The sequence below is a fragment of the Novosphingobium kaempferiae genome, assembly GCF_021227995.1.
Lineage (GTDB): Bacteria > Pseudomonadota > Alphaproteobacteria > Sphingomonadales > Sphingomonadaceae > Novosphingobium > Novosphingobium kaempferiae.
This window is the reverse complement of record NZ_CP089301.1, coordinates 4967604-5082946: the sequence shown is the minus strand read 5'-3', so window position 1 is coordinate 5082946 and position 115343 is coordinate 4967604. Positions and strand designations below refer to the sequence as shown.

The window sequence follows — 115343 nt, the reverse complement described above, 5'->3', positions numbered from 1 at the left end:
GCCGCAGGGGTTGCCCTGCGGGAAATCCTCGGGATCCTGCGCATAGTTAAGGACGCCGTCCTTGCCCCAGACCCAGCCGTGGTACGGGCACTGGAACGAGTCCTGCGAACTCGCGTCCCACACCAGCCGCATCCCGCGATGGCGGCAGGAATTGTAGAACGCCTTCACCGAGCCGTCGTCCTGCTTCACGCAGAACACGGACTCGTTCATGAAGTTGTGGACCACGTAGTCGCCCGGTTCCTCAAGCTCCGCCGTGCGTCCGGCGACGTGCCAGATGCGGGTCCACATGTGGTCCCATTCGCGCTGCATGAACTCGGGCGAGGTATAGCGGTCGCCGGTGATCGCATCGCCCCTGAGGTTCGCGGCATTACGGCCGTCGATCATCATGGCGTCGATGTCGTGCCTTCCCATCTCTGCTCCTTTCGAGACCTCTGTCGGGTCCGTCTCGTCGCAGGGCAGGATAACGAAACTGGTCGATCGACCTAACTGTCAAAACGATCAGGGGGCCTTCAGGCTCTCCAGCCCGCTGGCGAAGAAGCGCAGGGCGGGGCCGGTCATCTCGTCCAGCCGCACGGCGGAATGGTGCCCCTGCGTGATGTCGTCGAGGAAGCCCGGATCCTGCACCATGAAGATCAGCGCCGCTTCGATGAGGTAGATGCCCGCCAGCAGGCTCGCTTCGGGGATGTCGGGAGAGTGCTGGCGCAGCCGGTCGATGAAGATCTGCGACACCACGCTCAGCTTGGCGAGGATCGGGCGCAGTTCGGGCAGCCGGTACGAACTCATCAGGTGCGATGTCATCACCATGTAGTTGCGCAGCGGGTCTTCGGGGCGCGAGGCCGATTGCAGGAAGGGCAGGATGAAGGCGGTGACGATCTCCTCCAGCCCGAACTTCTCTCCTGCCTCGGCCCGCGCGAAGCTCTCGGCGATGGTCGAGCGCAGCAGGTCCAGCTTGCGCTCCAGCGCGGCATCGAGGATCAGGTGCTTGTTGCCGAAGTGGTAATGCACCAGCCCCATCCGCACGCCCGCTTCCTGCGCGATGTCGCGCAGCGAGGTACCGAGGTAGCCGTTGCGCGCGAACAGCACTTCCGATGCGTCGAGGATCTGGTTGCGCGTGGCTTCGCCCTTGGCGGAAGTGGTCGTGCGCAAGGGCTTCGTCGGCTCGGTCATGCGTCCCATTATGACGCCTGCGACCGATGCAGCCAGAGTCGCGGCGATAAAAATCTGAGACTTGCCGCCAGCCGGAGCCTCGCGACCGGCATATGGTGGCAAATCCGCACGGGAAGTTACCGGCTCGACAAGCGCGCGCGGAAAGGCTTGGTTAGCTATCTGACAGCCAACGGGGAACCAGCCTTGTCGTTTGCGATCGAGGATATCTACGACGCCGCCTTCGACCGCACCCTGTTTCCTGCGCTGATAGAGCGGATAGGCGCGGCGCTCGGCGCGCAGGCGGGCTTCATCGGGTGGAGCGACCCGGACCGGCACGTCGGCTTCCAGTTCCAGTTCGGCAACGACCCGGCGTGGCTGGCCCGCTACGTCGAGACGTATGCCGCGCAGGACGTGCTGCTGCCGCACCTCCATGCCATACCGGAAGGGGAGTGCAGGCCCGCCTGGGATCTCCTTCAGCAGCCCGACGTGCGCGAGAGCGTGTTCTACCGGGAATACCTCGCGCCGCAGGGCATCGTCGACAACATCGCGGTCAATCTCATCAAGCGGCCGGGGATCATCGCCAGCCTCGCACTGCAGCGACGGGCGCCTGCCGCTCCCTATTCGGCGGAGGAATGCGCGTACCTTTCGGCGCTGGTGCCGCACCTGCGCCGCGCGATCTATATCCAGAGCCACCTCGCACGCGCCGCCGAACATGCCGCTGCCGACCGCGCCTTCGCCGGGAGCGCGGGCAGCTCGGTGCTCCTGCTGAGCGCGGACCATGTGCTGATCGAGGCCGCGCCGGTGCTCGTGCCGCTGCTGCGCCTGCGCATCGGCGAGCCGCTGGGCGACGGCACTTTCGGCAGCGCGGTGGCGCGGGCCGTCGAGCAGGGGGAACCGGTGGCGGTGGAAGTCCGGGTGGATGGAGGCGAGGCTCCGATCCCGGTGCTGCTGGAGGCGCGGCGACTGGACACCGCGCGGTTCGGCGATCTGGCCGAAGGGCCGGGCGCGGCCTATGCCGTCCACGTCACGCGGGTCGACCAGCCGCGCGCCATCGCCTTCGACGCCATCGGCAGCCTCTACGGATTGACCGCGACCGAACTGCGCGTCCTCACCGATGCGGTGGATACCGGAGACATCACCGCCGTGGGCGATCGGCAGGGCATGGCCCGCGCGACGGCGCGCACCCACCTGCACCGCATATACGAGAAGACGGGGACCAAGAGTTTTGCAGGACTTTCCAATCTGGTACATCGCTTCGGGCGTATCGGAATGGGATGAAAATAAACCTCTAAATAATGCTCGAGTAAACAGATGATGGATGCGGTTTAATCCATAGCGAACTAAACATCTGCGCAGGGCATCAGGGGGGTGTCCGAAAGCGAAGTGGTGGGTTCGATGAACGTGCCGTTGCAGATTTTCGCCGGGGCAACCGAAATCGATGCAGGCCTGTCGTCGGGGGACGATCGTGCTGACCGATGGAAACGGCTGACCGCGTGGTTCCGGGGGGAGCACATCGCGGCGGTCCGCTGGGCGGGTGATCCGGTCGTGGTTCCACCACGGATGGCGTTTTCAACGCCGCGCAGCGACCTCGGCGTCGAGCCTGCCACTTTTCCCTCCCGCAAGTTCGACCTGCGCGACGGCATCCTGCTCGGCACCGCCATGGTCGGCATGGCGGCCCTGCTGATGACTGCGGCGAGCGGCGCCTATTCGATCACCGGCAGCGGTTCGGCGGCGACCCGGGTACATGCCGCGATCCCGTCCGATCCGACCATCGGCGGTCGCCTGCTGGCGGCGCAGGATCTCGTCGCCGATCGCGAGACCGACGGTCTGGAGCGGGCGATCGGCCTGCTCGAAGGCGTGACGATGCAGGCGCCCGGCTTCGCGCCGGGGCATGCGGGGCTGGCGGAGGCGCTGGTCCTCTCCCGCGAATTCGGTCGACGCAACGATATGGAGGCGTTCCGCCAGGCGCGGCAGGCGGCCCTGACGGCGGTGCGGCTGGACCCGGAGCTGGCCGCGGGGCACCGACTGCTCGGCTTCATGGATTACTGGGCGGACGGCGATTTCGCACGGGCGCGGTTGCGCTTCGAACGGGCGCTCGAACTCGATCGCGGCGATGTGCTCTCGCACTTCTGGTACGGCAACGTGCTCAGCGACCATGGCGACCATGCGGCGGCGATGGCGGAGCTGGAGCGGGCGCTGGTGCTGCAACCCGGCTCGGTCGCGATCCGCACCGACCTTGCATGGGCGCGCTGGTCGGTGGGAGAGGATGCGGCGGCGCGCGCCGCGCTGAACGAGATCGTGCGGGAGGATCCGGACTTCGCAGTCGCGCACGATTGCCTCGCCATCATGGCGCTCGTCGATGGCGATACCGTTGGCTATCTGCATCATTTCACGATGTTCGCCCGCTCCCGCGGCGATGCGCGACTGCTGCTACGCGCGGACGAACTGGCGCGTGCATCGACGGCGGGCCCCGGAGCGCTGCGAAGGGCGGTGCTCGCCCAGGCGCAGGCCGATGTGGCCGACGGTTCGCACGACCGGGTCTGGCCGGTAATGGTCGCCTCGCTCGAAGGCGATCGCGGCACGGTCCTGCGCCTGCTCCGCGCGGCCCGAGGTGCGCACGAGCACTGGGGCGACGCCGCCCTCCAGATGCGCATCCGCGCGATCTGGAAGGGCGACCGCGAGATCATGCGCCTGATCGGCGAGCGCACGGCCTGACCGGGCTCCGGGAAATCCGTCAGGGTCAGATGAAAACAGCCCGGAGCGGGGTCTACCGCTCCGGGCTGCTTCGTCATTTTTGCAATGACGTGGCGGCGTCAGCGCAGACCGCTTACCCCTTCAGCGCGGCGACCAGCGCTTCGCCGACGCCGGTGCCCGACGCGGGGTTCTGGCCGGTGATGAGGCGGCCATCGACCACGACGTAGGGCTGCCAGTTCTCCACTGAGGAATACTCCGCGCCCTCGGCCCGCAGCGCGTCCTCAAGTTCGTAGGGCACGTCGTCGCGGGCGTAGTCGGCCTCTTCCTTCTTCGAGAACGAGGTCAGCTTCTTGCCGCTAATGAAGGGAACGCCGTCGCCGATGTCGACGCCGAGCAGGCCGCAGGGACCGTGGCAGACCGCGCTCACGATCTTGTTGGTGTTCCAGGCGCGCACCACCGCGTTCTGCACGTCCTTGTTGTGCTGGATGTCGACCATCGGGCCGAGGCCGCCGGGGATCAGGATAGCGTCGTAGTCGGACGCGTCTACCTCGGACAGCTTGCGGCTGCGGTTCAGGCGGCGGAACGCCATGCTTTCCAGGAATTCCTTCTGGGTGGCATCGCTTTCGTCGTAACCGTCATAGGGGCACCACCCGCCCGAGGGCGATGCGAATTCCACCGCGATGCCCGCCGCTTCGAGAACCTCGAACGGGTGCGCCACTTCGGGGAAGAAGAAGCCGGTCTTGCGATTGTTCGGACCGATCACGCCGGTGTTGGTGACGATGAAGAGAACATGCTGGGTCATGTCGTTTCCTTGATCGAGAAAAAATGCGTTCAACCGGTCGGGTCAGTGCCGCGATCGCGCGAATGCATTGCGAGACGGCGGGCATCCGGCGCGACGACATTGGGCGCAAACTGCGTGCGCCGCCCGTAAAGCCTCGTAAAAAATGGTAAGCCGACAAGCCGGTTCCCGCGCCATGCGACAAGGCGACCCGGAGCAGCCCCAGCGCTCCGGATCACCCTGCATTCTACTGCGCTTTCAGACGCGCGTCAGAAGTCCACGGTGGCCGACAGCCACAGGCGGCGGCCTTCCTGGTTGATCGAGTAGGCAGGCGTATACACCGTCGCCGCGCCGCTCTGGTAGGGCACGTAGACCGCGTAGTCGGTGTCGAGCACGTTGTAGACGGTCGCGGCCAGGCGGAACGCGGGCGCGATCTGGTACGAGCCGCCGAGGTGGAACACCTCGTAGCTGCGGAAGTCGCCGACCGCCGCCTGCTGCGCGTTGCTGCCCCGATAGCGGCTGGAGCGGATCTCGGCGCGGGCCCAGAGGCTGGCGACGTCGCTCACCTTCCAGCGCAGGTTGCCGTTCACCATATGCTTGGGCATCCCGACCAGCGGCAGGCCCTTTTCGGAACCGCTGAGCTGCTCGGTCTCGGTGTAGGTGTAGTTCAGCGCGAGGGTGAGGGCCGGGGTGAAGACGAAGCGGGTCGCCACTTCGGCGCCGCGGGTGCGGGCCTTGTCGATGTTGATCGACTGGCCGAACAGGTCGACCGCCGGGAAGTTGCCGACGTCAAGGCAGCCGGGGCGGTTCGGGTTGCCCGCGAACTGGCAGTTCGGAATGCCCGGGCCGCTGGCGATCTTGTCGTCGAAGTCGTTGTTGAACAGCGTGACGTTGCCGCTGAAGAACCCCTTGTTGTCGAAGTAGATGCCTGCCTCGTAGGTGGTGCTCGTCTCCGGCGTCAGGCCCGGGGTGCCGATCAGGGGCACGCGGCCCTGGCTGCCGAAGCCGATGATGCCGCTGGCGATCTGTTCGACGCGCGGGGTCTTGAAGCCCCGGCTGACGCCGCCCTTGAGGGTCAGCGCATCGGTCACGTTCCACACCGCGTAGGCGCGGGGCGACCACTTGTTGCCGAAGGTGGAGTGATCGTCATAGCGCACGCCGCCGGTGACGTTGAAGCCGTCGACCACGGTCAGGGTGGCTTCGGCGAAGCCCGCCCACTGCGTGAACTTGAACGGCTCGGGCGCGACACCGTCGATCATGCGCGCCTTCCAGTACTGGCCGCCGACGGTGAACGCCAGCGGGCCTGCCTTCCCGGCGAAGCGGCTGTCGATGATGTCGTTGCGCGCCTCGAGGTTGCGGGCGCTGCCGGGCGTGGCGCCGGGGGTGCCGTTGGGGATCAGGCGGCCGATCGTCTCGGTGTCGTTGCGGGTGAGGGTGGTGTCGAGCTGGCCGAAGTCGCCCATGCGCCAGCTATGCGCGACGACGTAGTTGGTGCGGTTGAACTTCTGCTGCGGCGAATAGCCGCCCGAGCCCAGCGTGCCGAGCTGGCCCTCGATGTTGTCGTAAGTCTGCTCGTTGCGGTCGAACTCCACCCACAGGTCGTGGTCGGCGTGCGGGGTGATGCTCAGGCGGCCGCCGTAAGTGTAGATGTCCGAGCGGACCGGGTTGCGGCCGAGCGTGAGTGCCGGGTCGCCGGGGATCTCGATGTTCGAGCCTTCGCGGTGGAACACGCTGCCGCGCAGGGTCAGGCCGACCAGGTCCTTGACGATGGGGCCCTGTGCGAAACCATTGATCGACTGGATATTGCCGAAGCGCTCGTCTTCCTGGATCGTCGTTTCGGCGGTGGCGGTGCCGACCCAGCGGTTGCCGACCTTGCGGGTGATGATGTTGACGACGCCGCCCATCGCGTCCGACCCGTAGAGCGTGGACATCGGGCCGCGCACCACCTCGATCCGGTCGATGGCGGAGTAGGGCGGCAGGAAGCTGGTGGACGTCTCGCCGAAGCCGTTGGGCGTGACGCCGCCCGGCGCGTTCTGGCGGCGGCCGTCGATCAGCACCAGCGTGTAGTCGCTGGGCATGCCGCGGATGGAGATGTTGAGGCCGCCGGTCTTGCCCGCCTCGCCGCCGACGTCGACGCCGGGCACGTCCTGCAGCGCTTCCGCAAGGCTGCCGAAGCGCTTGTCCTGCAGTTCCGCGCGGTCGATCACGGTGATGCTGGCCGGGGCCTCGATGATGTCCTGCGCATAGCCCGCTGCGGTGACGACGATGGGCGATCCGCTCTCTGCGTCGGGGGCCTCGTCCGCATGCGCCGTTTGCGCGATCAGGCACGACAGGATGGCGAGGCTGCCCTGCGCGAGATACGGCGCGAGATGGTGGATACGGCGCTGGGCACGGGTGCGGACTGCTGCGGACACGATGAAATCCCCCTTGTTGGTAATGCGAGTGACTCGCATTTGCGAGGGCCACGTCGATGCAATGGCGGGGGGTGTCAATCGGGGGATCGCTGCATTGCAGCAGGTGCAACGAAAAATTACATAATGGAATCCAATTGCTTGCGATCGGGAAAGATCGGTGGCGGCGTTGATTTCCCGATCGTGGCTGAAACATTGGGTAATCCCAACTTCTGCTGTCAATCGACTGTGCGCCGATATCGAAATTCCACTTCTGATAGCGCCTGCACATGTCCTGCACTTCGCCTGCGCCGATTCCTGACGCCGCGTGCGGCACGATCTGCTTGAGCGCCGGGGCATGTTCCCTCCGTATCGAACAGGGAGATTGCCATGCGTTTCACCGCCTCACCCTTGGGAGCGGCTTTCCGGTCGAAGCTGGTCCCGGCCGTCATCGTGGCGGGGCTGGGGGACTGGATATTCTACCAGCGCGGGCTCTACGGCGGGAACGCGGGGCTGTTCCTGCTGGCGATCCTTGCCGCTGGAGTGGCGGGGCGACCGGCGATGCGGCGGGACCGACGGGCGTGGATCGCCGTCGCCGGCGCGGCGCTGTTCGGCTTTGCCATGACCCGCGATCCCAACCCGCTGGCGTGGACGCTGTTCTGGGTGGCGGCGGGCATGGCGACGCTGCTGCCGCTGACCGCGCGCTTCGACGACGGCTGGCGCTGGTTCCAGCGGCTTGCCTTCCATGCCCTGCGCGCGCCGTTCGTGCCGCTGCTCGACGCGGCAAGGCTGCTGAGGCTGCGCGTCGCGCGTCGTCGCAGCGGGAAGGGCCTGCGCGCCGCCGTCGCGCTGCTGGCGCTGCCGGTGATCGGCAGCGCGGTGATCGTGACGCTGTTCGCCGCCGCCAACCCGGTGATCGAGCGGATGCTGACCGCACTCACTCCGCCGGACTTCTCGCCCGTGCTGATCGTGCGTGCCGCCATCTGCGCGCTCTACTTCACGCTGGCGTGGAGCCTGCTGCGGCCCCGCCTGCCGAGGGGCCTGCTGCCGCAGATGCCGCAGCGGGAGATCGCGCTGCCGGGTGTCTCGGTCGGGTCGGTCACGCTGTCGCTGTGCGTCTTCAACGGCATCTTCGCACTCCAGAACCTGCTCGACCTCGCCTACCTCGGCGGGCTGGCGCCGATGCCGCCGGGGATGACGCTGGCCGACTACGCCCATCGCGGCGCCTACCCGCTGATCGCGACCACGCTGCTCGCCGCGCTCTTCGTGCTGGTGACGCTGCGCCCGGGTTCGGAGACGGCGCGCTCGGCGACGATCCGGCGGCTGGTGACGGTGTGGATCGTGCAGAACATCCTGCTCGTCGGCTCGTCCATGCTGCGCACAATGGACTACGTGGAGGCCTATTCGCTGACCCGCCTGCGCATCGCCGCGCTGGCGTGGATGGTGCTCGTCGCCTTCGGTCTCGGCGCGATCTGCTGGCGGCTGCTGCGCGGGCGCAGCGCGGGCTGGCTCATCAACGTCAACGTTGCCGCGGCCGGGCTGGTGCTGACGGCGGCGAGCTTCGTCGATCTTGGCGCGGTAGCGGCGCAGTGGAACGTTCGCCACGCGCGCGAGGTCGGCGGGCAGGGAGCGGCGCTCGACTTGTGCTACCTCTCCGACCTTGAGGATTCCGCCGTCCTCCCGCTGCTCGAACTGGAGAGCCGCCCCGGTCTTGCGCCGGGCTTCCGGGTGCGCGTCCGCGCCGTCGCCGACCGCGCGCTGAGCGGCCTGGAGATGAGCCAGCGCAGCGGCTGGTCGCTGCTCGGCCAGCACCGTCTGGCGCAGGCCCGCGCGATGGCGGCCACGCGGCCAAGCGTGATCCTCGCGCCGGGCATCAGGGGCTGCGACGGCGCGTTGCTGCCGCAGCGCCCGGAGGAGGTCGCACCTCCGCCGGCACCGCCGCCGCCAGCACCTCCCGCGCCGCCAGCTTCACCCGAGCCACGTTGACAGGAGCGAGCCGGAAATGATCTTGTGCCCCATGCCCGCCACGATCCTCCTCGTCGACGACGACCCCCATATCCGTCACCTCCTCGCCTTCGCGTTCGGCAAGGCCGGGCTGGAGACGATCGAGGCGGCCGACGGCGAGGAAGCGCTCTCGCAGGTGGAGCGCAACGCGCCCGACCTCGTCATCCTCGACATCAACATGCCGCGCATGGACGGGCTGGAAGTCTGCCGCCGCCTGCGCGCGACGAGCGAGGTGCCGATCTTCTTCCTGTCGTCCCGCGATGATGAGATCGACCGTGTACTCGGCATCGAACTGGGCGGCGACGACTACGTGGTGAAGCCGTTCTCCCCGCGCGAGGTCGTCGCCCGCTCGATGGCGATCCTTCGCCGCACCGCCGCCCGCGCGCCGCAAGTGGAGGCGTCGGTGCAGATGCGGCACGGGCTGCTGGCGCTCGACCCCGAAAGCTGGACTGCCCAGTGGCAGGGGCATGAGGTGAGCCTGACCATCACCGAGTTCACCATACTGCGCACGCTGCTGGCGATGCCGTCGCGCATCTTCTCGCGCGATCAGATCATCGACCGCTTCCGGGGACCGGGCTTCGCGCTGACCGACCGCACGGTGGACAGCCACATCCGCAACCTGCGCCGCAAATTCGCCGAAGTGGGCGGGGTCGACGTGGTAGAGACACGCGCGGGCATCGGCTATCGGCTTGGCCAGTGCGCCGGTGAGGGTGCCGGAGCGACGCCCCCCGCATGAACGCCTTCAAGGCATGGATCGCGCGCCGCTGGCCGGTGCTGCGGCTGCGCACGATCCTGCTCGGCACGCTGGTCTTCGTGGCGGCGCTGCCGGGGTTCGGCGCGATCTTCCTGCGCATCTACGAGAATGCGCTGGTGCGCCGGACCGAGGCGGAACTGGTGGCGCAGGGCGCGGCTCTGGCGGCGAGCGCGGCGGTCGTCGCGCGTGGGCTTCCCTCGCAGCCGAAGCCGCCGGTTCCGGACCGCTATCAGGACCGCAAGACCGAGGTGGACCTGCGATCCACCCCCGTCCTGCCGCCGCGCCCTCATGCGCGCGTGGTGAACCGGCAGGCCGATCCGGCGGCGGTGGCGCTGGCGTGGCGGATGATGCCCGCGTTTCAGGAGACGAAGGTGACGACGCTGGCCTCGATCCTGATGCTCGACCGGCAGGGCATCCTCATCAACGGGCGCGAGGCGGGGCGCAGCCTTGCTGCGCTGCCTGAAGTGCGCGGCGCGCTGGAGGGCAGGGCGATGACCGTGCTGCGCGAGAACGAGGGCTACGTTTCCGCGCACCCCCTCGAATGGCTGAGCCGCGCCGCCAGCATCCGCCTGCACTATGCGCGCCCGATCATGGTCGACGGGCGGGTGATGGGGGTTCTGCTGGTGTCCCGCTCCCCCCGCGCGCTGTTCCTCGGCATCTACGAGGACCGGGGCAAGATCGCGCTCGGCGTCGTCGCGATCTTCGCGATGCTGCTGGTGCTCTCGGCGATCCTGTCGCGCGCGATCGTGCGGCCGATCGAGGCGCTCAGCCGGGCGACGCGCGAACTTGCATCGGGGCGGCACACGGCGGCGCGGCGGCCGACGTTGCAGGTGGTGGAGATCCGCGCGCTGCATGACGACTTCGAGCAGATGGCCGCCAGCATCGAGAAACGCTCCCGCTACCTGCGCGACTTCGCGTCCGCCGTCAGCCACGAATTCAAGACGCCGCTGGCCGGGATATCCGGCGCCATCGAACTGCTGCAGGACCACGGCGCCGACATGTCGGAGGCCGAGCGCGAGCGGTTCCTCGCCAACATGGCGGCGGATTCGCAGCGGCTGTCGCGGCTGGTCGGGCGGCTGATGGAACTGGCGCGGGCCGACGTCATGGTCGGCGGTAGCGACGCGCGTGCGCTGGTGGCCGACGTGATCGCCGCCGTCGCCGATGCGCTCTCGACCGGGGGCTTCACCGTGGCGGTGGACCTGGCCGGTGCCGCACCGAGCGTCTCGATGGACGCCGACGCGCTGGAGGCGGTGCTGACGACGCTGGCCGAGAACGCGCGGCAGGCGGGGGCGACGCGGCTGGATATCACGCTGGCGGTGGCGGACGGCCTCGTCCTGATCGACCTCGCCGACGACGGCCCCGGCATCCCCGAGGGCGACCGCGAGCGCGTGTTCGACCCGTTCTTCACCAGCAAGCGCGCTCAGGGCGGCACCGGCCTCGGCCTCGCCATCGCGCGCTCCCTGCTGGCGGCCTACGGCGGCGACCTCGGCCTGCTGCCGAGCGAGCGGGGCGCGCATTTTCAGGTGCGGTGCCTGAGCGCCGGGTGATTGCTGGTCCGAAGCCAATCGACGGCGGGTGGTCCGGGCGCTAATCCCCGCGAGGCCGACTCCGATCGCGATCGTCGGCCCCGACAGCAAGGACGTTCCATGAAGCTGCGCCACAAGGTGCTCATCGTCGATGACGAACCGCATATCCGCCGCCTCGTCATCGCGGCGCTGGCGCGTGCCGACTACGCCACCGTGGAGGCCGCGACGGCGCGCGAGGCGCTAGACCGGCTGCGGCAGGAGCGGCCCGACGTGACGCTGCTCGACCTCGGCCTGCCGGACCGCGACGGGCTGGAACTGGTGCCGATCATCAAGGCGCAGTCGGACACCACGCTCATCATCGTCTCCGCGCGCGACGCCACGGACGAGAAGGTCGCCGCGCTGGACCTCGGCGCGGACGACTACGTGACCAAGCCCTTCGACACCGACGAGATGCTGGCCCGCCTGCGCGTCGCCCTGCGCAACCGCACCACGCGCGGCGGCGGCACGGCGGCGCTCACGGTGGCCGACGTGACCATCGACCTGCTCTCGCACACGATCACCAAGGCCGGGCGCGAGGTCCACCTGACGCCCAAGGAATACGCGGTGCTGGCGCAGCTCGCGAAGTTCCCCGGCCGCGTGGTGACGCACGGACAGATCATGGCGCAGGTCTGGCCGAACGACGTGGAGCACCACGTCGAGTACCTGCGCGTGCTGGTGCGCACCCTGCGGCAGAAGCTGGAGGACGACCCCCAGCGCCCGCAGATCATCAGCAACGAACTCGGCATCGGCTACCGCCTGCGGATGAGTGCTCCGGCGGAGGGGTGAGGTCTTTTCGAGGGGTAGGGTATCCGCGCCCCATCTTGTCCCGTCATCCCCGCGCAGGCGGGGATCCAACCGATGCCCGTTCAGCAGGCACCGTCAGGAGATGGGTTCCCGCCTTCGCGGGAATGACGAGCAGTAACATCACACTCCAGGCGGCTGGCTAAACCCCACTTCGTCATTGCGAGCGTAGCGAAGCAATCCAGCGGCATGGAGCCGACCCTGGATTGCTTCGCTACGCTCGCAATGACGATTGGAAGGATCAGGCCTGCTGCTGCACCGCGACGCTGTCGAACTCGACCACCGAGACGCGGTTACGCCCCTCCTGCTTGCTCTTGTAGAGTTGCAGGTCGGCCTGCTTGAGCCACAGTTCCGGCGACATGTCCGGCAGGCAGCGGGCGCTGGCGACGCCGATGCTGACGGTGATGAACGGGCTGATCTGCGAGCGTTCGTGCGGGATGTTCAGCGACTGGACGTGAAGGCTGATCTCCTGCGCCACCAGCGCCGCGCCCTGCGGGTCCGCGCCCGGCAGGATGCACGCGAACTCCTCGCCGCCGTAGCGGGCGGGCAGGTCGGAGGCACGCTTGACCGCGCGGGTCAGCGCCGCGCCGACCATCATGATGCAGCGGTCGCCCGCCGGGTGGCCGTAAGTGTCGTTGAACTGCTTGAAGAAATCGATGTCGATCATGATGACCGTCAGCCAGTCACCCGTGCGGGCAAGGCGGGCGGCCTCGGTCTGGAGCGCGCGCTCCATCTGGCGGCGGTTGCTGAGGCCGGTCAGCGCATCGGTGACGGCCATGCTGGCAAGCTGATCGCGCAGGCGCTTGAGTTCGACGTGGTTGCCCACCCGCGCACGCAGGATCGCGGGCTGGATCGGCTTCGTCACATAGTCGATCGCGCCGAGCGAAAGCCCGCGCATCTCGTGGTCGGTGTCGCCGAGGCCGGTGGTGAAGATCACCGGGATGTCGGCCAGCACCGGATCGTCCTTGATCTGGCGGCAGACCTCGAACCCGTCGATCCCCGGCATCAGCACGTCGAGCAGGATCAGGTCCGGCGGCGTCGCCCGCGCGGTGTCGAGCGCCTGCTGGCCGGACGTGGAGAAGTAGATCTCGTAGTCGTCCTCCAGCACCGCGTTCATGATCTCGATGTTGGAGACTTCGTCGTCGACGATGAGGATCGTGGCCTTGCTCATGCCGCTGCTCCTGCGCTGGTGCCGGCCTTGTCGGTTTCGCCCGGTGCATCGCCGGTGCCGCTTGGTGCGTTCTCGGTGCCGTTCAGTACACCCTCCGCGTCGATCAGGCCGAGGGCGGTTTCATAGTCGAGGCGCTCCAGCGCACGGTTGATCGGATGGACGGAGCGCTCCTCGTCGCCGAGGCCGATGGCGGTCGCAAACCGGCCGAAACTGGCGCGTGCGCCGAGGCTGCGGCGGCGGACAAGCTCGCGCAATTCGTCTCGGGCAGAGGCTGCGGCGTCGGCATCGTGGCTGGCGGTAGCCGTCGCTGCCGGTGCGGCGGTGCGCGGCTTCAGGCTGGCGGCAGCGGCGATGGCGGGGGCGATGCGCAGCTCCAGATCGTCGATGGCGACGAGGGCCTGACCGATCTCCTCCGCTGCCAGCAGCCGCTCGATATTGGCCGCCGCGCGTTGGATTTCCGCCAGTTCCAGCGATCCCGCAACACCCTTGAGGCTATGCGCAAGGCGCCGCGCATCGGGGAACAGTCCCCCCGCGATGTCGGTCCGCAGATCCTGCGCGACGTTGGCGTAAGTCTCCCCGAAAGTGACGATCAGCTTGCGCAGCAGCGAGGCCTTCCCGTTGACCCGCAGCAGCGCAGCGCGAAGGTCGAACGGCGGCAGGCTGGCGGGGAGGGTGGTGTCCACCGGCTTTGCTGGCGCAGCCACGTCGTTTGCCACGGTGACAGCAGGTGTCGAGGTGACCACAGGTCGCAGCCATTGTTCCAGCGTGCGCATGAGCGTCGCGGGGTCGACAGGCTTGGAGATATGGTCGTTCATGCCTGCGGAAAGGCAGCGCTGGCGCTCTTCCTCATGGGCGTGGGCGGTCATGGCGATGATCGGCAGGCGGTCCGCCGTCCAGGTCTCGCGGATATGGCGGGTCGCGGCGATGCCGTCCATCTCGGGCATCTGCACGTCCATGAGCACGGCGGCATAGGCGCCGTCCTGCGCCTTGACGCGCTCCCAGCCGATGCGGCCGTTCTCCGCGCAGTCGACGATCAGGCCCGCCTGGCCGAGCAGTTCCATCGCGATCTCGCGGTTGATCTCGTTGTCCTCGACCAGCAGCACGCGCCATCCGCTGAAGCGCTCGGGCAGGGTCGGCACCGCCTCGGGCGAGGCCGAATGCGCCGCGTCAGTATCGTGCGCATAGATGTCGATGATGGTGTCGAGCAGCGTGCGGGGCGCGATGGGCTTGGTCAGCACGGCAGCGAACGTCGCGGGCGCGCCGTTGACCGAGATGCTGTCCGCGCCATAGGCAGTGACGATCATGGTGCGAGGCAGGGGCGCCTGATGCGGCATGGCCTGCATCGCCTCGATCGTCTGCATGCCGTTCATGCCCGGCATCTTCCAGTCGAGCAGCACCAGATCGTAGGCGCGCCCGGCCTCGTCCGCCGCGCGGATCGCGCTCAGCGCCTCGTCTCCCGAGGCAACCAGGTCGAGGCTGATCTTCCACTCGGCGAAGATGTCCTGCAGCAGTTGGCGCGACGCGGCGTTGTCGTCCGCCGCCAGCACGCGCAGTGCCTTGACGCGGGCGGGAAGCACGACTGCGGCCAGAGGAGTATCGTCCTCGCGCAGCATTGCCATGCGGGCGATGAAGGTGCTGCCCTTGCCGGGGGCGCTCTCCACGCGGATCGAACCGCCCATCTGCTCGACGATCTGGCGGCAGATGGCGAGGCCGAGGCCGGTGCCGCCGAAGCGGCGGGTGGTCGAACTGTCCGCCTGCGCGAACGACTGGAACAGCGCCGCCTGCTGCTCGGGCGTCATGCCGATGCCGGTATCGCGCACCGAGAGAGCGACCATGACCTTGCCGTCCTCCTCGGATTCGAGGTCGAGGCGCACGGTGACGCTGCCGTTGGCCGAGAACTTGACGGCGTTGCTGACGAGGTTGAGCACGACCTGGTTGAAGCGCAGTTCGTCGCCCGACAGCCGATGGGGCAGGGCATCCGCGACTTCGGATACGACCGTGACCCGCTTGATCTCGGCCTCGGTCGCCATGAGCTGGACCTGGCTGGCGATGGCGTTGCGCAGGTCGAAGGGATTGGCCTCCAGCGTCAGCTTGCCGGCCTCGTTCTTCGAGAAGTCGAGGATGTCGTTGATGAGCCGCAGCAGCGAAGCTCCTGCCTGGCTGATCTTGCCGACGTAGTCCTTCTGCTTGGGGTCGAGGTCGGTGCGCGCGATCAGGTGGCAGAAGCCGAGGATCGCGTTCATCGGCGTGCGGATCTCGTGGCTCATGTTCGCGAGGAACATGCTCTTGGCGCGGCTGGCCTCCTCGGCCTCACGGGTGCGTTCGCGCAGATCGAAGCTTTCGACCAGACGGTCGCTCAGCCAGACCAGCACGGCCGCCTGGAAGGTCACGATCACGGCATGGAGCAGCACGCGGCCAAGATTGCCCTGTCCCGAGAACACGGCGGAGGGCAGCAGGTAGAGCAACAGCAGGTGATGCAGCGCCACCGCCGTCGCGGCCACCAGCACCACGCGGCGGTCGCACCAGCCGATGGTGAAGGTCAGCATCGCGAAGAAGTACATGTGCATGTCCATCTGCCACGAGTGCCCGCGCAGGAGGACGAGAAGGATGGCCGGTTCCGCCATCAGCGCGACGGCCGAGAGATAGCGTGTCGCCGGGGCGGCCCCCTTGCGCCACCACATCAGGTGATAGCTGCCCGCGACGATCACGCCCGACAGGGCCGCCATGACCGGCGCGCCGCCGGTCAGCAGCGCGACGATGGCGAACAGCGGCACATGCGCCCAGAACAGCGCAAGAAGCAGGCGCCCCGATTGAAAGCGCAGTTTGTCGAGTTCGGCGTTCACGGGGTCTGCTCCAGAGAAGTTGGGTCGCCGCATCCGGCAAGCGGTGGCAGGGGCACGATCAGCCAGGCGCCGGCCTTGTGCAGCGTGGCGGCGAAATCCGCACGCGGGGCTCCCGCGATCAGGACGTTCGGCAGGGCGCTGGTTCCGGCGATGGTGCCCCCGGCGCGGCGGACCAGGTTCACGGTCTGCGCGAAGGATGCGGTCGGAGATGTAAGGACGAGATATTGGCCCGAGGGTTGCCCGGACAGCAGCCAGGCAATCGATAGGCCGACCAGTCCGGCAAGCAGAAGCGCTGCCGCCGGGAGGAAATCGAGAATGCCTCCGGCCGCGTCCTGTCGCGAATCATTTCGATATGCGTTGGTCGGCCGGATCATGAGCAAGCTCTAGGCCGAAGATAGCTATTTATTGGTTAAGATGGCCGACGGAAGGCCGCCATTTCGGCCGCGGCGCGATTACCGCAAGGTCTTCGGTCAATTGGTATAGAACGCATCCAATTGCGCTTTGCACCTCGACTTGAACCCGAACTACATCAGCCACCCGGATCGCCGGAATTTCATGTAGAGCAGCAGACACGACGACGCGATGACGCCGATAACGACGAAGTATCCGTAATCGCTCTGTAATTCCGGCATATTCTGGAAATTCATGCCATAGATGCCAGCGATGGCGGTGGGTACGGCGAGGATCGCGGCCCAGGCGGCAAGCTGGCGCGTGATCGCGCCCTGGCGCTGCTGTTCGAGCAGCGAACTGATCTCGAAGACGGACGATAGCGTATCGCGCAATGCGCCGGCCATCATCTCGACGCGGCGCACATGGTCGAGCACGTCGTTGAAGTATGGACCCATGCCGGGCGAGATGCAGGGCATGTCGAGCCGGGCAAGCTGCGCGCAAACTTCTGACATCGGCCCCATCATCCGCTGGAACCGCGCCAGTTCCCGCCGCATCGTGAAGATACGGCGCACTTCGGATGCTTCGAGGAAGTTGTCGAGCGCCCGCTGTTCCATGCCCGAGACTTCCTCCTCGATCGCCTCGATGATCGGCAGGTAGCCGTCCACCACGAAGTCGAGGATGGCGTGAAGAATGTGGGGAATGCCGCGCGCGAGCAGTTCCGGCGTCGATTCCAGCTGCGCCCGCAGGTTCTCATGCGCCCGCGCGGAGCCATGCCGCACCGACACCAGGTGTCGCGGGCCGACGAAGAGGGCGGTCTCGCCGTAGCTTATCTGCCCGTCGTCGATGGCAGCCGTGCGTAGCACGATGAAAAGCTGCCCGCCGTAGATGTCGATCTTGGGCAGCTGGTGCGCCTTGAGCGCGTCCTCTACGGCAAGCGGATGGAGGTCGAAGTGCTTCTGCAGGTCGCGCAGGGTCTCGCTGGGCGGCTCGCACAGGCCGATCCAGACGAATTCGGTCGGGTCGCTGGTGTCCTGCACGGTCCTCGCATCCAGCCCTACCGGGCCGACGCGAACGCCCTTGCAGTAACGGTGTGCGGCAACCACGCCGGTCGCACCGCGCGCGGAAGCGCCATACGCCACGGCCCTCGGCCCGGTGGGATTACCGGGACCAACGGAACCGCCGCGTCGGCGTACCGACCCGCCTCTCGCCCGCGTCAATCGAGTGGCCCTCCGGACCCTCCTCGTTGACCGCGGGCCGCTATCGAAAGCGTCCCGAAGATGCGCCTCTCCGGGCGCGTCTTGTTTTCGCTCGCCGTCGGCTTGCGAAGCGGGGTGCGTTTGAGGGCCTTGAGCGGCATCATGCTCGATGGGCGATTGAAGAACATGGCTTGGAACTTCCGAACGGGTTGCCGTCGTCAGACGGTGTAATCGGCGTGGAGCAGGATATGCGCCGCGCGGTCGATGAAGGCGGGGTCGCAGCAGCAGCGATCTTCCAGCTTGCTGAGCTCATGCTCGAAGAGATCGGCATAAGGCAGCGTCGTCGGATTCCAGCGCGGATTGGTGGAAAAGCGACTGTGGAAGACGTCGAGTCCGACCAGCGACAGCGCCGCGTCGAGCGGCTCGAACAGTTCGAGCAGTTCGGCGGCGCTGAAGAGATGGGTGGTGAAGCTGAGGTGGCGACCGTCAGTCAGATCGACGTCGAAGCGCTCGCTCTTGTGGTCCTGGATGAAGTCCTGCGCGTTCTCGATGCGGTCGACGAAGATGGTCGGCAGGCTGCCGACCGTGCGCGCCGAAAGGAGCAGGTGACCCGACGTCACGCGGGCGAGTTCGCGCGCGACCCGTGCGTGCGTCTTGCCGGACAGGTGGTTGAGCGCGCCGGACAGCGAGAGCGTCAGGTCCACGCTGCCGGTGGCTTCGGGAAATGGCGCGGCCAGGTCGCCGACGTCGAATTCGCACTCGCACGCGCCCATGTGACGGCGGGCCGTGCGGATCATTTCCTCGGACATGTCGAAGCCCCGCGCGCGAACGGTCGTGAAGCCGAGTTCGCAGGCGCGGCGGGCCGTCCGTACCAACCATGTGCCGGTGCCGCACCCGGCGTCGAGGATCGAGATTTCCGAGCGCCCGGCGCTCTTCAGATTGCGCAGCGCCGTTTCGATCTTGCGCCAGACCTTGCGGTCCGCGTGGCTGCTCAGGCCGGGGAAATCGTCGGAAATCACGACGAGGGGATCAGCGGGATGCAGGGACGTTTCGGGCGATGTGACGAGTGTATCGGAAACAACGATCGGGCGCGCGGCCATGGGCCAACTCCTTCGGGATCCTCATCGGAGGTTCCCGCCAGCAACAGAGTCTCGACAGCATGTTGAGAGCTCGCCCCACCGGTCGGCGAGGCGGCGGAGATATGCATCAGCCGCGCGTTTGATCTCCAGACGTAGGAGCCGGTTTCGGCATTGAATTTTGCTTATGCGCTGACGGAAAGCCCAGCGCCGATCGGAGGGCGATGAGCGTCGAAATGCCGCCAATTCGGCAATTCATATGCAAATACTACGCGCCCCGGTATTTGCTTCTCTCGAATTTCAACGCGGTCCTATCCTAGTGGGGCGCCTGCATTCGACTCACCTCGCGCCTCCTTTGCGACGTGGGCTTGCAGGAGCACCCATATGCAGGACATCCTCTGGATCGGCCTGACCCTCATCTTGCTGGCGGCGAGCCTCGGCTACGTTTCGCTTTGCGACCGGGCATGAGGGGCAGACGGACATGACCATCGATCTCTGGCTGGCGGCGATCACCGCGCTCGGCCTTCTCGTTTACCTCGTCGCCGTGCTCGCACGGCCTGAACGCTTCTAAGAAGGAGCGCTTCCCATGACATTCCAGGGATGGCTGCTGATCGCGGCCTTCGTCGGCATCCTGCTGGCGCTCACCAAGCCCATGGGCGTGTGGCTCCACGCGCTCTACGAAGGGCGTCGCACGCCGCTTCACGTCGTGCTCGGCCCGGTTGAGCGCGGGTTCTACAAGCTCTCGGGCATCAATCCGGATGAGGAACAGTCCTGGCGCCGTTACGCGGTGCACATGCTGATGTTCAATGCGGCGCTGCTGCTACTGACGTATGTGCTGCTGCGCGCGCAGGGCCTGCTGCCGCTCAATGGCCTCGGCTATGACGGCATCGGCGCGGACGGTGCGTTCAACACCGCCGTCAGCTTCACCACCAACACCAACTGGCAGTGGTATTCGGGCGAGGCGGCGATGAGCAACCTGTCGCAGATGCTCGGCCTCACGATCCACAACTTCCTATCGGCCGCGACCGGCATCGCGCTCGCCTTCGCGTTCTTCCGCGGTTTCGCGCGTCGCAGCGCCACGGGCATCGGCAATTTCTGGGCCGACATGACCCGCGTCACGCTCTATCTGCTGCTGCCGATCTGCGTGATTTACACGGTGTACCTGATCGCCAGCGGGGTGCCGCAGACGCTTGCCGCATCGGTCGACGTCTCGACGCTCGAAGGCGTGAAGCAGACGCTCGCGCTCGGCCCCGTCGCTTCGCAGGAAGCGATCAAGATGCTGGGCACCAACGGTGGCGGCTTCTTCAACGCCAACTCCGCGCACCCGTTCGAGAACCCGAGCGCGCTGACCAACCTCGTCCAGATGCTGTCGATCTTCATCATCGGCACGGGCCTGACCTGGTGTTTCGGCAAGGCGGTCGGCAACACCCGCCAGGGCTGGGCGATCCTCGCCGCGATGATGACGATCTTCCTCATCGGCGTCGGTATCGTCTACTGGCAGGAAGCCACCGGCAACCCGATCCTCCACAGTCTCGGCGTCGCCGGCGGCAACATGGAGGGCAAGGAAGTCCGTTTCGGTATCGTCGCCTCGGCGCTGTTCTCGGTCATCACCACGGCGGCTTCGTGCGGCGCGGTCAACGCGATGCATGACAGCTTCACGGCACTCGGCGGCATGATCCCGCTGTTCAACATCCAGCTGGGCGAAGTCGTCATCGGCGGCGTCGGCGCGGGCATCTACGGCTTCCTGCTGTTCGCCATCCTCGCCGTGTTCGTCGCGGGCCTGATGGTCGGCCGTACCCCTGAGTACGTCGGCAAGAAGATCGAGAGCCGCGAGGTCAAGCTGGCCGTGCTCGCTATCGCGGTGCTGCCGCTCATCATCCTGGGTGGAACGGCGATCTCGTCGGTGCTCGAAGCTGGCCTTGCAGGCCCGCTCAACAAGGGACCGCACGGTTTCTCCGAAATCCTCTACGGCTTCACCAGCGCTGTCGGCAACAACGGTTCGGCCTTCGCAGGTCTGACTGCGGGCACGCCCTATTACAACGGCATGCTGGGCGTCGCCATGTGGCTCGGCCGCTTCTTCGTCATCATCCCGATGCTGGCGATCGCGGGCAGTCTTGCCGCCAAGAAGTACACCCCGGCGACCGCAGGCAGCTTCCCGACTACGGGCCTGCTGTGGACGGGCCTGCTGATCGGCATCGTGCTGATCGTCGGCGGCCTGACCTTCCTGCCCAGCCTCGCGCTTGGTCCCATCGCCGATCATCTCGCGATGATCCGTGGCCAGCTTTTCTAAGGAACCTTGCACATGGCTCGGTCCGAAAACAAATCCCTGTTCACTGCAGACCTGATCGTTCCGGCGATCGGGGATGCCTTCCGCAAACTCAATCCCAAGGAACTGATCCGCAACCCGGTAATGTTCACCACGGCGGTCGTCGCGGTGCTGCTCACCGTGCTGCTGATCGTGGGCAACGACGGCCTCGCCGCCGGCTTCAAGATCCAGCTCGTGCTGTGGCTGTGGCTGACGGTGCTGTTCGGCACCTTCGCCGAAGCTCTGGCCGAAGGCCGTGGCAAGGCGCAGGCCGCCTCGCTGCGTGCCACCAAGGCGGAACTCACCGCCAAGCGCCTCAAGGGTGACGGTTCGCGCTACGACAGCGTGCCCGCCAGCCAGCTCAGGAAGGGTGACGTCGTGCTGGTGCAGACTGGCGACCTCATCCCTTCGGACGGCGAAGTCATCTCCGGCGTCGCCTCGGTCAACGAAGCCGCGATCACCGGCGAATCCGCTCCCGTCATCCGCGAGGCGGGCGGCGACCGCTCCGCCGTGACGGCGGGCACCCGCGTCATCTCGGACGAGATCCGCGTGCGCGTCACCGTTAATCCGGGGCAAGGCTTCCTCGACCGCATGATCGCGCTCGTCGAGGGCGCCGAGCGTCAGAAGACCCCCAACGAGATCGCGCTGACGCTTCTCCTCGTGGGTCTGACGATCATCTTCCTGATCGCCGTCGCTACCATTCCGGGCTTCGCCAGCTATGCGGGCGGCTCGGTGCCGGTGTCGATCCTGGCCGCGCTGCTCATCACCCTGATCCCGACGACCATCGCGGCGCTGCTCTCGGCCATCGGCATCGCCGGCATGGACCGACTGGTGCGCTTCAACGTGCTCGCCAAGTCGGGCCGCGCGGTCGAGGCGGCGGGCGACGTCGATGTGCTGCTGCTCGACAAGACCGGCACGATCACCATCGGCGACCGTCAGGCGACCGAGTTCCGCCCGGTCTCCGGCGTGGACGCCAATGAACTGGCGGAAGCCGCGCTGGTCGCCAGTCTTGCCGACGAGACGCCCGAAGGCCGCTCGATCGTCGTTCTAGCGCGCGAGAAGTTCGGCCAGACCGCGACCGAACTGCCCCAGGGCGCGGAGATCATCCCGTTCACCGCGCAGACCCGCATCTCAGGCGTGAACACCGATGGGCGGATCATCCAGAAAGGCGCGGTCCAGGCGATCCTCCACGCCAACCCCGGCGCGGGCATGACCGCTGCCGCCACTGAGCTGCGCCGTATTACTGACGAGATCGGCCGCATGGGTGGCACGCCGCTTGCGGTCGCGGTGGACGGTCGCCTGCTGGGCGCGATCTTCCTCAAGGATATCGTCAAGGCAGGCATCCGCGAACGCTTCGGCGAACTGCGCGCCATGGGCATCCGCACGGTGATGATCACCGGCGACAACCCGCTCACCGCGGCCTCGATCGCGGCGGAATCGGGCGTGGACGACTTCCTTGCGGAAGCCACTCCCGAGGACAAGCTGGCGCTGATCCGCAAGGAACAGCAGGGCGGCCGCCTCGTCGCGATGTGCGGTGACGGCACCAACGACGCTCCTGCGCTGGCGCAGGCCGACGTCGGCGTCGCGATGAACACCGGCACGCAGGCGGCCCGTGAAGCGGGCAACATGGTCGATCTCGACAGCGATCCGACCAAGCTGATCGAGGTCGTCGGCCTCGGCAAGCAGCTGCTGATGACTCGCGGCGCGCTGACGACCTTCTCGGTCGCGAACGACGTGGCCAAGTACTTCGCGATCATTCCCGCGATGTTCGTGGCGCTCTACCCGGGCCTCGGCGTGCTCAACGTGATGGGGCTGTCCAGCCCGCAGAGCGCGATCCTGTCCGCGATCATCTTCAACGCGATCATCATCCCGCTGCTGGTGCCGCTCGCGCTCAAGGGCGTGACGTACAAGCCGATGGGGGCAGGTCCGCTGCTGGCGCGCAACCTTGCCGTCTACGGCCTCGGCGGCCTGATCGCGCCGTTCATCGGCATCAAGCTCATCGACATGGCCGTCAACGGCCTGGGACTGGCGTGAAGTAGCGCCTGACCCTTCGACAGGCTCAGGGTGAGCGAGGGAGGGAGTGATCCTCTCGACCCGCTCAGGCTGAGCTTGTCGAAGCCCCCGAAGACCAAGCAAGTCTCACAGGAGACACACAATGAACAACGACATCACATCTTCACTTCGCCCGGCCATCGTCATGACGGGCCTCTTCGCGGTCCTGCTCGGCGTGGCCTATCCGCTGGCTATGACCGGGATCGGTCAGGCCGTGTTCCCGAGCCAGGCGAACGGCAGCCTCGTCATGGACAACGGCAAGGTCGTCGGCTCGACCGTGATCGGGCAGGCCTTCACTTCGGAGCGCTACTTCAACACCCGCCTTTCCGCTGCGGGCGACGGCTACAGCGGCCTTGCATCTTCGGGCTCCAACCTCGGCCCGACGTCGCAGGTGCTGCATGATCGCGAGAAGGAGCAGGTCGCCAACATGAAAGCGGCCGAACCGAACAAGGCGATCCCTGCCGACCTCGTCACCACCTCGGGCTCGGGTCTCGACCCGAACATCACGCCTGAGGCCGCGTTCTATCAGGTCGACCGCATCGCACGCGTGCGCAACGTCGAGCCCGAGGCGCTGCGCCGCCTTGTCGCGGGAAGCGTAGAGCAGCCGCTGCTGGGCTTCATCGGCGAGCCCCGCGTCAACGTGTTCGAACTCAATCGACGACTCGACGGTCTCGGCGCTAAGCCCACCCAGTGACTGACCGCGCGACCGACTCCGACCGACCCTCACCCGAAGCCCTCCTGCGCGCCGCCGCGCAGGAGGGCCGTGGCCGCCTCAAGGTATTTCTCGGCGCCGCGCCGGGCGTCGGCAAGACATGGGAAATGTTGACCGAGGGACGCCAGCGCCATGAGGCGGGCATCGACGTGGTGGTCGGCGTTGTCGAGACGCACGGTCGCCGTGAAACCGAGGCGCTCGTTCACGGGCATGAGATCATCTCGCGCCGCGAAGTCGATCACAAGGGGCACAGCCTTGGCGAGATGGACATCGACGCCATCCTCGCACGGCATCCCCAACTGGCGCTGGTGGACGAGCTCGCCCACACCAACGCGCCCGGCAGCCGGCATCCCAAGCGCTATCAGGATGTCGAGGAACTGCTCGACGCGGGGATCGACGTCTATTCGACGCTGAACATCCAGCATGTCGAAAGCCTCAACGATGTCGTGGCGTCCTTCACCCGCGTGCGCGTGCGCGAGACGGTGCCGGACTCCATTCTCGAACAGGCCGAGATCGAAGTCGTCGATATCCCGCCCGATGAACTGATAGAGCGACTCAAGGACGGCAAGGTCTACATCCCGCACGAAGCGACGCGTGCGCTCGGGCACTTCTTCTCCAAGACGAACCTCACTGCGCTGCGCGAACTGGCGCTGCGCCGTGCCGCACAGGCCGTCGATGCGCAGATGCTGGAGCATGTCCGCGCCAACGCGCTGGCGGGCAGTTTTGCCGTCGGGGAACGCATCGTCGTCGCCGTCAGCGAACATGCGCATGCGGCCGGACTGGTGCGGGCAGGCAAGCGCCTCGCAGATGCGCTAAGGGCGCCCTGGACCGCAGTCCACATCGAGACGCGGCGGGACCAGACCTTCACCGACGAGGATCGCCGCCAGCTGGCGGATACGCTGGCGCTCGCCTCACGTCTCGGTGCAGCAACGGCGAGCATCCCCGCCGTGGATGTGGTCGCTGGCCTGCGTAGCTTCGCGCGCGAGGCGAGGGCGACGCAGGTGGTCATCGGTAAGTCGGACCGTTCCTGGTGGTTCGAGGCGCGCCACGGTTCGGTGGTGGACCGTCTGGTGCGCACGATCGGCGATGTTGCCGTCCATGTCCTTCCCGCCGAAGATGGTCCGAAACAGACGCGGCGACAGCAACGTCGGGGGCTCTGGGGCAAGCCTGCGGATTATTTCTTCTCGCTGCTTATGGTGACCGGCATGACGGTGCTCGGCCGCCTGCTGCTGGAGGCGCTAGATCTGGGCAACATTGCGCTGCTGTTCCTCGTGCCCGTGATGTTCGCTGCCGCCACGTTCGGGTTGCGCGCGGGGCTGTTTGCCGGGCTGGCGTCCAGTCTTGCCTACAATTTCTTCTTCCTGCCGCCGACCGGTACGCTGACCGTCAGTAATCCCGAGAACGTGATCTCGATCCTCGTGCTGCTGGGCGTCGCCATCGTCACCAGCCAGTTCGCTGCGCGCGTGCGCACGCAGGCCGACCTCGCGGGATCGAGCGCGCGGCAGAACGCCGCGCTCGCCAGCTTTTCGCGCCAGCTCACGGCTTCGGCGACGCGCGAGGAACTAATGCAGGCGATCTGCGCGGAAGTGGCGCGGCTTCTCGATGTGCGCACGGTGCTGCTGCTGCCGTCCGAAGCCGGACCCGACCTGCGTGCGGCTTATCCGCCGGAGGATCGGCTCGACCAGATCGAGATCGCCGCCGCGCAGTGGGCCATCGACAACGAACAGCCCGCCGGGCGTGGCTCGGCGACGCTCACGGCCTCCGATTGGCTGTTCCATCCGCTGCAGACCACGCGCGGAGTGCTGGGCGTGCTTGGCGTCGCGCGCGAGGACGCGGGCGATCCGGTGCGTTCGGATCAGGTGCCGCTGCTCATGAGCCTGCTCGACCAGGCCTCGATCGCCTTCGACCGCATGGCGCTGGAAGAGGAGAACATGGCCGCCCAACAGGTGGGTGAGCGCGACCGCCTGCGTTCGGCATTGCTGTCCTCGGTCAGTCATGACCTGCGTACACCGCTCACCACGATCCTGACCGCCGCGCAGGAGATGAAGCGTCACCCTTCGGCCGAACTCGCCGAAACGGTCGAGACCGAGGCGCAGCGCCTCAACCGCTTCGTCGCCAACCTGCTCGACATGGCGCGGGTGGAGGCGGGCGCGCTGCCGATGAAGCCCGAGGCGACCGACCTGTTCGACGCCGTCGCCGGGGCCGTCCACGATACACGGGCGGCGCTGCACGGGCGGGAGATCGACCTCGACATCGCGCCCGATATTCCGCTGGTGCGGCTCGACCCGGTGCTGCTGCATCACTGCCTCATCAACCTTCTCGATAACGCCGGGCGCTATGGCGATCCCGACACGCCGATCCTGGTGCGGTGCCGTCGCGCGCCCGATGCGCTGCGGCTTTCGGTAATCGATCAGGGACCGGGCATTCCGCCGGGGCAGGAAAAACGCGTGTTCGAGACTTTCACCCGGCTGGAGGGCTCCGACCGCGTGCGCCACGGCACCGGGCTTGGCCTCGCCATCGTCAAGGGCTTCGCCGAGGCCATGGGGCTGTCGGTGGAGGCATCGAACAATGAGGACACACTGGATGGCGGGCGAAGGGGGGCCTGCTTCACCATCCGCATTCCCGAGAGGCTGATTATCCGGCATCTCGACAACGAGGACATGGCATGAAACCCCGCCACAAGGTGCTGATCGTCGATGACGAGCCGCATATCCGTCGCCTGATCCAGGCGGCCCTGGTCCGCGCCGACTATGCGACGATAGAGGCCGGCAATGCCCGCGATACGCTCGACCGGATGCGGGAAGAGCGCCCCGAAGTGGTGCTGCTCGACCTGGGCCTGCCGGATCGCGACGGGCTGGAACTGGTCCCGCTGGTCAAGAAGGAGAGCGATGCGACGCTCATCATCGTCTCTGCCCGCGATGCGACCGAGGAGAAGGTGGCGGCGCTGGATCTCGGTGCCGACGACTACCTGACCAAGCCGTTCGACACCGACGAGTTGCTGGCGCGCGTGCGCGTCGCGCTGCGCAACCGCATGACGCGCGGGGGCGGAGTGCCCGCGGTGACTGCGGGCAATGTCACGATCGACCTGCTGGAACGCCGGATCACGAAGGCCGGCAAGGAAGTGCACCTGACGCCCAAGGAATACGCGGTGGTAGCACAGCTCGCGCAGTATCCCGGGCGGGTCATCACGCACGATCAGATCATGGCGCAGGTATGGCCGCTCGATAACGAGCGGCACATCGAGTATCTGCGCGTTCTTGTGCGCACCTTGCGGCAGAAGCTTGAGGACGATCCGCAGCGGCCGCAGATCATCGGCAACGAGATCGGGATCGGCTACCGCCTGCGGGTGTCGACGGACTGACCGCTCGGATCAGATTTCCACCTGCGAGCCCAGTTCGACCACCCGGTTGGTGGGCAGGTTGAAGAATTCCATCGGCGTCGCCGCGTTGCGGATCATCCAGGCGAACAGCTTCTCGCGCCAGATCGCCATGCCGGGCTTTTCCGAGGCGATCAGCGTCTGGCGGCTCAGGAAGTAGCTGGTGTCCATCATCCCGAACGGCTTGCCGCAGGTGGTGACGGTCTTGAGCGAGGCGGGGATGTCGACATCCTCGAGGAAGCCGTGGCGCAGGCGCATGCGGTAGAAGCTGGAGCCGTGGTCGGCGATGGTGATACGCTGGTCCTCAGGCATCAGCGGTACCGCTTCGGTCACTACCGTCAGGATGACGACGCGTTCGTGCAGCACCTTGTTATGCTTGACGTTGTGCAGCAGCGCCGGCGGCACGCCGTCGCTGGTCGAGGAGAGAAACACCGATGTCCCCGCCACGCGCCGCACCGAGCTTGCGGTGGACTTGATGAAAAGGTCCAGATCGATGGCGCCCACGGCGAGATAGTGGCGCATGATCTTGCGCCCCGTCGACCAGGTTGTGAGCATCACGAAGACGATCGCGGCCACCAGCAACGGGAACCAGCCGCCATCGGGGATTTTCGTCGCGTTGGAGAGGAAGTAGGCGCCGTCGATTACCAGGAACAGGCCGGTGACGCATCCGGCAACCAGCGGCGGCCAGCGCCATACGCTGAACGTCAGCACGCCGAGCATGCAGGCCGTGATGACCATCGTGCCGGTGACCGCGATGCCGTATGCCGCCGCGAGGCTGCTGGAACTGCGGAACGACAGCACCAGCAGGATGACGAAGGCGAGCAGCGCCCAGTTGACGATCGGGACGTAGACCTGTCCCTCCGCCGATGGGCTGGTGTGCAGGATACGCAAGCGCGGCAGGAAGCCGAGTTGAACGGCCTGTCGGGTGATCGAGAATGCGCCTGATATCACGGCCTGACTGGCGATGATCGTCGCCAGGGTGGCGAGGATCACCAGCGGCAGCCGCGCCCATTCCGGGGCCAGCAGGAAGAACGGATTGCTCGCAGCCTCGGGATGGTCGAGCAGCAGCGCGCCCTGTCCCATGTAGTTGAGCATGAGGCAGGGCAGGGCAGCGTAGAGCCACGCGATGCTGATCGCCTTGCGCCCGAAGTGCCCCATGTCCGCGTAGAGTGCCTCGGCTCCGGTAACCGCCAGCACCACCGATCCCAGCGCGAGGAACGCCAGCTTGGGATCTAGCGCGAAGAAATGATAGGCCCACCAGGGATTGACGATGCCGATGATCTCCGGGTGGACGATGACGTTCGTCACGCCGAGGACCGCGAGCACGAGAAAGTACACGGCCATGATCGGGCCGAAGAAGGTGCCGACCCGTTCGGTTCCGTGCTTCTGGATGAGGAACAAGCCCAGCAGGATCACGATCGCGATGGGCAGGACCAGCTCGCCCAGTGAACTCTCGACGACGGTGAGACCTTCGACTGCGGACAGCACGGAGATTGCCGGGGTAATGATGGCATCGCCATAGAATAGCGCGGTCGCGGTCACGCCGAGCATTGCGATTAGCGGAGTCCAGCGCGTTTCCCCGAGCCGCCGTCCGATCAGCGCCAGCAGCGCCATCGATCCGCCTTCGCCTTCGTTATCGGCACGCATGACGATGAAGACGTACTTGACCGTGACGATCAGTGTCATCGTCCAGAAGATCAGCGACAGCACGCCGAAGATATGGGCCGGGTCCACCACCAGCGGGTGATGCCCGACGAAGCTTTCCTTCAGCGCATAGAGCGGCGATGTGCCGATATCGCCGAACACGACGCCCAACGCTCCCAGAGCCAGCGTCGACAGCTTACCGTGATGCGCACCGCCATGCTGCGTGGGCACCGCGCCATGTCCGGGGGACGGGATCGTCTGGTCGCTGCTCAAGTCATGCCTCTGGGTTGGCCCTGCCGTGCAGCCATGCCACGGATGTGCATTTGATCTCCATAGCGGTAAACCGCGATCGACATATGATCGGCATATGATTGCTTGCCCGAGGCGATGAAATTCGCCCGATCCTATGGAATCTCAATGCCAAGACATTGGTTCCAATCTCGAATTGCTATGCGAAGCTGCGTAGTTGGAGTGCCTCCCGAGGGAGGTTCGACATGGTTCGTTGGCATGAAACTCTGGCAGCCCAATTGGGCCTGCGCTTTGGTGGCCTGGCCATCCTGTCGCTCGCGTGGCTGGCCGGGAGCGCCCTCTACGGACGGGTCCATGCCCATCCCCCCGCGCAGGCCAGTCTGACCGAACTCGCGCTTTGCGCCGTGTTCGTCCTGCTTCTCGTCATTGGCAATGCGCTGCTGTTCGTCGGTCCCGGCCTGTGGAAGCAGGTTCCGCTTCCGGGGCACTGGTCGGGGGCGTTGATCGAGCCGCGGCAGTTCGATGTCCTGCTTCATCGGGATCATGCTGCGCGCATCGATGCCGAGCAGTCGGTCGCTCGCTGAAATCCATGCGCAGGGCGTGATCGGGTTGCTGTAGAGCGCTTGGCACGCCGACCAATCTTCCAGAACGGAAATCGCGCGACTTCTTTGCGACTGCGAGAAGTCGATGATTTCGTGCGTCCGGAACAAGCGCAGGTAGCATAGAAAAACTACGCAATTTCTATGCGTTTAGCGTGACGCCACTCTCGATATCAAATGCGGTTCCGATCTACTTGGGCGGCCTCGAAACGCTCCACCCGACCGGGCTGGATCACCCAAGAGGACAATATGAAGACCATTGCCACCTTTGCCGCCCTGCTTGCCGGCTTCGCGCCGCTGAGCGCCGCCTATGCGCAAGAAGAAGCGCCCAGCGCCGTCACCATCGCCGGTTCGGCAACCATCGCTTCCGACTATCGCTTTCGCGGCGTTTCTCAGTCCGACAAGGAAATGGCGGTGCAGGGGGGGCTGACCCTGAGCCATGAGAGCGGCGTCTATGTCGGCACCTGGGCTTCTAACCTTGCGGGCTGGGGCGCTTTCGGCGGCGGCAATATGGAACTGGACCTGATCGGTGGCTACAAGGCCAAGCTCAGCGACAGCACCACGCTCGATGTGGGCCTGACCTGGTACATGTATCCGGGCGGTGCCGACGATACCGACTTCGCGGAGCCCTACGTCAAGCTTTCGGGCACCACCGGCCCGGCGACGCTGACCGCAGGTGTCGCCTATGCGCCCAAGCAGTATGCGCTCGCCAACGTCTCCAACGCGCCGAACAGCCACGGGCAGAAGGACGACAACCTCTATCTCTGGGGTGACGGCGCGCTTGCCATCGCCGGGACACCGCTGACCGCCAAGGCGCACATCGGCTATTCCGACGGCAACCCGGGCCTTGGCCCGAACGGCACCAGCGTGGCACCGACCGGCACCTACTGGGATTGGTCGCTGGGCATGGACGCCACCTGGCGCAACCTGACCTTCAACGTGTCCTACGTCGATACCGACATCACGTCTGCCGAGGCTGCGCGCCTCCAGCCCAACTTCAGCAAGGGCCAGGACGGTCGCGGTTCCATTGCAGATGCCGCCGTCATCGCTTCCCTGACGGCCGCGTTCTGACAACGGGGGAGGGCGCGGCCTGTGCAGGAGGCCGCGCCCTTTTTTCGGGTGAAGACGATATGAAGAAGGCCCGGCAACCGCTCTGGTTGCCGGGCCTTCTTCTCGTTCCGCCTGGAAGTTTATCAAGCGTCGACCGGTATCGCGTCAGCCGTGACGAATATCGGCCGGGAAACCGAGCGACGCCGGGCTATGGCGCTCGCTTCCAGCCGTTCGGCGATGACGGCGAAGCGATCGCCGTCGACCATGACCTCGGGGGGAAGGGCGCGGTTGTTGTAGGTCGAGGCCATCGTCGCACCGTAGGCGCCGGTCGTGTGGAACACGCACAAGTCTCCGGCCTCGACGCGGTCGATCTCCCTCGCGCGGGCGAACGTGTCGCCGGTTTCGCAGACGGGGCCGACTATGTCGGCGATCATGCGCTCTCCCGAGGGGCTCACGGCGGCGAACTCGTGCCAGGCGTCATAGAGCGCCGGTCGCATCAGATCGTTCATCGCCGCATCGACGATCACGAAGGGGCGTTCCGTGCCCGGCTTGGTCCAGATCACCCGGGTGAGCAGCGCACCCGCCTCGGCGGCGATGAACCGCCCCGGCTCGAACATCAGGGTGACGTTCCAGTCGCGCGTGATGCGTGCCACCATGGCCCCGTAAGCTTCGACATCTGCGCCCGGCTGGCTTGGACGGTACGAGACACCAAGGCCGCCGCCGAGGTCGACGTGAGTGATGGAATGGCCGCGCAGTCGCAACGCCTGCACCAGCTCTCCTACGCGCAGGTAGGCGGATTCGAGCGGGGCGAGATCGACGATCTGGCTGCCGATATGCACGGCGATTCCGCGCAGATCGAGGCCGCCGAGCGTCGCCAGGCGATCGTACATGTCGATCGCCGCGTGGATGGGCACGCCGAACTTGCTTGCCGCGCGCCCGGTGGTGATCTTCGCGTGGGTCCGCGCATCGATGTCGGGGTTGACCCGCAGCACCGCCGGAGCACGTATTTGCCGTTCCATCGCGAGGCTCGACAGGAGGTGCGCCTCGGCTTCGAGTTCGAGGTTGAATTGTCCCGTTCCGGCATCGAGAGCGGCAATCAGCTCCGTCCGAGTTTTCCCGGTGCCCGAATAGATGATCGAACCGGGTGCCATTCCGGCATCGAGCGCTGCGGCAAGCTCACCGCCGGATACGATGTCGGCGCCGTATCCTTCTTCCGCCAGCAGGCGCAGGACCGCGTGGTTCGGGTTCGCCTTGACTGCGAAGGCCAGTTGCTTGCGAGGGACTGCGGCCAGCGCCGTTCGAAATCTGCGGGCTGCGGCACGCAGCGCCCCGGCAGAATAGACATAGGCCGGCGTGCCGACAGCGTCCGCAATCGACGTCAGCGGGACCGCTTCGGCATGAAGCAGCCCGCCCTCGTGGTGAAAAGGGTTCATCTCGGATGTCCTGACAGACAGGTAATGGGGACGAGGGGGCAACGCGCCTTTGCGCCTTGCCCCCTCGTGGTTCAGGATCGACGTTTGGCGCGACGTTCGCGTCGTCGTGATCGGATGAGTTCGGGAAGCATTCGATGGCGGCTGTTCTCGATACGCAGCACCAGCGCGACCTTCTTGCCCTGCACGAGCAGCACGAGGCCGAACAAGGTCACGGCCAGGAATAGCAGCGTGAGCATGCCTCTCATGCCGCCTCCGTCGCCGGGCGCCAGAAGCTCGCCGCATGTTCCGCCGACCAGAAAGGTGATGCCCAGCGCGCGCCAGAAGATATCCCGGCGGGTCATGCGCGGTGCTCCCAGGACAAGGGCTCGCGACGAAGCGCGAGATCGCCTGCCCGGGCAGCGGCATCGCGGAGAGCCTTGGGTGCGCGGGCAGAGGCATCGTAGAGGATGATGTCGGCGGGGAAGTCCGCCTCCACCTGCAACTGGGCGAATGCCTCGGCGACCTGAAAATCGAGGCCGACCGCAGTGTCCTTCAGCATGCGCGCGCGGTCCCGAGCGTCATCGATGTGATCGGCATCGCTATCGACGCCGAGCGCTTCGATGGCGAGAAACCCGAGGCTACGGGCCAGCCTCACGGCCTGGATCAGCAGCGTGCCGTCGCCGCAGTTCACATCGACGATCCGCACCGCCCTGCGCTTGTGTCGGCGCAGCGACTTCAGCCGTGTGACGAGCGAATGCCAGCGGGGATCCCGTTCGGCGTCATGTTGCGCCGCCGCGCCGGTGATCGAGACGATGGGCCATGGCGGGACGGTGGGGAGGGAAAGGGAATAGTGCATGGGCTTCACCGCTCCCCTCAGGCCGCACGGTCGAGGGCGCCGATTTGGGTCGGCGCAGGCTCGAACGGGATGGAAGGAACGATCGCTTCGGTAGTGAAGACGATGGCCGCGCCGGGAAAGGCGTGAACTTCGTCACGCGCGAAGCGCCAGGCGGCGTGACGGGAAATGAAACGTCCTTCGAGAAGCCCATGGTTCTCCTGGACAAGCCAGTGACCGGCGCGATCCTGTCCGACGTAGAGTATCGACCCGCGTCGGTCAGGCTCCGGATTGCTGGAAGATTCGATCACGAAAAGCTCCTTGAATCTACCTGTATATTCGGCGCGCAGATGCGTGGCCGATGTGGCAGAATTAAAGAGTTGAACGTATGAATTCCAGACGGACGCGATTGGCGGAAAATTGAATTTTCATAGAAATTGCGATGCTCGCTCCGGAGTGGAGTTTCGTGAAAATACTATGAAAAACATATGCGATGCGGACTTTGTCGATCTCGAATTCATATACCCGTCTTCGTATTTTTGCGGTTCAACGATCGTTCGGAGATGCCGCCATGTTCTCGGGTTCCCTTCCCGCCTTGCCTACGCCCTTTCGCAGCGGAGGCATCGACGAAGCGGCGCTTCGCGATCATCTGGGCTGGTTGATCGAGGAGGGTTCGTCCGGGGTCGTCGCCTGCGGCACCACCGGGGAGGCGACCAGTCTGATGGATGCCGAGTATCGGCGCGTCCTCGATATCTGCGTGTCCGAAGCGAATGGCCGCGTTCCGGTCATCGCCGGGTGCGGCACCCCCAACACCGCGACCACGCTCGACCACATCAGGCGCGCGCGCGATGCCGGAGTCGCCGCTGCGATGGTGATGGCGCCGTACTATGTGCGACCGGACCAGAAAGGCATCGTCGCCCATTTCGAGGAGCTGGCGCTGCACGGCGGACTGCCGATCGTGCTCTACAACGTGCCCGCGCGCACCGGCGTCGATATTCTTCCCGAGACGATGGGCGAACTCGTTGCCGCCTATCCGCAGATCTTCGTCGCCGTAAAGGACGCGACCGGCTCCATCGCCCGCGTCTCGACCCAGCGGGAGACATGCGGTTCGGGGTTCTGCCAACTCTCGGGCAATGACGAGACGGCGCTGGGGTTCATGGCCTCGGGCGGGCGTGGCTGCATATCGGTGACCGCCAACGTCATCCCCGGCCTCAGCGCGGACTTTCAGGAGGCCTGTCGAAAGGGCGATTTCCGGTACGCTCTGGATTTGCACGACTGCATGGTCCCGCTGCACAAGGCCCTGTTCACGGAACCTTCGCCCGGGCCGCTGAAGTATGCGATGTCGCGGGTACGCGCCGGGTACAGCGCCAGATCGCGGCTGCCAGTGCTTGAGGTCAGCGCGGAATCGAAGGCGCTGATAGACTTCGCGCTGGAACTGACGACGCGTTCAACGCCGGTGTTCGCCTTGTGACGATGCGCGGGTTGGGATGAAATGCTGGCTGGGGCGGCAGGATGAAGAGATGTAATCTATATCCATGATAATAAAAGAGAAAGTTCTTTAAAATGTCGTTCGTACCGGCAAAATCACCTAAAGATTTTGGGTTGCAGGGGGCAGTTCTAGGACGATTTGAACTTTTTTGGCGAGTGGTGCATATTTTGCGCTGTTATGAGGCGTTGCGAATGTGTTCATCGTCTTGGATGGCGACGATTGGCCGATTGCGGAAAGGCGGCTCACCCGGCTCAGATCGGCGGATAGCTGCCCGTCGCCTTCGATTTGGGGCATCGCCGACAAAAGAGATTCCCTGCCGGCCGGCAGACGCCCCATTGCCGACATTGATCTCTCGCTTCATGCTCAAAAGATGAGAAACGCGACTCTCAGGTTCCCATGGCCGCGCACCCTGATCGGGTTCACTGCGGTTAGAGGTCGGAAGCTGGGAGCGTGAGGCGCGGCATCTTGATCGCTCGCTTCAAGTCGACGTTCCAAAGCGGCATCAAGGACGGAATCGAGAGGAAGCCCAGACCGTCCGGGGTGCGCGCGGTCGCTGCGCGGTGTTGCAGCGTTGCGAGCTGCCGTCAGGCGATTCCCGCGCCGCCGGTCACGCCAAAGACTTCGCCGGTGATGTAACTGCCTTCCTGCGAGGCGAGCAGGACATAGACGGGAGCGATCTCCACAGGCTGGCCGGGGCGACCGAACCGGCTGTGCTCGCCGAAGTGGGCCACCTTATGCTGCGGTTGCCCGCCGCTGGCCTGAAGCACCGTCCAGAACGGCCCCGGTGCAACGACGTTGGCGCGAATGCCATTTTCCATTAGCTGCTTCGCCAGTGCCTTGGTATAGGCGACGATACCTGCTTTGGTGGTCGCGTAATCGAGCAGGATGTCCGAAGGCTCGTAGGCCTGCACCGAGGCAGTGGTTATGACGGATGCGCCTGCCGGCAGGTGCGGGACGGCCGCCTGCGTGATCCAGTGCAGGGCATAGAGGTTGGTCTTGAGCGTCTTGTCGAAGTCCTGAGAAGTGACCTCGCTGACGTCCTCACGAAACTGCTGGCGTCCGGCGTTGATGACGAGGATGTCGATCCCTCCAAGCCCGTCCACCGCTTCAGTCACGAGCTGGCGGCTCCAGCTTTCCTCGCTCACGTCGCCAGGCAGCGCCACCGCCTTGCGTCCTTCGGCCTCAATCAGAGCGATGACCTCGCGTGCATCTTCCTCCTCGCTAGGGAGATAGGCGATGGCAACGTCCGCGCCTTCGCGCGCATAGGCTATCGCGGCGGCGCGCCCGATGCCGGAATCCCCGCCGGTTACGAGCGCCTTTCGTCCCGTCAGCTTTCCGGCACCGACATAGCTTGTTTCGCCATGATCGGGCTTCGGCTCGAGCTTTCCGGCAATGCCGGGCCTCGGCTGCGGCTGCTCGGGAAACGGTGGCTTCGGGTATTGGCTGCGAGGATCCTGCATCGTGAGCCGGTCGGCCATAATCTCTCCTGTCGTCAAAATTGGCGCGTCGAGCGCGTGCGTCACAAGCCCTTGGCCATGTTCAGATGGGCGGTGACAGCGGGAATGAGATCGCCTGCGAACGTCTTGAGCGCTGGCTCGTCGCCACCCGCCGAATAGCCCTTCAGGGCATCGAGCGTGGCCTGATGGGCCGCGACCTGTGCCTTGGCGTAGGCTTCGTCGAAGGCTGTGCCGGACTTCGACTTGAGATCGTCAAGCTGCGTCTGTTGCGCCGCGGTGAGGGTTGGGGCAGGGGTGATCGGGGGCGTCGCCTTGGCGGCCGCCGCCGTCAACTTGGCGGTCGAATCCGTGTGGGCCTTCACCATCTGCTCGGCGAAAGCCTTCACCTTGGCGGACCCTGCCTTTTCCGGGGCGAGCTTAGATGATTCGATCTCGAACATGTCGCTGGCCGCAGCGAGGTCGGCGAAGACCTGCCCGGGACTTTCCGACTGCGTCGCAGTCGTCGCATCGACATTGTCCGCAGGCGCAGCAGTGGTCATGTCGGCGGCGGGCTCGGTCTTCTTGCTGTTGCAGGCGGTGAGGCTGGCGACGGCAAGGGATGCTGCCAAAAGCGTACTGTGCTTCATCACGATCTTTGCTCCGCGTTGAATGGTGGGGAATGAAAGCTGAACGTTCGGTACTGCCAGAGCGTTCCGATCAACCATCGGCAGGCTGGCGCGTTGCAGGGGCTCACCATCGCGATATCCGCCGCGCCACTGTCGAGGAGAGAGGCATGAGTATTTTCGGAAATATCCTGAACAAGATCTTCCACCACGGGCCCGACAAGACGCCCGATCCGAAATCGGGAATGAACGCGCCAAAGGCAGCGCCGACGCCTGCTTCCGCAGCGCCCCCACCGCCAGCATCTGCGCCTGCGGCGCCAGCTGCAGCGGCGCAGCCGGCAGTGGATGTGGGCGCGGTGCTTGAGGCGATGGCTGCGATGAAGGCAGACCATGGCGGCAATTACCGTACGTCGATCGTCGATCTCCTCAAGCTACTGGACCTCGATTCCAGCCTTGCGGCACGCAAGGAGCTCGCGCAGGAACTGGGCGTCCACGCCGGGGCGGACGGTACTGCCGAGCAGAACATCGCCCTGCACCGTGCGGTCATGGACAAGCTGGCGAGCAACGGCGGCATCGTGCCGGACAGCCTGCGCGGCTGACCCTTAGCGAAGTCACTGTGGTGGCGGCGCCTCAGACGCGCCGCCACCGCCCGATCATCGATTGCGCGCGGTTGCGGGATTGTCGTCCTCGGTTTTATGGATATCGTCCCGCTGGATGCCGGCCTGGACGCCCTCGCGGCTTGTCGCCGCATCCGCCTCCGCTTCACTGGGCGGGATGGCGCCTGCCCCGGCTCCCGTCTTACCGTGCGAATTCATGCCTGGATTGAGAAGCTCCTCGCCGAACTCCTCGCGGGCGCTAAGCGCGCGATTTGCTTGGCCGGGCGTGCCTGGTTCTTTGTCATTCATGCCTGTTCTCCGTTCTGGACGATGGGCCTCAGAAGCTTTGCCAACTCCTCATTACCCTGCGCCTGCGCTACCGAAGCCGCGTCGTTGCCTGCAGCATCCTGCGCGGCAAGTTCAGCGCCTGCTTCCAGCAGGAGCGTGACGATGGGGCGCCGGTCGAACAGAGCGGCCATCATCAGCGCCGTCTGTCCTGCCGCATTGCGATGCTGCGGGTCTGCCCCAGCTTCCAGAAGCATTTGCGCGATTGCACAGTTGCCCTTGAAGGCGACACCCATCAACGCGCTGCCGCTACCGGTTGGATCGTCACGCCCATCGGGCCGTGCGCCGAAGCTCAGGAGCAGGGCAGTGGTGCTCTCGTGCCCGTGGTAGCTGGCAAGCACGAGTGGGGAATGTCCCCGCCCATCGCACCCCTCGATGTCTGCCCCGGCCTGTAAAAGCGCCGGAATGACATCGTCGCGGCCAAGCCTCGCGGCCTCGAAAAGCAGCTCCTGGATTCGCTCGGCAGGAGGCAGCGGCGCCCCGTCATGGCGCCGCTCTCGCGTTTCCGCATCGAACGCAGCCATCACTTGCTCGCTTCCAGAAATGCCGCCGCGTCGAGATCGACCTTCAATTCCCGGTCCCACAGGCGAAGAGCGGAACAGGTATCGAGGAAGCCTTTCGCCGCGGCTGCCTTGTCGAGAGCAACCAGGCCCTCGTCGTGGTCTTCGGGAGCGATGCCGGCGCGTTCCATAAGCGGCAGCGCTTGCGGCGTATAGGCGATGAACTTGCCGTGTGCGAAGGCGTCATTGACGAAGTCCTTTGCGGTCTTGTCCTTCGCCAGCATGGTGGCGCCGTCGTCGGAGACCACCAGCGCCACCGCGTCATAGAGAACCGACGGCGCGCCATCGATCTTCTGCTTTCCCTCGATCACCGTGCCGTCATCGAGAGTGGCGCCTGCGACCCTGGGCGTGACGATCTCGTAGACGGCAGGCAGCTTCTCAACCGCTGACACCAGTGCCTTGACTATCGCCGCCGGCGCCTCGTCGGTGACGAGGATGCCGAGCTTGCGGCCTGCGAAGCTGTCCGGGCCCTGCTTGACGATGCTCAGCGCATCGGACGGCGCAAGGTCGGTTCGCGTCGGCACCGGCGCCGCGAATGCCTTCGGAAGCTTGGGCAGGCCAAGACCGCCCGCGACAACCGTGGCGAGCGTCTCGTCGATATTGCGCAAGTGGGAGACGATGCGCTCGCGCAGGTCCACGCGTTCGCACTTGGATAGCTCGAACACAAGGGCATCACCGATGTGCTTCTGTTCGATCGGGGTCTGGCTGATGAAGAACTGGCGCGCCTGACTGTAATGGTCGGCAAACGTAGCGGCACGGACCTGTGCCTTGCGGCCCGTCTCCTCGGCCGCGAAGTGGCGATACCCGCCTGTGGGAGCCGCGCGCGGCCCCCCCCACGAGTTCGGCTCGTAGTTTACCCGCCCGGTGGGATTGCGCATGGCCATATGGCCGTCCTGCTGAAAGTTGCGCACCGGCACCTTGGGTGCGTTGACCGGCAGATGCGTGAAATTGGTGCTGCCGAGACGCTTGAGCTGGGTGTCGAGATACGAGAAGTTGCGACCCTGCAGCAGCGGATCATTGGTGAAGCCGATGCCCGGGACCACGTTCTGGGTGCAGAAGGCGACCTGCTCGGTCTCGGCGAAGAAGTTGTCGACCACGCGGTCGAGCACGAAGCTGCCGATGCGACGGACGGGCACCTGCTCCTCGGGGATGATCTTGGTGGGATCGAGCACGTCGAACTCGAAGCTGTCGGCGAACGCGTCGTCGAACAACTGCACGCCCAGATCCCATTCCGGCGGTGTACCCGCGGTGATGGCATCCCACAGGTCGCGGCGATGGAAATCGGGATCCGCGCCGTTGATCTTTACCGCCTCGTTCCACATCACCGACTGCAAACCCATCTTCGGCTTGAAGTGGAACTTGACGTAAGTGCCTTTACCCTCTGCGTCGATCAGCCGGAACGTGTGGACGCCGAAGCCTTCCATGAAGCGGAACGAGCGCGGGATCGCGCGATCCGACATGGCCCACATGATCATATGCATGGATTCCGGGGTCAGGCCGATGAAGTCCCAGAAATTGTCGTGGGCGGTCTGCGCCTGCGGGAACCCGCGGTCAGGCTCCTGTTTGGCGGCGTGGATCAGATCGGGGAACTTGATCGCATCCTGGATGAAGAACACCGGGATGTTGTTGCCCACGATGTCCCAGTTGCCTTCCTTGGTGTAGAACTTGGCAGCGAAGCCGCGGACGTCGCGCGCAAGATCGGACGAGCCCTTGTTGCCCGCCACGGTGGAGAAGCGCACGAACATCGGCGTCCTCTCGCCAACTTCGGTGAGAACCTTTGCAACGGTGTATTTGTCCAGGCTCTCGTCCAGCGTGAACGTACCGTGCGCACCAAAGCCTCGGGCGTGGACGACCCGCTCGGGTATGCGTTCGTGGTCGAAATGGAAGATTTTCTCCCGGAGATGAAAATCTTCGAGAAGCGTCGGTCCGCGATCGCCGAGGCGCAGACTGTTCTGGTCGTCCGCGACCGGCACACCCTGCTGAGTGGTAAGTATGTCGTCGCTGCCGGACGCTATCTGGTGAAGTTCACCGCCGGCGCCGACATCCGTCTTGAATTCGGCGGCATGCGACTGTGCACCGGTGTCCTTGCCGATCGTCTTCGCCATTCCTGTGCTCCAGTGCTGTTGTGTCTAGTCCATGGAATGCCCTTCGCGTGCGAAGAGCCTGAGGCAAAACAGCAGCGCCCGGTTCGAGTTTCCGGCGAGCTGCCCATCTTAACTTGGGTCAACGCGATTTCGTCCCACGGAAAGCTCGAGGCTCGTCCAATCCTGATGGTTCGAGGAACAGGACCGGCTCGTTGCGATTTTCCCAGCAGAAGATCTGGCTCAGCAAAGCCGCACAAGCAAAGGGCATGGGGAATGAACGCACGGCCTTCGATCCTGACCCTCGGTGACAGCCATGCCGGCGAGAACCTCAGGAATCTGCACGACGCCGCGTCGCGCTCGGTTCTCGCCCAGCGTGTCGCTAGCCTGTCCGGAGGAGAAGTCATCGAGCGGAACGGGCCGCCCCGCGCCGGATCTTTCCTTATCCCGGACGATACTCTTTCGATCGAGGACGCGCGGGCCTGGGGCATTGAGTCCGAGTCACAGCTTCTGGGCGGCGCCGTGCCATTCGCCTTCGTAGCCACCAAGATCGTCAGTCATGGCCTGCCGTTCGAGAATGCAATATGCCCGCAGCATTGGTCTGCCGGTCTGTGTGTAGAGCTGGATGAAGCGGTATTGCGCGGTTATTCGGTTTTTTCGCACGCGGATGCGCGGATCGCTGGCCGGCGCCTGCTGGAACGCGGTCCGGTTCGGCTCAAGGATGTGGAAGCGACATCGGGACGAGGGCAGGAGGTGGTTCGCAATGTCGAGACCCTCGACGCGGCCTTGGACCGGTGCGATGCCCTGGTGCTCGAGCGGGCGGGACTGGTGCTCGAGGAAGACCTCGAGGACGTCGAAACCTACAGCGTCGGGGTAGTCCGGCTGTTCGGTCGCTCGATTGCCTACTGGGGTACCCAACGCCTAACACGCGACAACAGCGGACAAGAGGTCTATGGCGGATCGCATCTGCGCTGTGTGCGAGGCGGGTGGGAAGAACTCGAGGCATTGAATCTGGAGCCAGAGCTTGCCCAAGTCATCGGCAAGGCCAGGCATTACGACGCGGCGGTTTTTGCCGCTTATCCCGGAACGATTGCGTCCCGTCGCAACTACGATGTTGCCGCCGGACGAGATGCGCAAGGTTTGCGCAAGACGGGCGTGCTCGAACAGAGCTGGCGTGTGGGGGGTGCGAGCGGAGCCGAGATTGCGGCGTTCGAAGCCTTTGACGCAGATTCGTCACTCGCACATGCGCAGACAGCCACTGTCGAGATCTACGGTGAGGCTGCCGGTGCTCCGAACGGAGCGACAATTTACTTCAGCGGCATCGACCCTGCGGTCGGTCCGCTGACAAAGTATGCGGAGAAACGATGAGCGACGCGCGCAAGCCAGTGGCGATTACGGTCGATGGCAAGCAGTTGGACGGAACCCTGCTGTCCCCCGCCAAACTGATTCCGGGCGTCCTGTTCATTCACGGTTGGGGCGGATCGCAGGAACAGGATCTCGTACGTGCGGACGAAATCGCGCAACTGGGTTGCATCTGCTTCACCTTCGATTTGCGCGGACATGCCCGCGACGACGGCGAACGGGAGAGCGTGACGCGCTCCGATGGTCTGGCCGATGCACTCGCCGCCTACGATTTCCTTGCAGCTCAAAAGGAGGTCGACCCGTCTGCGATCGCAGTCGTGGGGACGAGTTATGGCGGCTACCTTGCCGCGCTGCTCACCGTGCAGCGCCCCGTCTCATGGCTCGCGCTGAGAGTGCCGGCACTTTACCCAGACGAGCACTGGGAGATCCCCAAGGCCCTGCTCCCGCGCGACGAGATTGTGCGCTATCGCAGTCACTTCAGAACCGGCTACCAGGACAAGGCGCTTGCCGCATGCGAAACGTTCGGAGGTGATGTGCTGATCGTCGAATCCCAACATGACGACTACGTCCCGCATCCCGCCATCAGTTCGTTCATTTCGGCATTCCAGCGCAGCAACTCTCTAAGCTACCGCATTCTCAAGGGCGCGGATCACGCCCTGCGCGACGAAGCCTGTCGCAAAGCCTACAATGATCTGCTTTTGACCTGGATCGAGGAGATGGTCCGCGGGGGGCGCAGGACACGATAAGGAGAGACACGCGCCGCCGCGCCTCCGACATCTACCTGTCCGTGCCACGAATTGGCGACATTATCCGGTCCGTCGCAGAAAGCTGTAGCGCTGCGGGCCAGTTGGTCGCCCTTGACATCGCTGCATCCTCCCGTCCCGGAAAATCCCGGTAAGGCTCGCAGCCGTCGCAATCGGTCCATCCGGTGGTGGCCGGACTTTGTCCCGCCCGTAGTCGCTCTTAGGAACGAAGGCGCTTCCGCTGGATTGCAAAGCCGCCCACGAACTGGCGCCGCACGCACGGCTTTACGGTACGAGGCGGCACCGGGCGCACGTACCCGAGTTGCCATGGGAGGAAGAAGCGATCGAGGACGCCGCAACGCAGACCCGGTTCAGCGAACTGGGTTTCTCGGTCCCCGCAGGGCTCGATCTGGTGTCCGGCGATGATCGCGTTCATGCCGGCTCCGTTCTTGTTCGCCACCGCCAGAGCGGCATCGTCCACGTCGACGATACGCTTGTAGTGCTGGCGGCGCCCGGCCCACTTGGCCGCGTCTTCCCCCAATCACGCCTGCGGTTTCATCCGATGCTTGGCAAGGTACTGCAATAACGTCCCGGCGCGGCCGATGATTTTGCCAGCTGGGTCCGCGATCTGGACCACGAGTCGGCCGCAACGCCAATCGTGTGCGCGGCTCATTGCGCCGTGCGTCGCCTACCGCATGGCGGTTGGCATCACGAAATGGCACATGCACTCTCTCTGACCGTCAGGACACTTGAAAGCCACCGCCTGCGCTACGGGTGATTCTGGCTGACGCCTTTCGATCACGCCAAGGAAAATCGCTGGAAACAGGGACGCCGAGGTCGGCTCCGACAACCATTCCTAGCGGATCCTGACCTCGGGGCCTCGCGGAGCCTTTGCCGGCCGACGAAGCCGTTCACCAGACATCTGCAGCGATGCGAGGGTTGACCTGATATCGACCGGGCTATTCCTGTGCTTGAGACTTGGATCGCTGAGGCTCTCGTGCCCACTCGCCATGTCGCGTTTCCACCTCGCTCCGGCGAGCGCGGAAGCGACCCGGTTGCCCATGGGGATACAAAGTCCGTGCAACCGCATTCAGGTCGCAACGTCCATTATGTCTCGGTGGTGCACGCATGGCTCATATGCCGTTTTCCCAGGATCATGAGTTCGGTTGTGAAGTGGCAGAAGTGCATTCGATATTCGAGGCATCAGACACGCTATCGCGATCGCCGCGTCACATCGCGCTGATCGGCAATTTCCCACCTCTAAAGTGCGGCATAGCAACCTTCACCAGCGATTTGTACGAACAGCTGGGCGTCTTTTTCCCGGAGATTCGTGTGGACCTTCACGCACTTGATGAACGGGGATCCGGTCTTGAATACAATGGCATTGCGCACCGGATCGACCGCGCCGACTCGGAAAGTTTTGCGCGTTGCGCAAAGCGGATCAACGCCTCAGCGGTGGACGCGGTGTGGCTTCAACACGAGTATGGAATTTTCGGGGGTGCCGACGGCGATCTAGTCTGTGCATTTGTCGACCGGCTCGCGCCACCGCTGATCCTGACATTGCACACAGTACTCAGCGAGCCATCCGACCGCCAGCGAAAGATACTGCGTCACTTGGTCACGCGCGCCTCCCGCATCATGGTGATGTCGTGCGAGGCGCGCCGCCTGCTGCTGTCGGAATATGGCGCGCCCGGCCAGATCGTGGAGGTCATCGACCATGGGGCGCCGGACCGTCCTTTCGGGCGGCAGATGGAATTCAAGGAACGTCTGGATCTCGGCGGACGCAAGGTGCTGATGACGTTCGGCCTGCTGGGGCCGGGGAAGGGGCTCGAGCATGCCGTTCGCGCGTTACCGGCGATCGTCGAGCAGCACCCCGATGTACTGTATCGCATCGTCGGCGCGACCCATCCCAATCTGGTGGCACTGGAGGGCGAGCGTTATCGCGAGAGCCTTGAAAAGCTGGCGAAAGACCTGAATGTCGCTGCTCACATCGCCTGGGACAACCGGTTTCTTGAGACAGGTGAACTGCTTGACCAGCTGGAAGCATGCGACATCTACCTGACACCGTATCCCGGCCTTCAGCAGGCGGTGTCCGGCACGCTGAGCTACGCCGTGGCACTGGGCAAGGCTGTCGTCTCCACGCCTTATGTCCACGCACGTGAGCTTTTGGCAGATCACGTGGGCGAGCTCATCGAGCCCAGTTCCAGCTCGGCGATCGCAACTGCGGTGAACGCCCTGCTCGACGATCCCGGCGCGATGGCGGCAATGCAGCGGCGCGCCTATCTGCGCGGGCGGGAGACGATCTGGCCCCGCTTTGCGGACGCATCCGCGCGCCTCGTATGGCAAGCGGCGCCCCGCCACGTGCCCCCGGCCGAACTCCCGGACAAGGCGCCCGAGGTGCAGGCTGTTCTTGCGATGAGTGATGGGACCGGGATGCTGCAGCACTCGATCGGGATCGTTCCCGATCGCAGGCATGGCTATTGCCTCGATGACAACGCCCGGGCGTTGATGCTCATGAACCTCGCCGACACGCTGGACCCGTACGAGCGCAGCAGGACGAGCCTGATCTATGCGGCATTCGTACAGTCTGCCTGGAATCCGATACAGGGCAGATTCCGCAATTTCATGAATTTCGATCGCTCCTGGTGCGAGGAGGAAGGCTCGGAAGATTCCAATGGTCGCGCGTTGTGGGCCTTGGGGCACACGATCCGTCGCTCGCAGGACGAGGGCCTCGCGCTGTGGGCGCGCCATCTCTACGATGAGGTGATCACTGCGGTATCGAACCTGCAGTCCCCGCGCGCGGCCGCGTTCGTGACTCTTGGGGCTTGCGAGATGCTCGCCGTCGACCGGGAGCATGACCGGTCTCATGAGGCGGTTTCGCATGGCGGTGAGTTCCTGATGCGACTGCTGGGCGGGGCGCGACGCCCGGATTGGGCGTGGTTCGAGGCGGTCCTGGGTTACGACAATCCCCGTCTTTCTCAGGCGCTGGTGGAAGCGGGCCGCGTAACCGGAAACAGGCAGTGGCTCGAGGCGGGGCTCGAAACGCTGGAATGGATCTGCCATCAGCAGACGTCGACGCGTCGGCAATTCCGGCCCATCGGATCCGAATCGTTCCACCGCGAACACGATTACCTCCCGTTCGACCAGCAGCCGCTGGAAGCACAGGCGTCGATCGAAGCCGCGAACAGCGCATGGCGCGCTACATCGCGGCCATTCTGGCGGGAACATGCGATCGCCGCGTGGCGCTGGTTCCTCGGTGAGAATGATCGCAACGCGGTGCTTGGCGATCTCATCAGCGGGCGCTGCAAAGATGGTGTGACGCCGCGCGGTGCAAACGCCAACTGCGGCGCGGAATCCATCCTGGCCTTCCAGTTCTCGCACTATGCGATTATGGATATGGTCACGTCATCGAACGCCCGCTCGGGTGAAGGAGGACTGATTGAACCGGCCCGAGAACGCCTGGTCTGAACCGCTGCGCATCTTCGAGACCCGCCTTCACGCCGATCCCTCGCGCGTGGTGCTGCGTCCGTTTCATCTGGGCTGGCAGGCGAAGAACGCCCCGGGTGGACGGGCCTTGCAGCTTGTCCGCGATATCGCCGCGCTTGACGAGGCGCGCGCGGAGCTCGAATACCGGCGGGTCCTTGCCGACTTCAGGGAGCGGCACTGGCAGACCGAACGCATCTTCGCCGACCGGTTCGAGGAAGTGGCCTCCAATCTCGATCTCGACCGCGAGGCTTTCTCCGAGACGAGAAAGCGCCTGGTCGGCTCCTATTTCTGCCACGAGTACACTTTTGCGGCCGCGGCGCTCATGAACCCCTCGATCGTTCCGGCCCCGGACCAGTCGGGCCTGCAGGATGAATGCGTGCGTTTCATCATGAGCCTGCGCGCAGTGGGTGAGGGGCACATCAGCTCCATCGCCTTTCGCGAAGGCATCGCCGAATGCGATGGCGATTTCCGGCTCTGGCCGCAGGCATCGTTCGCGACGTCAGTTGAACTCGACGAGGAAGAGCAGTTTGATGCCGACTGCTGCGTCTCCGTCCATCGCCACCCGGAATCGAGCCTGTCGAATACGGTCATCTTTCCGATAACCGAACAGCAACGCGGAGGGCTTGAGGATTTGCGGCTTGTCCGGTTCGATCATGGTGATGGCGACTACGAATGGGTCGGAACCTATACGGCCTACTCCGGCAGTTCGATCCGATCCGAACTGCTGCGAACGCGCGATTTCAAAAGCTTCGACCTTGAACCCATCCAGGGGATCGCCGGCAGGAACAAGGGCATGGCCCTGTTTCCCGAACGGGTAGACGGACGCTTTGCCATGGTCGGGCGACAAGACGGCAAGAACCTGTTTCTCCTCCGATCAGATCGGCTGAACGTGTGGGACGACGAGGGCGTGTTGCTGATGGAGCCACGCTATCCCTGGGAGTTCATCCAGATCGGCAATTGCGGTAGCCCGATTCCCATCGACGAGGGCTGGCTGCTGTTCACTCATGGTGTGGGCGCCATGCGCAAGTACTCTCTCGGATGCGCACTTCTCGACCGTGACGATCCCGGCAAGGTTATCGCCCGCACACCGGAGCCCGTACTGACCGCCGAGAATGCGGATCGGTCTGGCTATGTCCCCAATGTGATCTACACCTGCGGAGCGCTGAAGGTCGGCGAGCGGTTGCTCATTCCCTACGGAATTTCCGATAGCACGGTAGGCTTCGCGACGTGCGGGATAGACGCTCTGCTCAGCCTGATGGAATAAAGCAGCAACGATTGAGTCATCCATTTGGAGAGCGAACGGTTGGTTCGCGTGATCCAGGATCGGGTCACGGTCGGCGACAATCGGCTTCATTCCGGTAGCCGACCTCCGACCAGTCATTGCCGTGGAGTGGCGTGATCATCGCGAATTCGGAGGCCGAGATGCGCAGTCGGGCCATCTCGCCGCCGAACACAATAGCTGATGCGGGCACTGCGCGCAGATGCTCTTCCAGGCCGTTCTGCGCTGCACTGGCAATGACGACATGGCGCACCTTCCCGGTACGACATTCCAGCAGCGCCTCGACGGCCTTGCCGATCCGTTTCCCATGGCAATCCTCGAAGCCCATGCCGGCTATCCCGCTCGCGGTGAACAGGGACGGCGCGGAAGAGTGATGGCTGGCGACTTGCGCCGATCGTCCTCCTTGCTCGTATGTGCTCTGTCTGCCGAGCCAGCGCCACACGCCGACCATGTTCACCACGGTCAAAAATCCGTTGGCTGCGATGAGGCTCGTCTGGCCGGTGGATATGCCGAGCATTGTCCAGGCGATCGAGCCCACGGTGAAGACGACAAAGCCTAGTCCGGTGAGGCGCGCGCCGAGGTTGGCTGCGGTCATGACAGCGGCAATCATGGTCGCGAGCGGCGCGACCCATTCGGCGATCTCAGTCAAGCAGGATATCCCGTTGAAAAGGCTCGGTAGGCATCCGACCGGGCGAGACGATAAACCGCTTGAGAAGCCAACGTTGCGCGCAGCGGAAGGTAATCGCATTAATCAATGTTAAGCGCGGGCCATATCCCGGCAACAAGGGGGCGGAGCGCCGGTTCATCGAGAAGGGCCGGGACGAGGCACACGGTCTGCGCCGGTCTCGTTCCCGATCCAATCCAGCTCGAGGATGGCCAGTGGCATACCATTTCGTCTGCAGGTTCACTGACTCTCCCGGACATATGTCCATCTTGTCCGGTGGCCTGGAGGCGTCCACTAGCGTGACAGGAGCATGCATCGATGCACGGCACCGCATGTGATCCTGCTCTGCGCATCGGCATCATCGCGCACCTCAAGTATCCCATAGCCGAACCCTTTGCCGGGGGGCTCGAAATGCACACGCATCTGCTTGCCAGGTCGATGCGGGCGCGCGGGCACATGGTGACCGTGTTTGCCTCATCGCACTCCGAGCCGGGCATCGGTGTGGAGGCGATCTGCTCCGAAACCGCACTCGGTACCGTCGGCACTGCTGAAGCCCGAGATGAGGCGTTCTTCAGAGAGCATCACGCCTATCTTTCTCTGATGAACGACCTTCGTCGCAGGGATTTCGATGTCATCCACAACAACTCGCTGCATTACCTGCCGGTGACGCTGGCGGACACTCTGCCGATGCCCATGGTCACGACGCTGCACACCCCGCCGTTCTGCTGGCTCGAGAGTGGTCTACGGCTGTGTTCGTCACGCAATCATGCGCTTGTGGCGGTCTCGCACTGGGTCGGCAGCTTGTGGGACCATGCGGCGCGTGCTGACGAGGTCATCCTTAATGGTATCGACCTGTCACGCTTCGCCTTCCGTCCCCGTCCCGATCCGGAAGCCTATCTGGTCTGGTATGGGCGGATCGTACCCGAGAAGGGGCTTCACTTCGCCATCGAGGCGGCGCGGCGGATAGGGCTGCCGCTGCGTATTGCCGGGCCGATCCTCGATCAGACCTATTTTGACACGCGAATTGCCGGCCACCTGGATGACGGGACTAGGCATCTGGGGCACCTCGATCATGAGGCGCTGTCACGGCTCGTGGGCGGCGCGCGTGCTTTCCTGTGCACGCCGACCTGGGACGAGCCCTATGGTCTGGTCGTGGCCGAGGCACTGGCCTGCGGTGTTCCGGTGGCGGCATTCGCGCGCGGTGCGATCAGGGAGATCGTTGATTCAAGCTGCGGGGTCCTTGCCGAGCCCGATAATGCCGTGGCGCTGGCGGCGGCAGGCACTGCTGCTCTCGCGCTCGATCGGGTAGCCTGCCGGCGACGCGCGGAAGTGACCTGTGATGCGACGCGGATGGTGGGGCAATACGAGGCTCTCTACCGCCGCCAGATAACAGCAACCGCCGGCATTTTTCCCGTGCGGTGCGACACGAGGGAATACGCCAGTGTCTGAGCTGTGTGTATGCGTGCCCGCGCGCAACGAAGCATGCCGCCTCCCGGTGCTCCTCGACGCGCTTGCCCGGCAGAGCTGGGATTCTCGTTTCACGGTGGCGATCGCGCTCAACAATACTGACGATCGCAGTCGGGAGGCGATCGCCGGTGCCTGTTCGCATCATGCCGGAAAGCTGGATGTGGAGGTGGTGGATGTCCAGTTCCCGCAAGCGCAAGCGCATGCGGGTTCCGCCCGGCGCCTCGCGATGGATACCGGCCTCTCGCTGCTGCACGACAGGGAGAACGGCATCCTCGTCAGCACCGATGCGGATACGCGGCCCCCAGTGGCCTGGCTCGCAAACATCGTCTGCGCGATCGCGCGCGGGGTCGAGATCGTCGGCGGGCGTATCGATATCGACCCGCTCGAGCCGCTGGCCTGCGGGGTCGCTGCGCGCCGCTCCGCCTGGCAACGCTATTGGCGGGCCGTGCGTGCCATTGAGGACGAGATAGACCCCGTGCCTTGGGATCCCGCCCCACGCCACGGCGACCATACCGGCGCATCTCTGGCGATCACGGCCTCGCTGTACAAGGCATGTGGAGGAGTGCCGCCGATATCATCCGGAGAGGACGTGGCCCTAGTACGCGCCGCCTTGGCGTGTGGAGGCAGACTGGCCCATCCGGAAGACGTCTTCACCCTCGTATCGCCGCGGGATGATGGACGGGCGCCAGGCGGCATGGCGGACGAGATGCGTATGCTTGCGGTGGAAGCCGCCGAGGGCGCTACGGCGAGCGCCCCTTGCTTCGACCAGTGGCGGCAGCGGGCGCGCTGGCGCCGGGCCCTGCGCGCCCTGCCTGATGGATCAGCGCGCATCGCGCTGGAAGAGCCCCTGCTGCCGCCGATGGCCCATGACATGATGCTGGAGATCGCGGCGTGAACCAACGGCCAATCGGATACTACGTGCATCACCACGGCGCGGGCCATCTCGCGCGGGCACGGGCGTTGGCGGACGCCTGTCCCTGGCCGGTTGTCCTGATCGGGACTGGCCTCGGCTCACGGGGGATCGACCTGCCGGACGATCGGCTATTACCATCCACAGATGGTCGCTTCGACGGGCGCGATGGCGCCGCCACGAGGCCCGAGGCATTGCATTATGCCCCCCTCGATCATGATGGTGTCCGTAGGCGCACCGCGCGCATCGCCCATTGGATTGCCGAATGCCGGCCTGTCATGATGGTTGTCGATGTGTCGGCGGAGGTGGCGATGCTCGCTCGCCTGGCTTCGGTCCCCGTGGTCTACGTCCGTTTGAACGGGCAGCGAACGGATGCAGCGCATCTTGATGCATTCCGCGGAGCAGAGGCGATACTGGCACCTTATCCGCGTGCGCTCGACGCCGGATGCGTACCTGCCTGGGTGCAGGAAAAGACACGCTTCTTCGCGGGCATCACAACGCGGCCTTGCACGGGGGTAGCCGCGGGCGCACGCATCCTTGTCGTCTCGGGCCGGGGCGGTGAGCCTTTGAACGCGAGCCTCTACGCCGAGGCGGCAAGGGCGTGCCCGCAATGGCGGTGGCGGATCATCGGCCCGGCGCGCCTGCCACCTGCGATACCGCCAAATCTCGAAGTCGCGCAGTGGGTGGAGACGCCTGAACGCGAAATCGCTGAGGCCGATATCGTCGTCGGTGCAGCCGGCGATGGGCTGGTGGGAATGGTCATGGCCGCGAACCGGCCGTTCGTGTGCATTCCCGAGCACCGCCCATATGGCGAGCAGGATGCCACCGCCCTTCGTCTGGGCGAGATCGGTGCGGCTATCGTCTGTCCGGTCGTGCCCCGATCCGACGAGTGGCCAGCTGTCATTGCGAAGGCACTCGCGCTGCCTGAAGCGCCGCGCCTGGCCCTGCATGACGAAGACGGAGCACGCAAGGCCGCCGTGTGGCTTGCCGATCACGCTGCGCAAGCCATGGCTGCGGAAGGTGTGGCGTGAAGTCGCGGGCTGGCCAGGGCTCGGCCGCGGACCCCGTCGCGCGTGCGAGCGCTATCGCGGCGCGCCTTGCTGATCTGGGCGCGCGGTACGACGCCGTGCCGGTGTTTCCCGCCGAAAGCATGCGCTGCCTCGTGCGCGCCGGGTTGCACAAGGACTTTGCGGCGGCGCAGAGTGGCGGAACGCAATTTGCCCACGCGGGCGATCGTCAGTTGGCGCTGATGAATGTGCTGCGGATCGTCGGCCGCGCCGATCTCAGCATCGGTCGCCTTTTCGAAGGGCACGTCAATGCCCTCAGCCTCATCGACAGGTATGGATCGCGGCAGCAAGCACAACGGCTGGCGCACGCGCTCGCGGCGGGACAATTTTACGGTGTCTGGGCCACCGAACCGGCGCCGGGCGTGACTATCACGACCGCTGCCGACGGCCGACACAACCTGCAGGGTACCAAGTCCTTCGCAAGCGGCGCCGGAGGGATTGAGTGGGCGCTGGTGACGGCAAGACCGGAGGAAGGGGAACGCCGGCTCGTTATCGTCGCGGCCGACGAAGCCATGCGTACCGACCTGTCTCACTGGCGCGCCAGAGGTATGCGAGCGACCGGTAGCGGGCACTACGACCTGACCGGCATGGCGATCGACAACGCCGCGCTTCTGGGGGCACCCGGCGACTACGATTGTGAGCCCCTATTTACTGCGGGGGCTTGGCGTTTCGCCGCAGTGCAGCTCGGCGGTATCGAGGCACTGGTGGGCGAGGTGCGCGAGGCGATGCGACAGGGGGGTGCCGATGATCCGATCAAGCGTGCCATGTTCGCACGATGCGTTGAAGCCTGGCGGACGGCGTTCCTGTGGGTGCGTGAATGTGCCGGGCGCGCTGTGAGCGAAGAACACGAGGCGGCAGCCTTCGCCCTCATGACGCGCGGCGTGGTGGAACGCGCCGGCCTTGATGTGATGGAGTTGGCAGCTCGTATCGTGGGCACCCGTAGCGCGATGGATGGCCAGCGCATCGACAAGGTCATTCGCGATCTTTCGCTTTACCTGCGCCAGGCGGCTCCCGACCATGCGCGTGACCAAGCCGCACTGGCATGGCTGGAGAAGGATGTATGGGGCGATGGGGAGGCCTTGTGGTGAGGACGGCAAGGGCTTCGGCACAAATGGCCGCGCGGCCCTGGCGCGGGCGGCGATGGCTGGTGCTGGCGCCGCATCCAGACGACGAGACGCTTGGGGCAGGCGCACTGATTGCGCAGAGCTGCCGCTCGAGAACATTCGCCGGGCTCGTTTACCTGACTGACGGCTCAGGCTCTCACCCCGCAACCTGGGGCAGGCCGCGGCGTCTGGTCGCCGTTCGTGCTCGCGAGGGCGCACTGGCCCTGGCGCGCCTGACAGGCTCGCGCCAATGGACGCCCGTTCACTTGGGCTGGAAGGACGCTCATCCGTTCACCTGCGGCAGCGCCGGGTTTGAACGGGGTGTCAGGAAAGTCTCGGTGCTGTGTCGAAGGAGCCTGGTCGATGCAATCGCGGTTACAGCCGCTCACGAACCGCACTGTGACCATTCGGCGGCCGCAGAGCTCGCCTATGCAGTGAAGGCGAGGTTAGGGGGGCGCCTCGTCGTTGCCGAATACTGCATCTGGGCCGACGCGCCTAAGCGCCGGTTCCATGCGCTACGCACTGCCCCCATGCGCCAGGGTCTGCGCCGGTGGGCGCTTTCCTCACACCGCAGTCAATTGAGCGGCGCATATGGCCGCGGCTTCCGGCTGTCGCGCCATCGCATGCGTCCGACACCGCACGACACGTTCTACGTCAGGAGAACTGCATGAACCGCCCCCTGACCAGCCTTTCGCCGGACTACTTCGAGAGGATGTTCCAGGGATCGCAAGACCCGTGGAACCTCGAAAGCAGCGCGTACGAAGCCGCCAAGTATCGGGCGACTGTCGCCGCGCTCGAAACGCGGCGATTTGCAAGAGCATTGGAAGTCGGATGCGCCAGAGGCGTTCTCACCCGGCAGCTCGCCCCGCACTGCGACGCGCTTCTCGCCATAGACGTGAGTGGAACCGCGTTGAAGGCCGCGCGCGAGCGATGCGCGGATCTGCGCCACGTCCTGTTTGCGAACATGGTGTTCCCCAAGTTCGCTCCCGCCACACGCTTCGATCTCCTAATTCTGTCCGAAGTGGTTTACTACTGGGACGACAGCGACATACGCGCAGCGGGCGATTGGATCGCACGCCACCTTCTTCCGGGAGGATACCTGCTGCTCGTTCACTGGACGGGGACGACCGACTATCCGCAGACCGGCGACGGCGCGGTGTGCAAACTCCGCAGCGCACTTGGCAGCATCGTCAATGTCGTCACCGCCTGTCGCGAGGCAGCCTATCGCCTCGACCTCTGGTGCAGACCGTCATGATGATCAGTGTCCTGACCATCGTCAAGAATCGGCATCAGCACCTTGAGCAGCTGGTCGAGGGCCTGCGGCGAAGTTCGGTTTCTCCGGGTGAACTCATCATTGTCGACATGGGGAGCACACCGCAGATCGAGCAACCGGAGCTCGCGTGCGAGGTGCGGGTGGTTCGTCTCGAAACCGCGGGATTGCCGCTTGCGGCAGCGCGCAACCTCGCCGCATCTCGCGCGAAAGGCGACCGGCTGCTGTTTCTGGATGTTGACTGCATTCCCATGCAGGATCTTGTCGGCGCGATGGACGGCGCACTAGCCATGCATGATGCGATGATCTGCGCCCAAGTCCGCTATCTTGGCCCCGACGAGGGGAGGGGCGTCTGGAGCGAGAAAGCACTGATCAACGCATCGCGCCTTCACCCGGATCGCGAATTTCCGGGCGCAGGCTTCGCCAGGATCGACAATCCCGGGCTGTTCTGGTCGCTCGTATTCGGAATCAGGCGGACGACATTCGCGAAGCTAGGTGGCTTCGATGAGGCATTCACCGGTTATGGCGGCGAGGATACCGATCTCGGCTTCCGGGCACGGTCGATGCAGGTACCGCTCTTGTTCACTGCTCAAGGTGGCGCTTTCCATCAGCATCATCCGACCTTCTCGCCCCCTTTGCCGCATCTGGAAGACGTGGTCCGCAATGCCGCGCTGTTTCGCCAGCGCTGGGGTATCTGGCCAATGGCGGGATGGCTCGACGAGTTTGAAACGATGGGGCTGATTGAACGATCGCCTGACCAGATCCGCATCCTGCGCCTTCCGAGCGCAGAAGAAGTGGAGGCGGCGTGCTGTCATTAAGGGCAAAACAATACCCCCGCCGAAGCGGGGGTATCTACAGGATTACTTTGTCCCGGTTCCGGGCTCCGACGTCTTGGGCGGCTTGCCGTCCTCGATCCGGCCCTCGTTGCGCAGATCGCGCCCTTCCTGTGCCTTCTTCTGGCTCTCGGGCGACTTGCCGTGCTCGTTCATCTCTTCCTTGACGTAGCCGGCGGCCTCCTTGGCCTTGCCTTCAATGCTCATGATCTTCTCCTCTTCCGATGACAGCTGTGCCTGCACCATGAAGCGCGCACGGCCCCGGGAAGGTTCCCGGCCCATCTCCTGGCTGGTTCGTGTACATGATTGAATTACCTGGATTAAACCCGGCCAATTAACATTGATTATGACGATTTGTGGCGCCGGTGGGATCACCGCCGTGGCTTACCGGTTCTATGAGCATCCGACCTGCCTTTTGGAGACAGTACGGAAATGTTCATGGACCGCCTTCTTGCAAACCGTCGCGGCGTCAACCTGACCGACGCCGAACGCGCTTTGCTTGAAGGAACGATCAGCGAGGTGCGCACCATCGAGGCGCGCCAGACCATCATTCACGCCGAGACGAAAGTCGATGTCAGCACGATGCTGATCGAAGGCATCATGTCGCGCTACATCGACGATCGCCGTGGACTGCGACAGCTCGTGGCCGTCCATGTTCCGGGCGAATTCGTGGACCTGCATGCCTTTCCCATGCGCAGGCTCGATCATAGCGTCGGTACGCTGACGGCCGCCACCGTTGCGATCGTGCCCCATGCCGCACTTAAGGACGTGATCGATCCGCGGCCCGAACTTGCGCGCAAGCTGTGGTTTTCGACGCTCATTGATGCGGCCATGCACCGGGCCTGGCTGTTTCGAGTGGGGCGTCTCGACGCGGTCGGCCGCGTGGCCCATTTCATCTGCGAGATGAACGCCAGGCTGCAGGCCGTTGGCCTGTCGGATGGGCATCGCTTCGCGCTCTCGCTGACGCAAGCGGACATCGCTGAAATCTGCGGGCTGACGACCGTTCACACCAATCGCGTGCTGCGCCAGTTGCGTGAAGCGGGATTATGCCAGATGCGCGCATCGCTGGTGGAGATTCTCGACCCCGCCCAGCTTGTCCGGCGGGCGGACTTCGATCCGCGCTACCTCTATCTGGACCCGGTCGCACCGACGTAATACAGGAGCTAGATCATGACGCCGTACCCTCCTATGCAGCCATATGACGAACCCGGGGTTGCCAGTGTTGAGGACGGCCATGTCGTGCTCGATGGGCCTGACGGCATCGCCATAACCCTGACCCCCGAAGCGGCAATCGCAACCGGTGAAAGCCTGGCACGGGCGGGACGCGAAGCCTTGAAGCAGGGCAGCGCCGGATCATCGACGCGCGATTGATAATTGTTATGACGACAATGCGCCTCCAAGCATTGTTCACTTTTGTCCACTCGCCTACGTTCGCCTGAGCAGAAGAGCTGAGAAGGTGCGATGCTGTCGGCATCGCGATATGGCTTGCGGACGCTGGAGGCTGGGTGTTTTGGTCCGATCTTGACACCGGAGCTTGGCTCAAGGCGGTGGTCGAAAACTCCAGTGACGCGATCCTCAGCAAGACCCTGGATGGCATCATAACCAGCTGGAATGCAGGCGCTGAGAGACTCTTCGGGTTCACTGCAGATCAGGCGATCGGCCAGCCGATCACGATCATCATCCCGGACGATCGGCTTGACGAGGAAGCCGCCATCATCACCAGGCTGCGCGCCGGTGAACGGATCGAGCACCTCGAAACCGAACGGCGCCGCCGCGACGGCGAAATCATCCTCATAGAAGTCACGATCTCGCCGGTACGTGACGGGAACGGCACCATCATCGGTGCGTCCAAGATTGCGCGGGCTATCGGCGAGCGCGTGCGGTACGCGCAGGAGCAGGACTTGCTTCTGCGAGAGATGCAGCACCGTATCAAGAACCTCCTTGCGACGATTCAGGCGCTTGTCGAAATCGGACCGCGGCAAGGGACCGTCGATGCATTTGTGTCGGATCTGAGCAGCCGCATCGCCGCGCTGGGCGCCGCGCAGAGCCTTGTGCTGCTCTCGATCGGATCCGAGAAGTCTCAAACGGAAGCATCGCTGGGCGGACTGATCGAAACGGTGCTCGCTCCCTACAGGGACGCCGAGCGGATACGGTTGACCTCCAGCGACGCCCACGTCGGACCGCGCAGCGTCACGTCGCTCGCCTTGCTGTTTCACGAACTGGCCACCAACGCGGTCAAGTACGGCGGCTTGTCGAGGCCTGGGGGGACGCTTGTCGTGGACCTGGAGGAGGACGCAGATCACGTGACGATCCTATGGCGTGAGCAGGGCGGGAAACGAGACGAGGAGCGCAAGGGGTTCGGAACGCAGCTCGTGAGCGCTGCCATCCGCGGCCTTGAGGGTTCGATAACCGTGGGCTGGCGCGGCAAGGAACGCCTCGTCGCCATCAGGATCCCGCTATACGCGATCGCGAGATGAATACGCGTGATGAAGCTGTGAGTGAACTTCTGCCGTCATGCGCGGTATTCGCCGGTCAGAAGCTTGCCTGCTCGCGCTTTTCCGGTCGAATGTAGATCGAGGTTATCCGGGGTGAGAGTGCTCTCATCTGAGCCTCGATATCCTCGATCAGCGTCTCCGCTTTGCCCATCGGCAGATCGTCGGCAAAATCGGCACTGGCTGCTACGAAAACGAAATCGGGGCCGGTGTGCACAGTCCGTACGTGATTGACCCAGGTGATGTCGGGGTTCGCTTCCATCACTGCGCGCAGCGCGGCAATCAGCGTCGGATCGGCTGCCTCACCGATCAGCAGCCCCTTGGATTCTCGAGCCAGGACCACTGCAACTGCGGCAAGAACCAGCCCTATCAGGACCGAAGCAGCGCCATCGATGCGCGGGTCCTCGAAATGTCCGCTGGCCCAGATGCCCAGAGCCGCGATGACAAGGCCGATGAGCGCTGCGCTGTCCTCGAACAGGACTATGAAGCCCGGCGGATCCTTCGACCGGCGCACCGCCTGCCACCAGCTCTGCCCAGCGCGCGCCGCGTTGAACTCCCGGGCGGCGATGGCCCAGGATGCGCCTTCCATCAGGAAGCCGATGCCAAGAACGACGAAGCTCAGTGTCGGATCCGAGATCGGATGCGGGTTGCGGATATGGGCCAGACCTTCGTAGATGGAGATGCCGGCACCGCCCGCGAAGATGAGGATAGCCACGACAAAGGCCCAGAAATAGAGCTCGCGCCCATAGCCGAAGGGATGGGCCGCGTCGGGCGGACGGCGGCCCTGCTTCTGTCCGTAGAGCAGCAGCAACTGGTTGCCGCTGTCGACAAGCGAATGGACGCCTTCTGTCGCCATGGCCGATGAGCCGCCAATCGCCGCAGCCACGAACTTGGCGATGGCGATCCCGATGTTGGCGGCGAGCGCCCCGAACAGGACGATGTTATCCCGAAAGTGGCCGGTCTTCTCAGCCATGGCCTATCGGCCCGATGGCAGGGCATAGGCGATCACCTGGTCGCCTATGGGCGTCTCCATGAAATGATGGCCGCCCGGCGCTATCACCAGATACTGTCGGCCATTGACCATGTAGGTCATCGGGGTCGCCTGCCCGCCGGCGGGGAGAACATCCTTCCACAGGACCTTGCCTGTCTTCAGGTCGATCGCGCGGATCAGATTGTCGGTCGCCGCAGCGACGAAGATGATGCCGCCGGCGGTCACCACCGAGCCGCCGTTGTTGGGCGTGCCGATCGTCCATGGCAGCATCGAAGGGATGCCGAAAGGACCGTTGGTGCGGGCCTCGCCCAGCGGCTTGTCCCAGATCGTCCTGCCCGTTGCCATGTCGATGGCGCGGATGCCGCCGTAGGGGGGCTGCTTGCACAGCATGCCCGTCAGCGGCAGCCGCCAGCCGGCGTTCACGTCAATCGCGTAAGGCGTATGGGCCTGCGGATCGCCGGCACCTTCGGCGCCGCCGATCTCTCCGCGTGCCTGATCGCGCGGTGCCCAGCCTTTACGGTTTGCCTCGGCACGGGGGACAAGACGAACGTAATTGGGCATGTCGTTATAGTTGGCGACAATCACCCCGCGGCGCGGATCGACTGCGATCCCGCCCCAGTCGGTGCCGCCGTTGTAACCGGGATACTCGATAGAGCGACGGTCGCTTTCCGGCGGAGTGAAGAAGCCCTCGTAGCTCGCCTTGCGAAACTGGATGCGGCAGATCATCTGGTCGATCGGCGACATGCCCCACATGTCGCGCTCGGTGAGGTCGGGCCTGCGCAGCGTATGCCACAACGACACGCGCTGCGTGGCCGCGCGTTGTTCGGGTTCCACACCACCGCCGGGCGCGTTGATGGTGCCAACAGGGGTGAGGGGGCGACCCGTGCGCCGGTCGAGAACGTAGATGTCGCCCTGCTTGGACGGCAGCACCAGGGCGGGGGTGCCGTTGTAGTCCACGAGGCTGGCCTGCGCGCCGAAATCATAGTCCCACACGTCGTCGCGTACCGCCTGGAACTTCCAGCGCGGTTTGCCGGTGGTGACATCGAGCGCCACGAGTGAAGTCGCGAAGTCGCGCTCCTGCGGGCGGCGAAGGCTGGAGTAATAGTCCGCCGCCGCATTGCCCATCGGCAGGTAGACGAGGCCAAGCTGTTCATCACCGCTGGCGATCGTCCACATGTTGGGGGTGCCGCGCGCCCAACTCTGGCCCTGCGGCGGATAGCCGTTCCAGTCTGGGTGCATCATGTCCCATGCCCAGCGCAGCTTGCCCGTTACGGCATCATAGCCGCGGATCACGCCTGAAGGCGCCCAGCGGTCCTGCCCGTCGAGCACCTGATGCCCGGTGACGACCACGCCGCGCACGATCGTCGGAGGCGAGTTGATCGAGACGTAGCCCGGAGGAGTGCTGCCCATGCCGATCTTGGTATCGACCTCGCCATTGGTCCCGAAGGCCGCGCAGCGCGCTCCGGTTCGCGCGTCGATGGCGAAGAGGCGCGCATCGAGGGTACCGTAGACGATGCGCTGCGCACAGGCCTGCTCCGGCGGGGCACCGGGCACCACGAAATAGCTCACGCCGCGACAGGCGGCCGTATACGGGATCGCCTCATCCGACACTTTGGGGTCGAACTCCCAGCGCCGCTTGCCGGTCGCGGGATCGAGTGCGATCACCCTGTTCTTGGGCGTGCAGACGTAGAGCGTGTTGCCGACCTTGAGCGGGGTATTCTCCCCGCCGTAGGTCTTGGCGATCTCGGGCGACGAGGGCATGTCGCCGGTATGCACCAGCCAGACGCGCTTAAGGTCCTTCACATTGTCCGGCGTGATCTGACCGAGCGGCGAGAACCGGCGCGCAGCATCCGTGCCGCCATACGCCGGCCAGTCGTCGCCGACTTGGGCAAGGGAAGGATCGCTCATCTCGAAGCGCAGACCAGGAGGGTCCTCGACCGGGCCGGTATCGGCCATGCGCGCGAAGATCAGACCCGATATCGTCGTCAGCACCAAGGCGGCCGCGCTGGTGCCGAGCGCCACCTTCCAGCGGTTTGGACGAACGGAGAGAGTGGGCATGACCAGCAGGGTTGCCACCAGCAGCACCAGCGGGGCCACGACGCGCGGAACCAGGGCCCAGTTGTTGGCGCCGACCTCCGCGAAAGCCCAGATCACGGTCAGCACGAAAATTGCGCAATAGAGCCATCCGCCCAGCATGTTGCGCCGGATCAGCAGTACGCCGGAGGCAAGCATGGCCATGCCGGTGAGGACGTAATAGGCCGATCCCCCCAGAACTGCGAGCCAGATACCGCCGATCGCAAGAACCATTCCGAGGACGGCTATGATGCCGCCCAGGACGACGGGCGCTACGGGGCGGGGGGCCATGCGCTCGAGGTTCGGCGGGTTCATCGATTACACTCCGGAAACATTTGGTCGGGCGTCTGGTGAATGGCTCGGTGCGCCGAATGTTCCTTGGAATGCCGTGACTTGAGGGAGTCGGTCCAGTTTCTTCCCGCCAGATCGGGCCCGATCTCAGCCAGTCGCCTTGGCAACGTCCTGGCAAGACTGAGCGACGCAGGGACGAGGCGGCCTGGTCCATGTGCACATGCACAGTACCCTTCCGGCTCGTCATGCTCGGCCAGCATGCGAAGGATGGCTGGAGCCGCTTTGAGCTCACGCTCTACACCCGCCATTCGGTCCAGCGAACCCTACCCGCCGGTGGGGCCGTCATCGCTCCGGGGTTTCGCCGGATCGTACATGCCGGCGCCCTCTTAGACCGTCGGTTCGTGCATCGGGCAGCCATTGGCGGCCGCCCGGAAGTCGGCGGAATGCCGATAGGCACCGCGCCGCGCCCGGTTGACGCCTCCGAGCGGGCGGTGCGCGGCAAGACCGGTCCATACCGAGAACCGCATGTTTTCGTCCACTGCACGTACCCGTTCGGTATCCCAGCTGTCCTGGCGAGGAACACGCAGGCGGGCGACCTCGATGAAAGGCGCGTTGTCCTCCCTCCACTCGACCGAGGCATCTTCGATGGGCGGACAATCGGCGTTGCGGCGCAATTGCACCTCAAATGCCCATTCGGCGTCGATACCTGCCATGTCTTCGCGCACGGCATCAGGCTGCGCTCTGGTCTGGATTCTCGTGCCGGCAAGTCGCGCTAGGGCGCTGCTGACAGGCCGCAGTCGGAACTTGGCAACATATTGGCCGTAGCGAAACGGCGTGACGCTGAAATATGTCTCTCCCAGCGGATCGACCTGCGGCGCACCGCCAAGCCCTGCGAGCGCGGTACTCTCCAATCCCACCGCGCCAAGTGCCGCATTGACGGCCTGCAGGACCTTGGAAGCCGCGATCTTGGCAGCCTCCGCCCGATCGGTTGTCTTGGCGAGCAGATTGAGGCTTCTGGCAAACGTCTTCGCATCCGACGCGGTGAAGATCGGGCCATTGACCATGACGAAGTCCTGCGTCGAGCCCTGGGCGTCTTCGAGGCGCTTGCCCGTCACGTCGAGCACCTTGAGCGCCAAACCGCGCGGCAGAGCGATGGCATCATCGAGGATGTCGCCGGGATTGGTAGAGATGCGCAGATAAGCCCGATGGCTGCCTGGCGTCGCGAAGAGCCCCTGCGCCAGTTCGGGGCGCAGGTCGGATGCAACAACGAACACACCTTCCAGGATCCCGTGCGCGTTGGCATGGACCGCGCGCACGGCACGACCATCAAATTGCTTGGCCCGACATGACACGCATTTCCACGATGCGCGATGAGTCGGGGCAAGAATTTCACTTTACAGCATGATGCCGAATGACCGGCACCGACAGGCGTCACCTGTGCGTTTGGCTAATTTCCCGGCTGGCCAGATAGATAAGCGGCGTGCCCTACCAACTACGCGGCACGAAGCATCGCGACTATGAAGCGCGTGAGCGCGTCAGCCGTGCGAACAGCCCTGGAGTCAGGCTTCGCACCTGCCGGACTTCTTCTGTAACCGATTTGACCTCATCGAGATAGGCAGATAGCCGGATCTCGCCAATCTTTTCAGCATGCACACAAACATTGTCCGCCAGGCTCGCAGCCATATGCTCGACTTCGTCCTGCGGCGTTCGCGCCAATGCAAAGGCAATCATGTCATGCAGCGCGTAATGGGCACCTTCCAGTTCAAGGACTGCATGCTCGAGGTCTTCCAGTTTCTTGTGGGCATTACTGATCATATTGCGACGATACTCGGCTTTTGCGACCCGGTTGTTCTGCGGCGGCGCCTACAACCGATTACATACCGCTGCAATTGATCCATTTGGTATGCTTCATTCAGTTCGTCGCATTTTTCCAGGACGGATCAGGCTTTCAAATCGCGACCGAAGCACCAGTCGCATCTGACAAGCGTGAAATAAAGCCAGCTTGCTGACTCCGACCGTACAGAAATCGTCTGCCAGAATGCTGAGACCTCGAGGAAACAGTCGGGCGGGAATTGAACCCGCCGGCTACGCCGCCATGTGCCTCGGTGGAAGGGACACACATCTCGAATCGCCCCACGCAACAGTGGCTCATTTCGATCGTAGCATCGTATTACCAGGATACGTAGGGCTGTCTTTTTCGAAAGCCGTCAATGAGGTTCTGGGCGTGGCGCAGACCGGCGTCGTCGAATGGACCCTTGGCGTACACCAGGGCCTCCCAGTTGGCGGCTCCATCCGCCAGAGTTGGCGGATATGGGCCATCAATCCGGTAGCCCGGAATTTTCCCCTCGAGCGTGTCGAGGTGTTCGCGAAGGGCCGTAAGGCTGAGTGTGGTCTGCATGCTGCAACATAGAAAGCCCGGCGCCTCCAATGGCTGCACCGCGAGCGGCCATCCGGCTGATAAATTGAAGAAAGACGAAGAAGAGCAGCCTCAATAGCCCATCTAAAAGCACTCGCGCGTTAAAGCGGCAGCGACCTTGAGGCGTTTGCCAGCGTCAATCCTCGGCCAGACGCCACTTTTACTGACCGGGCAGATGAGGAGATGCTTGGCCCTACCGACCAACATTCAGGGCTTGCCACTAGCCATGTCAGTTGGGCCGGGTGGATGGAACGCGCTTAAAGGGCGCGAAAAATGTCGAACCCGAGCTCTTTGGCGACGCTTCGAATGACATCTTCGATCTGATGTGGAAGCAGGGGCCCAAATCCATTTCTGGCATATTCCTGACTGAGACGAGTGGTTTCCGGAATGACGCTGTCGTCGCGATTTGCGAGGTCTTCACGAACTCTTCCTCTGAGGCGTTCGAGTTCCGTCATGTGTTCATACCTTTTTTCCTCGGCCCAATTTGGTCAATGTCCGGATACAAGCAATTCGTCATGTATGCGGTAGCATCGGTTGGCATGCCCGAGTTTAGCGACTTGATGTTCCATGCCCATTACCGCGCCATTGCCGCGACGACATCAGACGTCTTGAGTTACCTGGAGATTTTCCGTCATTAAAGTTCCATTTGTCCGCCGCTGGATTGGTACTGAAGCCACTTTCAATCGGACAGTTCCAGTTCAGACCAAATGAATATCACCCTGATCTTCGCCGTCCCAGTAATGAATGCGGCTTCCTGTTATTCTGATAAGGACGAGTCCGGGGGTATCGATTCCGTCAGGCCACCATCGTTCGAGATCTTTGGTCCAGTGTTTTTCGAACTCCGCGTGATCGCGAAGGAGTTCGGCGACACCTTCTACATGGATGAAGAGAGGACGCATGCCGAGAAAGCCCGCCTCGCCCTGATAGCTGAGGCCGACATTGGGATTGTTAGCAATATCTCCGACCATCCGTGTGCTTCCGTCAGCAAAGAACCACGCATCACCGTCGAATCCGACCTCTCGATTGTTGCTCATCGGGCGGCCTGAGATGGCCTTGCCTTCCGTTTGAGAAATCAACATCGCGAAATCGATGTCGCGCATCTTCTTGGAAAGTTCCGGCAGTGTTCTGGGCATTTTCCATCTCCTCGAGGCATCAACGCCGATAACCGAAGAGTGGCTCCCCGATCTGTAAGGTGATTTCACAAAGCGCTGCTGATTTCCACTGCTGGCCAGAATGAGAGATTCGGCTTTTCATCGGCCCGGGTTAACCCAGCCCATGAAGCAAATTCGGCCTGCATCATGAACCCTTAGGGATATATGAGGTCGGGTCTCGTTGAAGTCCGTCCGCCACGCCTCGATCTTGCTCCTGCCGTCGTCCAAAGACAAAAACTGCTGCGTGTTCGGGCACTCATCGCGCAACCGGCCGTTGAAGCTTTCGACGAAGACGTAGTCCGCAGGCTTTCCGGACCTGCTGAAGTGCAGCGTGAATCGGTTGATGTAGGCCTAATGGCCGCGCCTCCGAGAGATAGATTCAGGGCCATCGTCCGCTTTGAACGTGGCAGGAGCGCGCCCGCGATCGAACAACAGGCGATCCACGACGGGCACTACCTACTCGCCCTTGATCTCATGGTCGACATGGATAGCACGCCTCGCGGGTGTAGGCATCAATGATGGTCAAGGCGCGGAAGTGCTTACCGTTGAACAGGGCATCGGACACGCAGGCCATCGCCCAGACTTCGTTCCTGTGCGAGGGCAGCGGCCGGTCTACCCATCGGGCGGCCACGATAATGGTGGTGAATCCGTTTCACGTTGATTGGCCAGCCTTAGTGCCGAAGCAGTACATGGATACGGCGATAGCCATATCGTACACGGATCGCCGCGATCTATTCGATCCTGTTTCTGGGCGGCGCTAGGTCGATCCGGATCGACTGGTAGCGGTTCGTCTTGCGATCAAAAACGGAGAAGCGCGCAGCGACGCCGCTCGCTCGCCCAATAACGATCCGGTATCCAGTAAGCGATCTACGAAGCAGACTGGGCGCTAGGCTTTTGCCAGCAGCTCCTGGAGTATGGCCTTGTCGAGCGAAAGGTAGGCTACAAGCCGTTTCAGCTTCTCTTCTCCCAGTCGACGCATCTTGCGCAGCTTCAACGGCTCCATGCCACCGTATAGCTGCTGCCAATGGTAGTACGTCAGCTCCGGCACGCCCACTTCCGGTATACCTCGGCGACAGGCGTGCCGACGTCCGCTTGTCGCAGCGCGAACGCAATTCGCTCGCTCGCGGACTTCGACTTTTTGATGCAAAGCCTTCAGCTCAAATCAGCTCCGATTTTCCATATTCCCCTCCTTTCCGCTGAAGGCATTCTTCAGGACGGGGTCACCATAGGTATGGTTTAGCTGCATTCGCAGCGTCTACAATGGCGCGTCTCACAGTCCGTCCAGATTTCGGCGTGAGACAACGACGGTCCGTAACGCAATCCGCAATGCAGCTTTGTACCAATCGTGTAGTTAACCTTTTGGTAAGGTGAAGACGTCATCAGCCCGCCTCCCAGCCGTTCGCGGGTGGCGAAACTAGCTATCACCTCGGAAAAATTTTTGGAGCCATGACCGACTCCGCACTTGGCCTGTGAGGGATGGCTTAATAGGAGCCTTGATGACTGCGTTGCAACCTACGAAGCCCGAAATTTGGATTGGGCTTGATACCGGCGTCGCATCGACTGCCCTCTGTGCCGTCGATTGTACCGGCAAAGTCCTTATTCAGCAGGCACTTCAGACGAAAGCTTCGAAGATAAACGACTTCCTCATCGAGCACTTCCCCTCTGGTGTCACCGCAATCGGTATGGAATCCTGCTCGACTAGCCTTCAGGTCGTGAAGGGCCTCCGGGCATCCGGTTATGACGCCAACGCCTACGACACATTCGCCGTACGGCGTTTCCTTGAACTGAGGAAAAACAAGACCGACAAGAATGACGCACGGGGCATAGCCGAAGTGGCGCGTCTAGGACGCGGATTCCTCATTGAAGTCCATATCAAGAGTAACGAATGCTATGCTACGCGGTCCAAATTGGTGGCACGGCACAATATGGTCCGGCAGCGTGTATCGACTGAGCTACTGATAAAATCGATGCTCCGGGTTTATGGCACAAGGATTAAGGAGCGGACCCATAACGCAGCCCGCTTCAAGTTCCATGTCGAACGTGCCATTGAGGAGGTCAGAGCCGAAACAGGCCATGATCTTACCCACCAAATGAAACCGCTACTTGAGCTATCGTTGAAGCTCAGGACTGAAATCTTGAATTTGGAAAATGAACTCGAAGATTTCGCAATCTCCAATGATCTTTGTAGGCGCTTCACCGAAATACCCGGCGTCAGCAAGATCACGGCAGTCTCATTCTTCACAGCGATCGAGGATCCGACCCGCTTTCGTCGTTCTACCGACGTGGCCGCATATCTGGGGCTAACGCCCAAGGTTTTCGAGAGCGGCGACAGTAAGCGGCCTCGCCGCATCACGAAGGCGGGTAATCCCATGACGCGCATGCATCTGGTCAGCGCCGCAACCGTGATGCTCGCCGTCGCCAAGAAGCACGATACGGCACTCAGGCGCTGGGGATTGGATCGCGCCGATGCAATTGGGTTTTCCAAGGCCCGCGTTGCCGTTGCCCGGAAACTCGCAGTCATCATGCTGAACATGTGGCGCAGTGGGCGCTCGTACGAAGCTTTTCCTGAAGCGCACAATCCCGAACCTCTACCAGTTGCAGCCTGACCGGCTGTAGGCGCGGCACCCCGTTGGGCAATATAAGGCAGCAATGACCTTGGACCAGATTCAGAGGGGGCCGCGCCATAACCGTATGTCGGGAACACCCAGAGCGTTGTCACTCACTTAACTAGAGCGCGCCCTCTGTTAGAAGGGCGATCAACGTCGGATCTGGGGCGGAAGCCGACAAGCCAGGTTTGGCTGATTGGGGGGGGGGCTGAAGCGACTTAAGCTTTAAATTGTAGCATTCCCTTTGACGTGATGTGATGGACGACCTCCGCACCAGCGTCTTTCAATTACCCACAAGTGGTTCGGCGGCGAGCTCGACCCCAAGTCGGATGTCCATGAGTCGGGTCCAACCTCGCCACATGATCATGTTGCCGGGCGGCGGATCGTGTCTTCGACCGAGATAGCCGCCCAAGCGCGCGATCTCAGTCAGGTACGATGAAATCGGCGGCGCGCTTGCAGTCATTCTCCCGGCGCGGGCGGCAATTCGGTCAATGAGCTCGATCTCGGTGGCTGTCAGTGCAGACCCGGGATCATCATCGGGGCGCGCTCTATTCAGCATCGTGAGCCAGAAGATTCGCCAGCCCAGAATGCAGAATAGGGCTAACAGGTTGACCAGTCGCTCGGCTGCGCGCAGCTTGAGCTTCTCGGCGTTGAAGCCTGACTTGAGGATCTTGAAGAACAGCTCGATCTTCCATCTCATCGAGTACCAGGCGATTTTCTCGATCGCCTCCGCGGCCGTTCCGACAGGAAGATCGGTGAGCAGCTTCCAGTCAATCGGTTTGCGCCCTTCGGGAGGGTCGACTTCCACGGCGTGGATCACGGTCAAGCTGAGTGGTGGGTAGCGCCGCGCTTTGCCAATGGGCGGCAGAACGCCGATGCGCTTGTACTTCAGGGCCAGTTTCACGCGGCTACCGTCGGCGATCTCAAACTGGTGATGTCCCTCGACAGCGACCTCGGCCATCTCGGCCGACACGGTGTGCTTGCCGTCGCCGGCCAGACGATCAACGCAAGTGCGGACGACAAAGTGGGTCCCGAGCTCCTGCGTCGCGCAGTAGAATTCATAGATGTCGTTCTCGCGATCGCCGACGTGAACGATGCGGGCGGGATCCCCTCCGAGCAATGCCGTCGAGCCGCGCATATTCTCGAGCCAGCGAATGCTTTCTTTTGTCTCGATCGGCACGCGGGTCTGGTTGACCTTGCGTTTGAGCGCCAGCAGCCCTTTGAATTGCGCACGGCTCCAGAAGCGGGCAGCCGTCAAGCCGAGGGGAAGCCCTTCAAGCGTGATGGCCAGACTGGCATGCATCATCACGCCGCACAGCTTGTGCTGACGCCAGCGGCCTTCCTTGTCGCGCCCGCTGTTCACATGCTTGGTGTAGCCGATGCTATCTGGTGCTGATCGCTGGTAGACGAATTCTGTGGTGTCCTGCAGCACCAGCAGGGTGCCATCGCAGCTGGCTGCACGACGCGCTGTCGCTTGGAAATGGCCAGCCAGAATGTGCTCTTCGGTGACCGAGCTGTTCGACAAGAAGCGGTACGCCGCTTTGGTGTTTGCCCAGTCTTCGCACGCCAACGGCAGCGGCTGACCTGTTGCGCTGTCCAAGCAGCACAACAGTTTGCGCAGCCGATTACCAAGCCGAGCATCGCCGAACCCGGTGTTGTCTATTTCTCCGTCGATCCAGGTCTCACCTTCATCTCCGTCGTTCGCCATGGCACGCACCCCGCAGGTTCCGTGCCTGAGCAGGAATCACAGCCGAGTCAGGGGCTTCAAACGTAATGCGCTGACGGGAATCACGCGTGCGACCACTTGTGGGTAATTGAAAGTTTCACCGGATGGCTACGGCGGGATCGCCATCTATCTCGACGAAGGGTCGCGTTATGTGACCGTGCGCGAAAACGTAATCGACAAGATCGGTGGTGTTTGGCTCAATCTCAATCCGCAGTCGCATATCGCGCCCCGGCGCACGGCCATGGACAAGTCGGCAATGGGCAACTGGTACAACAGCGGTCGGCTCAATGGTGAATGGAGCGACTACCTGAACAATACGATCCGGGACAATACCTCTGTGAAGGAGGATAGCTGGCCCGCGACCGCGCGCGGAATCATTTCCGCCAGCGGCGCGGGAAACAACTGCGGTTCGCACCATTGACCACTTTGCGATGGACGCAGCCGTACACGGCAGCGGCGGGGGGCGCTTGCCATGCCGCATTTCTGGTGCAGGGAGCTTTGGGCAGGACGAAAGGTGATCGGCAATGGAAAAGAGGAGTATCGCTTGCGATGCGACGTGAGAGTGATGCAAGGTAACGGCAAAGTGCATATGGATGACGGCGGCGTTCATGCAGGTGAACCGGAGGTGCCGGATTTTTCCATCCTGACGCCTACGCAGATCAAGGTTCTTCGCTGCGTCTGTTCGGGCCTCTCTAATCGACAGATTGCGCAGGAACTGGGCATTGCCGAAGGGACGGTGAAAGTCCACATTTCCGCCCTCATGCGTCGTCTCAAGGTGCGCAATCGTACCCAGGTCGCGATCGTCGGTAGCCGGATCGGGTCCGCCGATAGACGGCACAGGTTTGAAGCGCGCGAGGGCATTTCGTCAGCGATCGAACAAGCCGACGGTACTCCCTAGTTCGTTATTCGCATCGTGGATTATGATGCGATATTCGCTTGTTCGAGCAGCGCTCCCCAATCAATAGGGGGTGCTCTTCATCACGATCGAGGACGAAACCGGGGGAGCCTCAACGCCACGTCCATTCCTCCAAAAAGCACGCCGAGGGGCAAGTTGAAGATGAATTATGGGTCGAAAGGGTGCATGTCGTCAACTGCGTCAAATCGCTTGCCCTGTCCTTGAATAAACGACAGTGAAGTAGCCGGAAGGTTACCTTCCAGTTGCATAGGCCGGCGCGCCCCTGGGAGGAGTGAAATGGTTTCAGCGCGCGCCAGCATCCAGGCAAGCGCGACCTGCGCCATCGGCACATTGAGTTCTTCGGCGATCTCGTGGACAGTACCGACAAATTTGAAGTTGGATTCGGTAAAGAGCATTCTGGCATAGGGGGTGGCACCCCTCAGGCGTTCGCTTACCGCGCCTAATGCGGCATCCGCCGCGATGCCGAGGAACGCATCGCCCGCCGGCGGCGGCCAAGTTTGGCCCTTGCGCCCGGTCTCCGCCGCCCGGGCGAGTCCATAGGTCCGCACGGTATGCGGCAGGCAGTAGCGTGTCGCCGTCGAGCTGGTCTGAACCTCCACCATAGACTTCGACACGAGCGCGGAAAGATCGTCGATTGCCGCGCTTTCCAACATGCCAGCGTCCATGCCGATGCGACATGCGGAAGCCAGCGTGAAGCTGTTGGTTTGCCTGCTCAAGTGGCGGAGCAGGAAGCGCTCGCGCTCGGACAGCAGGCGGTAGCTCCAATCGATGCACGAACGCAGGCTGCGATGTCGGGGCGTGTCGCTGCGCAAACCGCCGAGCTGCTCCATGCCGCTTTCCAGGAGCAGCCTGAGCTGTCGCACTCCGAATGTAGCCACTTGCATGGCGGCAAACTCGATCGCGAGCGGCAGCCCGTCGAGCATGCGGCACAGGCGCGCCACTTCGGGTGCCTCGTCGTCGTCCAGCCGGAATGGCCGTGTCAGGTCGCCCGCCCGATCGACGAACAGTTCGACGGCGCCGAACCGCAGAGCTTCGTCGGCAGACGGGCCGGGGCATTCGGGTGGGAGGTCGAGACCACGGAGGCGCAGGATGCGCTCCCTGCGCGCGCAGAGCGGCTCGCGGCTGGTAGCGATGATGCGCAGGGTGGAGGCCGCCGCGATGAGGCTGTCGACGGTCACGGCGACCGCATCGACGGCGGGTTCGCAATTGTCGAGGATCAGCAGGGTGCCGTGCCCACGCAGGTCGTCGGTGAGGGAGGAGAGCGACGCGGTGCGTGCATCGAGGTCCAGCGCGGTCGCGATTGCGGTATGGACGGCGGCGGGGCCGTCTGCCGGATCCAGCCCGGAAAGGTCAACCCGGAGGGCGTCGATGCCGGTTTCGGTGGCAAGGTCGCCCGCCAGCGCCAGCGCGAGGGCAGACTTGCCCACGCCGCCGGGGCCGACGATGGACAGCAACCGGCCCTGATCGATCGCGGTGCGGGCGGTGGCGATCTGCTTCGTCCTGCCGACCATGCGGATCGCTTCGGGCAGGCGGTGTGTCGGGCGGGGAGAGGGCGGTGCGGAAGCCGTCGACGCGAATCCGCCAAGCCGACGTACCGGCGCTATGAAGCGGTAGCCGCGTCCCGTCACGGTGGCGATGAAGCCGTTCTCGTCCGACCCGTCGCGCAAGGCGCGTCGAAGCGAGGCGATGTTGACCTTGAGGTTGCCGTCCTCGACATTGGTATCGGGCCAGGCGCGCGCCATCAGGTAGCGCTTTTCCACCAGTTCGCCCGGTCGCTCGACCAGCGCGATCAGGAGGTCGAGCGCCCGGCCGCCGAGCGGAACCGGCGCTCCGTCGCGCAGCAGGAGCTGGCGTTCGGGCTTCAGGATGAAAGGTCCGAATGCGAAGCCGTGTGCCTCGTCGGGCCGGATAGCGCTGGTCATCTGCCTGCCCCCTTGGTCGCCCCTGAGTGGCCGCATCGCGGAACTACGATGGAGAATACCTAGCGCTCGGACCGGGCCCGACCCCCGATCGGGTCCGGCGCATCACTCATTCGGGTAATTGGCCGCGCGATGTCGCAAACCGCGTTGATCCGGGACGCTTTTGCCCGCATTCTCACCGGCGCATCGGCACGCCGGAGGGATCATGACACTCGCTGCGGCTCCCTTGGAGAGCATGACGGATGGCGTCACAAGCGGGCCTAGACCGGCCGATCCGCGTACTGATCGTCGATGACCACCCGTTCCTGCGGGACGGCATCGCGACCCTGATCGAACGCCAGGCGGACATGGCCGTGGCGGGCGAGGCGGGTGACGGCACCGAGGGCATCGCGCGCTTCGCCGAGCTTGAGCCCGACGTCGTCCTGATGGATCTCCAGATGCCCGGCATCAGCGGCCTCGAAGCCATAGAGGCGATCCGCAAGCGATCCCCCGCGCGCGGATACTGGTCCTCACCACCTACCCCGGCGACGCGCAGGTGGTGCGCTGCATCCAGGCCGGGGCGGCGGGTTACCTGCTCAAGAACGGCATCCGCAAAGAACTGCTCGATGCGATCCGCATGGTTTCCGCCGGACGCCCGGCGCTCAGTCAGGAGATCGTCCACGACCTTGCCGCACACGCCCTCGACGAGCCGCTAAGCGACCGCGAACTGGAAGTGCTGCGGCTGGTCGCGGAGGGCCATGCCAACAAGGAGATCGCCTGGCGGCTCGATCTGTCGATCGACACGATCAAGGCGCATCTGAAACGCGCGTTCGAGAAGCTTGGCGTGGATGATCGGACCCATGCCGTCACGGTGGCCATCCGGCGCGGCTTCATCGAACGCTGATGGGCGTTCAAGGGCTGCTTGGGGCGCGTACGCGGCGTTCAGTACATCCGGCAAGCGACCAGAAAGTCTGGCCTCGCATGAGCGTGATCTACTATGCCGGACTGGAAGTATAGGTGCAGGCCGAAATCCTATGGTCAGCTTGGCTAAGGATGCCGAAAAATTGAAACGTGTTGCGCCCGATTAATTGGTCACGGAGCGGCCTTGCACCAACCGCACAGTAAAGTGACTGATATTGGACGCGGTCCCAACGTTGGGGAATCAACCTTACCGGTGATACCACCGGAGGGAAGGGATTATCATTTCCATCCATGAGCTCATATTAGATTGAACCTAAAGTAACGAACTATGAGATTTATCAACGAGAAAAGCTTGGTGCGCGCGTCTTGTTTTTCGTAAGCTATCGTGCCGGGCACCGCGATGATAAGTTCCGTTCCCCCTGTCAACCGTCGACCAATCGAAAATTTGCCGTTTAGTTTTTCCGTTCGCTCGCGCATTCCCGGTATTCCGAAATGCCCGGGCCTTTGCCCAGCATCAGCAACGGCACGATCTATACCCACACCGTTATCGATGAACTGGAGGCAGAAGGGCGTTCCGTACGAGATTTGCACATCGATCTGACGCGCTTCAGAATGACGCCAAATGTTGAAGATGGCCTCGCTCGCAATCTGTGTGAGTTCATCGAATGCCAGGGGATCAAGCGGACGGGAATGTCCGCTTACATGCAATCCAATATTGACGGACGAATCGAACGCCTGCCGCTCAATGATGTCATGCAGTTCTGCCTCAAAAGTGGCCGCACGTGAGAGCGGTCGAAGATTCCGGACGCGGTCCCTGCCCTCAGCGATGACGCGATCCGCCTGGTCAATGGCTTCTGAAAGTGAAGGCTTGATAGGTTCGGTCGCAGACATTTCATCGACGGCCAAGTGAAAGCGAAGAGTCACCGACTGGACCGATTGAAGCAGGGTATCGTGAATTTCCCTCGCTATGCGCTCTCGCTCGCCGATGCGGTCAGCCATACGCATCCTTATGCGCTTCGCGACCGTGCGAACGCGTATGGAGTAGCCGATCCAGCCCAAGACCAATATCACAAGTCCGCAAAGAACCTTGAATGCCCAACTCTGGAGAAAAGTCGGCGGGATAGAAACGGTGACGGTTCCACCGAGGCGGTTCCATACGTTGTCCTCGTTCGCGGCGATCACCCGGAAACGATAATCGCCGGGTTCAAGGTTCGTGTAGAACGCCTGTCGCCGTCTTCCGGGATCGACCCAATCTTTATCATGGCCCTCAAGGCGATAGAGAACCTTCACTCGATCAGGCGTGGAACGGCTGAGAGCCGAAAAAGCGATCGCGATGTCGGAAGCTCCCGCCAGAAGGTCGACTTGCACAGGATCTCTGAAAACTCTCCCGCCGCTACTTAGGGATGTTATGGCGACGCCTGGGGGGACCGGGTTGGAGAAAACCTTGGCGGGATCGATCCACACCGGGCCATCAATCGTCGCCAGCCATATTCGGCCATCCCCCCCTACGGTCATCGATCGAATTGCCTGCGCATTGGCCCCGTTGGGTAATCCATCCTCAAAAGTGAAGGCACGCTCCGGGATGATGAAGTTCGGATCTTTGAGGGCTCTTCGGAAATCAGAAGTCCTGAAGCGGACCAGGCCGCGACCAAATGCCCAAGTGTCTCCTTGCGGCGTTTCGGTGAGGCCGGTTACTCCCCGCAAGGCCATGGTTTGTTTGGGTGCCATCCGCGTGACGCCTGTGGGTGTTGTCAATGCCGCTCCATCCTCTCCAGACATCAGGAAACCGCGAGATGTCGGCAGAAGTGAAACAATCTTGCCGAGGCTCGCTGTCGGACCGATCGCGCGTCGTTCCGCGAACCCGCCAGCTAGGCGCGTTAGAACTTCAGGCTCCGTCAGTACCCAGAGGCGATCTTGGGCATCCCTCGCCATGGCATACGGGTCAAAGGTCTTGGATGCATCAGGCCGTATTGACCGCCATTCCACCCCGTCAAGCCAATACAACCCGCTCGTAGATGCAAGAAGCCAGAAGCGGCCGGTCTCATCCGCGCCGCATCCGTATACGCCGGTCTCGGCAAACGGCCGTGGGAAGTTTGTTCGCTGTTCGCCTCGCAACTGAATTATGCGGTCGCCAAGCACTATCCAGATCGCTCCCTCCTTATCCTCGCAGATCGCTTCGACTTCCGAACCGGTTGCAAGAATCCGGACGGGGCGCTCTCCAGGCTCCACCTTGTAGACTGCGGCATTCTGACCCAAGTAGACGGAGCCCGAGGACGATGTGAAAAGCGTGTCACCGTAACTCGCGACATCTGTGAGTTCCGGCTCCGGGACAACACTTGGAACGCTGAAGCGATCGAGGCTTCTGGGCCCGCCGAACCAGATCTGGCCGATTTGATCGACAAGCATGCTCGCCGGGCGATTGGAACTCATCTGGGGGATGTTTCCCAATTCGAAGACGACGGAATTGGTTCCTGCCCGCTCCGCTTGCGCGAGCCCGGCGACCCGACCGAAGCCCCGGCCGAGCACCCACAGATCACCGTTCCGATCGAACTGCACGCCGAAAAAGCGACCATCTGCATCCCACGGGAACCAACGGGACGTCTTTGCAGGCCACTTCCCTCTTGGTCCCGTTATTCGCCGGCCGCCGGTTGGTGCGGTGAGCCAAATGTTTCCCCCGGCATCCGCTGCAAGCTTCGCCCCGCGGACATGCGGAACATCGATCCGTTCGAACTGGTCGGCGCCGAGCGCTCGTCGCAGGAGGGCTTCATTGTAGCTTAGCCAGACCGCACCGTCGCCCGCTTCGATAATATCGACCAGCATGTCCCGGCTCGGATTCGGCATCACCGTGTCCCAGCGGCCTTTCTGATACCGGCGAATTGGCTGGCCGATCTGGGCGACCGCAAGCCAGATTGCACCGTCGCGGGTTTCCACGATATGGAATACCTCGCCACCCATCTCGGGAGCCTTGATAAAACGCAAATGACCGGCGCGGTACACGGCAAGCCAGCCCTTTGGATACCAAATCCAGACCCGGCCATCGCGCGCGACCGCAATCCTTCGTGGAAGCCCATACTTCTCACGATCCACGCCAACATCCATTGCTTCGAACGAGAGTCCGTCGAACCGAAAGAGGCCTTCCCGGCTCGCCAGCCAAAGAAAACCTTCTTTGGTTTCGCCGATATTCAGTACCAACGAGGGCGCGCCATCGCGGCTTGTCCAAGAGCTATGCTTCATTTGAAGTAAACTGAGCCGTGCCGCGGAAACATGGCTCGTACCGACGGCAGGTGAGATTTGCGTTAAGGGCTGCGCAACGCTGACATTTTCCGAGAACGTGAAAAAAACGATCAGGGCCAATTGAGATAGCACCGGCATACGTTTCGAATGGTTTGCCACGTCCAGCTTTCCCCTCATCGAAGACAGGATATTTCGTTTTATTGTTAATTCAATGACTTTTGGTGGCTGGCACCCCACGCCGTAGCTCCACTGCGCCTCGTCTGGATGACCCACTGGAGGCGCATCGCTCTCAAATCAGGCCAAGTCGGTCACCGGCATGCGATCGCTTTGGCATCGACGCGCATCTCTTTACGGGTTTGCGCTGCTCGCGACGTTGAACCCCGCATCAAAGGGGGCAACGGGTCGGATCCCATCGCGAGTTCTGAAGTATGCCATCATCATCGACCTCGTCGGTGTGCGCGGGATCCGATTGTCGATTGCTCCTGGGCGTCACCAGGGAGTACTTTTTGTGTACGACGATCGCGTTCTTTCGAGCATCGAGTCCGGCCGACCTTCCCGCCTCCAGGCCCGGCGCCGTCAGGCGCTGCGTCTCGGTACCACCCTCCGCGGCGCAGCGGCTGCGCTGCTTCTTGGAAACGTGCCGGCCGTCGCGGCGGCCCCCGCCTGCGGCGTGCTGACCCTCACCGCGATCACCTGCCCGGCGTCGGTCGGCTACCCTGGCGGCATCCAGTACGTCATCGGCAACGAGGCCGCGCCGCAGGATCTCACTGTCCATCTTGCCGGTGGCATCTCGGTCGAAACCGGCGACGATTACGTGAATGGCATCACGGTCGGCAACTTCTCCGGCGGCACCGCCTCCCTGATCGCCGATGGCGCGAGCACGATCGCCACGCACGGTGCTGGCTCGATCGGCGTCGCCGGACACACAAGCACGGGCGACCTGACCATTCACGTCGGTGACATCACGACGCAGGGCTTCGAGGCCAACGGCATCGCCGCAGGCAGCGTTGCGGGTGCGATCGACGTGAAGGGCGGTTCGCTGACGACATCGGGCGCTCACTCGTCGGGAATCCAGAGCGCCGCGGTGCGTGGCTACAGCTCAGACACCGGCGTGTTCGGGGACGACGTGATCGTCGATGCCGGGACCATCGTCACGACGAGTGACAATTCCCACGGCATCGATACCCTTGCGGATGGCAAGACCAACATCACCGTCCAGCAGGTGAGCACCTCCGGCAAGGGCTCCATGGGCATCCATGCTGTCGGCTACGGGGACATCACCATCAATGCGGGTACCGTGAAGACCACGGGTGATCATTCGGCCGGTATCTACGCGACCAACAACGTTCCCGGATTGCCGCGCGGCATCAGCATCAACGCCGACGAGGTGTCGACTGCGGGCTTCGCCTCGACCGCGATCCGCGCCAACGCCTATGTCGGCCCGGTGTCGGTCCATGCCGGCAAGATCACGACTTCGGGCTACGGTTCCGACGGCGTCTATGCATCCAGCTATCTTGGCGATGTCAGCGTCGATGTCGGTTCGCTGACGACTACGGGCGGCGCGGGTCGCGGCATCGTCGCTTACACGGGGGGAACGACCACGATCAACGCGGGCGACGTCGTCACGGAGGGGCAGGGCTATCATCAGCATGCCGACGCGGGCGGTATCAAGGCGGTAGGCGCCGCCGTCGTCGTCAATGCCAACTCGGTCAGCACCAAGGGTGATTACTCGGCTGGCATCTACGCGAACAGCAATTTCGTATGGACGACGGATCAGGCGGATCGGGACATAACCGTCAAGGCTGGCACCGTTTCGACACAAGGCTTCGCATCGGATGGCATTGACGTCATCAACATCGGTCGGGGTGGCAACACCACTATCGAAGTGGGCGATGTAGCCACCAAGGGCGATTTCGCCTTTGGTATTTTCTCATACAACGTCTTTGGCGATACTACGATCAAGGCGGGGAATGTATCCACCGAGGGCTTCTACTCGCGCGGCATCCATGCCGAAGCTCTCCTTGGCAATCTGACGATCACAGGTGACAGCGTCAGCACTAAGGGAGATGAATCCTACGGTATTCTGGCTCTTGCCGGAGGTGCGAGCACATCCTACGGGCAGAAGATTTCGATCGATGTAGGCAGCGTATCCACCGAAGGCACATTATCGCATGGTATCGCCGGAGTAGCGCTCGGCGTCGGGATGAAAACCGAAATTAATGTAAATTCCGTCAAGACCGCGGGTATCGGTGCTCATGGTATTTATGCCTACAGTGCGGGCCGAGACAATTCGATCAAGATCAAGGCGGGATCGGTCGAAACGGTAAATGACTACGCTGATGGCATTCATGCGGTCAACATGGCGGTCGGCGGCGATATCTCGATAGAGGTGGGTCATGTCAAGACCAGCGCTGACAATACGCATGATAGTTTTCATAATGCGGGGGTTTTTGCCTATACTTATGCGGGCGATGTCTCGATCGACGCAGGCAAACTCGACGGCGCTGGCATAGTGGTATCGGCGATACGCGGCGACGTAGCGCTCAATGTGGGTTCAGTTCGTTCCAACGACTACGATGCGGTAGGTATCCTTGTCAGCGGTAAGGACGTTTACATCAAAGTGGAGGATGTCGAACTTGCCAGTGCCAGAGGCCCAGGCATCTTCGCCAGCAGTTCTGGAAACACAAGCGTCATCGCCGGTAATATTTCTACCGCAGGCTATGCTGCTAGCGGCGTGATGGCATTAGGGAGCAGTAATGCCGTCGTAGAGGTGGATCAGGTGAATACATCTGGGAGAGTATCACAGGGTATTCTCGCGGTGGCTGGCGACGATGATGACGGGGATGGACATGACGACAATGGCGACACTATAAAAAGAGTCGATATCACGATCAATAACGGTGTTACTACCAGTGGAAATAAAGCCCGTGGCGTAACCGGGTTTTCCACGGGCACCGTTTCGATCCATAATAACGGTCTTGTCCAAACATCTGGCTATCAATCCTATGGCATACTGGCTGTAGGCACCCAAGGCGTAACCGTCGATGGGAAAGGTTCGGTGCAAACGAACGGTTATCTCAGCGCCGGTGTCGTCGCCGAAGCCTTGGGAGGCGATGTCACGGTCACTCAAAGCAGCATCGTCACTCACGGCGATTACTCTATGGGCATCTACGCTTTTGTTTACGGGAAGGATCGCGCTAATGCTGCAACGACCGGAAATCTCAAGATTGACGTAGCTTCGATCAACACTTCGGGCAGGCTGTCCGAAGGGTTGGTGGTCTCGAATGGTGCGCAAGACGGGAATATCGACGTTAGGGTCGGTTCGATCAAAACCAGCGGTGACGGGTCTGCGGGGCTTCTCGCATTTGGCGTCGACGGCGCGGTGAACATCATGGTGAACGATGTCATCACGACGGGTGCCTCTATTCCGGGGCATCCGATCGACGATTATAATTACGCAGCCGCGAGGCCAACCACCGGTATCTACGCTGTTGGCAAAAGCGTTACCGTCAATGCCGCCGGCACGGTCTCGACCGCAGGTGACGGTGCAGAGGGCATCTATGCCGTCGCCCTTGGCGGCAAAGCTTCGATCCGCGCAAACAATGTCTCCGCGAATGGGGCATTTGCAGCAGCAGTCCATGCCTTCGGCTACGGCGGCGTCGATGTCACGACCAGCGGAATGATCTCCATGTCCGGGGAGCGCAATGCATATGGTGTCCTCGCGGTGGGCAACGGTCCAATCACTGTCCGAAATTCGGGTGCGATCAAGGCCTCTGGCGCGGGATATGCGATGGGCATCTACGCTAGTGGCGGTAGTCTCCCCGGCACAACGATTAGCGTCCACAATGCGGGCAGCATCGAAGTGAGCGGCTTCGCGTCTACGGGCATAAATCTCACGGGCCATGGCCGCGATGATGCTGAGGTCATATCTGCTGGCGCGATCGTCGCATCTGGGGACAAAAGCCATGGCGTGGCTGCCTCGATCGGCACACGTCGCGGTCGGACCACTGGACCCGAGGAAGCCTACGCCGTCTTGCGTCGAGACATGAGCCTGACCCCGGTATCCAAAGCCACTTCCGCAATGGACGAGAGAAAGCCCAACCTGCTTATCGCGGTTGCGGATGTCCATGTCTCAGGTGAGTTCTCGGTAGGAATTGGTGCAGATAATCTGTTCGGGAAACTGGATATTCGTGCCAATCGCGTTGTTGCTGAAGGTGATTCCAGCACGGGCATTGCCGCCGAAGGCTACGATCTTGTCGTGGAGGCACAGTCGGTCGTTTCGGGTGGCCACGGCATTTCGGTCAGAGGTTCCAGCGTTCGGGTCGCGGCTCACGACGTAAGCTCAACGGGGATCGGTGTCGCTTCTGCCAGTACGTATCACAACGAGGTGACCATTACCGGCAAAGTCACGTCCAGCCAATTCAACGCGGTGGAAGTAAACTCTCTTCTGGGTGACAGCGTGCTCAACGTCCTCAGGGGTGGCGAGGTGATTGGCGGCGGGAAGATACACGACTCAGTAGATATGCCTGCAGGTCCCGGCCATTCAGTCTTCATGACCGGCAAGACCGGTGTTACTGTGAACAATGCGGGCACCATCTCGAACAAGGGTGATGGTTACACTATCATCGCTATTCAAGACGCCGCGGTTGATGCCGGATTTTCTATCAATAATAGCGGCACGATAGAGGGTGACCTGTTGTTGACGGGCGAAAAGGACACCTTCGTCAATTCCGGCAAGTTCGTCGCGATGGGTGACAGCGATTTCGGCTTGGGCGATGACGTGTTGACCAACAGCGGCACGCTGGTGGTGCGCAACCTCGCCAACGAAGCGCGGGCGGCTGCTGCGATTTCGGTCACGCTGAAGGGGCTTGAGCGCTTCGAGAACAGCGGCACCATCGACCTGCGCAGCGGCGCTGTGGGGGATACGCTGACGCTTACCGGCAATTACATCGGTTCGGGCAATGCCCTGCTGGCTCTGGACGTGAACAACGGTCTGGCGGACAACCTGGTGATTCAGGGCGCCGCAACCGGCTCGACCGGCATCGTGCTCAACCAGTTGAGCAAGGATGCGACGCTGCTTTCCAAGCCCATCGAACTGGTCAAGGTCGGCGCAGGTAGCTCGTCCACGGCGTTCCACATGGCGCAGACCGAAGTCGGCCTTGTCCACTACACGCTGGCCTACAATGCGGGCAGCTTCGGGCTCACGTCCCGAGCGGGCGCGGGCGTCTATCGTCTGGCCAAGCTGGGCGAGGGCGCGCAGGCGATCTGGGATCAGTCCGCACAGGCGTGGAGCAGCCACATGACCGAACTGCGCGACGTCGAAGGTGCAGACACGCGCGTCTGGGGGCAGGTCTACGGCGGCGTCATGAACCGCGACCAGTCGCAGGCGATCGGCGATACGACCTACAGCCTCGATGATCGCGCAATTCCCCCTCCGTCAGCGCTTCGCGCTGCCACCTCCCCGAGACAAGCTCGGGGAGGGATTCGCAAACCTGTCCGCGTCCTCCCGACGCGCGTATCTACCGGTTTCGCGCCATCCCCCATTGTCACCACCCGTCGCGCGCAGCATAGCCTTGCGCGATGGAATTCTCGCGCTTCCTGCCTCTCCTGATCGGTCTGCTTCTCGGCGCCTGGACGGTCGCCGCTGCATGGGCCGTTCTGGCCGCCCGCTCCCGTCAAGGCCGTGCCGAGGCGCAGTTGCGTTCGGCGCGCCGTCTTGGCCGCATGGTCGAGGAATCGCCCGCGCTGCCGCTGCTGGTGCGCACCGACGGGCGGATCGAGGCCAGCCAGCGCCTTGCGCAGTGGCTCGGGCTGGACGAAGTGCCGCAATATCTCTCCGAACTGGAAGGAAACGGCAAAGGGCTTCCGGCCGAGAAGCTCGCTGAACTGACCGAGGCGGTGCGCCGCTGCCAGAAGACTGCGGCGCCCTTCCGCATGGCGGTGACGCCGCACGGCTCCAGCCGCAGCCTCGCGCTGCGCGGGCATCTGGCTGACCCGCAGGTTTCGCCCGGCGGCGCCGCGCTGGTCTGGGTCTTCGACTTTTCCGACAGCGAGACCGAACTCGTCCGCCTGCGTGACGAGGCAGCGCGCGCGCGGGGTGACTTCCACGCGCTCGTCTCGCTGATCGAGGCTGCGCCGATGCCGATGTGGTTCCGCCGCCCGGATGGCGAACTGCAACTCGTCAACCACGCCTATGTCGCTGCCGTCGGCGCCAAGAGCGCGGACGACGTAGTCGCCAAGGGCACCGAACTGATCGAAGCGGTAGACGGTGTGACGCCGGGGCAGGTCGCGCGGCAGGCGGCGCTGAAAGGCTCCCCGATCGAGCGGATCGTCTCCACCACCATCGATGGCCAGCGCCGCGCCCTGCGGGTCAGCGACCTGCCGCTCGGCGACGATGGTGTCGCGGGCTATGCGGTCGATATCGAGGATCTGGAGGAGATGTCCCGCTCCTTCCGGGCCTTCCGCGAGGCGCAGCGCGCGCTGCTGGACCAGCTTTCGGCGGGCGTCGCGCAGTTCGATGCCAAGCGCCGCCTGTCCTTCGCCAACCAGCCGTTCCAGCGCCTGTTCAAGCTCGACGGCCGCATCCTCGTCGATCCGCCCGCCTTCGAACGCCTGCTGGACACCGCCCGCGACGCCGGTCGCGTACCCGAGGCGCGCGATTTCCCGGCTTGGCGGCGGGAGAAGGCGGCATGGTTCGCCGCAGGCTCCACGCAGGAGGAAAGCTGGTCGCTGGCGGATGGCACGCACCTTCGCATCGTCGCCCAGCCGGTGCCCGATGGCGGGTTGCTGCTGATCGTCGAGGATCGCACCGAGCAGCTGCGCCTTTCCGCCGTGCGCGACACCCTGCTGCGTACCCGCACCGCCACGTTCGACAGCCTGTTCGAATCGGTCGCGGTCTTCGCGCCGGATGGTCGCATGCAGATCTGGAACCGCCGCTTCGCCGCCGACTGGGGGCTGGAGAGCGAGTTCCTCGACACGCACCCGCACGTCGAGGCGCTGCTCAGAAAGATCGCCTCGCGCCTCAAGCGCCCGGTCGAGGCGGAGACGGTCGGCAACGTCGTGCGCGCCGCAACGCTCGACCGCACGCAGACCGGCGGGCGCATCACCCTCGCCGATGGGCGCGTGCTGGAATATGCGGGCGTACCGCTGCCGGACGGTAACGGCCTGCTCGCCGTGCTCGACATCACCGATTCGATGAAGGCCGAGCAGGCGCTGCGCGAGAGCAATTCCGCGCTGATCGAGGCGGACGCGATCAAGACCCGCTTCCTCGCCAACATGAGCAAGGAACTGCGCACGCCGCTGACCTCGATCGGCGGCTTCGCGGAGATGCTGGAGCTTGGCCTCGGCGGCGACCTCAACGATTCGGGCCGCGATTACGTGGGCTCGATCATCAGCGCCTCGCAGCAGTTGGGCGACCACATCGATAGCCTGCTCGACCTGTCGCAGAGCGAGGCGGGTCTGCTCCCCCTCAAGTTCGAGGAGATCGACCCGATGCCTTTCGTCCGCTCGGTGGTCGAGGAGCGCGCGGCGCGGTTGCAGAAGGCCGGGCTGACGCTCGATCTTCAGGCCAAGGGCTTGCTGCGCCCGCTCGTCGCCGACCGGCGACGGCTGGCGCGCGCGGTCGGGCACATCGTCGACAACGCCATCGCCGCGTCGCCGCGGGGGCAGCGCATCCTCGTCCAGCTCGCCCGCCGCAAGGTGGGAGAAGGGGATACCATCCAGATACTCGTGCAGGACAAGGGTGCCGGGATGGACAGCCGCACGCTCGCCCGGGCGCTCGACGGGATGAAGGTCAGCGCCGACGGCAAGGTGGAGAGCCGCGACGGCCTCGGCCTGCCGCTGGCGCGCCAGCTTGTCGAGGCGCACGGCGGCTCGTTGCGGCTTGATTCGGAGCCGGGCAAGGGCACCAGCGCCCTGATCGAACTGCCGTGAGGGTGGAACTGGCCGATCTCGCGGCGATGGACCGCTACGGGCGCGCCATCGCCGATGCCCTGCTGCCGGGCGATGTCGTCGCGCTGACCGGCGGGCTCGGCGCGGGCAAGACCACGCTGGCCCGCGCGATCATCGCGGGGCTGGGGCATGAGGGCGAGGTTCCGTCGCCCAGCTTCGCGATCATCGAGCCTTACGATCCGCCTGCGGTGCGCCTGCCGCTGGTCCACGCCGATTTCTACCGCCTCAACCACCCGGACGAGGCGCAGGAGATCGGTCTGGACGACTATCGCGAAGGCGCGGCGCTCATCGCCGAATGGCCCGACCATGCGGGCGGCTTCGCGCATGAGCCGGGCTGCCTTTCCATCGCGTTGGAAGTTGTAGAGGACGGCAGGATCGCCATTGTCGAGGGTGGGGCGGATTGGCTAGGGCGGTTGCCGGTATGACGCTCGAACACGCGAACTTTCCCGAAGGGCTTGACGCCTTCCTCGCCGCCGCCGGTTGGGGAGGCGCCGCGGTCGAGCCGTTGCCCGGCGACGCCTCGTTCCGCCGCTACTTCCGCATCCGTAGCGCCGATGGCGCGACCGCGATGCTGATGGATGCGCCGCCGCCCAACGAGGATCCTGGTCCGTTCCTGCGCGCCGCGCACTGGCTCGACGACAACGGCATGCGCGCGCCGCGCATCCTCGCGGAGCGACCCGAGCGCGGGCTCGTGCTGCTGGAGGATTTCGGCGAGGCGCGGATGCGCGACTACCTCGACCAGTGGCCGACCGACGAGAGCGCCGTCTATTCCGCCGCGATCGATGCGCTCGTGAAGCTGCACCAGCTTCCGGCTGGGCCATTCCTCGACTACTCGCTGGCCGAGTACTTGCGCGAGACGCGGCTGTTCATCGACTGGTACTGCACCGCGCAGAGCCTCTACGTGGACGCTGCGGGCTACACGGCGGCGTGGGAGCAGGTGCTCTCCGCAATGCTGCCGCGCCAGCGCCCCGGCGTGACGGTGCTGCGCGACTACCATGCCGAGAACATCATGCTGCTCGGCAGTCTGGAAAAGCAGGGGTTGCTGGACTTCCAGGATGCGCTCGTCGGCCACCCGGCCTACGATCTCGTCTCGCTGCTGCAGGATGCGCGGCGCGATGTCTCGCCCGAGCTGGAAGCGCAGATGTTCGATCGTTACGCGCACAAGGCGGGCGTCGACGTCGATACCTTCCTTGCCGACTATGCCCGTCTTGGCGCGCAGCGGAACGCCAAGATCGTCGGCATCTTCGTGCGGCTGTGGCGCCGCGACGGCAAGCCGCGCTACCTCGACCTGATCCCGCGGGTCTGGGCTTTGCTGGAGCGTGATCTTGCGCATCCGGCGCTCGCGCCCGTGGCGGCGTGGTTCGATGCGAACATTCCGGCCGCGCTGCGCGAGGCCAACGGGGGCACTTACCAGAAATGAGCAGCAAGCCGCTCGCCAGCGATACGGCGATGGTCCTCGCGGCAGGCCTCGGCAAGCGGATGCGCCCGCTGACCGCCACGCAGCCCAAGCCGCTGGTGCGCGTCGCGGGCAAGTCGTTGATCGACCACGCGCTCGACAAGCTGGGCGCGGCGGGCGTGACCCGGGCCGTGGTCAATGCGCATTACATGGCCGATGCGCTCGAAGGGCATCTGAACGTGCGCAAGACGGCACCGCAGGTCACGATGTCGGACGAGCGCGAACTGCTGCTGGAAACCGGCGGCGGCATGGTCAAGGCGGCATCGCTGCTGCCCGACCCGTTCTTCTGCCTCAACAGCGACAACATCTGGCTCGACGGGCCGCAGGACGTCTTCGCCGAGCTGTCGCAGGCGTGGGATGAGGAGCGGATGGATGCGCTGCTGCTGATGGTGCCGCACACCCGCGCGCTCAATTATCGCGGAGAAGGGGACTTCCACCTCGATCCTGAGGGGCGCGTGTCGCGCCGTCGCGCTGGCCGGGTTGCGCCGTTCATCTACACCGGCATCCAGCTCGTGTCGCAGCGCCTGCTGCGCGATGCACCGGAAGGGCCGTTCTCCACCAACGTGCTGTGGACGCGCGCGATCGAGGAAGGCCGCCTCTACGGTATCTCCCATCAGGGCCTGTGGTTCGAGGTGGGCGAGCCTGCCGCGATCCGGCCGACCGAGGAATGGCTGACCCGTGCCTGAGCAGGCGCGGTCTGACAGGAACGCTCCCAAGGTCTATTCGATTGCGGCGCACCGTGGTTTCGCCGACGCCCTCGTCGCAGGGCTGATCCCGCGTTACGCGAAGGACGAGATCGCGCTGGCGCGGCTGACACTGCTGTTGCCGAGCCGCCGTACCGTGCGCACCGTGACCGAGGCGTTCGTCCGCCATTCGGGCTCGGGAATGCTGCTGCCGCGCATGGCGGTGGTTGGCGATCTCGATCTGGACGAGACGCTGGGGCCGCTGCTCGATCCGCTGGGGGCTGCGGATATTCCGCCTGCGGCCGATGCGACGCGGCGCTGGCTGCGGCTCGCGCATTATCTGCGCGATGTGGAGGGCGACGCTGCCGGGAAGGGAGCGGCGTTGCTGCGCCGCGCCTTCGAGATCGGGCGCACGATGGATCGCCTGCTCGCCGAGGAGATCGCTCCGATCGACCTCATGTCGGAGCGCGTCATCGGCATCGTCGGTGACCTTGCGGGGCACTGGAGCGACAATACCCGCAGCTTCCTGATGGTGCAGCAGCACTGGATCGCGGAACTGGCCGAGAGCGGAGAGATCGACGCGCCGGACCGCCGCAACCGCCTGTTCGATCATGCCGCCGTGCGCTGGAAGGCGCAGCCGCCGCCGAACCCGGTGATCGCAGCGGGCGTCACCGGCGCCTCGCCGGCGCTGGCGCGACTGCTGCGCGTAGTGAGCGAGATGCCGCAGGGCTACGTCGTGCTGCCCGATCTCGACCTGTCGCTGGCCGACGATGTGTGGGACGAACTCGGCACCGCAGGCGCGCCCGTGCAGTTGGACGATCCGCCGTTCGGGCGCAGCGACGCGGTGACGCATCCGCAGTACCACCTCAAGCTGCTGCTCAACCGCATGGGCGTTTCGCGCAAGGAAGTGATGCCGTGGCATCGCTCCGGCCTGTCCGCCGCTCCGCCCGAGCGCAGTCGCGCGATCTCTAGCCTGTTCCTGCCACCGCGGGCCTCCGCTGCGTGGGTGGACCTTCCGCCCGAGCAGCGCCGCCTTGGCGGTGTGCGCCTGATGGAGACGACGCATCCCGAAGAGGAAGCGCAGGCCATCGCCGTCCTCATCCGCGAGGCGCTGGAGACGCCCGAGCGCCGCGTCGCGCTGATCTCTCCCGACCGGGGACTGGCTGCGCGCGTCGTCGGTCATCTGGAGCGCTGGGGGATCGAGGCGGACGATACCGCCGGTCGCCCGCTGCCGCAGACTGCCGCCGGACGCCTGCTGTTGCTGCTGGCCGAAGTGGTTGCAGAGGCCGCCGCTCCGGTGCCGCTGATCGCGCTGCTGGTCCATCCGCTGACCGGAGCGGGGGAGGGCCGTCCGCGCTGGCTGGAGAATGCCCGCAAGCTGGACCTCGCGCTGCGCGGCCCGCGTCCCGGTGCCGGGCTCGCGTCGCTGAGGGCGAAGGCGGCCGAGGCGAAGCTGGACAAATGGTGGGCCGGGATCGAGGCGATCCTGTCGCCGCTGTTCGCGCTGTCCGATGCGGAGCCGTTCGAACGCCTGCTCGGCCTGCTCGCCGATGCGGCGGAAGCGCTGTGTGGCGAGATGCTGTGGGCGGGCGCGGATGGCCGCGCGCTCAGCGCACTGATCGAGGAACTGCGCGGTGCTGCGGGGGCGGCAGGCACTTTGCTCGACCCGCGCGAGATCCATGCCGTGCTGCGCGACGCGATGGATCGCGTATCGGTACGACCGCCATGGGGCGGGCATCCGCGCGTGTCGGTCTACGGCCTGCTGGAAGCGCGGATGAGCCGGGCCGATCTCATCATCTGCGGCGGTCTGGTTGAGGGCGTCTGGCCCGGCACCGCCGCGCAGGACGCGCTGCTGCCGCCCGCCGTGCTGCGGGCGCTGGGCGTACCGGGTGCGGATTTCCGCATCGGCCTGTCCGCGCATGACCTTGCCGCCGCGCTCGGTGCGCCCGAAGTCGTGCTGAGCTGGGCGCAGCGGGACGAGGGCGGGCCGGTGATCCCTTCGCGCTTCGTGCTGCGCGTGCGCGCCATGCTGGGCGACCAGCTAGAACGCCATGTTGAGGCTGAGGCCGTGCGGCTCGCACGGATGCTCGACGATGCGCCGCAGATCGCACCGCATCCGCGCCCGCAGCCGATGCCTTCGGCCGAGCAGCGGCGCGTCGATGTCTCCGTCACCGGGCTCGACCGGTTGCGCGGCGATCCGTATCAGTTCTACGCCAGTGCCATCCTCGGCCTGCGCAGCATCGACGGCCTCGACGCCGAGCCGAGCGCGGCATGGAAGGGCGAGGTCGCGCACCTCATCATGCAGCGCTGGCACGAAGCGGGGGAGCCGGAGGACGGGCTCCAGTCCATCGCGCAAGGCGTGCTGACCGAACAGAACGCCCACCCGCTGATGCGCGTGCTGTGGTGGCCGCGTCTTTCGGCGGCGCTCGCGACGTTCGAGGGCATGATCCTCGATGCGAAGAAGAACGGCCGCAAGGTCGTCGCGGTAGAGAAGTGGGGCGACATGCGCCACCGCGACATCCGCATCCATGGCCGCGCCGACCGCATCGACCGGCGCGAGGATGGCAGCCTTGCGGTGGTCGACTACAAGACCGGCCAGCCGCCCACCGGCCGCCGCGTCGAGGAAGGCTTCGCGCTGCAACTCGGCCTCATCGCGCTGATCGCGAAGGACGGCGGGTTCGAGGGTATCGAGGGCGTGGCCGACTCCTTCGAATACTGGTCGATGGCCAAGGGCCGGGACGGCGCGATGGGCTACATGTTCGAGCCGGTGCTGGAAGGCCGCAAGAAGTCCGGCATCCCGCGCGAGGACTTCCTGCCCGAGACGCAGCGCTATCTCGATGATGCGCTCGACCGCTGGATCCTCGGCGACCAGCCCTTCACCGCGCGGCTCAATCCGGAACTGGGCAGCTATGCGGATTACGACCAGCTGATGCGGCTCGACGAGTGGATCACCTCGCTCGGCAACAGGCCAGAGGATGCGGCATGAGCGGCCCGGCTACCGTCCATCCGCTGCACGGCAACCAGATGCTTGCGGTCGATCCGCAGGAGACGGTGTGGCTTTCCGCGTCGGCAGGCACGGGCAAGACGCAGGTGCTGTCCTCGCGCGTGCTGCGGCTTTTGCTGCAGCCCGACGTCGATCCCTCGCAGATCCTGTGCCTTACGTTCACCAAGGCCGGGGCGACCGAGATGGCAGCGCGCATCAACGGGACGCTGGCCGAATGGGTGCGGCTGGACGAGTTCGACTTGCGGCAGCGCCTTGCCGCGATCGGTGCGACCGCCAGCGACGACAACCTCGCCCGGGCGCGCACGCTGTTCGCCTCGGTGCTCGACAGTCCGGGCGGGGGGCTCCGGATCGACACGATCCATGCGTTTTCGCAATGGCTGCTGGCGACGTTCCCGCAGGAGGCGGACCTCATCCCCGGCAGTCGCCCGATGGAGGACCGCGAACGCGATCTCCTCGCGCGGCAGGTGCTGGCCGACCTGCTGGTAGATGCGGAGAACGCGCCGTTCGGCGATCCTGCCTTGCTGCGGGCGGTGGAGCAGCTTTCGCTGCGGCATGGCCCCGATGCGGTGATGGGCTTCTTGTTGCGCTGCGCCTCGGCGCGGGAGGCATGGTTCGGTCCGGGCGGCTGGCAGGCTCCCGACATGCGGAGCAATGTGCTGCGGCTGCTGGGACTGCCCTCGGAGGCCGATGGCGACTGGCTCGCCGCGCGCTGTGCGGACGATGCGTTCGATGTGCGCTCGCTGCGGCACTGCATGGCGGTCAATGCCGAATGGGGCACCAAGACCGGGCTCGGCGCGGTCGATGCGATCAGCGAGTGGCTGCTGGGCACCGGCGCGCAGCGGCTGGAGAGCCTTGATGCATTGGCCAAGGTCTTCCTGACCGCCAAGGGCGAGCCCAAGTCCACGACCTCGCAGGACAAGCTCGACCCCGGTTACGCCGATTCCTGCGCGCGGGTGATCGAGCGTATTCTGGAAGTGCGCGCCTTGCGCGGGCTGCTCATGCTGGCCGACCGGCTGGTGCCGGCGCTGCGCCTAGGCCGCGCATTCGCGCTGGCTTGGGATGCGGCGAAGCAGCGGGAAGGGCTGATCGACTTCGACGACCAGATCCGCCGCGCCGCCGACCTCCTCGCCAATCAGGCGCAGGCGGACTGGATCCGCTACAAGCTGGACCGGCGCTTCGACCACATCCTCGTCGACGAGGCGCAGGACACCAACGCCGCGCAGTGGGACATCATCTTCGCGATGGCGGGCGAGTTCTGGGCGGGCCTGTCCAAGTACGAGGGCGGTCGGCCCGAAGAGCTGATGCGCACGCTGTTCGTCGTGGGCGACTACAAGCAGGCGATTTTCCGCTTTCAGGGCACCAGCCCGGAGAACTTCCGCCGCGCCGCCGACCGCGTGCGGCGCGAAATGGACGGGGCGGCTGAGAACGCGGCGATGCTGCGCAGCAATCACTCGGCGCGCGGGCTGCTGGAACTCGGGCTCGACCGTTCGTTCCGCACGGCGCAGACGGTGCTCGATTTCGTCGACCGGGCGATCACCGGTATCGGTCATGCCAGCTTCGGCCTCGACCAGCCGCCGGAGCCGCACGAGGGGCAGGAGCGTCCCGGCTACGTCGCGCTGTGGCATCCGGTGAGTGATGCCGCCGACGCGGACGACGAGGAACTGCCGGACGAGGAAGGCGCGACGCCGGACTGGCTTTCTCGCCCCGACCGCCAGATGGCCGAGCGCATCGCGCTGCAGGTCCGGGACTGGCTGGACGAGCAGGGGCCGGGCTTCACGCTGGTGAAGGGCAAGCCGCGCCGGGCGGAAGCGGGCGACATCATGGTGCTGGTTCGCCAGCGCAAGGAATTGGCGGGGCTGATCGTCGCGCGGCTCCATGCTGCGGGCGTGCCGGTGGCGGGCGTCGACCGCCTGCGTCTTGGCGCGCCGCTGGCGGTGAAGGATCTCGTCGCCGCGCTTCGCTTCGCGGTGCAGCCGCTCGACGACCTGAACCTTGCCGCGCTGCTGGTCTCGCCGCTCGTCGGCTGGAGCCAGGAGCAGTTGCTGGCGCACGGCTATCGCGAAAGGCACACGCGGTTGTGGGAGCATCTGCGTCGCTCGCGCGAGCCCGAGGTCGCAGCGGTGATGGAGCAACTTGGCGAAGTGCTGCGCCGCGCGGATTACGATCCGCCGCAGGACTTGCTGCAATGGCTGCTGGTGGGATCGTGGCAGGGGCGACGGCGGCTGGTTGCGCGGCTGGGCACCGAGGCGAACGATCCGATCGACGAACTGGTCAACGCCGCCAAGGCCTATGCCGTCACCGATACGCCCAGCCTAGCCGGGTTCCTTGCGTGGTTCGACGCGGGCGACGGCGAGTTGAAGCGCGAGGCGGACAATGCTGCGGGGCTGGTGCGGGTGATGACCGTGCACGGCTCCAAGGGCCTGCAGGCGCCGATCGTCATCCTCGCCGATGCGACGAGCAATCCCGACAACGCGCGCGAGCGCGGCTTCGACCTGCCCGATCCGGTCAATCCGGCGCGCGAGATTCCGCTGCCGCCGCTCTCGAAGGACGAGAAGCAGGGTCGCATCGCCGCGCGGATCGAGGAAGGCAAGCTGGGCGACGAGCAGGAGCACTGGCGCCTGCTCTACGTCGCCATGACCCGCGCGGAGGAAGCGCTGTTCGTCGGCGGCGCGCTCACCAATCGCGACAAGGGCGAACCGAGTCCGAAGAGCTGGTACGCCCGCCTGCGCGCTCTGTTCCCCGCCGAAGCGGAACTGGCCGATCCGATCTGGGGCGCGCGGTGCGAGCATGGCACGCCCGCGCCCTCGGTTCCGGTGCGGGCGGCAGCGCCGATGCTCGACTTGCGCGAGCCGCTGCCGCGCTGGCTGGAGCGTGGCCCGCCCGCCGAACCGCGCCCGCCGCGTCCGCTCGCGCCTTCGGCTCTGGGTGAGGAGGATGCGCCCGATCCGCCGTTCCCGCCGGGCGCTGGCCGCGATGCCGCGCGGCGCGGGACGCTGGTTCACAGGCTGCTGGAGCGGTTGCCCGATGTGGCTTCGGCCACGCGCGCGGAGGCCGGGCGCGGCTGGCTTGCGCGCCATGCCGCCGATCTCCCTGAGGCCGACCGCGAGGCGCTGCTGGCGAGTGCGCTGACGGTGCTCGGTAACCCGGAATGGGCGGACCTGTTCGGACCGGACAGCCTTGCCGAAGTGCCGGTTGCCGCAGTCGTCGGCGGGCAGGTGGTTGCGGGCACGATCGATCGACTGGTCATTGAGCCGGGCCGCGTGCGCCTTGTCGACTACAAGAGCGCGCGCCGTCCGCCAGACCGGATCGACGCGGTGCCCCGGGGCGTGCTGCGCCAGATGGGTGCCTACGCCGCCGCGCTGGAGGCGACGTTCCCCGGTCGTGCGGTCGAGGTCGCACTACTCTATACCGCCGTGCCCCGGCTGATCGAGGTGCCCGCCGCCGTGCTGGCACAGCACAAGCCGGACTTGGAACCGCGCGAGTAAAGCTTTCACCGCTCCGGCGTTGCCTTGCCGGGTTTCATCCCTAGATTATCGCCCAAATCCCCTTTCAGGAGTCCGCAGATGTCCACTATCGCCGTTACCGATGCCAGCTTCGAGGCCGACGTCCTCAAGTCCGACAAGCCCGTCCTCGTCGATTTCTGGGCGGACTGGTGCGGCCCGTGCAAGATGATCGCCCCCGCTCTGGAGGAAATCGCCGAGGAACTGGGCGAGCAGGTGGTCATCGCCAAGATGGACATCATGGCCAACACCGACACCCCCGCGCAGATCGGCGTGCAGTCGATTCCGCTGCTGGTGCTGTTCAAGGACGGCCAGCCGGTCGCCAAGAAGCTCGGCGCCGCGCCCAAGAGCGCGCTCAAGGGCTGGATCGAAAGCGAACTCTGATCGCTTCGATTGCTGTTTGAGGAAGGCCCCTGCTGCGAGAGCGGCGGGGGCTTTTCTTTATGCCAGCTTCGCCACCACCGCCGCGAACTCATCCCACAGCGCCGGGCTCGACGCGCCGATGAGGTCGCGGCGTGCGTATTCGTCCACGCGGTAGGCGCTGCCGTCGGGCCGCGCCGCCTTGCCGCCCGCCTCGTTGAGGAACAGGACGCCCGCCGCGTGGTCCCACGGCAGGGTGCGGTTGAACACTGAGATGTCGTTGCTCCCCAGCACCAGGCGCGGATACTGCTCCGCCGCACAGCGGGGGATGTCGACGAGGGTGTAGTGCGGGGCGATGTGCGTCAGCACTTTCTCGCGCGCGCCAGCATCTAGGAACACGGTCGAGATCGCCGCGACCGGGGGCTCGGCGCCGGTGGTGTGCGCGGTGATCCGCTCTCCGTCGATCCACGCGCCGCCGCCGAGGTCGGTGCGGCAGAAGCGACCGGTCAGGCAGTCGAGGATCCAGCCGCCGATGGTCTCGCCCTTGTCCGCCAGCGCGACGAGGACGCCGAAGGGCGGCTTTCCGGCGGCGAAGTTGTTGGTGCCGTCGAGCGGATCGACGATCCAGCACAGGCGGTCCTTCAACTGCTCCATCACCGACGCATCGGCGAAGACGGCTTCCTCGCCCACGACCGCCGCTTCGGGGAGCAGGGCGGAGAGGCGCTCGGTCAGCATCGCCTCGGCCTGCTTGTCGGCGATGGTGACGACGTCGTCAGGGGCCTTGGCGTCGATCTCGCTGGCGGCGAGCTTCTGGTAATGCGGGAGGATCGCGCGATCGCTCGCCTCACGCATGATCGTCTCGACTGCGGCGTGGAGGGCTGGGGTCATCATGTGAGGGGGATCATCACCTGTTCGGCAAAGCCGGGGCGCTTGCAGATGCGCGCGTACCAGTCGGACACGGCGGCGAACTCGGGCTTGTCGAAACGCAGGCTGAACCAGGTGTAGGCGTAGACGCCCATCGGGATGTCGCCGATGCCGAACTGGCTGCCCGACAGCCACGGCTTCTCGCCGAGATACCTGTCCAGCACCGCAAGGTGCTTTGCACAGGCATCGACGCTGCGGGCGATGGCGTCGTGGTCCCACTGGTCCTGCGGCGTGCGGGCGAAGGCAAGGAAGGCCGCGCGCTGCGCATCGGCATAGGCGAACTGCCAGTCCATCCAGCGGTCGGCCAGTGCGCGGTCGATGGGGTCGGAGGGGAACCATGCGCCGCCGCCGTACTCGGCGGCCATGTAGCGCAAGATCGCGTTCGATTCCCACAGCACGACCTTGCCGTCCTCGATGGTCGGGATCAGGCGGTTGGGGTTCTTGCCGAGGTATTCGTCCGTGAAGCCGAACTTCCCGCCGATGTCGTTGCGCTGGTACTTGAGCCCGAGTTCCTCGGCGAACCAGGCCACCTTCTTGACGTTGTGCGAGTTCAGGCGGCCCCAGATCGTGAAGAACGGTTCGGACATGTTCAGCTCCGGTAATCCGCGTTGATCGAGATGTAGCCGTGCGTCAGGTCGCAGGTCCACACGGTCGCCGTGCCTTCACCGAGGCCGAGGTCGACTTCGATGGAAATGTCCTGGCCCTTGAGGTGCGCGGCGACGGGGGCTTCGTCGTAGTCCGCAAGGGGCAGGCCCTGCTTCGCGGCCCAGGTGCCGCCGAAGCCGATGGAGAGCCGGTCGCGGTCGGCGGGCTCGCCCGCCTTGCCCACGGCCATGACCACGCGGCCCCAGTTGGCGTCCTCGCCGGCGATGGCGGTCTTGACCAGCGGCGAGTTGGCGATGGCCATGCCGACCTTGCGGGCGCTCTCGTCCGACACCGCGCCGCTTACCGACACGGCGATGAACTTCTGCGCGCCTTCGCCGTCGCGCACGACGAGGTGGGCAAGCTGGCGGCAGACGTCATGGATCGCGGCGGCAAAGGCGTGGGCGCCGGGGCTGTCGAAGCCGGTGATCGGCGCGTTGCCCGCCCTGCCGGTGGCGAAGGCCAGCACCGTGTCGCTGGTCGAAGTGTCCGAATCGACGGTGATGCAGGAGAACGTGCGCAGGTTCGCGGCGGAGAGGCAGGCCTGCAGGAAAGCGGGCTCCACGGCGGCATCGGTGAAGAGGTAGCCCAGCATCGTCGCCATGTCGGGCGCGATCATGCCCGAGCCCTTGATGATGGCGCTGATCGTGATCTTCGTATCGCCCACCATGGCGGTGGCGGTGGCGCCTTTCGCAAAGGTGTCGGTGGTGGCGATGGTGTTGGCGGCATCTTCCCATGAGCAGGGCTCAGCCGACAGCGCCTTCTCCACGCCCTCGCGCGCCTTGTCCTTGGGCAGCGGCACGCCGATCACGCCGGTCGAGGAGACGAAGACCTGTTCCTTCGGGCAGCCGAGGTTGTCGGCGACCTGCTCCATGATCTGCTCCACCGCCTCGCGACCGCGATAGCCGGTGAAGGCGTTGGAATTGCCCGCGTTCACCACCAGCGCACGCGCCCGGCCGAGCTTGACGTTCTCGCGCCCCAGATCGACTTCGGACGAGCAGCATACGTTCTTCGTGAACACGCCCGCGACCGCCGTGCCTCCGTCCAGCGTGACGAAGGTGAGGTCGCAGCGGCCCCAGTTCTTGTACCCCGCGCGCACGACATGCGGCACGACGCCCGCGATCTCGGGCAGGGCGGGGAAGGGCGAGGCGAGCGGGGAGACGGGGTAGGCCATGGCGCGGTTGCTAGCGCGTGCGTGTGACAGGTCAAGGGACCATGGCGCCCTCGCTTCGTCAGGCGGGCTTCAGACGGGAAGCGGCTCCATCGCGCGCCCGACGCGCTCGCCCCGACCGAAGCCGAAGATGAAGACGAGCGAGGCGGCGACGGCGAACAGTCCTGCGAGCACGAAGGCCGGGGTGTAGCTGCCGACGACCTCGCGGATGACCCCGGCGCCGAACGCGGCGACGGCGGCGCCCATCTGGTGTGCCACCAGCACCCAGCCGAACACGATCGGCGCGTCGCGCTCACCGAAGGAGCGGTTGGCCAGCTTCACCGTCGGCGGCACCGTCGCGATCCAGTCGAGGCCGTAGAACACGGCGAAGATGGTCAGGCTCACTTGCCCGAAGTCGATGAAGGGCAGGGCGACGAGCGAGACGCCGCGCAGGCCGTAATAGACCGCCAGCAGCCGCTTGGGATCGTAGCGGTCGGTCAGCCAGCCCGACGCGGTCGTGCCGATGAGGTCGAAGAAGCCCATGAGCGAGAGCAGCCCGGCAGCCGCCACCGCCGCGATGCCGTGGTCGCCGCAGAACGCGATCATGTGCGTGCCGACAAGGCCGTTGGTGGTGAGACCGCAGACGAAGAAGGTGCCCGCGAGCAGCCAGAACATCGGCGTGCGGCCCGCGCGCAACAGCGCCTCGATCGCCAGCCAGGGCGTCGCGGCCTGCTTCATGGCCGGAGCAGGCGGCGTGTCGTGCGCCTCGCCGAAGCGGCGCACGCCGCGATGTTCGGGGCGCTCGGGCATGAACAGCAGCACGAGCGGGATCAGTGCCGCGCAGCCGAGGCTGACCGCGAGCGCGACCGGCTTCCACGCTCCGCCCTGCGACAGCCAGGCGAGGAAGGGCAGGAACACCAGTGCTCCGGTGGCCGTGCTGGCGCTCAGGAGGCCCATGACGAGGCCCTGCCGCGTCGCGAACCAGCGGTTGACCACTGCCGCGCCCAGCACGGCGGCCACCGCGCCCGAGCCGACGCCGGAGACGACGCCCCAGCTCAGCACGTATTGCCAGGGCGTCGTCATCCACTGGCTGGCGAACGTGGAGGCGGCCATGAGGACCAGACCGCCGAGCATCGTGCGCTTGATGCCGATGCTCATCATCAGCGCGGCGGCGAAAGGGCCGACCAGACCGTAGAGCAGGATGCCGATGGCAGCGGAGAAGGAGATCGTCGCGCGGTCCCAGCCGAAATGGAGTTCCAGCGGCAGCATCATCACGCCCGGCGCGGAGCGCAGCCCGGCAGAGAACAGCAGGGCGAGGAACGTTAGTCCCACGACGAGCATGGCGGGATGATAGCGGCGGCGGGCGGTCGGCATCGGCAGGGTGTCCTTCGGGGGCATGGCGCAAGCCTTAATGCAGACGGGTGCTCGAGCCGAACGAGGATTCTTGGCGCAGGTTGTGAAATCCGTTAACAACCTGCGGGTGTATCGACCTCCATCCATCCAAACCCTGCGCGCGCTTGAAACCGCGGCGCGGTTGCAGAGCTTTTCCCGCGCGGCCGAGGAACTGGGCGTCACGCACGGCGCCATCAGCCACCGCATCCGCGAGATCGAGGAGCGGCTCGGTGCGCGGATGTTCGTCCGGCGGGGCAATGCCATGGAGCCGACGGCAGAGGCGCGGCAGGTGCTGCCGGTGGTGCGGCAGGCGCTCGGGTTGATCGCCAGCATCTTCCCGCCGCCTCCGGCTGCGGGCGAGCAGGTGCTGCGGGTCGGCGTGCTGCCGTCGTTCGCATCGAACTGGCTGGTGCCCCGGCTGGTGGAGTTCCAGACGCTGCACCCCGAGATCGCGATTGCCCTCGATGCTCGGGTGGAGGTCAGCCACGTCGGCAGCGGCGGACTGGATGCGGCGATCCGCTATGGCGCAGGAGCATGGCCGGGACTGGTGTCGGAGCGTCTGGTGGGCGACATGGTGTTTCCGGCCTGCTCGCCCGAGTATCGCTCGCGCATGGGGATCAGGGGCATCGACGATTTTGCCCGATGCCACCTGCTGCGCAACGTCTGGCAGGCGTGGACGCCGTGGTTCCAGAAGGCGGGGCTGGAACTGCCCGAGCCTTCGGGCGGCGCGCCCTACCACGATGCCGGGCTCATGCTGGAAGCGGTGTTCGCGGGGCACGGTATCGCGCTGGTGCGCAAGGTGATCGCCAGCGACGCGCTGGCAAGCGGCAAGCTGGTGCGGCTTTCGGACATCGAGATCCCGTTCGAGGGCGCCTATCACTACGTCGTGGCGAGCGCGACCGACGCCAGCCGAACGTTCGGGGCATGGCTGGCGGAACGCATGGCACGGGAATTTCCGGACTGACCTGTGGGCCGGATACTCCGCTGAACGCAAACGCATGTGGACACATCCCGTCATCGACCTTATCTGACCTGCCGATGGCCCATCGCCTGATCCTGACCCTGCTTGCCCTGCTGACGGGCCTTGCTGCCCAAGTCGGCCCCGCCGATGCGTGCGCGTCGCGGGTATCGGCGGTGCAGGTTCTGGGCGTTCGCGAGGTCGCGGCCAAGGCGCCGCGCGCGCCGGTGGCCCTTGCAAGACTGCCCGAGCCGGGACTGCGCAACACGCGCCTTCATGCGCCGCAGCAGCCTGCCGCCTTCGCGCCGGTCGCCGTGGCGACCGTACTGACCGGCATAGACCGCGCGCGCGAATAAGCGCTTCTCGCGCAACCCTCAGCTTCTTCGCGAGCTTCAAGACGCGCCCGGCTTCTCGCCGTCGGCGCGCACATCGATCTTACGCATTCACGAAAACAGGGATTCACCGCCATGTTCGGCGCACTCGTCAAGTCCATCTTCGGCTCGTCCAACGAGCGTTACGTCAAGTCGCTCGACAAGATCGTCGCCCAGATAAACGCTTTCGAGCCCGCGCTGGAGGCCATGAGCGACGAGGAACTCGCCGCCCAGACCCCCAAGTTCCGCGAGCTTCTGGCCAACGGCTCCACCCTCGACGACATCCTGCCTGAAGCCTATGCCACCGTGCGCGAGGCATCGAAGCGCGTGTACGGCATGCGTCATTTCGATGTGCAGATGATCGGCGGCATGGTGCTTCACCGCGGCGAGATCGCGGAAATGCGCACGGGTGAGGGCAAGACCCTCGTCGCCACCGCACCGACCTACCTCAACGCGCTCGAGGGCAAGGGCGTCCACGTCGTCACCGTCAACGACTACCTCGCCCGCCGCGACGCCGAGCAAATGGAGAAGCTGCACGGCTTCCTCGGCCTGACGGTCGGCGTGATCGTCCCCAACCTCAACGAGTGGGAACGCCGCGAGGCCTACGGCGCCGACATCACTTACGGCACCAACAACGAATTCGGCTTCGACTACCTGCGCGACAACATGAAGCACGAGCGCAGCCAGATGGTGCAGCGCCCCTTCAACTTCGCGATCGTCGACGAGGTCGACTCGATCCTGATCGACGAGGCTCGCACGCCGCTCATCATCTCCGGCCCGACCGACGACAAGAGCGAGCTTTACGTTCAGGTCGACGCCATCGTGAAGCAGCTCCAGCCCGAGGACTACGAGGCTGACGAGAAGACCAAGAACATCTCGCTGACCGAGGACGGCGTCGAGCGTGCCGAGCGCATGCTGGAGGCCGCCGGGCTGCTCGAAGGCTCGAACCTCTACGATGTCGAGAACACGCAGGTGGTCCACCACCTCGATCAGGCCCTGAAGGGCGTGTTCATGTTCAAGCGCGACACCGACTACATCGTCAAGGACGACAAGGTCGTCATCATCGACGAGTTCACCGGTCGCATGATGGACGGGCGCCGCTGGTCGAACGGTCTGCACCAGGCCGTGGAGGCCAAGGAAGGCGTCAAGATCGAGCCGGAGAACCAGACGCTCGCCTCGATCACCTTCCAGAACTACTTCCGTATGTATCCGAAGCTCTCGGGCATGACGGGTACGGCGGCGACCGAAGCGCCCGAATTCTACGACATCTACAAGATGAACGTCGTCACCATCCCGACGAACCTGCCGGTGCAGCGCGTCGACGAGGAGGACGAGTTCTACAAGAACACGCTCGACAAGTTCGCCGCCATCGCCAAGCTGATCCGCGAGAAGTACGAGACCGGCCAGCCGGTGCTCGTCGGCACCGTGTCTATCGAGAAGTCGGAACTGCTGTCGGACTTCCTCAACAAGGAAGGCGTCAAGCACTCGGTCCTGAACGCGCGTTTCCACGAGATGGAAGCGCATATCGTCGCGCAGGCGGGCTCGCTGGGCGCCGTGACCATCGCCACCAACATGGCCGGTCGCGGCACCGACATCCAGCTCGGCGGCAACGTCGAGTTCCGCGTCGAGGACGAACTGCGCGACATGCCCGAAGGGCCTGAGCGCGAGGCAGCGATCGACAAGATCAAGGCAGAAGTGCGTGAACAGAAGCGCCTCGTCCTCGAAGCCGGCGGCCTGTGCGTCATCGGCACCGAGCGCCATGAAAGCCGCCGCATCGACAACCAGCTGCGCGGTCGTTCGGGCCGTCAGGGCGATCCGGGCCTGTCGAAATTCTACCTCTGCCTCGAAGACGACCTGCTGCGCATCTTCGGTCCCGATACGTTGTTCTCGAAGATGATGAACAGCAACCTTGCCGACGGCGAGGCGATCGGCTCCAAATGGCTGTCGAAGGCGATCGAGACCGCGCAGAAGAAGGTCGAGGCACGCAACTACGAGGTCCGCAAGCAGGTCGTCGAATATGACGACGTGATGAACGACCAGCGCAAGGTCATCTACGAACAGCGCTCCGACATCATGGACGCCGATGCGGTGGACGATGTCGTCGTCGACATGCGCCACGACACCATCAACTCGCTCGTCGCCGATGCCTGTCCGGCCGGCTCCTATCCGGAGCACTGGAACGTCGAAGGCCTCAAGGAGAAGGTGAAGGACATCCTCGCCATCGACGTGCCTATCGAGGCGTGGATCGAGGAAGACGGCCTCGAACCCGACGATATCGAACAGCGCATCACCGAACTGGCCGACGCGCACATGGAAGCCAAGATGGCGCAGGACGATCCGGCGATCTGGCGCCAGGTCGAGAAGTCGATCCTGCTCGACCGGCTGGACCACTACTGGAAGGAGCACCTCGCCACGCTCGACGCGCTGCGCCAGGTGGTGTTCCTGCGCGCCTATGCGCAGAAGCAGCCGATCAACGAATACAAGCAGGAAGCCTTCAGCCTGTTCGAGCGCATGCTCGACGGCATCCGCGAGGACGTGACGCGCATCATCTCGGTCAGCGAACTGCGTATGCCCGAGCCCGCGCAGCTGCCTGAACTGCCCGACTTCCTGACCGGCCACATCGACCCGTTCACCGGCCTCGACAACTCGAACGACGGCGACGGTTCGGCGATGATCCCGCAGTTCTTCGGTGGTCTCGCGGGCAGCCCCGAAGGCATCGATCCGGCGGGCGCTGCTGCGGCTCCTGAGAGCAACCCCTGGGCCGATCTCCAGATCAGCCGCAACGCGCCGTGCCCCTGCGGCTCCGGCAACAAGTACAAGCACTGCCACGGCGCGCTGGTCTGATCCTAGCCAGCCGCACGGCTTTCGCAAAGGGCGCTGCCGGAGCAATCCGGCGGCGCCTTTTTCATTGGGATTCGAAAAGTTACGTCCAAGAATCAGTATAAGTAAATTTAAGTATAGATCGTTTTGTTAGGAAATTAACGACCCTTGTAATCTTCCTGACAGGGTTGATTACTATCTACAGGTCTTTCCTTAGGTTAGTCCCCGTGGTCGAGGCAGCAGAGCTTCATCATGAGGGGGACATCATGTTCGGTAGTGCGACACCCAACACGTTTGCCGTGAGCCATTACAGTGCGCGGGCCGCAGTCAGCGGCGCGGCGCTTGCAGCATCGCTGGCGCTTGCGGTTCCGGCTTTCGGCCAGACCGTCGTCAATCCCGGTTTCGAGAGCGGAGACACGACCGGCTGGGTTCTCACCGGGGGCACCTGGACCAGCACGGTGCAGTGGCCGCCTGCGGATTCGACCTGGGCGGGGGCGCCCAACAGCTACACCATCACCAACGCCGGAGACATCGACGCCATCACCGGCACGCCGACCGTCTTCGCGGGCAACCATGCGATCCGGCTCAACGATGCGCGACCGAACTACGGCGTGACCGCGCTCTCGCAGTCGGTGGCGAATTATACGGGCAACAAGCTCTACTACGCCTGGAACGCGGTTCTCGAACCGTCGCACGGCCCGACCGACAGCCCGTCGTTCATCATCAAGGTGGTGGACAAGACGACCGGCAAGATCATCAACAACATCGCCTACAGCGCCTACACTGCGCAGAACACCACGATCTTCCGCCAGGCCGGCCGCTACGTCACCAGCGACTGGAAGGTCGAGGACATCGACATGATCGCGGGTCACGACTACGACCTGCTGTTCGTGGCGCTTGACTGCCCCTACGGCGCGCACTCCGGCTACGTCTATGTTGACGGCTTCGGCAATGCGATCCCGTCGGCCAACGCCAACGTCGATTTCGATCCCGCCACCGACGTCACGCGCGGCTCGGACGTGCTGATCCCGATCAACCCGGGCAATACCCCGGACATCGACCTCGCCAAGGCGTTCTACACGACCACCGAACTCAACGACGGCGACGTGAACCCGAACTTCGTCGGCGGCACGCTGCAGTTCGCTTCGGCAGGCGATGTCAGCACCCCGCTGACGGTCCAGACGCAGGGCGGCTTCATCGACACCAATTCCTTCGACGTCTCTCTCAGCGGCGGCCTTACCGGCGCAGGTGCGATGACCAAGACCGGCCTCGGCACGCTGACCCTGTCGACCGCGATCAGCACGCTCAACGAAGGCTTCACGGTCGATCAGGGCACGCTGCTCGTCAATTCGGCGCTGTCGGCACTCGACGTCACCGTCAACTCGGGCGCGCGCCTTGGCGGCACCGGCACGGTCGTCGCCGATGTCCACGTCAATGCGGGCGGCACGCTCGCGCCGGGCAACAGCCCCGGCACGCTGGTCGTGGCGGCGGGCGACGTGACGCTGGCCGATACAGCGACCTTCGCGGTCGAGATCGACGGGCGGACCTACAACTCGGCGGGCGGCGCGGGCACTTACGACCGCCTCGCGCTCACTTCCGGCGCGACGTTCCAGCCCAACGGCATCCTCGCGCCGACGCTGCGCGGGATCACTGGCGGCAACAACAACTTCACGCCGATCGTGGGCGATACCTTCATCATCGTCGATGGCGGACCGGTGGGTTCCGGAGAGTTCGACTCGGTGACGCAGCCGAGCGCCGGTCTTGCGGCCAACACGCGCTTCGACGTGATCTATCGCCCGACCCGCGTCATCGCCGCGATCACGCCCGGCAACTTCGCCACTTACGGCGCGGCCAACGGCTGGAAGCTCAACGCCATTTCGGCGGCGGCGGGCCTCGAACCGTTCCGTCCGAGGGCCGGTGCGCGCAGCGGGGCGTTCTATTCGCTCTACGATGGCCTCTACGGCAAGAACAGCGCGGACCTTGGCTACACGTTCTCGCAGATCAGCGGCGAGATCCACGCCCACACGCTGCAGATGGCCACGAATTCCGCGCGCGAGATCGGCCAGGTCGCGCTCAGTGCCGCGCAGGAACCCTGGGGCTGTTCTCCGGCGGTGCAGACGCCGGGCGAGTTCACCGAGGCTGCGCCTAACGGCACGGATGACGGCTGCGGCGTGGAATCGACCCGCAAGGGCCCGACCGCGTGGGGCAAGTTCATCGCTCAGTCGACCGACGTGGACGAGGACAGCATCGCCTACGATTACAACCGCGATGCCAAGGGCGTGATCGCGGGCATCAACGTGGTCAACCAGGACGGCACCCGCATCGGCGTGGGCGGCAGCTACACCGATGGCGACATCAGCAGTTCGGTCGCCAGTTCGGCGGACTTCGATACCTGGTCGGTCTTCGCCTACGGCGCGCACCGCGTCGGGGCGCTCTCGGTCGGGCTGGTGCTGGGCTACAACAAGGCCAACGTCGACACGACCCGCGATGTCGGCCTGACCACGGGCAGCCTGCGCGCGACCGACAGCTACAAGATCGAGACGCTCACCGCGGCGCTCGAGGCGAAGGTGGACGTCAAGTTCGGCGACCGTTCGGTCCTGCGCCCGGTGGCGGGTATCGAGATCGCCCGCAGCAAGGCGGACTCGGTGGCCGAGGGCGGTTCCGCCGTCGTCGCGCTGACCATGCCGAGCGAGAAGTGGACGACCGCGCGCACCAAGCTTGGCGCGGAACTGGCTGTCGGCGTCGGCAATCCGGTCGAGGTCGGGGTGTTCGGCAACTGGCGCCACGAACTCAAGGACGCGACCGCAGTGCGCGTCGCCGAACTGGGCGCGGCAGACTGGCTCGTCTCCAGCGTCGGTGCCAAGAAGGACTCGTTCGAGGTCGGTGGCCAGATCGGCATCAAGGCGAGCAACGCGATCAAGTTCCGCATCGAATACGCCCTCGCGCGGCAGGGGGAATATCATTCCGACCGTGCGCTGGCGGGGGTCTCGGTCAAGTTCTGACCGGACTTCGCGGATCGAGGGTAGGGGCGTGGCGAAAGCTGCGCCCTTTTCCCGTTTCAAAGCCTTGCTCGTTCCCGGCCTTGCTTGCTAACGAAAACGAGTCGCATTAAGCCTCCCGCCATCTGTTTCATGGGGGAGCCGCTTTGGTCCGGCGATTTTTCGTTTCCTGTCCGTTCATCCCGAGGCCGTGCGCCTGATGCCCGGCGATATGGTTCTGGCGATTGCTGTCGTCGCGAGCGTGGCGGGCGTCGGCGTCCTTCGCCTTGCATGGTCGCGGGCGCGCCGCTCGATGCCGCTCAACGCAGCGGGTTGGGGGCTGCTGCTTGTCGGATTCGGTGCTGGATGGATCGCGGCGGGAGCATGGGGCTCCTCGGTTGCGGCCTTGTGGGCAATGGGTGCGGCATTCGTCGCGCTGGCATGGGCGGCGCTGACCGCTCCCAAAGGCAGGGCGCTTGCATCCAACCGCCGCATGGGCATGCTGCCCGAGGGCACTGAGCCCCGGCGTATCGGCGGGCGGCTGCTGACGTTCCTGCTGGTCGGCGTGGTCGCGGTGCTGCCCTCGGTCGGCGCGGCGCTGGCCATCGGCAAGCTGGGCGGGCTGCTGGGCTGGAGCACCGCGAATGCGGTGGCGACGGCGCTCTTCGCGATGCCGGTGATCTGGGGGCTGATCGCCTACGCCATGCTCATGGAGACGGGACGCAAGGGACAACTCAAGGTGCTCGCGCTGTCGACCATTCCGACATGGCCCGCGCTGGCGGCGGGGCTTCTCGCATGACCGCCGCGCCCGAACCCTCCACCGTCAAACGCGCGCTTTCCGCGCATGCCGCGATCGGCCTCGTCGCCGGAGCGCTGCTCTACATCGTCTGCCTGACCGGCACCGTCGCGGTGTTCTACCCGGAACTGCAACGCATCGAGCAGGCCCGTGCGCCGGAAATGGCCAAGATCGTGCCTGCCGCCGTGCAGCGGGGCGTGGAGGCGGCGTTACAGGCCGAGCACGGCGGGCCGCTGACGACGCACCTCTATGTCCACATGCCGGTGCCCGACCTGCCGCGCGCGACGATCACGAGCGACACCCGCGCCACGCATATCGACGCGAACGGCGCGCTTGCCGGGCCTGAGGAGATCGCATGGTCCGACTTCCTCGTCGCGCTGCATTACACGCTGAACGTACCGGGCCTCGTCGGCATGACCATCGTCGGCGTGCTGGGCGTGATGATCCTCGCGCTGGCGCTGTCCGGCGTGATCGCCCACCCGCGCATCTTCCGCGACGCCTTCCTGCTGCGCGCACGTAACGGCAGCGGGGTCGGGCTGGCGGACTGGCACAACCGCATGAGCGTGTGGTCGCTGCCGTTTTCGGTCGCGGTGGCGCTGACCGGCGCGGTGATCGGGCTGGGCTCGCTTACGGTCTATGCGATGGCCCTGCTCGACCACGGCGGGAACATCCAGGCGGTCTACGAACCGCTGTTCGGCGAGGAAGGCAAGCCCGACAAGCGCGCCGCACCGCCGCCGAACGTGGCCACCGCGCTGGACTACATGGCGCAGCATCATCCCGAGGTGACGATCACTTACGTCACGCTGCACGATCCGCTGACGCGCGGGCAGGAGACCCAGATCTCGGCCGAGCACGAACGGCGGCTGATCTTCGGCGAGACGTACCGCTTCGACGCGAAGGGTCGCTTCATCGGCGTTGCGGGCACGTCGGACGGAGAACTGGGCCAGCAGGCCGCAGCCTCAACCTATCGCCTGCATTTCGGTAACTTCGGCGGGCTTCCGGTGAAGCTGGCCTATATCCTGTTCGGCGCTGCCCTGACCGTCATCTGCGCGACGGGTACGTACATCTGGCTCGGCAAGCGGAGGCGGCGCGGGCATGAGGAGCCGCGTCTGCTCAAGGCGTGGGACGCGGTCGTCTGGGGCTCGCCGATGGTGCTGGCGCTGACGCTGGTGGCGCGCTTCGTGCTGGGCAACGGCGCTCCGCTGACGGCGATCTTCTGGATCGGCTCGCTGCTGGTGGTGGCGCTCGCCTTCGCGCCGATTGCGCCGCAGCGTTTCCGCAAGGGGCTGCAAGTGCTGCTGCCGGCCGTCTGCCTCCTCGCCGGAGGGCTGGCGCTGGCCTGATGGTGTGGCCGGGCGCGCGCTGGGGAGAGAGCCTGCGGAGTCTCGCGCGCCCGGCCGGACCGCCGGCGGAAGGCGGTCGGCGACCGGTGGGGATCAGGCTGCGGACTGGCCCCTGAACGGTCGCCAAATATGCTTCTATCCCGAAGCGCCGCCGCTGCCGATTATCCTGTAGCATAGTGCCGTCATGCGGAGGTGCGCGGTCCGACATGGAACCGTAGTCTGACCGTCGTAAGCGTCCCGCCGGAACACGAAAGGGCGCATCGCATGATCCTGAGGCTTACCTGCTGCATCGGCCTTGCCGCGCTTGGCGCCACGGCTCTCCGGGCCGAGACGGCGCTGCCGGATTCGCCACCTCCCGCCCCCGTTGCGATGCGGCTGAAGGCGGTGGAGGCGCATCAGGGCGCGGCGTCGGACGGTACGTTCATCTACGCCATCGATAACGACCGCATCGGCAAGTATCGCATCGCCACCGGGGAGAGGGTCGCGCAGTGGCAGGGCGAGCGACGGCTCTATCCGCACATGAACAGCTGCACTGTTGTCGGCACCGAACTCGTCTGCGCCGCCTCGAACTACCCGGCGGTGCCGCAGACCAGCGCGGTCGAGATCTTCGACACCCGCACGCTCAAGCACCTGCGCAGCGTCAGCCTCGGCTTTGGGCCGGGCTCGCTGACGGTGATGGACCGCCATCAGGGCAAGTGGTGGGCGGTCTACGCCAACTACGAGGGCAAGGGCGGTGAGCCGGGGCGCGACTATCGCTACACCATGCTGGTCCGCATGGACGACGCCTTCCGGCCGGAGGCAAGCTGGGCGTTCCCGGAAGCGGTGCTGGCGCGCATGGCGCCCAAGAGCTGCTCGGGCCTGAGCTGGGGGCCGGATGGGCTCATCTACGCCACCGGACACGACCGGCCCGAGGTCTATGTGCTCAGGCTGCCCGAAGCGGGATCGCGGCTCGAACTCGTCGCGACGCAGGGCATCGCGACGCCGGGGCAGGCGATCGACTGGGATCCCAGAGCCGCGCGCCGCCTGTGGTCCATCGGCCGGGGCGCGGGCGAGATCGTCGCAAGCGACATGCCCGCGCTGCCCTGACGGGTCAGCGCGCGGCGATCAGCGTCGGCGGCGTGCTGCGCAGCAAGCGGTAGCGGACGGTGTAGCCCATGTGGTCGGAGAGCATCTCGCCCTCCGGCTCCTCGCCGAACGGCACCTCCACCGATACGGGCGCGAGGTGCATGTCGGCACCGTCGAAGGCGAATTGCAGGTCGCGGGCATGCTCGCGGATCGCGGTCAGTTCGGCGCTGCGGCCGAAGCCTTGCGGATCGGCGTCGCGGTTGCGGCTGAGCGAGTCCTCGACAGGACTGCCGCCGACGGGGTCGAGCGCGGCATGGAGCAGGGCGGTGCGCTGCGGGCGCTGCCCCTTGTTGAAGTCTCCCGCGATCACGATCGGTAACCCGCGTGCATGCACGCGCGCGAGGAGGCGACCGACCATCGCCGCCTGCCGCCCGAAGGCCTGCGTGGTGCGGGCCTTGGGCGCGCCGGACGCGCCCTGGCAGTTGAGATGCGTCGTCGCGACCAGCACCGGCCCGCGTCCGGGAACCTCAAGCTCGACCAGCAGCACGCCCTTGGCCGCGAGGCAGTCGTAGCCCGCGCAGTCCTCCGGAGCGAAGGCGACACGCTCGACGCTGCGCACGGGCAGGTCCGACAGCAGGACGAGGCCGCTGTCGACCGCTGCCGCCTGCGTTTCGCCGAGGTGCCAGTCGCGACGCGCGGCGGCTTGCGGGGTGGGCGCGGAGCGGGCGTAGGGCCCTTCGATGATAAACGGATAGCCTGCACGGTGGCCGATCGCCTTGGCCTCGGGCGTGAACGCTTCCTGCAGCACGACGACCTGCGGCTGGCGTCCCTCGCGGCGCATCGCGGCAAGACGATCACCGATCTTGCCGAGTGCTTCGGGACGCCCGCTCGCCAGCGGCCACGGCAGGCCCTTCACGTTGTAGGTGAGCACGGAAAGCTCGTCGGCGCTGGCCCGGTGCGGCGGAATCGCAGTACTCTGCGCCACCTGCGGATCCCGCGGCGCACCGTCGATGGCCCCGGCCAGCGTCACGACCAGCGCCAGCGGCACCGCGAGCCACCCCGGCCGCCGTCCTCCGCGCATGCGCTGGAGCAGGGTCTTCCCGGACCTGTCCGCGCTGCCTGTCCCGTTCACGCACTTCCCCAAGTGCCGGATCATCATCGCCCCTCGATGTTTGCCGCCGCCATGTCGGCGCGCTCCCCCTAGCTCCCGAGTCTGACAGCGCGATGTTGGAACGGCGTCAGTCCGGTTACGGTCGGTGGGAAAAAGGTTCAGAAACGCGCCCAGATTCCCGCCGAAATGGAGCGACCGTAGCGCTCGCCCTCGATGGTCCAGTTTCGCATGCCGTCCTGGAACTGCCGCGTCTGCTCGTCGGTGAGGTTGCGGCCCTCGACGAAGAGGTTGAGATCGGGCGAGAGGGTGACGCGCGTGCGCACGTCGAGCCGCCGCAGCGGTGCCTGCCGGACCGGCCCGTCAGGCCCGTCGTTCAGCGCGAGGAGGGCGGCGCTGGTGCCCGTCCAGGTGACGACGCTCTCCACCGGCCCGCGTTGCCATGAAAGCGCGGCGCTGTAGAGCGTGCGCGGCTGGAACGGAAAGCGCGTGCTGCGCCCGTCCGCGAGCAGCAGCCGCGACTGCGCGTAGCCCGCCGAAAGGCGCAGGCTGAGGTCCGAGAGCGGGACGGGCAGGAAGTTCAGGCGGCGGGCATACTGCGCCTCGATTCCGGCCACTTCGCCGCGCCGGGCGTTGATCGCGCGGGTCACGTTGAGCCGGTCGTAGCGGCGCGCGGCGAAGGCGGTATCGATGCGCGTCTCGTTGGCGGCGACGATGGGATCGTCCACGAGGCGGGCGAAGAGGTTGACGCTCAGCGCCTCGCACCCTGCGCATCCGTCTCCGTCGGGAGCCCAGACCGCGGTCAGGTCGAAACTGTCGGTGCGGTAGGGGACGAGGTCGGGATTGCCGACCCACACCTGCGGCCTGCGCCCCTCGACGATGGCGCCCGGCGAGAGCATCGCGAGGTCCGGCCGTCCCATGTCGCGCGACCAGCGTGCCCTGAGCGCGATGCTGCGCGCGGGAGACATGCCCGCGACGATGGACGGTAGCATCGATCCGTAAGTGCGGCGCAGCACCATCGGCGTGCCCGAAGTGCCGTCGTCCGACAGGAACCCGCCGACGCGCAGCCGGGTGCGCTCGTACCGCAGGCCGGGCACCAGCGTCACGCCGCCCAGCGCGATGCGGCTGGAGGCGAACAGGGTGGCGATCTTCTCCTTCTGCCGGAAACCGGAGAGGATGCCGGTGCCGGTCGCGAAGCCGGTATCGGTCGGCGTCGGCGCGCCGGTGAAGGCCCCCGCGACGGAGGTTATGGAGAAGGGCGCGCCGGTCGGCATCGGCGCAGGGCCGCGACGGGCGGGCGCGCCGAGCCCTTCGTCGAAGAGCTGGCGCGTCTTGCGGTAACCGCCGCCCATGGCGAGCGCGTTTCCGCCGCCGAGGCTCCAGCTTGCTTCACCCATGCCCTGCCATGTCCGGTCGAGGCTGCGCAGGTGGAAGCGGGCCTTGCGCTCGGCCCGGACGGGCGCCGACCCGCAGGGGCTTGCGGCATCGAACAGGGCGGTCACGTCCTGCCGCGACGCGAGCGAGAGGCAGCCGAGGCCGCGGAGGTCTGCTCCCGTCCGTTCAAGGCTGTAGCTGCCGCGATAGCTGAACCTGACGCCACCGACCTGGCTGCTGCCGCCGAGGATACCGGACACGATCCGGTATCCCGCGCCGGGCGCCCGTTCGCGGCGATAGAATGCGGTTGTCCGCGACCGGCCTTTCGTCCGACCCTTCGCCGCGACGCGAACCACGCCCCAACCGCCGTCCTCGAAGTCCGAAGCCATGGCGGAACCGGGCTCGTCGGCCAGATCCCACACCATGCCCAGGCTGAGGCGCACCCGTTCTCCGCCCGTTTCGCCGTCATCCAGCGAATCGAGCCGTCGCCGCCCCGCTTCGCTTCGTCCGGTGGCGCCCGCCGCATCCGCCGTCACGAAAGTCTCGCGCCCCCGCGCGTCTTCCATGGCGAATGCATCGGTCGCAGCCCCGGTCAGAGCCGACAATGCCATGCCGCCCGACAGAATCGCTCGCATATGTCCCCCGCAGCCCCCGTGCTACTGCGGGGCCGCATAGGCGGCGGACGTGACGCTACGATCACCGTTCGGTTATGGTTTTGCGACAACCGCTGCGGTCGCCGATATGCGTAACGCGGGAGGCCGCGGAGCAATGTCGATGATGTGGAGCTTGAGGCGCGCCCTTGGCACGGTCTTCTTCCGGGTGGAAGAAGATGTTGGCTCCCCGAGTAGGATTCGAACCTACGGCCATTCGATTAACAGTCGAATGCTCTACCGCTGAGCTATCGGGGAGCAGCCTGTCAGTGTTACCACCGCCGGGCAGGGGTGCGCCAATAACAGCTTCCTCAGCCTTGGCAACCCCGTGATGCAGAAAATCGGATCTATTTTCGAAAAAGTTTTAGGTTCGCGATGGCCCGTCGCGATTGCCGGTTGAGAGAAGCAATCGGGGACGGCGAAGCGGCTGCGGATTGCCGCGGGCCTTCGGCCCTCGCAATGACGATGGAGGGGAAGGCGCGGTTAGGTTCAGACTTGGAACTGCTCGGCGAAGATGCGTTCCTCCAGGGTGAAGCCGGGGTCGAACAGCAGCGTCAGTTCCTTTTCCGCGGTCGCCTTGATGCGCACGATGGCGACGTCGCGCACTTCCTTCTGGTCAGCGACGGCGGCGACGGGGCGCTTGCCGGGTTCGAGGATGCGCAGTTCCACTTCGGCGCTCTCGGGCAGGATTGCGCCTTTCCAGCGGCGCGGGCGGAAGGGGTTGAGCGGGGTCATCGCCATCATGCGTGAGCCGAGCGGCAGGATCGGTCCGTGGGCGGAAAGATTGTATGCGGTGGAGCCCACCGGCGTCGCCAGCAGGATGCCGTCGCCCGCGAGTTCCTCCATCCTGACGCGCCCGTTGATGCGCACTTCGAGCTTGGCGGTCTGGCGCGTCTCGCGCAGAAGCGAGACTTCATTGATGGCGTGGTAGCTGAACTTCTCCCCGCTCTGCGTCACGGCATTCATGCACAGCGGGCGCACCGGGACGCTATGCGCCTCGGCCACGCGGGCGGCGATGGTCTCGCCGTCTTCCAGCGGGCCGTTCATCAGGAAGCCGATGGTGCCCAGGTTCATGCCGTAGACCGGCTTGATCCCGTCGCGGTCCAGCAGTTCGTGCAGGACGTGCAGCAGGAACCCGTCGCCGCCGAGCACGACGAGCACGTCGGCTTCCTGCGGCGAGACCCATGGGTGCGAGTCGTGCAGTGCCCTTGCTCCGGCCTGCGCCTTGGCGCTGTCGGAGACGATAAGCGCCAGCTTGGCGTCGTTGCTCATCACATCCCTCTGAAGACCTTGCGGCCCGGTCCCAATCCGGGATTGGGGCTCGCGAATTTTGAAGGGTTTTGCAAGGGGTTTGGGTTATGGCCGCGCGATGGGCGTAAAACTGAACGAGAAGGTCCGCAAACCGCCGAAGCGGATCGAGGACCGCCTGTCCGGCATTCCGGGGCTTGAGGCGGTCCACGATCGCGTGGCGGCATGGCGCGAAGACCCGGCACTGATGCCGCACATGGCGCATGTCCACGCCATGCTGTTCAGCCTGCGCCGGCTCGACGCGATCAACATGGCCTATGGCGAGGCGGCGGGCGACGGCGCGCTGGCGGAAGTCGCCGCGCGCATCGGCCACTTCGCGGAAGAGGAGCTGGATGGACCGTGGCTGCTCGCCCGCGCGGGTGGCGGCAGCTTCCTGCTCGTCGCCAACGAGGCGTGCAGCCGCGAGCGCTGGCAGCTTGTCGCCGACCAGCTTGCCGACATGATCGCGCGGCCGATTCCCGTCAGCTCGGGCATCCTGCGCCTGTCGCCGCGCGTGGCGCTGATCCGCGCACTGACGGGGGAGAGCGTCGAATCGATGCTCGACCGGCTCGGCCATGCACTTGGCGAGGCGCACGAGCAGTCGGGCACGCGGCTGGCGTGGGCGGACGGCGAGATCACGCCGCCGGGGCGCTCCGCGCAGCAGCTGGAGGCGGACCTCCTCGGCGCCATCGACCGGGACGAGATCGAAGTCCTGTTCCAGCCCCAGTTCAACCTTGCCGACGACCGACTGACCGGGGCCGAGGCGCTGGCGCGGTGGAACCACCCGGAGCTTGGTCGCATCGGCGCGGGTGCGCTCTTCGCCATTGCCGAGCGGGCGGACCACATCGGCCCGCTGTCGCGCCACATCGCGCGCAAGGCGATGTTCGCCGCGCGCGACTGGCCGGGCACGCTGCGCCTCTCGATCAACGTGACGCCCGCCGACCTAGCCTTCGCCAGCTATACGCGGCAGATGTTCGAGCTGATCCGGGAAAGCGGCTTTCCGCTGCGGCAGCTGACGCTGGAGATCACCGAGCAGGCGCTCATCGCCGACATCGAGATGGTTGCGCGGACGATGGCGGACTTCTCGGCACAGGGCATCCGCATCGCGCTCGATGATTTCGGGGCGGGCTTCTGCAACTTCCGCTACCTCAAGGTGCTGCCGATCCACTACCTCAAGCTCGACCGCTCGATGATCGACGGCGTCACCACCGACCGCCGCGACGTGGCCGTGCTGCGCGCGATCGTGGCGATGGCGCGGGCGCTCGACCTCGAGGTGATCGCCGAGGGGATCGAGGAGGAAGGCCAGCGCGAAGTCGCCGCGCGCGAGGGCTGCGCCTACTTCCAGGGCTTCCTGCGCGCGCAGCCGATGAGCGCGGCGATGTTCGCCAAGCTGGCGCGGGCGGAAGAGGCGAAGGGCGAAAGCACGGGGGCTTAGGGCTTTCATCTAAGCCCCGCCATCCAATGACCAAGCTACCGTTCTATCGTCGAGGTTCGAATCCTTGCGGGGCATCCGAATTGCTCTGCGGGCACATTGTTCGTCATTGCGAGCGTAGCGAAGCAATCCAGCGTCGCGTGCCAAGCATGGATTGCTTCGCTACGCTCGCAATGACGAGATGAGGCGCAAAACCCTGCCGCTTCCTTAACCCTTCCGCGCCACCGCGCTCAGTCCCTTGGTCAGCTGCAGCAGGCCGTTGAGGCGGCTCTTGGGATCGCCCCAGGCGCGTTGCAGCACCAGCTTGTTGTCGGGCCGCAGCTTCACCACGCCGTTCAGACGCTCGGCATAGGCGATGAGGCCGACCGGGTTCGGGAAGCTGTCGTTGTGGAAGCTGACCAGCGTGCCACGCGGGCCGACGTCGATCTTGGCGATGTGCGCCTCGATCGCCTGCCGCTTGATCTGGATGAGCTGGACGAGGTTCGCGGTCGGCTGGGGCAGGGGGCCGAAGCGGTCGATCATCTCGGCGGAGAGCGATTCGATCTCGTCCTTGCTCTCGGCGTCGTTGAGGCGGCGGTAGAGCGCCATGCGGACGGCGAGGTCCGGCACGTATTCCTCCGGGATCATGATCGGCGCTTCCACCGTGATCTGCGGGGACAGGCCCGAGGTGTCCTTCTCCAGCCCGACGCCGCCCGCGCGCGCGGCGAGGATCGCGTCCTCCAGCATCGACTGGTAGAGTTCGAAGCCCACCTCGCGGATATGGCCGGACTGCTCGTCGCCCAGCAGGTTGCCCGCGCCGCGGATGTCGAGGTCGTGGCTGGCGAGCTGGAAGCCCGCGCCGAGCGAATCGAGGTCGCCCAGCACCTTGAGGCGCTTTTCGGCGACTTCGGACAGTTGTCGCCCGCCCGGCGTCGTCAGGTAGGCGTAGGCGCGCAGCTTCGACCGGCCCACGCGCCCGCGCAGCTGGTAGAGCTGGGCAAGGCCGAAGCGGTCGGCGCGGTGGATGATGATCGTGTTGGCGCGCGGTATGTCGATGCCCGATTCGACGATCGTGGTGGAGAGCAGCACCTCGTACTTGCCTTCGTAGAAGGCGCTCATGCGCTCCTCCACTTCGCCCGCCGACATCTGGCCGTGGGCGGAGATGTACTTCACCTCGGGCACGTTCTTGTGCAGCCAGTCCTCGATCTCGGCCATGTCGGAGATGCGGGGGACGACGATGAAGCTCTGGCCGCCGCGATGGTGTTCGCGCAGCAGCGCCTCGCGCATCACCATCTCGTCCCATTCCATCACGTAGGTGCGCACCGCAAGGCGGTCGACCGGCGGGGTCTGGATGGTGGAGAGTTCGCGCAGGCCCGACATCGCCATCTGAAGCGTGCGCGGGATCGGCGTGGCGGTCAGCGTCAGCACATGCACGTCGGCGCGAAGCTGCTTGAGTTTTTCCTTGTGGTTGACGCCGAAGCGCTGCTCCTCGTCGACGATGACGAGGCCGAGGCGCTTGAAGCTGACCGTCTTGGAGAGGATCGCGTGGGTGCCGCAGACCACGTCCACGGTGCCTTCCGCCAGCCCGTCGCGCGTCGCTTTGGCTTCCTTTTCCGGCACGAGGCGCGAGAGGCGGCCGACGTTGAGCGGGAAGCCGGCGAAGCGATCCGCAAAGCCGGAGAAGTGCTGTCGCGCCAAGAGAGTGGTCGGCGCCACGACGGCGACCTGCTGGCCCGCCATGGCGGCCACGAAGGCCGCGCGCAGGGCGACTTCGGTCTTGCCGAAGCCGACGTCGCCGCAGACGAGGCGGTCCATCGGCTTGCCGCTGGCAAGGTCGTCCAGCGTATCGGCGATGGCGGCTTCCTGGTCCTCGGTCTCTTGCCAGGGGAAGCGGTCGACGAACTGGTTGAAGCTCGATTCTTCCGGCAGGAAGGCCGGGGCCTGCCGCAGCGCGCGCTCGGCGGCGGTCTTCATCAGTTCGCCCGCGATCTCGCGGATGCGCTCCTTCAAGCGGGCGCGGCGCTTCTGCCATGCCTCGCCGCCCAGCTTGTCGAGCGCGACGCCTTCCGCCTCGCTGCCGTAGCGCGAGAGGACGTCGAGGTTCTCGACCGGGATGTAGAGCTTGTCGCCGCCCGCATAGGTCAGCATCACGCAGTCGTGCGGCGCCTTGCCGACCGGGATCGACTGGAGCCCTTCGTAGCGCCCGATGCCGTGGTCCATGTGGACGATCAGGTCGCCCGGCGTCAGCGCCGCCAGTTCGGCGAGGAAGGCGTCGGAATCCTTCTTCTTTTTCTTCCGGCGGACAAGGCGGTCGCCGAGGATGTCCTGCTCGGTGACGACTTCGACGGCATCGTTGGAGAAGCCCGTCTCCAGCGGCAGCACCAGCGCGGCGGCGCGGCCCTGCACGGCCATGCCCAGCGCTTCCTGCCATGTCTCGGCGACGCGCGGCTCCGGCCCCTGCGCTTCGCCGAGGATCGAGACGAGGCGCGCGCGGCTGCCGGGGGAATAGGCGGCAAGGATCGCCTTGCGGCCCGACTTCGCCACCGCATGAAGGTGCTTTGCTGCGGCTTCATAGGCATTGTCGCCCCGCGCGCGTTCGGGCGCGAAGTCGCGGGCATTGCCGAAGCCGAAGTCGATGACCTTGGCGCTTTCGGGCTGCGCGAAGGGATCGGCGCGGTGGACGGGATGGGCGTCCAGCAGCCCCTCGAACTCGTCCTTGCCCAGATAGAGCGCGTCGGTCGGCAGCGGGCGATACGAACCCGCCTTCTGGCCCGAGGTGTCGAGGCGCGCCTTGTGATAGTCGGCGATGTCGGTCACGCGCTCGTCCGCCGCGCCCAGCGCCGCGTTGTCGATGACGATCAGGTCGTCCGCGCCGAGATGGTCGAACAGCGTGACCAGCCGGTCCTCGAACAAGGGCAGCCAGTGCTCCATGCCCGCAAGGCGGCGACCGTCGCTGACGGCCTGATAGAGCGGGTCCGAGGTGGCGTTGGCGCCGAACTTCTCGCGGTAGCGGGTGCGGAAGCGCTTCACCGTATCCTCGTCCACCAGCGCCT

General features: G+C 65.0%; 90 protein-coding genes, 1 tRNA gene and 2 pseudogenes (2 of these 93 cut by a window edge). 52 read left to right on the top strand and 41 right to left on the bottom strand.

The features are described from left to right. Together LO787_RS23060 and LO787_RS23055 are read right to left on the bottom strand one after the other, a co-directional pair. A protein-coding gene (locus LO787_RS23060; RefSeq protein ID WP_232493309.1) for an aromatic ring-hydroxylating oxygenase subunit alpha crosses the window boundary here: on the bottom strand, positions 1-411 show its 5' end (the start). 927 nt of this gene lie to the left of the window's left edge; 411 of the gene's 1338 nt are visible here — the first part of the coding sequence; the start codon lies at positions 409-411; the stop codon falls past the left edge of the window. Positions 412-498: 87 nt separating this feature from the next. Further along, entirely contained in the window at positions 499-1176 is a 678-nt protein-coding gene (locus tag LO787_RS23055) for a TetR/AcrR family transcriptional regulator (RefSeq protein ID WP_232493308.1), read from the bottom strand. A 174-nt stretch (positions 1177-1350) separates the two neighbouring features. Between LO787_RS23055 and LO787_RS23050 the strand changes: the two genes are divergently transcribed. Continuing rightward, a complete protein-coding gene (locus LO787_RS23050; RefSeq protein ID WP_232493307.1) occupies positions 1351-2424 on the top strand; it encodes a helix-turn-helix transcriptional regulator in 1074 nt (357 codons plus the stop codon). A 90-nt stretch (positions 2425-2514) separates the two neighbouring features. Next, positions 2515-3861, top strand: coding sequence for a tetratricopeptide repeat protein (locus LO787_RS23045; RefSeq protein WP_232493306.1), 1347 nt, complete (start codon positions 2515-2517; stop codon positions 3859-3861). Between the two features lie 112 nt (positions 3862-3973). Here LO787_RS23045 and LO787_RS23040 read toward each other — a convergent pair whose 3' ends face one another. After that, positions 3974-4642, bottom strand: a complete 669-nt coding sequence (locus LO787_RS23040; protein WP_232493305.1) for a type 1 glutamine amidotransferase domain-containing protein — start codon at positions 4640-4642, stop codon at positions 3974-3976. Between the two features lie 245 nt (positions 4643-4887). Further along, positions 4888-6942, bottom strand: a complete 2055-nt coding sequence (locus tag LO787_RS23035; protein WP_232496402.1) for a TonB-dependent receptor domain-containing protein — start codon at positions 6940-6942, stop codon at positions 4888-4890. 456 nt (positions 6943-7398) lie between these two features. On the opposite strand from LO787_RS23035, the gene LO787_RS23030 reads away from it, so the two are divergent. The 4 genes from LO787_RS23030 (at position 7399) to LO787_RS23015 (ending at position 12117) form a co-directional block, all read left to right on the top strand. Continuing rightward, complete coding sequence (locus tag LO787_RS23030) at positions 7399-8994, top strand: DUF4153 domain-containing protein (RefSeq protein WP_232493304.1); 1596 nt, start codon at positions 7399-7401, stop codon at positions 8992-8994. Positions 8995-9025: 31 nt separating this feature from the next. After that, on the top strand, positions 9026-9748 hold the full coding sequence (locus LO787_RS23025; protein ID WP_232493303.1) for a response regulator transcription factor: 723 nt from the start codon (positions 9026-9028) through the stop codon (positions 9746-9748). Continuing rightward, positions 9745-11313 (top strand): sensor histidine kinase, encoded by a 1569-nt coding sequence (locus LO787_RS23020; protein ID WP_232493302.1) that lies wholly within the window; start codon positions 9745-9747, stop codon positions 11311-11313. Before LO787_RS23025 ends, LO787_RS23020 begins: the two co-directional genes overlap by 4 nt. 99 nt (positions 11314-11412) lie before the next feature. Beyond that, a complete protein-coding gene (locus LO787_RS23015) occupies positions 11413-12117 on the top strand; it encodes a response regulator (protein ID WP_232493301.1) in 705 nt (234 codons plus the stop codon). Between the two features lie 256 nt (positions 12118-12373). Here LO787_RS23015 and LO787_RS23010 read toward each other — a convergent pair whose 3' ends face one another. From LO787_RS23010 to LO787_RS22990, 5 genes are all read right to left on the bottom strand, one after another. Then, positions 12374-13303: a diguanylate cyclase gene (locus LO787_RS23010; RefSeq protein WP_232493300.1), complete on the bottom strand. Its 930-nt coding sequence runs from the start codon at positions 13301-13303 to the stop codon at positions 12374-12376. Then, positions 13300-16146 (bottom strand): response regulator, encoded by a 2847-nt coding sequence (locus LO787_RS23005; RefSeq protein ID WP_232493299.1) that lies wholly within the window; start codon positions 16144-16146, stop codon positions 13300-13302. Before LO787_RS23005 ends, LO787_RS23010 begins: the two co-directional genes overlap by 4 nt. Then, a complete protein-coding gene (locus LO787_RS23000) occupies positions 16143-16520 on the bottom strand; it encodes a hypothetical protein (RefSeq protein WP_232493298.1) in 378 nt (125 codons plus the stop codon). Before LO787_RS23000 ends, LO787_RS23005 begins: the two co-directional genes overlap by 4 nt. 150 nt (positions 16521-16670) lie before the next feature. Next, the gene (locus tag LO787_RS22995; RefSeq protein ID WP_232493297.1) at positions 16671-17675 is read right to left on the bottom strand and encodes a magnesium and cobalt transport protein CorA; all 1005 of its coding nucleotides are present in this window, start codon (positions 17673-17675) and stop codon (positions 16671-16673) included. A 275-nt stretch (positions 17676-17950) separates the two neighbouring features. After that, positions 17951-18832 carry a class I SAM-dependent methyltransferase gene (locus LO787_RS22990; protein WP_232493296.1) on the bottom strand — a complete coding sequence of 294 codons (882 nt, stop codon included), beginning with the start codon at positions 18830-18832 and terminating at the stop codon, positions 17951-17953. Positions 18833-19289: 457 nt separating this feature from the next. Between LO787_RS22990 and kdpF the strand changes: the two genes are divergently transcribed. The 6 genes from kdpF (at position 19290) to LO787_RS22960 (ending at position 27238) form a co-directional block, all read left to right on the top strand. Beyond that, positions 19290-19379 carry a K(+)-transporting ATPase subunit F gene (gene kdpF / locus LO787_RS22985; RefSeq protein ID WP_232493295.1) on the top strand — a complete coding sequence of 30 codons (90 nt, stop codon included), beginning with the start codon at positions 19290-19292 and terminating at the stop codon, positions 19377-19379. Positions 19380-19394: 15 nt separating this feature from the next. Further along, positions 19395-21098 (top strand): potassium-transporting ATPase subunit KdpA, encoded by a 1704-nt coding sequence (gene kdpA, locus LO787_RS22980; RefSeq protein ID WP_232493294.1) that lies wholly within the window; start codon positions 19395-19397, stop codon positions 21096-21098. Between the two features lie 12 nt (positions 21099-21110). Next, the gene (kdpB, locus tag LO787_RS22975) at positions 21111-23147 is read left to right on the top strand and encodes a potassium-transporting ATPase subunit KdpB (protein ID WP_232493293.1); all 2037 of its coding nucleotides are present in this window, start codon (positions 21111-21113) and stop codon (positions 23145-23147) included. 121 nt (positions 23148-23268) lie between these two features. Beyond that, the gene (gene kdpC, locus LO787_RS22970; RefSeq protein ID WP_232493292.1) at positions 23269-23859 is read left to right on the top strand and encodes a potassium-transporting ATPase subunit KdpC; all 591 of its coding nucleotides are present in this window, start codon (positions 23269-23271) and stop codon (positions 23857-23859) included. 125 nt (positions 23860-23984) lie between these two features. After that, entirely contained in the window at positions 23985-26546 is a 2562-nt protein-coding gene (locus LO787_RS22965; protein WP_232496401.1) for a sensor histidine kinase, read from the top strand. Continuing rightward, positions 26543-27238 carry a response regulator gene (locus LO787_RS22960; RefSeq protein WP_232493291.1) on the top strand — a complete coding sequence of 232 codons (696 nt, stop codon included), beginning with the start codon at positions 26543-26545 and terminating at the stop codon, positions 27236-27238. Before LO787_RS22965 ends, LO787_RS22960 begins: the two co-directional genes overlap by 4 nt. 9 nt (positions 27239-27247) lie before the next feature. On the opposite strand, the gene LO787_RS22955 is transcribed toward LO787_RS22960, so the two are convergent. Continuing rightward, positions 27248-29170: a potassium transporter Kup gene (locus LO787_RS22955; protein WP_420847772.1), complete on the bottom strand. Its 1923-nt coding sequence runs from the start codon at positions 29168-29170 to the stop codon at positions 27248-27250. Positions 29171-29391: 221 nt separating this feature from the next. On the opposite strand from LO787_RS22955, the gene LO787_RS22950 reads away from it, so the two are divergent. Next, positions 29392-29730 carry a hypothetical protein gene (locus tag LO787_RS22950; protein ID WP_232493290.1) on the top strand — a complete coding sequence of 113 codons (339 nt, stop codon included), beginning with the start codon at positions 29392-29394 and terminating at the stop codon, positions 29728-29730. 264 nt (positions 29731-29994) lie between these two features. After that, a complete protein-coding gene (locus LO787_RS22945; RefSeq protein WP_232493289.1) occupies positions 29995-30816 on the top strand; it encodes a TorF family putative porin in 822 nt (273 codons plus the stop codon). Positions 30817-30938: 122 nt separating this feature from the next. On the opposite strand, the gene lysA is transcribed toward LO787_RS22945, so the two are convergent. From lysA to LO787_RS22925, 4 genes are all read right to left on the bottom strand, one after another. Continuing rightward, positions 30939-32228, bottom strand: coding sequence for a diaminopimelate decarboxylase (gene lysA, locus LO787_RS22940; protein ID WP_232493288.1), 1290 nt, complete (start codon positions 32226-32228; stop codon positions 30939-30941). 71 nt (positions 32229-32299) lie between these two features. Then, entirely contained in the window at positions 32300-32569 is a 270-nt protein-coding gene (locus tag LO787_RS22935) for a hypothetical protein (RefSeq protein ID WP_232493287.1), read from the bottom strand. Next, positions 32566-33063 carry a methyltransferase domain-containing protein gene (locus LO787_RS22930; protein ID WP_232493286.1) on the bottom strand — a complete coding sequence of 166 codons (498 nt, stop codon included), beginning with the start codon at positions 33061-33063 and terminating at the stop codon, positions 32566-32568. The genes LO787_RS22935 and LO787_RS22930 overlap by 4 nt, the downstream gene beginning before the upstream one ends. Before the next feature lie 17 nt (positions 33064-33080). Then, the gene (locus LO787_RS22925) at positions 33081-33350 is read right to left on the bottom strand and encodes a hypothetical protein (protein WP_232493285.1); all 270 of its coding nucleotides are present in this window, start codon (positions 33348-33350) and stop codon (positions 33081-33083) included. Positions 33351-33610: 260 nt separating this feature from the next. On the opposite strand from LO787_RS22925, the gene dapA reads away from it, so the two are divergent. Further along, positions 33611-34510, top strand: coding sequence for a 4-hydroxy-tetrahydrodipicolinate synthase (gene dapA, locus LO787_RS22920; protein ID WP_232493284.1), 900 nt, complete (start codon positions 33611-33613; stop codon positions 34508-34510). Positions 34511-35112: 602 nt separating this feature from the next. Here dapA and LO787_RS22915 read toward each other — a convergent pair. Both LO787_RS22915 and LO787_RS22910 read right to left on the bottom strand, forming a co-directional pair. Then, complete coding sequence (locus LO787_RS22915; RefSeq protein ID WP_232493283.1) at positions 35113-36006, bottom strand: SDR family oxidoreductase; 894 nt, start codon at positions 36004-36006, stop codon at positions 35113-35115. 41 nt (positions 36007-36047) lie between these two features. Next, positions 36048-36611, bottom strand: coding sequence for a DUF4142 domain-containing protein (locus tag LO787_RS22910; protein WP_232496399.1), 564 nt, complete (start codon positions 36609-36611; stop codon positions 36048-36050). A gap of 146 nt (positions 36612-36757) precedes the next feature. Between LO787_RS22910 and LO787_RS22905 the strand changes: the two genes are divergently transcribed. Next, the gene (locus tag LO787_RS22905) at positions 36758-37186 is read left to right on the top strand and encodes a DUF3597 domain-containing protein (RefSeq protein ID WP_232493282.1); all 429 of its coding nucleotides are present in this window, start codon (positions 36758-36760) and stop codon (positions 37184-37186) included. 54 nt (positions 37187-37240) lie between these two features. Here the strand turns inward: LO787_RS22905 and LO787_RS22900 are convergent, their stop codons facing one another. From LO787_RS22900 to LO787_RS22890, 3 genes are read right to left on the bottom strand one after another with little or no spacing between them, the layout of a single operon-like run. After that, positions 37241-37492, bottom strand: a complete 252-nt coding sequence (locus LO787_RS22900) for a hypothetical protein (RefSeq protein WP_232493281.1) — start codon at positions 37490-37492, stop codon at positions 37241-37243. After that, a complete protein-coding gene (locus LO787_RS22895; protein WP_232493280.1) occupies positions 37489-38052 on the bottom strand; it encodes an ankyrin repeat domain-containing protein in 564 nt (187 codons plus the stop codon). Before LO787_RS22895 ends, LO787_RS22900 begins: the two co-directional genes overlap by 4 nt. Then, positions 38052-40193 carry a catalase gene (locus LO787_RS22890; protein ID WP_232493279.1) on the bottom strand — a complete coding sequence of 714 codons (2142 nt, stop codon included), beginning with the start codon at positions 40191-40193 and terminating at the stop codon, positions 38052-38054. Before LO787_RS22890 ends, LO787_RS22895 begins: the two co-directional genes overlap by 1 nt. Here LO787_RS22890 and LO787_RS22885 point away from each other — a divergent pair. Together LO787_RS22885 and LO787_RS22880 are read left to right on the top strand one after the other, a co-directional pair. Further along, complete coding sequence (locus LO787_RS22885) at positions 40152-41537, top strand: DUF3182 family protein (protein ID WP_338045437.1); 1386 nt, start codon at positions 40152-40154, stop codon at positions 41535-41537. The two genes, LO787_RS22890 and LO787_RS22885, sit on opposite strands and share 42 nt — an antisense overlap. Beyond that, entirely contained in the window at positions 41534-42277 is a 744-nt protein-coding gene (locus LO787_RS22880) for an alpha/beta hydrolase family protein (protein WP_232493277.1), read from the top strand. Before LO787_RS22885 ends, LO787_RS22880 begins: the two co-directional genes overlap by 4 nt. A gap of 217 nt (positions 42278-42494) precedes the next feature. On the opposite strand, the gene LO787_RS22875 is transcribed toward LO787_RS22880, so the two are convergent. Beyond that, positions 42495-42815, bottom strand: a complete 321-nt coding sequence (locus LO787_RS22875) for a hypothetical protein (protein WP_232493276.1) — start codon at positions 42813-42815, stop codon at positions 42495-42497. Between the two features lie 587 nt (positions 42816-43402). Here LO787_RS22875 and LO787_RS22870 point away from each other — a divergent pair. Next, entirely contained in the window at positions 43403-45742 is a 2340-nt protein-coding gene (locus LO787_RS22870) for a glycosyltransferase family 4 protein (RefSeq protein ID WP_232493275.1), read from the top strand. Continuing rightward, positions 45714-47024: a glycoside hydrolase family 130 protein gene (locus LO787_RS22865; RefSeq protein WP_232493274.1), complete on the top strand. Its 1311-nt coding sequence runs from the start codon at positions 45714-45716 to the stop codon at positions 47022-47024. The genes LO787_RS22870 and LO787_RS22865 overlap by 29 nt, the downstream gene beginning before the upstream one ends. Positions 47025-47088: 64 nt before the next feature. Here the strand turns inward: LO787_RS22865 and LO787_RS22860 are convergent, their stop codons facing one another. After that, complete coding sequence (locus LO787_RS22860) at positions 47089-47688, bottom strand: PRC-barrel domain containing protein (protein ID WP_232493273.1); 600 nt, start codon at positions 47686-47688, stop codon at positions 47089-47091. 333 nt (positions 47689-48021) lie between these two features. On the opposite strand from LO787_RS22860, the gene LO787_RS22855 reads away from it, so the two are divergent. The 7 genes from LO787_RS22855 (at position 48022) to LO787_RS22825 (ending at position 54338) form a co-directional block, all read left to right on the top strand. Continuing rightward, positions 48022-49152 carry a glycosyltransferase gene (locus tag LO787_RS22855; protein WP_232493272.1) on the top strand — a complete coding sequence of 377 codons (1131 nt, stop codon included), beginning with the start codon at positions 48022-48024 and terminating at the stop codon, positions 49150-49152. Further along, complete coding sequence (locus LO787_RS22850; RefSeq protein ID WP_232493271.1) at positions 49145-50065, top strand: glycosyltransferase family 2 protein; 921 nt, start codon at positions 49145-49147, stop codon at positions 50063-50065. The genes LO787_RS22855 and LO787_RS22850 overlap by 8 nt, the downstream gene beginning before the upstream one ends. A gap of 293 nt (positions 50066-50358) precedes the next feature. Then, the gene (locus tag LO787_RS22845; protein ID WP_232493270.1) at positions 50359-51111 is read left to right on the top strand and encodes a glycosyltransferase; all 753 of its coding nucleotides are present in this window, start codon (positions 50359-50361) and stop codon (positions 51109-51111) included. After that, on the top strand, positions 51108-52235 hold the full coding sequence (locus LO787_RS22840; protein ID WP_232493269.1) for an acyl-CoA dehydrogenase family protein: 1128 nt from the start codon (positions 51108-51110) through the stop codon (positions 52233-52235). Before LO787_RS22845 ends, LO787_RS22840 begins: the two co-directional genes overlap by 4 nt. After that, a complete protein-coding gene (locus tag LO787_RS22835) occupies positions 52190-52921 on the top strand; it encodes a PIG-L deacetylase family protein (protein WP_338045397.1) in 732 nt (243 codons plus the stop codon). The genes LO787_RS22840 and LO787_RS22835 overlap by 46 nt, the downstream gene beginning before the upstream one ends. Further along, the gene (locus LO787_RS22830; RefSeq protein WP_232493267.1) at positions 52918-53505 is read left to right on the top strand and encodes an SAM-dependent methyltransferase; all 588 of its coding nucleotides are present in this window, start codon (positions 52918-52920) and stop codon (positions 53503-53505) included. The genes LO787_RS22835 and LO787_RS22830 overlap by 4 nt, the downstream gene beginning before the upstream one ends. Further along, complete coding sequence (locus LO787_RS22825; RefSeq protein WP_232493266.1) at positions 53502-54338, top strand: glycosyltransferase family 2 protein; 837 nt, start codon at positions 53502-53504, stop codon at positions 54336-54338. The genes LO787_RS22830 and LO787_RS22825 overlap by 4 nt, the downstream gene beginning before the upstream one ends. A gap of 42 nt (positions 54339-54380) precedes the next feature. Here the strand turns inward: LO787_RS22825 and LO787_RS22820 are convergent, their stop codons facing one another. Further along, positions 54381-54560 carry a hypothetical protein gene (locus tag LO787_RS22820; protein ID WP_232493265.1) on the bottom strand — a complete coding sequence of 60 codons (180 nt, stop codon included), beginning with the start codon at positions 54558-54560 and terminating at the stop codon, positions 54381-54383. A gap of 225 nt (positions 54561-54785) precedes the next feature. On the opposite strand from LO787_RS22820, the gene LO787_RS22815 reads away from it, so the two are divergent. The 3 genes from LO787_RS22815 to LO787_RS22805 all read left to right on the top strand — a co-directional run bounded on the left by LO787_RS22815 (position 54786) and on the right by LO787_RS22805 (position 56830). Further along, positions 54786-55508, top strand: coding sequence for a Crp/Fnr family transcriptional regulator (locus tag LO787_RS22815; RefSeq protein WP_232493264.1), 723 nt, complete (start codon positions 54786-54788; stop codon positions 55506-55508). A gap of 15 nt (positions 55509-55523) precedes the next feature. Beyond that, positions 55524-55724: a hypothetical protein gene (locus tag LO787_RS22810; RefSeq protein WP_232493263.1), complete on the top strand. Its 201-nt coding sequence runs from the start codon at positions 55524-55526 to the stop codon at positions 55722-55724. 176 nt (positions 55725-55900) lie between these two features. Beyond that, positions 55901-56830, top strand: a complete 930-nt coding sequence (locus LO787_RS22805) for a sensor histidine kinase (RefSeq protein ID WP_232493262.1) — start codon at positions 55901-55903, stop codon at positions 56828-56830. Positions 56831-56885: 55 nt separating this feature from the next. Here LO787_RS22805 and LO787_RS22800 read toward each other — a convergent pair whose 3' ends face one another. The 5 genes from LO787_RS22800 to LO787_RS22780 form a co-directional block, all read right to left on the bottom strand. Then, positions 56886-57818: a cation diffusion facilitator family transporter gene (locus LO787_RS22800; protein WP_232493261.1), complete on the bottom strand. Its 933-nt coding sequence runs from the start codon at positions 57816-57818 to the stop codon at positions 56886-56888. Between the two features lie 3 nt (positions 57819-57821). Beyond that, positions 57822-60200, bottom strand: a complete 2379-nt coding sequence (locus LO787_RS22795) for a membrane-bound PQQ-dependent dehydrogenase, glucose/quinate/shikimate family (protein WP_420847823.1) — start codon at positions 60198-60200, stop codon at positions 57822-57824. A 386-nt stretch (positions 60201-60586) separates the two neighbouring features. Continuing rightward, positions 60587-61516: a catalase family protein gene (locus LO787_RS22790; protein WP_232493259.1), complete on the bottom strand. Its 930-nt coding sequence runs from the start codon at positions 61514-61516 to the stop codon at positions 60587-60589. Positions 61517-61715: 199 nt separating this feature from the next. Continuing rightward, the gene (locus LO787_RS22785; protein WP_232493258.1) at positions 61716-62015 is read right to left on the bottom strand and encodes a hypothetical protein; all 300 of its coding nucleotides are present in this window, start codon (positions 62013-62015) and stop codon (positions 61716-61718) included. Positions 62016-62370: 355 nt separating this feature from the next. Then, positions 62371-62598: a hypothetical protein gene (locus LO787_RS22780; protein ID WP_232493257.1), complete on the bottom strand. Its 228-nt coding sequence runs from the start codon at positions 62596-62598 to the stop codon at positions 62371-62373. 251 nt (positions 62599-62849) lie between these two features. Between LO787_RS22780 and LO787_RS22775 the strand changes: the two genes are divergently transcribed. After that, entirely contained in the window at positions 62850-63254 is a 405-nt protein-coding gene (locus LO787_RS22775) for a hypothetical protein (protein ID WP_232493256.1), read from the top strand. A gap of 60 nt (positions 63255-63314) precedes the next feature. On the opposite strand, the gene LO787_RS22770 is transcribed toward LO787_RS22775, so the two are convergent. Beyond that, positions 63315-63749, bottom strand: a complete 435-nt coding sequence (locus LO787_RS22770; protein WP_232493255.1) for a pyridoxamine 5'-phosphate oxidase family protein — start codon at positions 63747-63749, stop codon at positions 63315-63317. A gap of 65 nt (positions 63750-63814) precedes the next feature. Continuing rightward, positions 63815-64910: pseudogene (locus LO787_RS26270) on the bottom strand (integrase core domain-containing protein). A 353-nt stretch (positions 64911-65263) separates the two neighbouring features. On the opposite strand from LO787_RS26270, the gene LO787_RS22760 reads away from it, so the two are divergent. Then, positions 65264-66373: an IS110 family RNA-guided transposase gene (locus tag LO787_RS22760; RefSeq protein ID WP_232493253.1), complete on the top strand. Its 1110-nt coding sequence runs from the start codon at positions 65264-65266 to the stop codon at positions 66371-66373. 283 nt (positions 66374-66656) lie between these two features. Here LO787_RS22760 and LO787_RS22755 read toward each other — a convergent pair whose 3' ends face one another. Further along, positions 66657-68081 carry an IS4 family transposase gene (locus tag LO787_RS22755; protein WP_232493252.1) on the bottom strand — a complete coding sequence of 475 codons (1425 nt, stop codon included), beginning with the start codon at positions 68079-68081 and terminating at the stop codon, positions 66657-66659. 106 nt (positions 68082-68187) lie between these two features. On the opposite strand from LO787_RS22755, the gene LO787_RS22750 reads away from it, so the two are divergent. After that, a complete protein-coding gene (locus LO787_RS22750; RefSeq protein ID WP_232493251.1) occupies positions 68188-68520 on the top strand; it encodes a hypothetical protein in 333 nt (110 codons plus the stop codon). 168 nt (positions 68521-68688) lie between these two features. Further along, on the top strand, positions 68689-68997 hold the full coding sequence (locus LO787_RS22745) for a helix-turn-helix domain-containing protein (protein ID WP_232496398.1): 309 nt from the start codon (positions 68689-68691) through the stop codon (positions 68995-68997). Between the two features lie 164 nt (positions 68998-69161). Here the strand turns inward: LO787_RS22745 and LO787_RS22740 are convergent, their stop codons facing one another. Then, positions 69162-70937, bottom strand: a complete 1776-nt coding sequence (locus LO787_RS22740) for an aldo/keto reductase (RefSeq protein ID WP_232493250.1) — start codon at positions 70935-70937, stop codon at positions 69162-69164. A 239-nt stretch (positions 70938-71176) separates the two neighbouring features. Here LO787_RS22740 and LO787_RS26340 point away from each other — a divergent pair. Continuing rightward, positions 71177-71365 (top strand): annotated as a pseudogene (locus LO787_RS26340) (response regulator transcription factor); the annotation flags it as partial. 104 nt (positions 71366-71469) lie between these two features. Continuing rightward, a complete protein-coding gene (locus LO787_RS26335; protein ID WP_338045396.1) occupies positions 71470-71817 on the top strand; it encodes a LuxR C-terminal-related transcriptional regulator in 348 nt (115 codons plus the stop codon). Between the two features lie 314 nt (positions 71818-72131). On the opposite strand, the gene LO787_RS22730 is transcribed toward LO787_RS26335, so the two are convergent. Beyond that, positions 72132-75245, bottom strand: a complete 3114-nt coding sequence (locus LO787_RS22730) for a sensor histidine kinase (protein ID WP_232493249.1) — start codon at positions 75243-75245, stop codon at positions 72132-72134. A 331-nt stretch (positions 75246-75576) separates the two neighbouring features. Here LO787_RS22730 and LO787_RS22725 point away from each other — a divergent pair, with 331 nt between their 5' ends. The 8 genes from LO787_RS22725 to trxA all read left to right on the top strand — a co-directional run bounded on the left by LO787_RS22725 (position 75577) and on the right by trxA (position 92045). Further along, on the top strand, positions 75577-80679 hold the full coding sequence (locus tag LO787_RS22725) for a pertactin-like passenger domain-containing protein (RefSeq protein WP_232493248.1): 5103 nt from the start codon (positions 75577-75579) through the stop codon (positions 80677-80679). After that, on the top strand, positions 80649-83000 hold the full coding sequence (locus tag LO787_RS22720; protein ID WP_232493247.1) for a PAS domain-containing sensor histidine kinase: 2352 nt from the start codon (positions 80649-80651) through the stop codon (positions 82998-83000). The genes LO787_RS22725 and LO787_RS22720 overlap by 31 nt, the downstream gene beginning before the upstream one ends. Then, on the top strand, positions 82997-83443 hold the full coding sequence (gene tsaE, locus LO787_RS22715; RefSeq protein ID WP_232493246.1) for a tRNA (adenosine(37)-N6)-threonylcarbamoyltransferase complex ATPase subunit type 1 TsaE: 447 nt from the start codon (positions 82997-82999) through the stop codon (positions 83441-83443). The genes LO787_RS22720 and tsaE overlap by 4 nt, the downstream gene beginning before the upstream one ends. After that, complete coding sequence (locus LO787_RS22710; RefSeq protein WP_232493245.1) at positions 83440-84438, top strand: aminoglycoside phosphotransferase family protein; 999 nt, start codon at positions 83440-83442, stop codon at positions 84436-84438. Before tsaE ends, LO787_RS22710 begins: the two co-directional genes overlap by 4 nt. After that, entirely contained in the window at positions 84435-85160 is a 726-nt protein-coding gene (locus LO787_RS22705) for a nucleotidyltransferase family protein (RefSeq protein ID WP_232493244.1), read from the top strand. Before LO787_RS22710 ends, LO787_RS22705 begins: the two co-directional genes overlap by 4 nt. Beyond that, entirely contained in the window at positions 85153-88143 is a 2991-nt protein-coding gene (locus LO787_RS22700; RefSeq protein ID WP_232493243.1) for a PD-(D/E)XK nuclease family protein, read from the top strand. The genes LO787_RS22705 and LO787_RS22700 overlap by 8 nt, the downstream gene beginning before the upstream one ends. Beyond that, complete coding sequence (addA, locus tag LO787_RS22695; RefSeq protein ID WP_232493242.1) at positions 88140-91646, top strand: double-strand break repair helicase AddA; 3507 nt, start codon at positions 88140-88142, stop codon at positions 91644-91646. The genes LO787_RS22700 and addA overlap by 4 nt, the downstream gene beginning before the upstream one ends. 78 nt (positions 91647-91724) lie before the next feature. After that, the gene (gene trxA, locus LO787_RS22690; RefSeq protein WP_232493241.1) at positions 91725-92045 is read left to right on the top strand and encodes a thioredoxin; all 321 of its coding nucleotides are present in this window, start codon (positions 91725-91727) and stop codon (positions 92043-92045) included. Between the two features lie 57 nt (positions 92046-92102). Here the strand turns inward: trxA and LO787_RS22685 are convergent, their stop codons facing one another. The 4 genes from LO787_RS22685 to LO787_RS22670 all read right to left on the bottom strand — a co-directional run bounded on the left by LO787_RS22685 (position 92103) and on the right by LO787_RS22670 (position 96135). Beyond that, entirely contained in the window at positions 92103-92912 is an 810-nt protein-coding gene (locus LO787_RS22685; RefSeq protein WP_232493240.1) for an inositol monophosphatase family protein, read from the bottom strand. After that, complete coding sequence (locus LO787_RS22680; protein WP_232493239.1) at positions 92909-93532, bottom strand: glutathione S-transferase family protein; 624 nt, start codon at positions 93530-93532, stop codon at positions 92909-92911. Before LO787_RS22680 ends, LO787_RS22685 begins: the two co-directional genes overlap by 4 nt. Positions 93533-93534: 2 nt before the next feature. After that, positions 93535-94761, bottom strand: coding sequence for a bifunctional glutamate N-acetyltransferase/amino-acid acetyltransferase ArgJ (gene argJ, locus LO787_RS22675; RefSeq protein ID WP_232493238.1), 1227 nt, complete (start codon positions 94759-94761; stop codon positions 93535-93537). Positions 94762-94830: 69 nt separating this feature from the next. Continuing rightward, entirely contained in the window at positions 94831-96135 is a 1305-nt protein-coding gene (locus LO787_RS22670) for an MFS transporter (RefSeq protein ID WP_232493237.1), read from the bottom strand. Positions 96136-96271: 136 nt separating this feature from the next. On the opposite strand from LO787_RS22670, the gene LO787_RS22665 reads away from it, so the two are divergent. The 7 genes from LO787_RS22665 (at position 96272) to LO787_RS22635 (ending at position 106481) form a co-directional block, all read left to right on the top strand. Continuing rightward, positions 96272-97093: a LysR substrate-binding domain-containing protein gene (locus LO787_RS22665; RefSeq protein WP_232493236.1), complete on the top strand. Its 822-nt coding sequence runs from the start codon at positions 96272-96274 to the stop codon at positions 97091-97093. A 74-nt stretch (positions 97094-97167) separates the two neighbouring features. Then, the gene (locus LO787_RS22660; protein ID WP_232493235.1) at positions 97168-97443 is read left to right on the top strand and encodes a hypothetical protein; all 276 of its coding nucleotides are present in this window, start codon (positions 97168-97170) and stop codon (positions 97441-97443) included. A gap of 111 nt (positions 97444-97554) precedes the next feature. Beyond that, entirely contained in the window at positions 97555-100302 is a 2748-nt protein-coding gene (secA, locus tag LO787_RS22655) for a preprotein translocase subunit SecA (RefSeq protein ID WP_232493234.1), read from the top strand. A 242-nt stretch (positions 100303-100544) separates the two neighbouring features. After that, positions 100545-103280: an autotransporter family protein gene (locus tag LO787_RS22650; RefSeq protein ID WP_232493233.1), complete on the top strand. Its 2736-nt coding sequence runs from the start codon at positions 100545-100547 to the stop codon at positions 103278-103280. 196 nt (positions 103281-103476) lie between these two features. Further along, a complete protein-coding gene (locus LO787_RS22645; protein WP_232493232.1) occupies positions 103477-104055 on the top strand; it encodes a hypothetical protein in 579 nt (192 codons plus the stop codon). Beyond that, the gene (locus tag LO787_RS22640; protein ID WP_232493231.1) at positions 104052-105395 is read left to right on the top strand and encodes a PepSY-associated TM helix domain-containing protein; all 1344 of its coding nucleotides are present in this window, start codon (positions 104052-104054) and stop codon (positions 105393-105395) included. Before LO787_RS22645 ends, LO787_RS22640 begins: the two co-directional genes overlap by 4 nt. 264 nt (positions 105396-105659) lie before the next feature. Continuing rightward, positions 105660-106481, top strand: a complete 822-nt coding sequence (locus LO787_RS22635; protein WP_232493230.1) for a YncE family protein — start codon at positions 105660-105662, stop codon at positions 106479-106481. Between the two features lie 4 nt (positions 106482-106485). Here the strand turns inward: LO787_RS22635 and LO787_RS22630 are convergent, their stop codons facing one another. The 4 genes from LO787_RS22630 to LO787_RS22615 form a co-directional block, all read right to left on the bottom strand. Next, entirely contained in the window at positions 106486-107592 is a 1107-nt protein-coding gene (locus LO787_RS22630; RefSeq protein WP_232493229.1) for an endonuclease/exonuclease/phosphatase family protein, read from the bottom strand. Positions 107593-107729: 137 nt separating this feature from the next. Next, a complete protein-coding gene (locus LO787_RS22625; RefSeq protein WP_232493228.1) occupies positions 107730-109577 on the bottom strand; it encodes a TonB-dependent receptor domain-containing protein in 1848 nt (615 codons plus the stop codon). Between the two features lie 198 nt (positions 109578-109775). Next, positions 109776-109850 (bottom strand) — tRNA-Asn (locus LO787_RS22620). A 231-nt stretch (positions 109851-110081) separates the two neighbouring features. Further along, positions 110082-110864 carry an NAD kinase gene (locus tag LO787_RS22615; RefSeq protein WP_232493227.1) on the bottom strand — a complete coding sequence of 261 codons (783 nt, stop codon included), beginning with the start codon at positions 110862-110864 and terminating at the stop codon, positions 110082-110084. A gap of 97 nt (positions 110865-110961) precedes the next feature. Here LO787_RS22615 and LO787_RS22610 point away from each other — a divergent pair, with 97 nt between their 5' ends. Beyond that, positions 110962-112314: a bifunctional diguanylate cyclase/phosphodiesterase gene (locus LO787_RS22610; RefSeq protein ID WP_232493226.1), complete on the top strand. Its 1353-nt coding sequence runs from the start codon at positions 110962-110964 to the stop codon at positions 112312-112314. 204 nt (positions 112315-112518) lie between these two features. Here LO787_RS22610 and mfd read toward each other — a convergent pair whose 3' ends face one another. Next, positions 112519-115343, bottom strand: partial view of a transcription-repair coupling factor gene (gene mfd / locus LO787_RS22605; RefSeq protein ID WP_232493225.1) — the 3' portion only. The gene runs 652 nt beyond the window's last position; the window shows 2825 of its 3477 coding nt (coding positions 653-3477); its start codon lies beyond the right edge, outside the window; the stop codon is at positions 112519-112521.

What these genes read in the sequence shown, in the direction of transcription:
- LO787_RS23055 (WP_232493308.1), bottom strand. Translation starts at nt 1,176, where the DNA reads ATGGGACGCATGACCGAGCCGACGAAGCCCTTGCGCACGACCACTTCC.
- LO787_RS23040 (WP_232493305.1), bottom strand. Translation starts at nt 4,642, where the DNA reads ATGACCCAGCATGTTCTCTTCATCGTCACCAACACCGGCGTGATCGGT.
- LO787_RS23030 (WP_232493304.1), top strand. Translation starts at nt 7,399, where the DNA reads ATGCGTTTCACCGCCTCACCCTTGGGAGCGGCTTTCCGGTCGAAGCTG.
- LO787_RS23025 (WP_232493303.1), top strand. Translation starts at nt 9,026, where the DNA reads ATGCCCGCCACGATCCTCCTCGTCGACGACGACCCCCATATCCGTCAC.
- LO787_RS23020 (WP_232493302.1), top strand. Translation starts at nt 9,745, where the DNA reads ATGAACGCCTTCAAGGCATGGATCGCGCGCCGCTGGCCGGTGCTGCGG.
- LO787_RS23015 (WP_232493301.1), top strand. Translation starts at nt 11,413, where the DNA reads ATGAAGCTGCGCCACAAGGTGCTCATCGTCGATGACGAACCGCATATC.
- LO787_RS23010 (WP_232493300.1), bottom strand. Translation starts at nt 13,303, where the DNA reads ATGAGCAAGGCCACGATCCTCATCGTCGACGACGAAGTCTCCAACATC.
- LO787_RS23000 (WP_232493298.1), bottom strand. Translation starts at nt 16,520, where the DNA reads ATGATCCGGCCGACCAACGCATATCGAAATGATTCGCGACAGGACGCG.
- LO787_RS22990 (WP_232493296.1), bottom strand. Translation starts at nt 18,832, where the DNA reads ATGGCCGCGCGCCCGATCGTTGTTTCCGATACACTCGTCACATCGCCC.
- kdpF (WP_232493295.1), top strand. Translation starts at nt 19,290, where the DNA reads ATGACCATCGATCTCTGGCTGGCGGCGATCACCGCGCTCGGCCTTCTC.
- kdpA (WP_232493294.1), top strand. Translation starts at nt 19,395, where the DNA reads ATGACATTCCAGGGATGGCTGCTGATCGCGGCCTTCGTCGGCATCCTG.
- kdpB (WP_232493293.1), top strand. Translation starts at nt 21,111, where the DNA reads ATGGCTCGGTCCGAAAACAAATCCCTGTTCACTGCAGACCTGATCGTT.
- kdpC (WP_232493292.1), top strand. Translation starts at nt 23,269, where the DNA reads ATGAACAACGACATCACATCTTCACTTCGCCCGGCCATCGTCATGACG.
- LO787_RS22965 (WP_232496401.1), top strand. Translation starts at nt 23,985, where the DNA reads ATGTTGACCGAGGGACGCCAGCGCCATGAGGCGGGCATCGACGTGGTG.
- LO787_RS22960 (WP_232493291.1), top strand. Translation starts at nt 26,543, where the DNA reads ATGAAACCCCGCCACAAGGTGCTGATCGTCGATGACGAGCCGCATATC.
- LO787_RS22950 (WP_232493290.1), top strand. Translation starts at nt 29,392, where the DNA reads ATGGTTCGTTGGCATGAAACTCTGGCAGCCCAATTGGGCCTGCGCTTT.
- LO787_RS22945 (WP_232493289.1), top strand. Translation starts at nt 29,995, where the DNA reads ATGAAGACCATTGCCACCTTTGCCGCCCTGCTTGCCGGCTTCGCGCCG.
- lysA (WP_232493288.1), bottom strand. Translation starts at nt 32,228, where the DNA reads ATGAACCCTTTTCACCACGAGGGCGGGCTGCTTCATGCCGAAGCGGTC.
- LO787_RS22935 (WP_232493287.1), bottom strand. Translation starts at nt 32,569, where the DNA reads ATGACCCGCCGGGATATCTTCTGGCGCGCGCTGGGCATCACCTTTCTG.
- LO787_RS22930 (WP_232493286.1), bottom strand. Translation starts at nt 33,063, where the DNA reads ATGCACTATTCCCTTTCCCTCCCCACCGTCCCGCCATGGCCCATCGTC.
- dapA (WP_232493284.1), top strand. Translation starts at nt 33,611, where the DNA reads ATGTTCTCGGGTTCCCTTCCCGCCTTGCCTACGCCCTTTCGCAGCGGA.
- LO787_RS22915 (WP_232493283.1), bottom strand. Translation starts at nt 36,006, where the DNA reads ATGGCCGACCGGCTCACGATGCAGGATCCTCGCAGCCAATACCCGAAG.
- LO787_RS22910 (WP_232496399.1), bottom strand. Translation starts at nt 36,611, where the DNA reads ATGAAGCACAGTACGCTTTTGGCAGCATCCCTTGCCGTCGCCAGCCTC.
- LO787_RS22905 (WP_232493282.1), top strand. Translation starts at nt 36,758, where the DNA reads ATGAGTATTTTCGGAAATATCCTGAACAAGATCTTCCACCACGGGCCC.
- LO787_RS22900 (WP_232493281.1), bottom strand. Translation starts at nt 37,492, where the DNA reads ATGAATGACAAAGAACCAGGCACGCCCGGCCAAGCAAATCGCGCGCTT.
- LO787_RS22895 (WP_232493280.1), bottom strand. Translation starts at nt 38,052, where the DNA reads ATGGCTGCGTTCGATGCGGAAACGCGAGAGCGGCGCCATGACGGGGCG.
- LO787_RS22885 (WP_338045437.1), top strand. Translation starts at nt 40,152, where the DNA reads ATGCGACTGTGCACCGGTGTCCTTGCCGATCGTCTTCGCCATTCCTGT.
- LO787_RS22890 (WP_232493279.1), bottom strand. Translation starts at nt 40,193, where the DNA reads ATGGCGAAGACGATCGGCAAGGACACCGGTGCACAGTCGCATGCCGCC.
- LO787_RS22880 (WP_232493277.1), top strand. Translation starts at nt 41,534, where the DNA reads ATGAGCGACGCGCGCAAGCCAGTGGCGATTACGGTCGATGGCAAGCAG.
- LO787_RS22870 (WP_232493275.1), top strand. Translation starts at nt 43,403, where the DNA reads ATGGCTCATATGCCGTTTTCCCAGGATCATGAGTTCGGTTGTGAAGTG.
- LO787_RS22855 (WP_232493272.1), top strand. Translation starts at nt 48,022, where the DNA reads ATGCACGGCACCGCATGTGATCCTGCTCTGCGCATCGGCATCATCGCG.
- LO787_RS22845 (WP_232493270.1), top strand. Translation starts at nt 50,359, where the DNA reads ATGATGGTTGTCGATGTGTCGGCGGAGGTGGCGATGCTCGCTCGCCTG.
- LO787_RS22835 (WP_338045397.1), top strand. Translation starts at nt 52,190, where the DNA reads ATGGCTGGAGAAGGATGTATGGGGCGATGGGGAGGCCTTGTGGTGAGG.
- LO787_RS22830 (WP_232493267.1), top strand. Translation starts at nt 52,918, where the DNA reads ATGAACCGCCCCCTGACCAGCCTTTCGCCGGACTACTTCGAGAGGATG.
- LO787_RS22825 (WP_232493266.1), top strand. Translation starts at nt 53,502, where the DNA reads ATGATGATCAGTGTCCTGACCATCGTCAAGAATCGGCATCAGCACCTT.
- LO787_RS22820 (WP_232493265.1), bottom strand. Translation starts at nt 54,560, where the DNA reads ATGAGCATTGAAGGCAAGGCCAAGGAGGCCGCCGGCTACGTCAAGGAA.
- LO787_RS22815 (WP_232493264.1), top strand. Translation starts at nt 54,786, where the DNA reads ATGTTCATGGACCGCCTTCTTGCAAACCGTCGCGGCGTCAACCTGACC.
- LO787_RS22810 (WP_232493263.1), top strand. Translation starts at nt 55,524, where the DNA reads ATGACGCCGTACCCTCCTATGCAGCCATATGACGAACCCGGGGTTGCC.
- LO787_RS22800 (WP_232493261.1), bottom strand. Translation starts at nt 57,818, where the DNA reads ATGGCTGAGAAGACCGGCCACTTTCGGGATAACATCGTCCTGTTCGGG.
- LO787_RS22795 (WP_420847823.1), bottom strand. Translation starts at nt 60,200, where the DNA reads ATGGCCCCCCGCCCCGTAGCGCCCGTCGTCCTGGGCGGCATCATAGCC.
- LO787_RS22785 (WP_232493258.1), bottom strand. Translation starts at nt 62,015, where the DNA reads ATGATCAGTAATGCCCACAAGAAACTGGAAGACCTCGAGCATGCAGTC.
- LO787_RS22780 (WP_232493257.1), bottom strand. Translation starts at nt 62,598, where the DNA reads ATGCAGACCACACTCAGCCTTACGGCCCTTCGCGAACACCTCGACACG.
- LO787_RS22770 (WP_232493255.1), bottom strand. Translation starts at nt 63,749, where the DNA reads ATGCCCAGAACACTGCCGGAACTTTCCAAGAAGATGCGCGACATCGAT.
- LO787_RS22760 (WP_232493253.1), top strand. Translation starts at nt 65,264, where the DNA reads ATGACTGCGTTGCAACCTACGAAGCCCGAAATTTGGATTGGGCTTGAT.
- LO787_RS22755 (WP_232493252.1), bottom strand. Translation starts at nt 68,081, where the DNA reads ATGGCGAACGACGGAGATGAAGGTGAGACCTGGATCGACGGAGAAATA.
- LO787_RS22745 (WP_232496398.1), top strand. Translation starts at nt 68,689, where the DNA reads ATGGATGACGGCGGCGTTCATGCAGGTGAACCGGAGGTGCCGGATTTT.
- LO787_RS22740 (WP_232493250.1), bottom strand. Translation starts at nt 70,937, where the DNA reads ATGACCAGCGCTATCCGGCCCGACGAGGCACACGGCTTCGCATTCGGA.
- LO787_RS22730 (WP_232493249.1), bottom strand. Translation starts at nt 75,245, where the DNA reads ATGAGGGGAAAGCTGGACGTGGCAAACCATTCGAAACGTATGCCGGTG.
- LO787_RS22720 (WP_232493247.1), top strand. Translation starts at nt 80,649, where the DNA reads ATGGAATTCTCGCGCTTCCTGCCTCTCCTGATCGGTCTGCTTCTCGGC.
- LO787_RS22710 (WP_232493245.1), top strand. Translation starts at nt 83,440, where the DNA reads ATGACGCTCGAACACGCGAACTTTCCCGAAGGGCTTGACGCCTTCCTC.
- LO787_RS22705 (WP_232493244.1), top strand. Translation starts at nt 84,435, where the DNA reads ATGAGCAGCAAGCCGCTCGCCAGCGATACGGCGATGGTCCTCGCGGCA.
- addA (WP_232493242.1), top strand. Translation starts at nt 88,140, where the DNA reads ATGAGCGGCCCGGCTACCGTCCATCCGCTGCACGGCAACCAGATGCTT.
- trxA (WP_232493241.1), top strand. Translation starts at nt 91,725, where the DNA reads ATGTCCACTATCGCCGTTACCGATGCCAGCTTCGAGGCCGACGTCCTC.
- LO787_RS22685 (WP_232493240.1), bottom strand. Translation starts at nt 92,912, where the DNA reads ATGATGACCCCAGCCCTCCACGCCGCAGTCGAGACGATCATGCGTGAG.
- LO787_RS22680 (WP_232493239.1), bottom strand. Translation starts at nt 93,532, where the DNA reads ATGTCCGAACCGTTCTTCACGATCTGGGGCCGCCTGAACTCGCACAAC.
- argJ (WP_232493238.1), bottom strand. Translation starts at nt 94,761, where the DNA reads ATGGCCTACCCCGTCTCCCCGCTCGCCTCGCCCTTCCCCGCCCTGCCC.
- LO787_RS22670 (WP_232493237.1), bottom strand. Translation starts at nt 96,135, where the DNA reads ATGCCCCCGAAGGACACCCTGCCGATGCCGACCGCCCGCCGCCGCTAT.
- LO787_RS22660 (WP_232493235.1), top strand. Translation starts at nt 97,168, where the DNA reads ATGGCCCATCGCCTGATCCTGACCCTGCTTGCCCTGCTGACGGGCCTT.
- secA (WP_232493234.1), top strand. Translation starts at nt 97,555, where the DNA reads ATGTTCGGCGCACTCGTCAAGTCCATCTTCGGCTCGTCCAACGAGCGT.
- LO787_RS22650 (WP_232493233.1), top strand. Translation starts at nt 100,545, where the DNA reads ATGTTCGGTAGTGCGACACCCAACACGTTTGCCGTGAGCCATTACAGT.
- LO787_RS22645 (WP_232493232.1), top strand. Translation starts at nt 103,477, where the DNA reads ATGCCCGGCGATATGGTTCTGGCGATTGCTGTCGTCGCGAGCGTGGCG.
- LO787_RS22640 (WP_232493231.1), top strand. Translation starts at nt 104,052, where the DNA reads ATGACCGCCGCGCCCGAACCCTCCACCGTCAAACGCGCGCTTTCCGCG.
- LO787_RS22635 (WP_232493230.1), top strand. Translation starts at nt 105,660, where the DNA reads ATGATCCTGAGGCTTACCTGCTGCATCGGCCTTGCCGCGCTTGGCGCC.
- LO787_RS22625 (WP_232493228.1), bottom strand. Translation starts at nt 109,577, where the DNA reads ATGCGAGCGATTCTGTCGGGCGGCATGGCATTGTCGGCTCTGACCGGG.
- LO787_RS22615 (WP_232493227.1), bottom strand. Translation starts at nt 110,864, where the DNA reads ATGAGCAACGACGCCAAGCTGGCGCTTATCGTCTCCGACAGCGCCAAG.
- LO787_RS22610 (WP_232493226.1), top strand. Translation starts at nt 110,962, where the DNA reads ATGGGCGTAAAACTGAACGAGAAGGTCCGCAAACCGCCGAAGCGGATC.